An 81,130-nucleotide genomic window follows, 5' to 3' on the forward strand; every position below is an offset into this window, starting at 1 on the left:
ATAGGCGGCCAACAGGCAGATGGCGAAAAAGACCAGGCAGAGCAGCAGGGTAAAACTGCCAAATATCGCAAAGACTTTTTTTTGCAGTTTACTGGTTCTGCGCATTTGGGGTTGCCAATCGGTATCCCAGGTTGGTGATGGTTTTCAGCATGGGGGTCTCGAATGGTTTGTCCAATGCCTGGCGCAGGCTGTAGATATGGGATTTAAGGGCGTCAGTTTCCGGCGGGTCGTCGCCCCAGATATGGTGAATCATTGCCGAGCGGCTCACGGGGGCCGGTGAAGCCTGGGCGAGCAGGGCGAGAATGCGAAATCCGATAGCGGTCAGCGCCAGTGGTTTCTTGTCTCTGCAGGCGGTTTGTTGGCGGCGGCATATCTGCAGATCGCCGATCTGAAGGGTATCCCTGCTATGCAACTGGTGCCTGCGGGCCAGGGCACGGCAGCGCAGGATCAACTCCCGCGGGTCGAACGGCTTGCATAAGTAGTCGTCAGCGCCCAGTGCAAAGCCCTGCTCTTTATCAGTGATGGCATCGCGAGCGGTGAGCATCAATACCGGTATATTGACTGGCGCTTCCGCTTTAATCCTCTGACACACCACCAGGCCATCCATATCGGGAAGACCCAGATCGAGAAGCACCAGGTCAAAGATCTGCTCAAGCGCCAGCTGCACCCCCTGGCGGCCACAGCGGGAAAAATCCATTTGCCAGCCTTCGGCTTGCAGAAACTCGGCAACCTGTCGGGCTATGGCGGGGTTGTCCTCTATCAGCAGGATTTTCAGTGGGTGCACGGGAGTATTTCTTGTGGCCGAGAAAGTCGGCAAATATTCTGACAGGGTGGTGGTGAAATAGAAGTGAAGTTTCACCGCCGGAAGGCTTTGGGTCAGGATGGAAGGATACTCTGAGTTCAGATAGTGAGGTTGCGACCGCCGTCGACTGCGAGGATCTGACCGTTGATGTAGGGCGCGTTGCAAGTGAGGAAGCGCACGGTCCTGGCGATATCATTCGCGCTACCGGTACGGGCCAGGGGTATACGCTGGACAATGCGCGCTTTCTCGGCCGCGTTAGTGGTCTCCTGCTCGGGCCACAGGATGGCACCGGGAGCGACTGCATTGACGCGTACCCGGGGGGATAATTCCAGGGCAAGGCTTTTGGTGAGCATTACCAGCCCGGCCTTGGCGGCGCAGTAAATTGTGTGTTCGGGCATCGGGCGTTCGGCATGGATATCCGCCATATTGACAATGCAGCCCCCATTGCGGGCGAGGCTTCCGGCCAGGGCCTGGCTGAGGAAAAACGGCGCCTTGAGATTGCTGCCTACCAGTTGGTCCCAGTCCTCCTCGGTGGCACTGCCCACTGGCGTTGGGTAGAAAGCCGAGGCGTTATTGACCAGGACATCAATGCCTCCCCATGCTTCTTCCGCGCGCCGGGCGAGGTCGGCACAGGCATCGGCGCTATCCAGCGCGCTCTGCAGTGCTACGGCGGAATCCCGGCGGACTGCGTTGAAGGCGTTTGCGAGGGCGTGTGCCGCATCGGTCGAGCTGCGATAGTGGATGGCAATACGGTGATCCCCGTGCAGTTCTTTGGCGATGGCGCGACCGAGGCGAGCGGCAGCACCTGTGATCAACACATTACGCACGATAGGCTTCCTTTACCTTGGCAATCGCCCCAATACGCGCCCGGTCCAGTGCCCGGCCCAGCTTCGCACCCTCGTAGCCCTGTGCAATCAGCGTGTCGGCGGTCACTGCGGCTGCCGCTTCGCGGGCGGCGCGCAGGAAGTGAGTCTGGGGATAGTCCCGGTGCTCGAGTCCCTGGCGGCCGCGGGCGTCTGCTTCACAGGCGCGCAGGAAGTTCTCAAACCGCTCGGGGCGTCGCAATGCATCCAGACTGCGCATCATTTTCATAATGGTCTGTGGGTGCAGCTCGAATGCCCTGTGGCAGTGCAAATGGTATGCGCAGACACCAATAGCCAGTGCGGTCATTTCCTTGGGCGTGCGCCAGCGTTCGCAGACGGCGCGTACCAGGGGTACGCCGGCAGATTCGTGACCGTGATGACTGGGTAAAACCTCTTCCGGGGTTAAGCCCTTGCCCAGATCGTGCAGAAGGACCGCGAAACGCACAGGCAGCTCGGCGGGGGCGGTGCGCAGTGCCATCAATACATGCTCACCGGTATCTATCTCGGGGTGGTATACGGGGGGCTGAGGTACCCCGAACAGCTGCTCCAATTCGGGCAGAAGTACCGCCAGGGCACCACACTCCCGCAGCACCCGGATAAAGATATCGGGGTCCGGTTCCGTGAGAGCACGGCTGACCTCCTTCCAGATTCTCTCTGCTACCAGATATTCCACCTCACCGGCCTCCACCATCCGGCGCATCAGTGCCGCAGTCTCCGGTGCAACGGTAAAACCCAGATGGTGATAGCGTGCCGCGAAGCGTGCTACGCGCAGGATGCGCAGAGGGTCTTCGGCAAAAGCTGGGGATACGTGGCGCAAGATACGGGCCTGCAGGTCTTGCCGGCCTCCGTAAGGGTCGATCAGTCTGCCGTCGCTGGATTCGGCAATCGCATTGATCGTCAGGTCACGGCGCAGCAGATCTTCTTCGAGGGTGATACTGGAGGCGGTATTGACAGAAAAACCGCCATATCCATGTCCGCTTTTGCGCTCTGTGCGGGCAAGGGCATACTCGTCGCCTGTGTCGGGGTGCAGAAACACGGGAAAATCCCGCCCAACAGGTTTGAAGCCGCGTTCTAACATCTGCCGTTCATCGGCGCCCACAACCACCCAGTCGCGCTCATGTACAGGGCGGTGCAGCAGTTTGTCGCGCACTGCGCCGCCAACGAGATAGATCCTCAATGGGATAGCTCCAAAGCTGGGGAAAGCGGTTGCCCGACAGGGGGTTGCACTACCATAAATCCATTGCTTCCGACGCCGTTCAATCTCCAGAATGAGGGACAGGATGACAGGGCGAAAAAGTCTGGGATATTGGCAAGATAAAAAAAAGGCCCCGAAAAAACAAGGGGGCCCAGGGTCTTAGGGTATTCGCATTGGCAATGCGTGCGACTGCCAAAGAGTGCGTGTCGACGATCCGGCGCAGGGATTGGTTGATGCCAATTTGTGACCATATTAACAAAGCTGTCTTACCTGTCAACTGTACCTTATAGTATTTTTTGAGGGGGTTGTTGTGCCGTTCGTTAATAAGTTGCATGGACCGAATTTCGGGCTGGCTATACAGCATTGAACAGCATAATTTAAAGGGGCGATTACACTGGGCAGGATAATTTCGCGCCAGGCTCTGGGGGATGGAGTTTTGTTGCGGGAAGTTGACTTGACCATCAGAGATCGCAGTTGTTGGGGAGACTAAAAATATGAGTGAAATACATGTGCTAACGACCGGGGAAGCGGCCAGGTATTGCGGTGTAAACTTCCGAACGGTCATCCGCTGGATAGAGCGGGGACAACTCAAGGCTTACAAGTTACCTGGTCGTGGTGACCATCGCATTTGTGTAGAGGATTTTGTGGGTTTTTTGCGCGATAACGCCATGCCGGTACCGAATAATCTGGCCGTACCCAGCCGCAAGGTGTTGCTGCTGACCACGGATTCGGATCTGACTTCTGTGGGATGCCAGACATTGGAAAACATCGGCTGTGAAACAGAGGTGACAGGCGACAGTTTCTCTGCCGGTATTTTGTTGGCCCATATCAAGCCTGTTCTGTTGGTGATCGATGCAAATTTAGTGGGTGACGGTGGTTTCCAGATACTTGATTACCTGAGATCCCGTAGCGAGTATGCCAACCTGCGTATTCTCGTTGCCCCCTCTGGAGATGATCGTGACACAACCCGCTGGCTGGATGCCGGTGCCGATGCATTATTGAGCCAGCGGGAGGAACGTGGCGAGTTGGCAGCAAAGGCCAAATTGTTGCTGGAAGCCGAAGGTTAATCCGCCGATATACACTGGGGAGCGATCCGCAGGCAGTATCTCCCCTGTCGGGCGGCGCTGAATGGTTGGCGCATTGACATTCAGATGGGCTTCGGGATTAACATGGGCTCCTCTTCCCGCTCCTGGCGGTCGCGGCCTTGCTCAGGGCAGTGGTAGCTGGCTGTGACTTCCTTGCCATTGAGACTGTTGAGATGCACATCAAAACCCCAGAGCCGGTGTAGGTGTTTCAGTACCTCCGCGGTGTCTTTGCCCAGAGGTCGGCGCCGGTACTGAGTGTGATGCAGAGTCAGGGAACGATCCCCGCGGGTGTCCACCGCATAAACCTGAATATTGGGCTCGCGGTTGCCGAGGTTGTATTGGCCTGCCAGGTTTTCTCTCAGCTGTTGGTAACCGCGCTCATCGTGAATGGCGCTGACAACAATGTCTTTCTCTTTGTCGTTGTCGCTGATACAGAAGAGTTTCATATCGCGCATGACTTTTGGCGAGAGAAACTGCAAGATAAAACTCTCGTCTTTGAAATCGCGCATGGCGAATTGGAGTGTTTCCCGCCAATTGCTCCCGGCGATATCCGGAAACCAGCGGCGGTCTTCTTCTGTCGGATTCTCACAGACGCGTTTTAAATCAGTGAAAATACTGAAACCTAACGTGTAGGGGTTAATGCCGCTATAACGGGGGTTATCAAAGCCCGGCTGGTAGATCACATTGGTGTGGCTTTGCAGAAATTCCATCATAAAGCCTTCGGTGACCCGACCACGGCGGTAGAGTTCGGTCAGCAGAGTGTAGTGCCAGAAGGTGGCCCAGCCTTCATTCATGACCTGTGTCTGGCGCTGGGGATAAAAGTACTGCGCGAGTTTGCGCACGATACGCACCAGTTCCCGCTGCCAGTTTTCCAGTAATGGGGCGTTTTTTTCAACAAAATAGAGGATGTTTTCCTGGGGCTCATCGGGAAAACGTTTCTTCTTGGTAGTCTCCGAACCTTCGCCCAGTTTGGGAATGGTTCGCCACAAATCATTGAGCTGCCGCTGGCGGTATTCCTCCCGCTCCTGCTGCTGGCGCTCTTCTTCAACGGCCGAGATGGGATAGGGTCTTTTGTAGCGATCGACCCCGTAGTTCATCAGGGCATGACAGGAATCCAGGATTCCTTCTACTTTATCCAGGCCATAACGCTCCTCACAGCGGGAGATGTAGTTCTTGGCGAAAATCAAATAATCGATAATACTGCTGGCATCGGTCCAGGTGCGAAAAAGATAGTTGCCCTTGAAGAAAGAATTATGCCCATAGGCGGCATGGGCGATAACCAACGCCTGCATCGTCATGGTGTTTTCCTCCATGAGATAGGCGATGCAGGGGTTGGCATTGATCACTATTTCGTAGGCCAGTCCCATCAGGCCACGCTGGTAGCTGTTTTCGACGCTGATGAACTGTTTGCCGTAGGACCAGTGGTGATACCCTACCGGCATTCCAACCGAGGAATAGGCATCCATCATCTGTTCCGAACTGATCACTTCAATCTGGTTGGGGTAAGTATCGAGGCCAAACTCTTCCGCCAGTTCGCCAATGGCGCGATCATAGTGTTGGATCAATTCGAAAGTCCACTCGGAGGTGGTGGAGATGGGGCCTTGTGAATCGGCTTTTGGTGCGTCGCTGCTGCTGGCATAGGTGTCTAGCATCGGGCTGTTCCCTTCTGGCCAAACAGTTGCCGGAAGACCGGGTAAATATCCTGCACCCCGACAATCTGTTCCATAGCAAAGTGGTTTGGAAACAGCGCGCGCACACTTTCGTACTCGTCCCACAGGGCCTGGTGATCGCGCGGGGTGATTTCTACATAGGAGTAGTACTGCATGTGGGGCATGATGTCGTCGATCAGGATTTTGTGGCAGGTGCTGGAATCATCATTCCAATTGTCTCCGTCGGACGCTTGGGCACCATAGATATTCCATTCACTGTCGGGGTAGCGATCATGCATAATCCGGCGCATCAACTTGAGTGCGCTGGAAACGATGGTACCCCCGGTTTCACGAGAGTAGAAAAATTCCTCTTCATCTACCTCCTTGGCACTGGTGTGGTGGCGGATAAAAACGACTTCGGTATATTCGTAGCTGCGCTGGAGAAACAGGTAGAGGAGCAGGAAGAAGCGCTTGGCCATGTCCTTGGTGGCCTGATTCATGGAGCCGGATACATCCATCAAACAGAACATCACTGCGCGGGAGCGGGGCTTTGGCTGACGAATCAGCAGATTATATTTCAGGTCAAAATCATCCAGGAAGGGGACGCGGCCAATGCGATTGCGCAGTTCTAAGATGTGACTTTTTAACGTGTCAATTTGCCGTTGGTCGCGCAGTGTGGAGTCTTTGTTTTCCTCTTGTGCAAGGGTTGTTTCCAATTCGCGGAGCTTGCGCCGTTTGTTGCTGGTCAGGGCGATTCGGCGCGCGTGGGCCGCTCTGAGGGAGCGGATCACATTCAGGCGGCCCGGGGTACCCTCGTTGCTGATGCCGGCGCGAATGACCCGAAAGGCTTCGTTACCGGCCAGTTGCTGCTTGACCATATTGGGCAGCTGCAGTCCCTCGAACATAAAGTCGAGGAATTCCTCCTGGGAGATCTGGAAAACAAAATCGTCGACGCCCTCACCGCTGTCGCTGGCGCTACTGCCACTGTCCCCGCCGCTTTGTTTCTGGCGTGGAATTCTATCGCCGGTCGTGAACTCCCTGTTTCCCGGCAGAATGTGTTCGACATGCCCGCCGGTGCCATGGGAAAACAGGGGCTCGTTGATATCACGGGTGGGGATGCTGATTCGCTCACCCTTGTTCATGTCCATGATTGAACGGCTGTTCATGGCATCGCCAACCGCTTTTTTAATATGGGCCTTGTAACGCCTGAGAAAACGCTGGCGATTCACTGTGCTCTTCTTTTTCCCATTCAAGCGGCGGTCGATGATGTAACTCATATTGCTGTCCTGCCCCTGAACAAACTCAATCGGTGCTGCTTGTCATACAAGTCTTTACAGCTGGAGCGAGAGGGGAGAGTGCAAATCCCCGTGCCTGCAAACCGGCAATCAGGCAGGTTTCACCTGAACGGAATGAATGGCTGTGAAATACTCTCCCAATAGAGTGAGACTGCCTGGATGTCAATTCCTTGTGCCGGTGGGTGATTGAGGAGGGCAGCGTTCTGCATTGCAGTAACCCATAGACTGCCTCTTTCCTGCAAGCGGGAAAATTACTGTGACTTCCGTACACGGAGATACCATTCAGACAGCAGGCGAACCTGTTTCTCGGTGTAGCCGCGCTCTACCATGCGCGCCACAAAGTCCGCATGCTTGCGTTTGTCGTCAGCGGATGCCTTGGTGTTAAAGGAGATAACCGGAAGAAGATCCTCGGTATTCGAGAACATTTTCTTTTCAATTACGGCGCGCAGTTTTTCGTAGGATCTCCAATCCGGGTTTTTACCCTGATTATTGGCCCTGGCCCGCAGCACGAAATTAACAATCTCATTGCGAAAGTCTTTCGGGTTGGAAATGCCGGCGGGTTTCTCGGTCTTTTCCAATTCTTCATTGAGCGCGCCCCGATCCAGTATCTCACCGGTTTCTGGATCCCGGTACTCCTGGTCCTGTATCCAGAAATCGGCATAAGTGACATAGCGGTCGAAGAGGTTCTGGCCGTATTCTGCATAGGATTCCAGATAGGCGGTCTGGATTTCCTTGCCGATAAATTCCACATATCTGGGTGCCAGATATTCTTTGATAAAACCCAGATAGGTTTCCTGTATTTCCGGTTGAAACTGCTCTTGTTCTATTTGTTGTTCCAGTACATACAAAAGATGAACCGGGTTGGCAGCTACTTCTGTTGCATCAAAATTGAAAACTTTGGAGAGTATCTTAAATGCAAAGCGTGTAGACAGGCCCGTCATACCTTCATCGACGCCGGCATTGTCCCGGTACTCCTGTATCGTCTTTGCCTTGGGGTCGGTATCCTTAAGATTTTCCCCATCATAAATGCGCATTTTTGAATAGAGGCTGGAATTTTCCGGAGCCTTGATCCTGGACAATACAGAGAACTGTGCCAGCATGCGCAAAGTATCCGGTGCGCAGGATGCCTTTGAGAGGGAGCTGTTTTCCAGTAACTTCCGATAGATCCTGATTTCCTCCTGGACACGTACACAGTAGGGTACCTTGACAATATAAATACGATCGAGGAATGCCTCATTGTTGCGATTGTTGCGAAAGCTCTGCCACTCCGATTCGTTGGAGTGCGCAAGTACCGTGCCGTTAAATGGTATTGAACCAAGTCCCTCTGTACTGTTGTAATTGCCCTCTTGGGTGGCTGTCAATAGTGGATGCAGCACCTTGATAGGAGCTTTAAACATTTCCACGAATTCCATCAACCCTTGATTTGCACGACACAGACTGCCGGAAAAACTGTAGGCATCGGGATCGTTTTGCGGGAATTCTTCCAGTTTTCGAATATCTATCTTGCCAACCAGGGAGGAAATATCCTGATTGTTTTCATCGCCGGGTTCCGTCTTGGAGATCGCTATCTGATCGAGGATGGAGGGATGAACCTTCACTACACGGAACTTGCTGATGTCCCCGTTGAATTCGTGTAGCCGCTTGACCGCCCAGGGTGACATGATGGTATTGACATAGCGCCTGGCAATGCCGTAGTCCTCCTCCAGAATGCGTCCATCCTCCCCCGGTGAAAAAAGGCTCAAGGGTGATTCGAAAACAGGTGAGCCCTTAATTGCGTAAATCGGCACTTGTTCCATGAGTGCCTTGAGGCGTTCGGCCAGAGAGGATTTGCCGCCACCTACCGGGCCCAACAGGTACAGAATTTGCTTTTTCTCCTCCAACCCCTGGGCGGCATGTCGAAAGAAGGAGACGATTTGTTCAATCGCCTCTTCCATACCGAAGAATCCGCTAAAGGCCTTGTAGCGCTTGATTACCTTGTTACAGAATATTCTGGACAGGCGGGGATCGTGAGAGGTGTCGATCAGTTCTGCATCGCCGATCGCCATGAGCATTCTCTCGGCGGGGGAGGCGTAGGCGCCGCGATCCGTTTTACATAGCTCCAGGTATTCCTGAATACTGAGTTCTTCGTTCTGGATAGACTCGTATCTCTCCAGATAGTGGTTGAAAATTGTCACGATATTTACCTCCCTGTAGTGTACCGGGAAACACCGTATCCGGCTTATCGTTCGGAATCAGTGCACCGGTTACTCCGTGGCAGCGCGACCTGTCCATCCGGGGCGATCTGTATGGATGGCTGTAGCACACTTTTTGCCTTCGCGGAGGTGTATTTGGCGTGAAACTCGGTTAAAATCACCGCCCTTCGCAACAACTGCATGTTACCTGTACGGCAAGGGCCGGCATCGACCCACGGTATCTCCCGTGCCGTGTTGTTCACCCTGTGATCAGTGTGTTGGGGTGACCAGGTTTCCTCTTTGCTACAGAATGTTAAATAACCCCTGCTTTTCCAGCATAGCTTTCCGTCTTATTGCGATACTGGAATAGCATCTTTATAGGTTGAAAATAGCGGCATTTTACCTTTTGCCGTCTGCTTTTTGGCCGGATAAACAAATTTGAGCGTGTCATTATGGCAATTCTGGTGACTGGCGGAGCGGGTTATATTGGTAGCCATACCTGTATTGAATTACTGAATGCAGGTTTTCAGCCGGTTGTGGTGGACAATTTGTCCAACAGCTGTGAAGAGTCCCTGCGCCGGGTGGCTTCTATCACTGGCAGGACGGTGCCTTTTTACCCCCTGGATATCGGCGATCAAGAGGGATTACGCCGGGTCTTTTGTGAATATGAAATTGCTGCGGTGATGCATTTTGCCGGACTGAAAGCTGTCGGTGAATCTGTTACCAAACCCCTGAGTTACTATCAAACCAACCTGGCCGGTGCGCTGGTCCTGATTAAGTTGATGGAAGAATTCGGCGTAAACCGCCTGGTCTTCAGCTCCTCGGCTACCGTGTACGGTGATCCAGTGACTGTGCCGATCCGGGAGGATTTTCCTACCGGGGCCACCAATCCCTATGGAGCCAGCAAGCTGATGGTGGAGGGTATACTTCGGGATATCTGCGCTGCACCTGAAAGTCACTGGAAGGTGAGCCTGCTGCGCTATTTTAATCCCATCGGCGCCCATAAAAGTGGCATGATTGGTGAAGATCCACGGGGCATCCCCAACAATTTATTGCCTTATGTGTCTCAGGTGGCAGTCGGTCGTCGCCCCTATCTGCGGATATTTGGCAATGATTACGATACGGCAGATGGCACTGGCGTGAGAGATTATATCCATGTGGTCGACTTGGTTCGCGGCCATCTGGCTGCACTGAAACTGCTGCTACAGAAGACAGGAAACGCCGTCTGCTATACCCATAACCTTGGGACGGGCCGCGGGTGTTCAGTACTGGAAGTTGTACGTGCATTTGAAGTTGCAAGTGGCAGGGAGGTTCCCTTTACCATTGTACCGCGCAGGCCCGGAGATATCGCACAGTGCTACGCTGATCCAGCCCTGGCCGAGAGGGAACTGGGGTGGAAAGCCGAGTATGGTTTGCAGAGAATGGTTGAGGACGCCTGGCGCTGGCAATTCCGGAATCCGCACGGCTACACCACCGAGTGAACTCGATAATCACCTGTTGGGGAGTAGTTGGATGGAGAGTCCACTGATGCCTGTTTTTCTGCTCACATTTCCGGGGAATGCTATTTTTTCGGCAAGTAATCAAACCTCAGCCCGATGAACTTGAGCCGGAGAGTCGTTGTCATTGGTACCTGTGATTAAATCCGTCCGGTGCAATTGTGCTAGTATTTTCCGGGGACCATCCAATCAGTCCTGAAACACCGCTTTGGTTACCAAAAAAATAATCCAAGCGGTTGGGGAATTTCAGCCAAAACAAGCACAACAATTACTATGAATACGTCCATCCCTCCCAGACTCCCCCTCTTTATTAACGGTGAATGGATACAATCCAAGAGCGACCATTGGCTGGATGTAACCAATCCCGCCACCGGGGAGGTCCTGACCCAGGTGCCCTGTGCTTCCCACGAAGAGCTGCAAAACGCCGTCACCTCTGCCCGGGATGCATTTTTAACATGGCGGGACACACCCATACCTACCCGCGCGCGCGTCATGCTCAAATATCAGGCCCTCCTCAAGGAGCACCAGCAAAGCCTGGCGGAAATTCTCTGCGAGGAGACCGGCAAGACTATTGAAGATGCCAAAGGTGACATCTGGCGCGGTATTGAGGTTGTAGAGCAGGCGGCGAATGTCGCCAGCCTGATGATGGGGGAAACGGTGGAAAACGTCGCCAATGCCGTCGACTGTTACTCCTACCTGCAGCCGCTGGGTGTATGTGCCGGCATCACGCCATTTAACTTTCCCGCAATGATTCCGCTGTGGATGTTTCCCATGGCCATTGCCTGTGGCAATAGTTTTGTCCTCAAACCATCGGAGCAGGACCCGGTCACGCCTTGCAGGCTTGCAGCACTGTTTGAAGAGACGGGGGCGCCCAAAGGACTATTGCAGGTGGTGCATGGCGGTGGAGAACAGGTGGATTTCCTGCTCAAGGCACCGGATATCCGGGCAATTTCCTTTGTGGGATCGGTCCCCGTAGCCCGGCATATTTATCAGACCGGTACCGAGTACCTAAAGCGGGTACAGGCATTTGCCGGCGCCAAGAACCATATGGTGGTGATGCCCGATGCCAACAGGAGCGCTGCAATCCACCATCTAGTTGGCTCTTCGGTTGGTGCGGCGGGGCAGCGCTGTATGGCGATATCCGTAGCCGTTTTGGTTGGTGAGGCACAGCAGTGGAAAAGTGAAATCCGCGATAGTATGGCCAAGGTGCAGCCCGGTCACTGGAAGAACCCGCAATCTGACTACGGACCAATGATTTCCGCCGCGGCGCGGGAGCGGGTACTGGAATATATCGCCAGGGGCAAGGCAGAGGGCGCCGATTGTATGTTGGACGGCTCCGTTGTATCCATGGATGGATATCCCGATGGCAACTGGGTGGGACCGACTCTGTTCGCCGATGTCACTCCGGAGATGTCCATTTACACCGACGAAATCTTCGGCCCCGTTCTATGTCTTGTCAACGCGGATACTTTGGAGGATGCGATTCACCTCGTAAATCAATGCCCCTATGGCAATGGCACATCCATATTTACCGCCAGTGGCGCCGCCGCGCGCAAGTACCAGCATGAAATTTTGGTGGGCCAAGTGGGGATTAATGTACCTATTCCGGTGCCCTTGCCATTTTTCAGCTTCACTGGCTGGCGCGCTTCCTTTTATGGCGACCTGCATGCCTACGGCAAGCAGGCAGTGCGCTTTTACACAGAAACCAAGACAGTAACGGCGCGCTGGTTTGATTCAGATATCGAACATGCACAGCACGCGAACATGACAATAAACCTCAAATAGTCACCTGCCGGGAAGCCAACCGGGCACTGACATTCGGAGAGTGCAATGACAAAGACAGTTGCCTTCTTTGGACTTGGGCACATGGGCGCTCCCATGTCCTTCAACCTGCTGAAAGCGGGATTTCAGGTCAAGGGATACGATCCGGTCGGCGCCTCGCTTGACAGCGCGGGTAGTCGAGGTGTGGAGGTATGTACCACCCCGCACCAGACTGTGGTGGGTGCAGACTTTATTGTCAGTATGCTGCCTCACAGTGCCGCGGTGGAGTCCCTGTATCTCCATGAGGAAAAATTACTGGACCAGATCGCACCAGATACCCTGGTGATCGATTGTTCCACTATTTCTGCCACCAGTGCCAGGCACCTTCTGGCTGCAGCCAGAGACAAGGGGCTGCACGCCATAGAAGCGCCTGTATCCGGTGGCGTTGCCGGGGCCGTGGCCGGTACATTGAGTTTTATGTGTGGTGGTGACAGTCATGATGTGGAGCGGGCGCGGGAAATCCTTCGGCATATGGGAGTCAATATTTTCCATGCGGGCCCCGCCGGGTCTGGTCAGACTGCCAAGATCTGCAACAACATGCTCCTGGCTATCCATATGATCGGCACAGCCGAGGCCCTGCAACTGGGGGTGGACAACGGACTGGACCCCAAAGTGCTCACAGAGATTATATCAAAAAGCTCCGGGGCCAATTGGTCTCTGCAAACCTATAATCCCTATCCGGGGGTGATGGAAAATGTACCCGCAAGTAATCAGTATGCGGGAGGGTTTATGGTGAAATTGATGTGCAAGGACCTGGGCCTGGCACAGCGTGCTGCAACCGATAGTAAAAGCTATACACCACTGGGTTCACTGGCTCGCAACCTGTACGGGATACATAACCTGGCAGGGAGTGGAGAACTGGATTTCTCCAGTATTCAGCAACTTTTCCAACTGAAATAGCCGGGCAGTTTACTGCGGTCCAAACCTGTTACTGATACTGGTAACTCTGGTAAAGGGTGTCCCCGGCAGCGCAAATCGTTTGGTTTATCCGGCAATCATGAAAAGGGGTGCCTGAGATCTACTCGGTTGAAAGTGAAGCAGTTGATTGTACTCAAGCATGCTGATCGATTTTTTCCGTGTTTTCTGTCAATTCTGACCATGTGAAACCTCTTGCCAGTTCCCATTCTGAAAACAACCGGCAACTTGTTAAACTGACAGCAATCGGTCTCAGTTTATCTGTGCAGCGGGTTTTCTGCCATCGATGATACACAGAGAGAGTGGTTGGTTTTTCTACAGTAGTTGGCAAGTAAGCAGCTTGGAGTTTGGTTGTGCGCCATATGTCTGAACAGGGATATATATAGGTTGCCGTCAATTTCATATATCGGAGGGTTTTTATCAGCATTTTTTCATATTTTCCGGTTTGGTGATTATCGCGTTTCGCTATAGGTGCTGACATGGTGAACCGGATTTTTGGTAAACGTCACTGAATACAGTGAATGCTTGGTTTTTTGAACCTCCTGAAATTGATAGTTGGTCAGAACTGACTGGTTATTAACAGTATAACCAGGCGGTAAATTGTATTTCAGTGTTCAAGATGGGAGCGTTGATTTTATTCGGAAGTGAAGACTGCAAATTCATTCAGTAAACGAGAACTGTCTCTAATTAATCCCCCCTTAAAATGCATTAAAGTTTTTACAGGCAAAAAGTTTGCAGCGTGATTTTGCCTTTTTTGCACAAATGTCGAATTGTCATATTGAATAAGATATTTAAGTTAGTGCAAATATCCTAAAAATGTTGATCGCGTTCATTACAGGAGAACGCGCTTCAACATAAACCTATCCATATAAGAATATGGATCATGGAGAAGAAAATAATGAATATTCTCTCTAAGAAGTCTCTCAGGGCTGGTTTGACGATGGCTGCAGTGGCAACCGGCCTTCTTTCTTATAGTGCTTATGCGGTTGAGCGCGATGCGGGCACTGATTTTTCCAATATGCCGCAGCGTATCATTGTGCAATATAAAGACACCAAGGTTCGTGACTGGGCCGGCCAGGCAGCTGCGCTTGCACAGCGGGGCGGCCATGGAATGACATACGTGCGCAGTTTGGCATTGGCGGACCGCCAGGTATACCGGTTGAATAAGCGCATGACGCCGGGACAATTAAAAAAGCTGGAATTGACATTGGAGGCGGATCCAAATGTCCTTGCTGTTGAAGAGGATGTACTGATGCAGCCACAATTTATACCGAATGACACTTTTTACAATGTGCAGTGGCATTACTTCGAGGCCGTCGGCGGTATCAATCTTCCTCCAGCGTGGGATAAACAAACGGGGGCCGGTGTCACCGTAGCTGTGCTGGATACCGGTTATGTCTTCCACTCAGATCTCCACGCCAATATATTGCCAGGCTACGACTTTATCAGTGATGTTTTTGTGGCCAATGATGGCAATGGGCGTGATCCGGATGCCAGCGATCCGGGGGATTGGGTGAACGCCAACGAGTGCGGCCCTTTTAATCCACCGCAATTCCGGCCCAGCAGTTGGCATGGTACCCATGTTTCCGGCACCATCGCCGCTGTAACCAACAACAATCAGGGTGTGGCTGGTGTCGCCTTCGATGCAGAAGTGGTTCCGGTGCGGGTACTGGGCAAGTGCGGTGGTTTTCTCTCGGATATTGCCGACGGTATTGTCTGGGCATCTGGTGGCAGTGTAAGTGGTGTACCGGCTAATGCCAACCCCGCCCAGGTGATCAACATGAGCCTTGGGGGCGGCGGCGCTTGCGGTTCCACCTATCAAAGTGCCATCAATACAGCCGTGGCCAATGGCACCACCGTGGTAGTCAGTGCGGGCAACAGCAATGCGAATGCATCCGGTTTTCGACCGGCAAACTGTGCCAATGTGATAGCCGTTGCTGCGACCGAGCGCTTTGGAGCCCGCGCTTACTACTCTAACTTTGGTGCCACCGTAGATGTCAGTGCGCCAGGGGGAGATGTGGCCTTCAATCCTACCCACGGAGTCGCTTCAACCCTGAACGACGGCCAGACCAGTCCGGGCAATGAGAACTATGTGTACTACCAGGGCACCTCTATGGCGGCACCCCATGTATCCGGTACTGCTGCGCTTATGTACGCCAAGAATGGTGGCCTCACACCAGTGCAGGTCGAAAATATCCTGCAGCTCACCGCCCGTCCCCTGCCCGGTCCCTGTACCGGTGGCTGTGGTGCTGGCATTATTGATGCCAATGCTGCAATCGATGCCGTACCCTAGGGGGTGCCACAGGCTAGGACCGTCAAAATACCGGACAGCACTGCCGGATGTCGACCCTAACTGGAGAAGTGATACTCTATCGGTATAAGGGGCGCTATGCGCCCCTTTCTGTCTCTCTTGCTTCCTTTCTGGTCGGCGTTTGCTCTTGGGACAACAGCGTCAGATGGCTGGGTGGGATGGTCAAAATAGGAAATGGAATAGGTTGTCTCTTTAAGGGATAGAAAACGGATATGCACAGAACTTTTTGCAAGACCACAGCTTTCTATCCGCAAAAGAGCAGGATGGCCTGATACTACTCACACGATCCTTACCAGGAAGCTTGTGATGCGGGGTTTCTGTCTGGCGCGTAGTCTTTATATTCTCAAACTGTTTTTGAGTCAGCCTGTGGTGTCTGAATTTTAGTAAGAAACCGGTGATAGATGGGAGTCCTGTTTGTCGATATAGGGGTTTATTTCAAGTGCAGCACATGAAAATGAATGCGCAGCCGTGCACTTGTTCACAGAGCAAGGGATCGCGGGCTGATTTTCACCGGGTTAACGTCGAGTTGTGGGCAATGATACTCACGGCAGATCCGTGCGAGCGCTTGAGCGACAGACGGGTGCATACCGTTACATTGTTTTTAGAGTGCGGAAAAAATTCTCCGATGAAGGCGGTTTGAAAGGCCTCGATTGCTCTGTAGTGCTCAGGGCGCCTCCACCTGGCAATACAAGGGCTTCTCCCAGGGAGAATTTGCCGAGCAACGCCTTCCCTGGATGCCAATACGTAAAGGTGATACGCCCCGGTGAGACACTAATCGGCTTTCGGTTTTGGCCGTTCCAAAAACTCTTCCGGGTGGACAAACTCCCGCATAAAGATCTCCCAGAAGGCGAGAAACAGTGCCGCGAGTAGCGGGCCTATGGCAAACCCACTGATGCCAAACATAAACAGGCCACCCACTGTTGAGAACAGTACGAGATAGTCCGGAAGCTTGGTATCCCGCCCCACAAGAATCGGGCGCAGCAGATTGTCCACCAGGCTGATAACGGTGAGTCCATAGGCGAGCAATATGGTAGCTTTTACCGGCTCGCCAATGGCATAAAGATAGATGGCCGCCGGAAACCAGATAAGGGCAGCGCCAACAGCCGGCAATAGGGATAGCAGGGTCATCAATACACCCCACAACAAAGGTGCAGGGAGACCGAGTACCCAGAAAATAATGCCACCCAGTGTGCCCTGGGTGACGGCAACAACCAGATTCCCTTTGATTGTAGCGCGGGTGACTTCGGCGAACTTGGCCAGTAGCAGGTGTTCGCGCGCATCGCCCAGGGGCAGTGCGTGGATAATCAGATTGACCAGCCTTTCGCCATCGCGAATTAAGAAGAAGGTCAAGTAGAGCATTAACCCCAGCATGACAAAAAAGTTGACGGTGTTTTGTCCCACTTCAATAGCATTTTTGGCGACGATGCTGCCGGCATTCATAATGCCGCCAAGCAAACGCTGTTTGGCCACTTCGATATCCACACCGATGCTCTCGAGTGTGGTGTTGAGCCTCGGGAAGGCGCTGCGGATCTGCTCTAGGGATTTGGAGATATCAATCTGCCCTTCCTGTACCTTTTGGTACAGGCTAACCGCCTCGTTGATAAATGAGGTGGCCACCACAAGCACCGGTATTACCAGCAGGACAACACACATCAGCAGAGTCAACAATGCCATGGCATTGGGGGAATTGGGAAAACGCCCCATCAGGTAGCGGTACACCGGATAAAAAATCAGGGCAATGGCGCAGGCCCAGAAAATCGGTGTGAAAAAGGGTTTCACAAGCAGCAGAAAGGCCACTGTCACCAATAGCAAAGATAAGATGAATGAACGTTTTTCGAGCTTTTCCTGCACCGGAAATCCCTCAGCCTGTGTGGTTGCCCTGTGGTTACAGGGCCTGATTTGTATTCTATATAATCAAAAGCGGGAGGGATTTACCAGCGTCTGTAACCACAGGTATCCACGTGAAAACGGATGCTCTTATAAATGCCAAGGCCCATCTTCCACGGTCGGCCATTGCGGCGGTGGATATCCCTGAGTACCGGCACCAGTTGCTCTCGCGAGAAATTTTTCTTTGGGACTACATCCAGACCGCAGAAGAGCAGGTGCTTGCTGCCCTTTGAACCGCCCGCCTTGCGGTTGTAGCTGGCGGTGCGCCATCCGGACAGGACAGTCACCGGACCGATACGCGGTACTATTTCCTGCCGGATGACTTTCAGGGTATCCACTACGGTTTTCCAGTATTCCTCCGGAGGGATGGCGAAGGGGGGTTCGTTCAAATCCCGCCAGTCACTGCCCTGGCGCAACAGCTCAAATGGCGATACGACCTTGTGTACCTGATTTGCCTGCAGAAAAACTTTCAGCCTGGAAAACAGATGCCGGTTGTTGCCCTGCTTGAGGAAACGGGTGAAGGCTCTTTCCGAGGCTGCTGGATAGCCCTGAATATCGTACACATTCGGGATTTCAAGTAGCGGCAGTAAGTCTATGGGGTTGATCACCCGATCTCCCAGTTCGCGCATTCTGTCAAAAGTGGCAAACAACAGGATAATAGTGGCGACAATCAGAATGGCGCCGGTGAGAATGATCCGGCGCCGCCGGCTCTGACGTTTAATCGGATTGCGGTCCTTATTTTCCTGAAAAATCATGGAGGGCGCTCACCAGTTACCAGATACGGTAGCCACAGGTGTCGATATGAAAACGTATGCCGTCACCGAGGCCCAGACCGAAAAGGCTTTCCGGCCCGAGCTGCGCGTGCAGGGTACGTAACTCTTCCATCAGTTCACGGTGGCCGAAATGGGATTTCGGTATCAGGTCGAGGCCGCAAAAGTTCCGGTGTCGGGCTTTGTCGCTGTGTTCCAGTTTGCGGTTGTAGTCATCGGTGCGAAAGGCAGAGATCACGTGCACCGGGCCGATCAGAGGCTGCACTTTGTCTCGCAGCAGCGCCAGGGTACCCACTATATTGTGCCATTGTTCCCGCGGGGGTATGGCGTAGGGCGGCTCCCTGAGTTCGAGCCAGCCACTGCCCTGGCGCAACAGATTGTGTATCGGGGTAATATCGTCAACGCCATGGGTTGCGAGGAAATGCTCCAGGGCATTCACCCGCTCCCGGTTATTGCCGCTCTGCAGAAAGCTGTTGAAGCTTTTCAAGGTGGCGATACGGTGCCCTTTCAGCTGTTCATAGGGTTTTTCCTGGGATTTCAAATATAAGAACAGCCACAGGGCCAGTAGAACCGCGGCCAACACCAGACTCAGACAGCCCACTACTGCGGGGTGTACCCGTCTTCCCGGAGACTGGTATGGATAGGTTGCCCTTACACGGGTTACAGCATTGTCAGTAGACATGGAGTTGGTGTCTGCTCCGGTGCCAGGGGGCAGAGTCAGTGGTAATGGCGCCCGTCTCTTCGGCGCCTCTTTACTCACTATAGCCGTAAAATTCAACAAACCGGGGTATTGGGGCAGGCAAAAAAAAGCCCCGGACCTTGCAGTCAGGGGCTGTGTTGCGCACTCAGTGGTTTGGAGGGGTCCGGAGGGACACTTCCAAGGGTGAGGGATCAGGCTTTGGGGCCGGCGTTTTTGACTTCCTCACTGACGCTGAATTTCTCGATGTTTTCGGCGAACAGCCGAGCCAGTTTACCCGCCTGGTCGTCGTACGCCGCCCAGTCGTCCCAGGCTTTGCGTGGGTTCAGGTAGGCGTTATCCACACCGGGCACTTCCAGCGGAATATCCAGATTCAGGATATCCAGGTGCTCGGTGGCGACGTCTTCCAGTGCACCGCTCTGGATAGCGGCCACGACGGCACGGGTTACGGGGATTGGGAAGCGTTTACCATTGTCACCGGAACCGCCGGTCCAACCGGTATTCACCAAGTATACTCTAGCGCCGGAATCCTCGATACGCTTCATCAGCAGATCGGCATATTCCCGCGGCGGGCGCGGCATAAAGGGGGCCCCAAAGCAGGTGGAGAATGTCGGGTGGATCCCGGCTTCCGCACCGAGTTCGGTAGAGCCGACGCGAGCGGTGTAACCGGACAGGAAATGGTAGGCAGCTGCCTCTTTGGACAGGATAGCGACAGGGGGCAGCACGCCGGATACATCGCAGGTCAGGAAGATCACATTCTCTGGCTCGCCGGCGCGGTTTTCCAGCTGGCGCATTTCCACATGCTCCAACGGATAGGAACAGCGGCCGTTTTCAGTAAGGCTGGTATCGCTGTAATCAGCGGTGCCGGCCGTGTTGGTGACCACATTCTCAACAATGGCGCCGAAGCGGATGGCATTCCAGATGACCGGCTCGTTTTTGCGGCTCAGGTCGATTGTCTTGGCGTAGCAGCCTCCCTCCATATTGAAAACGGCGCCCTTGGCCCAGCCGTGTTCATCGTCGCCGATCAGGTAGCGCGCCGGATCGGCGGAGAGTGTGGTTTTGCCGGTACCGGACAGACCGAAGAACAGGCAGGTATCACCGTTTTTGCCCACATTGGCGGCGCAGTGCATGGGCATCACATCTTTTTCCGGCAACAGGAAATTCTGTACGGAAAACATGGCTTTCTTCATTTCACCGGCGTAACGCATGCCCGCCAGCAGCACTTTGCGCTGACCGAAGTTGATGATCACGCAGCCCTCTGAGTTGGTACCGTCGCGCTCGGGGTCGCAGGAAAAATGGGGGGCGTGCAGAATGAGCCACTCTTCCTTGCCTTTGGGGTTGTACTTCTGCGTACGGATAAACATATTGCGGCCGAACAGGTTGTGCCAGGCGGTCTGGGTGGTGACCACAACCGGCAGATAGTGGTCTTCGTCCTGGCCCACATGCAACTGCTGTACAAAGCTGCTGCCGCCGGCAACAAATGCCTCTACGCGATCCCAGAGGGCGTCGAATTTGTCCTGAGGGAACGGACGGTTGATATTGCCCCAGGCAATGCTCTCGGCAGTGGAGGGCTCTTCCACCACAAAGCGGTCCGCCGGTGAGCGGCCGGTGCGGGTGCCGGTTTCAGTGACCAGTGCGCCTGTGTCGGATAGCTTGCCCTCGCCGCGTGTCAGAGCCTGCTCTACCAGTTGTGCTGGCGAAAGGTTCTTGAAAACCAGCGCGGTGTCGTCGATCTGTGCCATGCGTCGATTACCCATGAAAGTTGGAGACTAAAAAACAAGGGCCGCCAGGAATTTTGGACAGCCAGGCAAAATTTGGGGGGCGCATTATGGCAAAATTCAAAATAGGCGGGTAGCAAATGCCAGTATTTTCTGCGGATTCGCGGTGCAGTTGTCTTAAAATGAGCACTTTCTATTCTTGTTATTTATGAACTTCTTGCCCATTATTTGGTTTTTGAATTTTGATGGCATGCTTGCAGCGCATGCCACCCCATTGTGGGTGGCCTCCCTGTAAAGGCCGGCCCGCTCAGTGCAGGGTATGGGGTGGTGCATTGAGCAGCACTTCGATCTGGTCTCGGTCAAAATGGTAGCGGGCATTGCAAAACTGACAATTTGTAACGATTTCTCCGTTCTGCTCATCCAACAGCTTGTACAGATCCCCGGCGCCCAGAGATACCAGTGCCCTGGCGCTGCGTTCCCGCGAGCAGCTGCATTTGAAGCGAATTGTGTCCGTGCCCAGGCTTGCGGGCTTTAATTGGTGGAACAGGCGGTGAATCAGTTCGCGGTGTGGGAGCGTGTATAGTTCACGGGCAGTCACGGAGTCGGCCAGATGCCGGGCGGTTTCCCAAGCGTCACGGTTCTCCTCGGCGGAGGCGGCATTATTACCCGGCAGTACCTGTAGCATAATACCACCCGCTTGGTTTCCGTCGCATTCCAGCCAGAAGCGCGTGTCCAGTTGCTCCGACTGGGTGAAGTAGTCTTGCAGGCATCCGGCCAGATCCCCCTGTTCCATGGGCACCACGCCCTGGTAGCGCTCACCGCGCTTGGGTTCCAGAGTTATGGTCAGGGCACTGTGGGCACCGATCAGTTCCCGCAGGCCGGCCTGACCTGCAATCGGTGCACCCTCAGTGATGCGCGCTATGCCGCGCAGATCGCTGTGATGGGTGCATTCCGCCATGATCAGTGAAACTCGCCCCTTGCCGCGGGCCTGCAGGCTCAGCAAGCCGTCAAATTTCAGGGTGGTGGAGAGCAGGCAGGCGGCTGCGAGAAATTCCCCCAACAGGCGTGCCACCGGCGCCGGCAGGGGGTTGTTTTCCAGTACCGCCCGGTAGGCCTCAGAAAGGGTCACCACCTGCCCGCGAATATCGTGTTGGGAGAGGATAAAACGCTCCAGTTGGTCGGACATAGGTCGAGTGCCTCGGTATAAAACCGGGGGATTTTAGCGGCGGGCCTGCTTGAATGGTAGACGCCGGATGGGCGCGCAGGGTATACCCTTTGGCTTCTAGTCGCAGCGTTGTGCGATCTCATGGCTGAGTTTCTTTGCCATTTGCTGGCGTTCGCGCTCGCTGTAGCGCACTTCCCGACCGTTTTCATCGATAAAGGCCACGCGCCCGTTGAGGGCATTCAGGCGCTGGCGCGCCTGCTGGCAGATACGCTTGAGTGCACGCTGCCGCGCTTGCTGTTGCTGTTGCTGTTGCTGTTGTCTGTGCTGTGCGTACTCGCGCTCAATATCATGGGGCCGGCGGCCCTCGGCAGATCTCTGAGTCCTGTTGCCGTCGATGGAGTTGATGGGCTCGAGTTTGTCGGAGATATCCTGAGCCTGTGTCTCCACTGGTGGCCGGTCGCTAAAATACACACGGCCATCCTCGTCGACCCAGCGATACAGTTCACCGGCCGCGGCACCCATGGCCAGCAGCAGGCTGGCGCAGGCCATGCCCCATTGCGCAGTGTTCATGGTGCCTTGCGGATTCACAGTCTTGGAGCCTTATTCTACCTTGTTGGCCAACTGGCTGAATAACCCCCGCGAGTGGCGCTGGGGAATTTGGTAGGTCTGCAGAATCAGGGATTCCTGTTCCCGGGCTTCAGCGGCATCCAGCACCATTCGGTAGCCTGAGCGGTCGCGCAGCTCGATAAAATCGGCTTTGTTGGTCTCCATCAGTTGGGCAAATCCATCGAAGTCCTCGACACTGTGGCCATTCACCGAATCAATAATCCAGTTTTTCCAGTCGTGATAGCCGAGGTTGACGTTGGCCGGCAGCACTTTCAGGGCCACGACCAATTCGCGGCGGCCCTCCTCACTCCACTGATTGCGCGCATACAGGTAGTCAATAGGAGCCTTGGAATGCCAGTTGTTGCCCCAGCGCTTGATCAGGTTCATGTTGAGGGGCACAAATACCACGCCGCCGTAAATGTAGTAGCGCGGCTGCTGGTCAAACTGTTCCCCCAACACCAGTGCCCGTGAGGGCGGCGCTGCGGCCAGGGTAACCCGGGCGGTTTTCTCCTCGCCGTTACGGGAGAAACGCACCGGCAGGTGATCACCCACATGGTGTCGGTCCACGGCATAATGGTAGTTAGTGCGTTGGTTTTCACGCCACTCTACGGTGCGGTCCGCGGCTACCTTGAAGCCGTCCACTTCCAGCAATACATCGCCGGGCCGGAAAACCCTGGCCGCGGGGGAGTCGCTGAATACCTTCACAATCATGGCGCCATCCTGGGCCTCACTGAGACCGGCGGCCTTTTTCATGGATGGGCTTTCCAGGCTCTGTGTCACCGCACCCAGTTCGGGAAAACCCTGGTGTATGCCATCTTCGGCGTCTTCGAGGACATGGGTGATCACACTGGGCGGTACAAAGTAGCCGAGGTTTTCCGCACTCTGGTTGGTTTGCATGGCCACACCGACGATGTGCCCGTTGGAAATCACCGGGCCGCCACTGTTACCGGGATTGATCGCGGCGTCTATTTGCCCGGCCATCAGGTAACTCTCTGCGTGGGCGTAGTACTGGTGCTCTACCCGTGACAGGACGCCGCGAGTGATGGACAGGGATTTGCCGCCGATGGGATAGCCATAGACTGTGACTTCTTCTTGCAGGTCGGGCAATTTGCCCAGCGCCAGCGGGCGGGTATCCGCAAAGAAATGCTCATCGTCTACGGTGAGCAGGGCCAGATCTGCATCGTGGGAGACGAATTTCACGCGAGCGCGGTATTTCTTCGCGTCACCGTGGCGCTGCACCTGTATAAAACTGCCATTGGCTACGACGTGGGCATTGGTGAGGATCTGCTGGTTGCGGATCACCGCACCGGACCCGGACAGTTGCTTGGGGTTGAGCAGGGCCCAGGGGTTGAAGTAATCCGGCGCAGCGGCCGTGGTGTAGATTTTGATGATTGAGCGTTTGAGCTGCTCGTGTTCGCGGCTGTCGGCTGCCGCAGGCTGCATGCCGGACAGAATCAGCAGAGAGATGGCGATCAGTTGTTTCATCATGGCTGTTTTCTAACAGGTTAAGTGGGGCCAGTGTAGCAACAATCGGGGGCGGTGGCGGAATTTTCACCAATTTGTTGGTCCGCACCTATTCCTGCTCCCGCAGGAAACGGTGGATTTGGCGGCGCTGTTTTTTATTGGGGCGCTGGCGCTGGACACCCGCGTTGGCGGCCTGGCGTTCAGCGCGCTCCCGCCCGCGTCGAGCGATGCTGTGTTCGGTTTCCCGGTACAGCGTGCGGGCGAATTCAGCGTCGCGACGCCGGTCGCAGAGGGCGGTCACGGCGACTTCCACCAGGTCCCAACCCTGACGAATACTCAGGTTGGTGCCGACGGTAATTTCCCTGCTGGCCTTGACCCGCTGGCCACCGATGTGGATCTTGCCGCCTTCAATGGCCTGTTTGGCAAGAGTGCGTGTCTTGAAAAAACGCGCGGCCCAGAGCCACTTGTCGATGCGGAGTTTTTCCATCGCAGTGTATGCTTGAAGGTTCAGTATTTCGTGCACTTTGGCTGTCGGGGCTGTGCGCTGTGCCTCACCGCCATAATCTCGTCAAAGTGGTGAATGGCTTCAAAATCGGTAATTTCCCGACTGGGTCTGCGGCTGTCGGGCTGGCGGATACACAACAAGTGAGCGATACCGTAGGCCTGTGCGGCAGCCAGCACACTCTGGTTATCATCCACAAGCAGGGTACGCAGTGGATCGAAGTCCAGGGCTCTGTGCAGTGTATGCCAGAAGCGGCTGCTCTCTTTGGCGTACCCGTAGTCGTGGGAGGAGATGATGCCGTCAAACCAGCTGCCAATGCCGGTAATTTCCAGCTTGTGGCTGAGGCCCTGGCGGTGGGCGTTGGTGACCAGAAAGGTGGGCTTGTGCAACTGCTGCAGGCAGTGCAGAAAGGCTTCTGTATGGGGGCGCAGGGCAATGCGCTCTTCAATCTCGCGCAGAATTGCCAGGATGTCCAGCTCCAGGGTCTTGGCCCAGAAATCCAGGCAGTACCACTCCAGGGTGCCGCGGCGCGCGTCGATTTCCCGCTGCAGTTGGTATCTCGCGCGCTGTAAATCCAGACCGTGCACCTGCGCATAGCGCTTGGGCAGGTGGTCGAACCAGAAGTGGTTGTCGTAGTGCAAATCCAGCAGGGTGCCGTCCATGTCCAGCAATACGGTATCGATACTTCGCCAGTCGAGCATGAGGCCTATCTACTATCAGCGGTAGCTATGGGAAGCCAAGGTGTCGTTGTCCTTCGCTGTCCCTGTCTGCCAAGGGTTACATTATGCCTGGGTGCGGCGGATGCCGTACAGGATGAAAAATTGTGCACTGTAATAGGTGAGCATAATCGCTGTATCGGCAAGGGGTATGGGGGCAATAAACCTGTTCAGTGCAATCAGGGTATCGGACACCATAAAGGTGACGGCTCCGCCAAAAAGCAGGGCGGAATCCCCACGGTGGGCAGCGGCCCCCAGCGCCATAACCACGATGGCCAGCAGGTACAACAGCACTGCCGGCGCCAGATCCGCACTTGCGGGAAGGATCAGGCGTGCCAGCAGGAATGCGGCGACCAGTACAGGGACGGCACGCAACAGACTGCGCCGGTTGCGAAAGTCGGCGCTGCGCAGGAAGTTGCCGGCATAAATCAGCTGAGCCAGCAAAAAGGCACCGAGTCCAGCAATAAACTGATTGGGAAAATCCATCTCCAGCAGGACATCACCGAGTGCCGAGAACGCCAGTGCCGCCAGGGTCAGGGCGCGGGTAGGTCCCCGCAGCTGGCGCAGGGCGATGGCCCCCAGGATGGCGATAGGCAAAGCTTTGAGGGAGGCCATCCACAGTCCTTGGATACCGAGGCCCTCCAGCAATATAAAAAGCGCAGCAGTGCCGATAAACGCGGCGGGCAAAAAGTGCTGCGGTTGTGCCGCAGGGGTGTTGGGGAGAACTTTGGATGGCATGGTGATACCCTGGTTGTGATTGTTATCTCGCATTTGTACTGTTGTCCGGGGCGCTGGTCCGCTTTACCGCCAGGTTTGGATTCTGGCCCGCGCGCCCCGGCCAATTATCCTCTTGGGTTACTATTCCCCAACAGAAAACCCTTGTCCAGGCAGGCCGCTCGCCTGCGGACACCCAATTGATGGAGAGCTTTATCGATGAAAGCAGCGAATATTCTCGAAACCATTGGCAATACCCCGCATGTAAGAATCAACCATCTGTTCCGCCCCGATATCGAGGTGTGGATGAAAGTGGAGCGTTTTAACCCGGGCAGCAGTATCAAGGATCGTATTGCCCTCGCCATGATCGAGGATGCGGAGCGTCGCGGTGCCCTGCGCCCCGGTGGCATTATTATTGAGCCGACCTCCGGCAACACCGGGATCGGCCTGGCGATGGTGGCAGCGGTAAAGGGCTACCGCCTGATTCTCACCATGCCGGAGTCCATGTCCCTGGAGCGCCGCCAGGTGATGAAGGCGATGGGTGCGGAGCTGGTGCTTACACCCAGGGAACGGGGCATGGGTGGCGCTATTGAGCAGGCCGAAGCGCTCAGAGCGCAGCATGATAATAGCTGGATGCCCCAGCAGTTTAGTAACCGCGCCAATGCCCAGGTACACCGGGAAACCACCGCCAGGGAAATTCTGACGGATTTTCCCGACGGGCTCGACTATCTGATCACTGGGGTCGGTACCGGCGGGCATATCACCGGTTGCGGCGAAGTGCTGAAGATGGCCTTTCCCAAATTGCAGGTGTATGCGGTGGAGCCGGAAAAATCCCCGGTGATCAGTGGGGGTGAGAAGGGGTTGCATCGTTTGCAGGGAATTGGTGCCGGCTTTATTCCGGAGGTACTCAACACCGAAGTTCTCGACGGCACCATTCTGGTGAGTGAGGAGGACAGCTTCGAACTGACACGCCAGTGTGCTGTAAAGGAGGGCATTTTTGTGGGTATCTCCTCCGGCGCCAGCCTGGCCGCGTTGAAACGGCGCGAAGGGGAGTTTGCTCCCGGCAGTCGCGTATTGGTGTTCAGTTACGATAGCGGCGAGCGCTACCTGTCCGTTAAAGATCTTTTCTCCGCCTGAGGCCTATAATAGCGCGCAGTCAGAGTAAGGAGCTTGCATGGACAAGGCGATATTGGAACAGGTGATTGCTATCTGCACCGATGCTGGTGCGGCAATCCTGGATATCTATCACAGCAGTGCCGAGCTGCAAGTGGACACCAAGCCGGATGATTCACCGGTAACAGCGGCAGACCTGGCCGCACATAAGGTCCTGGCCCCGGCCCTGGCACAGATCCTCGAAGGCGTGCCGGTACTGTCGGAGGAGCAGGCCATCCCCCCTTTTGCAGAGCGCAGCCAGTGGCAACGCTATTGGATTGTCGACCCTCTCGACGGTACCAAGGAGTTTATTCGCCGCACCGGAGAATTTACCGTGAATGTGGCACTTGTTGAAAATGGCAAGCCGGTGATGGGTGTGGTACATGTGCCGGTTCTGGGGATCACCTATGCCGGTTGCAGTGACATTGGCGCTTTTAAGCGCACGGCGTCCGGTGATGTGGCAATCCATGTGCGCTCACTTGGGCCTCGCCTGGAGTCCGGTGAGCCCGTGGCACTGGTGGCCAGCCGCAGCCATGGCGCTGGCGTGGTAGATCAACTGGTGGAGCGTATCGAGTCCAGGCTGGGCACTGTCGAATGTAAAAATATGGGCAGCTCCCTGAAATTGTGCCTGGTGGCAGAAGGTGCCGCGGACCTCTACCCGCGACTGGCGCCCACTTGCGAGTGGGATACCGCCGCAGCCCAGGCAGTGGTCGAGGCCGCCGGTGGTGTTGTAGTCGACGACCAGTTCCGACTGCTGCGTTACAATCGCAAGGACTCACTGCTCAACCCGTTTTTCTTTGTGATCGGCGATAAGTCTTTCGACTGGCGGGATTTGCTCGTGACCGACCCCCCGGTGCACTAGGGTTGCCCAGCCCCGCCCGTTGGCGGCGGGGGTGTCCACCGCGAACCCCCCGTTGTGCCGGTAAAAGTCCCAACCGCGGTCTGACTGCGCTGCACGCTATGGCGATACCCAAATCCGTGAATCCTCTGTTCCCCCCGATCGCTGCACGGGGATGGTGCCTGCCGGTGTGCATCGGCGATCCAAAACGCGGGAGTGCGATCATGCAACGGACGCAGGCGAGGGGGATTGTCATACCGTCTGTTGCCGGGAGCACACGGTGGTGATTACCGCCAGCTGTCATTGGAAAACGTCGGGAAACCCAGCTGCCCAACAGTGTGGCCATTGCCTTTCCAGAGCCTGTGTTGACCGTGAATTATCATCGCCGGAGGTTTTTTAAAGGTATTTGCAGTACCCGTGCACGGAAACATTTTCTACCGGGGATCTGTGCAGTCGATGGAGCGGTGAAAGTGAGCGGATGCCTGTAAGCACCCGGGGGAATGTATCCCTGCGGCGAACCTGTGGATTTTCTTACCAGATTGTGTCCCCGCAATTGAAACCCGTCTACCCTTTGGAAAGTGAATATACAAGGGTATTTTCCAATGCGCTATCCGGTCGTGCTCCACAATATTGAACATGCCGGCTTTGGTGCCATAGCACCGGACCTGCCGCATTGTCATTGCCATGCTGAAACTCTGGATGACACCTTGCAAAAAATGGCGGAAACCATGTTTCAGCGCCTAGAGGACCTGCGCCTGGCCGGGCAGCCAATGCCCAGGCCACAGGCGGTGGATACCCTGCGGGAAAACCCGGCATTTGCCGGTGGTATCTGGGCCATTATCGATGTGGCGAGTGCCTAGGGTTTGTGGGCCGGCGGGCAATGGATGGGATCTGTGCAAGGGCGACTGTGATGAAGAGAACTTTGGGTGCCCTGGCCCTGTTGCTGCCCGCCACGGTGAATGCCCTGGAGTGGAATAATCCCTTCGAGGGTATACGCACCGGTGAGTACCGGGTTATCGCGACCCTCGGTCTGGGCAATGGGGAACTACGGATCAATAACAACCGGGATTTTTTCGCTTATGCCAGCGTGGGCATTACCCCGGCAGTGGGTGTCTGGCAGGTGGAGTTGCGCGGTTCGCGCTTTGACGACAGCCACATAAGGGTCAACCAGGTAGGGTTGAACTTCAAGGTGGATTTTACCCTGAATTGCTATGTACAGTGCCTTTACTGGATGGTCGGCTGGAACTATGCCGATATCGACCTCAACGATGTCCGCAAGCACGGCTACTGGTACCACAGGAAGAAGGACTGGCACTACCCTGTGGAAAACTGGTATTACGATGGCCGCTATATCCATCTGCTCAACCCCAGCGGCAGTGACAGTTTCTGGAATTTGGGAATCGGTTACCGCTTTATGTGGACGCGGGATTTTGATACCTCTATTGAATACAATTATAACAATATCGGCTCCGTTCACCGGGTGGATTTGGGCCACCTGCGTACACTCACCGTCAACTTCTCCTACCGGTTTTAGGTGTGTCGGCATAGGTGCCCGCCAGTGGTTGCACTGGCGGGCGTGCGGGTAGCCTAAAGGCGGTAAATACCTTTGAGCCACAGGGTGCGGCCGGGTTCATTGACACGGGTTAACTGTGGGAAATTCGCAATCCCCGCGCCGGCGCGGCTGACATGTTCTGCGTAGCTTTTATTCAGCAGGTTGTCGATGCCGGCGGTAAGCAGCAGGTTGGTGTTGGGGCGCCACCCGGCATTGATCGACACGACATCGGCAGAGTCGGTTGGGCCAAAATCCTGACCGATAATAGTGCCTTTGCCGATATCCACGCGATCCTGGCTGGCGATGGCCCGCCACAGCAAACCTGCCGACCATTGGGGGATCTCGTAATAAAGACCCAGACGCGCTTCCAGGGGAGGCAGTTGTGCCAGGGTGGTGTTGTCGCTGTCGTTGGCTCCGCGTACCGATGTGAGAGTGAAGATGGTGCGCCAGCTGTCTGCCAGTTGATAGCTGGCATCCAGTTCCAGCCCCCAGGAACGCGCCTGGATATTGCGCACCACCATGGTGGTGCGGGTGGTGTCCATGGGGGCCCCCATGGGCACTGATTCGCCCATGGATGACATGGAGTGGCTATCAGAGGGGATTGCTGGTTTCCGGTAACCGGTCTGGACTATCAGGTAGTCGCGGATATCGTTGGCAAAAATGGAGAGGCTGGCGGAGGCGTTTTCGCCGTCATAGATAACGCCGACATCCAACTGGGTGGTTTTTTCTGCATTGATATCCAGGGCACTGAAGGAGTCCTCGGCTTCCCGTACGAAGATTTCCCAGTAATCCGGCGAGCGCTCGCTGTAGCCCAGTCCCGCAAACACGGTGGTCGATGATGCGGGAGCGTTTTGCCATGAGTGTTCGTAGCGCAAAAAGCCACTGTGCAGCAGTTCCTTGCGAGTGACACCGGCGGTGGGATTATCCACCGAAGACATTCCAGCCAGCGAAATCGCCTTGCGCAGGTCGCGTACTTTCCAGTCGTCCAGCCTGGCGCCGGCGATCCAGCGTTGGTCAGAGGACCACTGCCATCGGGCTTCAGAAAAAATCCCCACCTGTGAAAACTCCGCATCCTCTTTCCTGGGCAACCGGCGGTAGTCCACCTGATTCTGATTCATGCTCATGCGACTGCTGTGGCGGCTGTTGCGGGTGTCCAGGCCGGTCGTCAGTTCCACAGTGTCCAGGGGTGTGAACAGCAGGCTCAGCTTTGCGCCATAGGTTTCACTGTCCAAGTTCATGGCGATTGGTCTACCGGGCATCGCGGAGAGTGCGCGCAGACTGTTGTTGTCCATCACGTGGTCGATGTAAGTGAAGTAGCCCTGCAACTCGATGGTATTGAGCAAATCGCCGAGACTCCTGCGGAAATAGCTTGCCCTGTAACTCTCCCGGGCAAATTTCGTACCGTCGAGACCGCGATCGGCAAAAGCGGCTTCGCCATCGCTAAAAGTGCTGCCCAGCTCCAGGTGGGTATTACTATCCGGTGTCCAGGCCAGGCTGGCCTTACCGTTCCAGCGTGTGTATTGGGAGTGGATGTGATTGCCGTCGCCATCCTTATAGTCGTTTGCAGTGGCGCTGGCCGCCGAGCTGCGCAGGGAAAATACCGGTGATTTGTAAGCGATATCGAACAGACCGTCTGTGCGCTCGGCGCTGCCGCCAAGCAGGCTCGCATGCATATCCCATGTACTCTCGGTGGGGCGTTCCCGCAGCTGCTTGAACAACACCACACCCGTGGAATTGCCCGGTCCGTACAGCACTGTCTGAGGGCCCTTGATCACTTCGATCTCATCCAGGCTCTCGGGAAATAAATAGGCGGTGGGCGGGTCCATACGGCCGGAGCCGCTGCCCACGATGGACTCGCCGTCCAGCAACAGCCCCAGGCGCGAGCCGCCCATACCGCGCAACAGCGGATCGCCGCTGGTGCCGCCTTTGCGCACCACCGAAAACCCGGGGATGGTTTTCAAATAGTCAGCACCGTCATTGGCGGGCAGCGGCTGGCGCGGCAGTTTGGGATCGGTGACCAGGTTGAGGGGCAGTTCGGTCCTTACACCCGTGACAACCATCTCCTCCATTTCATCCGCGTTGGCGAGGAGGCTGGCGGGGCAGGCCCAGCCGGCAAGCATAATGAGGCTTAGGGGAATCCGCAGGCGGGCTTTACCCTTCAATGTGTTGGCAATTTCTTCTTTTGTGGTGTCTTTAGTCGATCTTGGCATGTTGACTTATCCATTTTTAGGTGGCGTTTTCAGGCGCAGTCGTAGGCGCGTCGCCAGTCAATCAATGGCGTGCAGAGATTCCCGATTGAGCGCATGAGCCAGCCGGGGGACTTGTACCTGGGAGGCGCTGGCGCATGGGTACAAAGTACCTGCTGCCCGGTTGGGCAGCGTTAGCGCGCTTTGCGGCTCGGGGAATCACTACAACAGTAGAAGTGCAGCGAGTTGTGTAAAGGGAAAGGCTCCCTGGGGTGGGGCGCGGATAAGGGGGCGCTCGAACAGGCCGGGCAGCACAATCCTGACCCTGGGAATTGTAGGTGGGCTTGAGACCCCACCGGATAGGATATCCGATACCGTGGCCGGGGTGCTGGCAACACCGGCAACGGCAGAGTAGGCACAGTGAGTGTCGGCAAAGGAGTGGGCGGTCAGTGTATCGTGATCATGTCCGCTGTGATGGTGTTCGCCAGCAGGGCCGGTTAACACAGTGAGCAGCAGGGCACTGCGGCTGTCGCCGTGGCAGAGACCGTAGGGTGTCCCCGCGGCAAGGGACGCAGGCATAAATCCCGTGGGAACCAGACCGCGAACGCTGAGAAAGACCCCTAAAAGCAGCAGTGCCTGCCACCGGGGAAGGTGTGAACAGCTTTGAATGGTGTGCCTGGGACGCATAACTTACGCAGCTGCTTGTCGGGTGTCCATTGTTATCCGCCAACCCTGAATGGCCCCAGAGTAGTGGCTGGCGAGGAAACAGTGCCACTCTCACTGCGGGGTTGCCTTCTTGCCCGTACAGGCAGTGATGTCTTGTGCACCGCCTTGCGCCTGTCAGGTTTCCGGGTGTATCGCACTGTGCACTGCGGAGAAAGTGTAGTCGAAAAACTTACCGGAAAAGCGATTTTATGCGGGCACTGATACCGTGAAAAAACTGGTGCTTGCTTTTCGCCCGGTCGCCGGTGAGAAAATTGATCTGGATCGATTGCCGTTTGCCTTTGAAGCTGCGGTAGCCGTGCCAGCAATTATTGGTCACCTTAAAAGCGACCAGTGCACCGGGGCCGGGCAGTAATTCATTGGCATAGTCTTCCATGTCGTCACCACTGCGCAGGATACGCAGCCGCCCGGTGGGTGCCGGCCAGGTTTCATTCAGGTAGACCAGCACGGTGATCAGTTTGCTTTTGGAATCGGTGTGGATACGCCCATCCTTGGCCCGGGAATAACCGCGCAGGGTGGCCATCATCGGTTTGTCGGTGAGGTCCAGTTGAAACTTCTCCCCGAGAATTTGTCGTACCTCCGCGCTGTCGAACTGCTCCACAAAGCGGCGCAGCGGTTCGCTGGTCTTGACATCCTCAATATTGAAGCTGCCGCCCTTGTGCAGTGAAGGAAAACTTCGAATCAGGGTGGTGGCCTCATCCGGGGGCAGGGACTGCTCCAGATAAAAGTGCGGGAATGGAGCGGATTGCACCTCAGCGGCATGCAGCCGGTCAATAGCAAGTTGGGACATGATCGGGCAACTCTCCCTGTACTGTGGAACACTTCCTTTATATCACCTCTATTATCTCCGAGATGGTACAAATTGCATCAAAATTGTGTCCTCTTCCGACGAGAGTGGACCGGTTAGAGTCTACCGCTGCGTTTCAAGCACCAGTAGGCTTCAATCAGGGCCTGGTGCAGGCTTTCCGGGCGCGAGTCCACCACCAGCACGTTATGTGCCTGCAGTTGCTGCAGCAATCGCGTGCGCCTGTGCAAAAAATCCCTTGCCGCGGCGTAATCCACCGCACCGGCAAAATCCCCGATCCGCTGCTGTACCAAGTGGTCCACGGCTGTTTCCCGCAGGCTCGCCACCATCACCAGGTGGCTGCGGGTGAGCAGGCCCACTGCTGCGAGCAGTTCCTCGCTGTCCTCGTCGCGCAGGTTGGTAATCAGGATCACCAGGCTGCGGCGCTTGTGCTGGCTCAGCAGTTGCTGGGCTGCGCCGCTGTAGTCCGCGCTGCCGGTTCCGGAATGCAAATCGTAGACATTATTCAACAGCAGGTTGATGGCACTTTCCCCTTTCACTGGCGGCAGCTGTCCGCCGGAACTGTCATGTCCGGCGGCAAAGGCCTGCAGACCCACAGCATCCCCCTGTTTAATCGCTACATAGGCGGACAGTAACAGGCCGTTGAGGGCGTGGTCGAAATGGCTCAGCTTTCCGTCCTTGGCGCGCATGCGTCGACCGCAATCGAGCATATAGAGAATTTCCTGGTCGCGTTCGTCCTGGTATTCACGGCTGATTAATTTGCGCAAGCGCGAACTGGCACGCCAATCTACCTGACGCTGACTGTCACCCCGGCGGTACTCGCGCAGCTGGCGAAAGTCCATGCCTTCTCCGCGACGCTGTTGCTGGTGCAGGCCCAGCCTGCGCAGGGTCTGTTCGGTGGAGAGCGCCTGCAGTGAGGAGATGCCGAGGAAATTGGGGTAGACCTTTACCGATTGCTCCTGTCCCAGCCAGGCGCGGGTTTGCCACAGGCCCCAGGGGGAGTCGGCGAGGATCTCTATTCGACCGAAATTGGCACTGCCGCGGCGGTGCGGCACCAGGGTGTATTCAATAGAGACTTCCTGCCCCGGCTGCAACTGTGCCCGGCATGGTAGCCAGGTGCTTGCCAGTTGCTGCGGCACACTGTCGCAGACGGAGAGCTGCAGCAAGCGCGGACCACTGTTGCGCAGAGTTAAGCGGGTACAGTTGCGCACGCCAAGCGCCAGATTGCCCGGCAAGCGGCGTTCGCCCGCAAGGTCGGTAATACGGCGACCGGTCAGGAAATCCAGCAGGGCCGCGCCGATCAGCAGAATCCCGCCTGTCCACCAGGCTGCCTCGAGCAGCCCTGTGGCTGCGGGCAACCAGATGCGCGCGCTGCTGATTGCCAGGGCTGCCAGGCACCAGTAACCGAGCAGTTTTACCAGGCGTTGGCTGGGTCCTGGGCGGCCGTTCTGGATCGGAGTGGCTTGCATCTCTGTGGCGGCAGCGCTTTGGGTCACAGTCGCGGTGCCTCAACACTGTCGAGAATCTGTGTCAGGGCGCTGTCTGCGGTTTCTCCGTCGATCTCCATATCCGGGGACAGGCTCACGCGGTGGCGCATTACCGGAATCGCCATGGCTTTGATATCGTCGGGCAGAACGAAGGCCCGGTCCTGCAACAGGGCGCTGGCACGGGCCGCCTGCAGCAGGCCGATACTGGCGCGCGGGCCCGCCGGGCTGCGCAGTTGGGTGGCCTCGCGGGTGGCTCGAACCAACCGCACGGCGTAGTCCAGCACCTGCTGGTCCAGGGCGACCTGGGGTATCAGCGCCTGTAGTTGCTGCAGCTGCTCGATGGTGATTTCGCCAGCCGGTTTTGCCTGCAGGTGCTGTTCGATGCGGCCGCTGCTGGCGGCGGCAGCCAGTTGCCGCTCCGCTTCCAGGCTGGGGTAGTCGATCAGGACCTTGAGCAGGAAGCGGTCGAGTTCCGCCTCCGGCAGCGGGTAGGTGCCTTCCTGTTCAATAGGGTTCTGGGTGGCGAGCACCATAAAGGGATTGGGTACTGAGAGTGCCTCGCCGTCAATAGTGACCTGCTTTTCCTGCATCACTTCCAGCAGCGCCGCCTGGGTTTTGGCCGGGGCGCGGTTGATTTCGTCTGCCAGCAGCAGGTTGGTGAAGACCGGGCCGCGGCGTACCTCGAAACGGCTCTCGCCCATGTTGTACATGGCGTGACCGGTAACATCCGCCGGCATCAGGTCCGGGGTGAACTGGATGCGGCGAAAGCTGCCACCAAAACAATTGGCCAGGGTGCGCACCAACAGGGTTTTGCCGAGGCCGGGCACACCCTCCAGGAGCACGTGGCCCGAGGCCAGCAGGGCTACCAGAACCTGGTCGACAACTTGTTCCTGGCCAATCAGCAGGCGGTTGATATTGTTGCGCAGCAACTGCAATTGGGCACAGGCGGCCTGCCAGTCCGGCGTGTTGTGGTGGGTTTGCTGTTCTGGTTGAAGGATGGTATCGCTCATAGGACTGCCTCGATTCGCTGCAGGGTGCGCATGTGTTCAGTAAAGGATTCTTCGCTGGCCGCCGGTATTCCCCACAGGCTGGCGATGATGTCGTGTTCGCTGAGACCTGTTGCGGCACTCAGCCTCTCAGCCAGCTTGTGCCGGGATCCGGGGTCGGCGTCAGTGGCGCTGAGTCGGCGCAACAGTTCGGCGCGCTGGCCGCGCAGTAGCTGTTCGCAGTGGTCCTGTTGCCAGTAGTAGTGGCCACAGGCGGAGATATGCTCCAGCAGGGAGCGGCGCTTGGCTTCCGGGGCCGGTTGCAGGGGACCGAATCGGCGCGCGCGCAGCAACAACCAGCCGAGCAGGGCCAGAGCACCGGCAAAGAAGCCCTCTGCGGCGTATTTGCGCGCCAGGTAACTGAGCGATTCGAAACGCGGCCGGGTCAGGAAGACAAACTCGCCGTTACCGGCCAGCAGTTGCAGGAAATAGGCATGATCGAAGTGTCCGATACGCTGAGAGTGCCAGATCTCGCTATCGGTCAGCAGGGTAATGACACCGCTGCCCCGTTCAAATTGCATAAAGGGCACGGCTTCGTCGTCGCGCCATACCCTGGCCCAGAATACCGGTGCATCGGCGACAGTATTGTCGTCGAGTCCGGGATGGTAAAGCAGGTGGCTGGCATTGAAATGCAACTGGAACTCCACACCACTGTCCGAGGTCAGGCTGACCAGATCCTGTGGCTCCACTTCCGGGTTGCGGGGCTTCTCCCGAGCGATTTCAGCTTGCGCCTCTTTCTGTGTGGAGTCGTCTTTACCAATCCTGCGGTTGTACTCGCGCAGGGCCTCGCCGGGGCTCTGCTGCGGGCCCAGTTCGGCATCTTCACCGAGCAGTTGCTGCAGGGGTTGGGCGAAGTCGTACTCCTCGTGCCCCTGCATAATGGAGACATTCAGTGCTTCCAGCAGCCAGTCGCGCGCTTCACTGCGCTGCTCCTCAACATCAAAGCCCTCGGTGCGCGCCACCACAATGGCATGGCCACCGCTCTGTACCCAGTCCAGCAGTTCCGCCACCCGCTGCGGGTTGTAGACCAGAGAAGAACTGGCAATAAACAGGGTGGCGTCCGCAGAGAGCCCGTTGACTACAGAAAGATTCTCCGCCCGGCGGGGTTCCAGCCCCACAGCGGCCAGGTATTGTTCCGCTGCCAGGAACCGATTGCGTCGTGCCTCCGGGCCCCAACCGCGATCCCGCTCTTCGGTATAACGCTCGAAAAAGGTCAAAAACCCCCATACCAACAGTGCACAGAACAGCAGCGAGCCGCCGATCAGCAGGCGTTTAACGGTCATTGCGGAATACCTCCTGCCATTCCTGGCACAATGCGTGTATCCGCGCGTCGATCGGATTGCGATGGGCGTAGGCCAGTTGCTGCCAATCGGTAGTGAGCTGTTGTACAAACCGGCTCAATGGAACCGTGACCGGGGGCAGGTGTTCCGCGGGCTCCCGCGAGCGCCTGTGCACCAACCGGGCACACTCACTTTCAGTCAGGTGATCGCCGAATTGAAACTGGAAGTCCTCGATCAGGTGGGACAGGGTAGCGCGATACAGCAGGCCGAGACTGGCGCGCTTTTCTCCGGCTTGCCACAGGCGTTGTACTTCTGCGCACACATCGTCGGGCAGGCTCGACTGGCGTATATCAAGTCCGAACAGGGTTTCCGGGACGGCAGCTTTGGGCTTGGATCTGGGCTGCCAGCGCAGATGCTTCAGGATGGTGTCGTGGTGGCGCCAGCCCAGGTAGATCAGCCCTGCAATCACCCCAATCCATAACAGGATCTCGATTAACCCGGCAATGACGGCTCCCCAGTTGGAATCGGACGCATCATCGGTATCGAGGGAAGGGCTAAACAACCACTCAATGAATTGGATCAGCCACTCGGGAATTTTCTGCTCTTTGCTTTCCCATCCCTTCAGGCGCCAGCCGTTGATCTGCTCTATTTGGTGGAAGTCTTCACCCGCGAGAATTTCATCGATGTGCTGCTGTGCTTGTTGTGGTGTTTCCAGCGCATCCGCCCTGCTTTCCGGTGCCGGGGCGAGGGGGCTGAAGAAGAGGGCAAAAAGCAGGAGTAGCGTGACGGTGCCAGAGCCTCCGGCCACGCCGCGCCGGGGCGGTTGCTGCCTGCGCTGGTGGCGCTCGGCCAGGTCGCGGAACTGGAGTTCGATATCCCAGCCCTCCAACTCAATGCGCCGGCCGATGTACAAACAGAAACCGGAGACGATATAAAACGGGGCCACTGCCGCCATGATAAACAGGTAGAGTACGTTGGAGAGCCATTCCAGCCCCAGGGTGTCGTTCCTGAGTATTGGCAGCCAGTCGATGTTGGCGGCCACCTGCTCGGGAATAAACAGGTAGATCAGGATAAATGCAGCGATCAGGAACAGCCCCTCCAGGTGGATTCCCGTCAGGGTCAGCCAGGTGGCGGCGCTGGCATGTTTTCGGTGCAGTACGCCGAGACGTGCGCTGCGCACAGCGCCACTGGATTGCTCCAACACGGTGACCGGCATATCGAAAGAGCGGGTGGGGTTCAGGCGGCGCAGGGTAATCCAGGCCAGCCAGTCGCGGCGGTTCTGTGCGAAAAACTGCTTTAATGCGGCCAGGGCCGATACCGGCGCCCCGAACAGGGCGCGGCTGATCATAAACAGTGGCAGGCGGTCAAACACCGGTTTCAACCACCATACGGCAAACAGTGACCAACCGGGATGTTCGGGCAGCAGCCAGGCGAGGGAGGCCAGCAGCAAGGCCGCAGGCAGCAGCCACACCAAAAACAGGGGCAACCAGTATTGTCGTGCCAGGGCCGTACCCAGGTCGATGGACTCCCAGGGCGAGCGCAGGCGCGCGCGCACGGTCAGGTTTTCAATGTGCACCTGTGGCCTCCCGCCGCCCGGCCAGGGCGAAGTAAGCGAAAACCACGAGCCACAGCAGGCCGCCGACACCGAGTTTGATACTGATCGGAGTGGCGGCGCTGGAAGACCAGAAGGCCTCGAGGAAGGCGGCAATCACCAGCATCAGAAAAGTGCCATACATGATTTTCATTGCCTCGACACTGGCCAGGCGCAGGGCTATCGAGCGCCGGTGCTGCCCCGGGTCCACCAGAGAGCGCCCGAGCAACAGGCCGGCAGCACCGGCCAGGACAATGGCGGTCAACTCAAAAGCGCCGTGGCCAATCACAAAGGGATAAAACGTAGAGACAAACCCGACGCGTGTTATGTGGCCAAAAACCGCACCGAGGTAGACGCCATTGAAAACCAGAAAAAAAATGGAGCCGAGGCCAAACAGTATGCCACCGGCAAAAGTGCGGAAAGCGATGCCGATATTGTTCTTGATATAGAAGCCGAACATGGCCAGGTCGGTGTCCGAGCCGCGCTCGCGGCCCAGTACGCGGTTGCCGGGGTCATACATGGACTCCAGTGAGAGTACGTCTGCCGGAGACATCACGGCGTAAATCAGTGCATCGTTGTTGTAGGTGCCGATGCCCATCACCAGAGCCGGTAACAAAAACAGGGCGCTGGCCAGTGCCACAGCGCGGCCATTGGCCCGCACCGCTTGGGGAAAGCCTGCCAGCAGGTAGTGCAGCCAGCCCCTGCGACGCAGGGTCTGCTGGCGATAGACCCGGTGGTGGGCTGCCATCACCAGCTGGTTGAGGTGATCGATCAGGCGGCTGGTGTATTGCCGCTCCTTGGCCACTGCCAGCTGCTGGCACAGGTTGCGATAGGCTGCGGGTAGGTCCAGTGTGGCTGGATCCGCATTTTTTCCACCCCCTTTTAACCAGGTCTCCAATTGTGCCCAACTATCGCGATAGCGGTTCTCGAAATCTCTCTGTCGCATAACTCGTTATTCTCGGCCACCCAGCAGCCAACTGGCCACCGAGCGCAGATAACCCAGCGCGGCGCTGTCTCTCTTTTGGGTAATGGGCTCGAGTAAATTGGCCAGTTCCTGTTGGCGCGCTTCACTCAAGTCGTCGTGGCGCTCAAACAGACTGACCAGGGCCTGCTGGTCCTGTCGTTTCAGGTTGCGCGGTGGCGGCAGTGGGGTGCTGTCCGGCAGGGCGACCGGCGCTTTGTCGGCCTCCCGGTAGACCACCAGAGTGCCTGCGGCCAGATCGCCGAGGCGCTGGAAGTGCCGCCCGAGGGTCATGGCGATCACACCGGTGGCATAGGCGAAGGGCAGGAAGTCGGCAAAGCGCAGCAGGTTGCGCACCAGGGAGGCTCCCCAGGAAATGGGGGTCAGGTTGTCATTCACCACCATCAGGCCGAAGGCTTTTTTCCCCGGTGTCTGGCCGCCGCGCAGCACTTCAAAGAACACCGGGTAGAACCACTCCAGCAGGAAGGAGCAGACCAGCCAGATGCCGATACCGGCAGTGTCGGCAACGGCCAGACCAATGCCCAGCGCTATGAGTACCAGGGTGCGATACAACACATCCACCGCATAGGCGAGGATGCGCGGGACAGGCCCTGCAGCCCGCGCATGCAGATCGATCCCTTCGGGGGTTTCGACGTGATAGGTGGTATCCAGCAAGCCTGCGCTCCTGTCAGGTCGGAGGGTCTATGCCCTGTGGGGACTGCCAAAAACTTTGCGATAGGCGACGCCAATCGCGATAAACAAGAGCGGCAGGGCCCAGATCATACCTATTAACACCGCTAAGAAGCCGGCAAGCCCTATCAAAAGGAGCAAGATCAAAAAGCCGAGGAAACTAAACCAGCGCTTTGTCACTGCCTTGCGCGAGGCTTCCAGGGCCTGCCAGGGTCCCAGGTTTTGATCGACCACCAGAGGGATGGCAAATAGATAGGCAACCATCAGGTAGATCCCCGGGAGAACAAGCAGGAGAAGTCCGATAAAAATAAAGATGGCCATCAGGAAATTGACAATAACCAGAGGGACAATCTTATCGAAATAAGCCAGTACCTCTGTGCCGGAGGTGTCTTCCCCTCGGGCAATCTTTATTCCGATCATTGTCATTCCGGCGGCGAGGGGAAACCCGATAATCGTCGTGATCAGGTTGTAAATGAGCTCTTGGGTGAAGGAGGCATCACCTTCCGCTGTGAAGACCCCGGTGATAAAGCCTGCAACCACAGTGATGGCAATGAGTGCAATCACATACAACAATATGCCCAGCCAGACTGTGCGTTTTTTACCCTTTGAAAGACGCCAGCCCTCACTGACGGTCTCGCTGATGGAAAACGAATAATCCCCGGCAATCCCCTTTTCAACAGAGCCGAAATCGCCGTGTTCTTCCCCGTTGGTCAGCTCTGCTTGGGGGGCTTTATACATATCGCTCATGCTTGTGAATATCCTCGTTATGTCTTTAGTGTTGGAGCGTCCAGAGTCCCGATACGAATATCTCACAGCCGGGATCGAGGAACAATGTCGCGCCAGCACATCAGCAGGTTGTAGAAGTTCCCAGTCCGTTCATGGGAGTGAATAATTGCCAACACGGGGCTCCATCATCGGGATAGCCCCCCGCAATGGCCAAGGGTCTCGATAAGATATGGTTAAATAATAACCATTCAGGATGTTTGAAGAGCGTACCCTAAAGAGAAATTCTACGATAAATCAGCGCACAGCGCTGTGAAAAGGCGGCCATCAACCGGTCAACCTATTGACCGGCCCAGTGAATAGGGATAGAGGCTTTGGGCGCAGGGGGGGTAGAATAAGTGGCGATAACGTTGACGAGAATAAAGGAAAGATGCCGTGAAAAAACTGTTTCTGCCCCTGGCCATCGGCGCTTCGCTACTGGCCGCCCATGCGATCGCCGCAGGCAGCGATCCCCAACAGCTGTTGCAACAGACCGAGTCCAGGGTGATCGAATGGCGCCGGCATCTGCACCGGAACCCGGAGTTGGGCAACCGGGAATTTGAAACGGCAAAATACATCGAACAGCACCTCCAGTCCCTGGGCATGGAAACCGAGAGCGGGGTGGCTCACACCGGCGTTATCGGTCTGTTAAAGGGGAGCAGGCCCGGCCCTACCGTGGCGCTGCGCGCGGATATGGATGCCCTGCCGGTCACCGAGAGAACGGATGTTCCCTTCGCGTCCAAGGTGCGCAGCACCTATCAGGGCAGGGAGGTGGGCGTTATGCACGCCTGTGGTCACGACACCCATGTGGCGATGCTGATGGGTGCTGCCGAAGTCCTGGCCAATCTCCGCGACCAGTTGGCCGGTAATGTATTGTTTATTTTCCAGCCCGCCGAAGAGGGTGCGCCGGATGGCGAGGAAGGCGGGGCCGAGTTGATGCTGAAAGAGGGCCTGTTCAAAAAATACCAGCCGGATGTGGCTTTCGGCCAGCACGTGACCTCTTCTCTGCCCGCTGGGGTTTTTGGTTACCGTTCGGGTCCGCTGATGGCCGCCGCTGACGAGTTCCGCATCACCATTACCGGCCGCCAGACCCACGGTTCGCGCCCCTGGGGCGGGGTTGACCCCATTGTTGCCGCCGCGCAGGTGGTGATGGGCACTCAGGCTATTGTCAGCCGCCAGATCGACATCACCAAGGAACCGGCGGTGATTTCCTATGGCCGGATCGACGGCGGCGTGCGCAACAATATTATTCCCGACAGCGTGTACTTAAACGGCACCATCCGCAACTTTGACATGAATAACCGCGCGGAAATTTTCAAGCGCCTGAAAACCACCGCTGAACTGGTTGCGGAGAGTTCCGGGGCCGTGGCCGAAGTGGATATCCTCGAAGGGTACCCGGTGACGATAAACAATGCAGAACTCACGCAAATGGCCCTGCCGGTGCTCAGGTCCGTGGCCGGTAAAGAAAAGGTGATCGAGGTTCCCAAAATTACCGGTGCGGAGGATTTTTCCTACTTTGCCAATGCAGTGCCCGGCTTTTTCTATTTCCTCGGCATAACCCCGCAGGGCGAGGACCCGAGCAAGGCGCCCAGCAATCATTCACCCTTGTTTTATGTGGATGAAAGCGCACTGCGCCAGGGCACCGAAGCGCTGACCCTGCTGACCCTGGATTATATGGCGAACTATCGCAAGCAGTAATCAAAGGGTCTTTTGAATGGCAGGTTGGAAAAACAGGATAAAGCCCCTGGACCTCTACGGAGAGGTCGATTCCAACTTGTCGAGCTGCTGGATCACTGCCTCCCTGATGGGGCATCTTGCGCTTATGACTCTCGCATCTTCGTAATTAATGGGATAGGGTTTGAAGCCGTAATTTTTGTCCTGGCAGTGTTTATCAAAAAAGTGCGAAGCATACGGGCAACTGACCACTTTTTTAGCTCTATTCAGGATTGCATTGACAAGTAATTCTGGCGGTTTATTTAAGCGGGTCGACGGGGATTTGGCTCGCGGTTTCAGGGACACAAACTCCTAATAAGTGTTAGAGCATCACATCATGGAGACAACGATATGGTACAAGGTGAATGCAACTGCGGAGCGGTAAGCTTTACAGTTGATGCCGGGATCTCTGACGTTTTTGTCTGCCACTGTTCTATTTGCAGGCGCTCTACAGGTAGCGGTGGTATAGCGGTGGCAGTGGTAGCGAATAAAGCCCTCGCCTGGATCAAAGGGCAAGACCAAATAAGCTACTGGTCAAAGCCGGGGCACGAATGGCATACGTATTTTTGTCAAGTTTGTGGCACTGCTGTTCCAGGAGAAAACGATGCAGAAAGTATGTATCTACCCGTTGGTACATTGACTTCGGGTTGCGAGAATCTGCGGGTCGCCCATCATTTGTATGTGCATTCAAAAGCCTCGTGGGAGGAAATCGGTGACTCAGGGAAGCAACATATCGAAAATTATAAGCCCTAGGGTAGAAAAAATAATGAATGCGTATGGGGTGGGCACATAACAATTGGTGGCGCAATCGCAACTATGGCTGGGCTGGACGCCCTACGCAATTCTTAATGATTATCTTTGTGTTTATCAAATCTTTGGGCGATAACCCCTTAAGATACTTTGTTTTTAATAATTCGGTACTTTCAGTGCCAGTTATACTGGTTGTTTTTGTGTGTTTTTCACTGGTGTTGGGATATCTGGATTCAAAGTTTGGGTTTAGGGGGGAAGAGATAAGAAACCCTTCTAAATCCAATCCGGTATTGATGGATATTCAACAGTCTATTGACGGGCTAAGTGCAAAACTCGGCGATGGGGTCATCAGAAAATAGTGATGCTCGGGTAAAGGCGAGTTCCCAGCCCACATTCCCTTCACCACTGTATGTGCGGGTCCAGATACGGCGGTGGATTCAAACACGCCGTTGCGGTGATGCAATGTCATCCGGATATCCCCTCCAACACAAGCCTTGAACGCCCTGGGAATGAATTGCCGATGCCCTGGTATACCGCAAATGGCTACGCAGCCGGAGGCAACGCAACTTGGTGTCGCCTAAAGCTTCAGATTGATTGCAGTATTTGCAAAAAGCGCATACCGTAGGTCTGCTGCCCTAGTGCCCAGCCGCTTCACCGGCGCAGTCAAAGAATAATAAATGTCAAAGAATAATAAATAGATAACCAATACCGCAACGATCATTTTCTACCCCGCGAGTGCCCCGTAACGGCAGCCCTCGCGGGAAATTCATACGCAAAACACATAAACAAAAAAGGCCGCATCATGACCGCGTAAATGATAGAAAAACGCCACCCCTCGGTGCAGCAACACCAAGGGATGGCTAACCCCAATAGATACATAACCTATCTAGCGAGGCTGTCTTGAATGATACGCCATACACTCGTTCGTCTTCAATAAAGGTCTTTTTGAAGGCATGCATTCCGGGTCACTCCTGCCCCCGGCGGCGGAGTGTGCTGTGGCGTTGCGTGATGATTGGTGTGGTCTTTTACTTCAGCCGCGCACCGCCTCTCTGGCTGCGTACCCAACCGACAAATTTCCCTTTGCTTTTTTCCCACAAGGATCACGCCTGCGGCGGGAGAAACCGCACAAAGCGCTGTGTTTTTTCTACACCTTTCCGTCACAGGCGAGTCAAGGAGCCTATAAAAATGCCTATATTACCCTGTCGATTGTTTCAGCCGGTGGAGCTGGGGGATTATTTCACCTTCACCCTGGTCGCCATCAAAGAGAACGCGATAGACCTGCATATTGCGCCCGGCAGGGGCAACCGGGTGATGCGCGCCGTGCGCCTCCTGCAGTGGTTGGATGAGACCTGGGCGCCGGACGAAGCCTGTGCACTGGAGGAGGGCCCAATCGATCAGCCTCCAGCCATCATCAGACCATTCAAGCCGCGCCCCGATAAGAAGCCGGAGCCCTGAGCGGGCACCTGGAAAGTCGGTACAGCCCCGAGCAGCACCGCCAACGCTTACCTTCCTGTGCTGTCACGGCGGGGAGGTAAGCGCAGCCGAAACGGCAAGCCAGTGCTTTTCTGCTCCGCACTGGTGCCCTTGTAAGTAATCAGTAAGGCTTGATCGCGGCACACGGCGTTGCCGGGTTGTTCCGGAAAGCGGTGTCAACAGACAAGAGGAAGGATACCCAGGCGATACGCCCATCCGCATCCTGGTGCAGTTCCCCGGGCAATATGACCAGGTAGGAGCCGGAATTTCGGTCACCGTGGCTGTTAGATTCGCAGTAAAGGCTTTTCCCTCCTAAAAACCAATAAATACAATGGGTTACATTTATTGGTGTTTTTTGGGATACTGGTCATTGTGGTCGTTATTCCAGATGGTTAGATCGTACTAATCTGTCGTGCCGGATTGACTTACAGTAATTTTTTAATAGTTTGGCATGAAAATAATTTAGAAGTCCTGATCATGGTGATCAATATCTAAATGTTAGAGCTGTAAAAGTAGAAATGAAAATATTAGTGACCCTTTTACTAATTCTCATTGCTCAGAGTGTACTTGCATGTCAGGAGCTAAACTGGACCCCAGAACAGTGGGCTGAGAATTCCAAAGAAGTTTATATTGGCAGAGTGTCTAGCATATCTATTCCTGAGCTAGACAATCGAGTGTTAAGTAAAGAGCAAGAAAGCTATCTAGTGCGTGGGGCGGAAAGAATAATCCGCATAAAGGTATATGAGACTCTAAAGGGCAGCCAAGAAAACCTTGTTCAAGTGAAATTAGGTTGGTGCCGTGGCGGTGAGGCTGGCCTCGGGAAAATGGTAGTTCTTTATGGCCTCGGTAAGGAGTGGCACGTAAAACAAGCTAGTGATGCTATTGCCAAAACTAGGGCCGTGCTAACAAGTAAAGGCACTGCAGGTGGTAAAGCTGCGCCAGTGCTTTAAGCGTTGAGTGGTAATATGAACTTCAATCTTAAGCAAATGCATAGCAAGTGTTGCTGGCATCAAGAAGTCATATTAAAGAGTAAACTTTGTGGCTGTGTTCATTGTCTCAGTATTTTTCCTTCTCCCGAAATTACTGACTGGATAGATGAGCCAGAGGACTGCCCATGAGGCCCAGGAAGAATCGCACTGTATCCAAAATGCGATATTGATGCAGTGTTACCTGAAAGTGAGCATTATAAATCACTAAAAATCTTCTAAACAAAATGAACAAAGAGTGGTTTCTAACCAGTGTTATTATTAGCACTTAACAAGACTGCCTACACCGGCCGCTGCGCTAGCCGCCTGTGACAGCGGCGTTATTAATACTCAAGTAATTAAAGGAGAAGCAATGAAGTTTATAGTATTATTTTTTATAGTTTTATGGAGCAATAATTCTTATTCTGAGGGCTCTTTCAAGATTTTTATTTCCCCCTCAGGAAATGACTATAATGAAGGACTTACAAATTCCTACCCCATAAAAACCCTCTCGCGAGCCCAAGATGTTCTTGAATTATACAACTCCGGCCTACCCGTAGAGATCCACATAAATCAAGGAACTTACTATCATCAGTCAGTTTTTTGGACCTATACTAATGGCCACTCAATTACATTTACACCTGTCAATTTCACAAATGAAAGACCTGTCTTTGATGGAGGCGGCAATATAAACACTTGGTTTACATTAAGTAAATCAAATAGGTCATCGAGTAAACTGAAGTTTAGATATATTAAAGTCCAAAATTATCACACGGCCATGTCGTTTGAGGGTAAAAGGAATTACGTGAGTAATTGGAACTCGGAAAATGAATTGTATGGCATGTTTTTTTATAGGATCGGAGGAAAGTATACTAATTTTGGAAACTCTACAGCCGCTGTACGTTTTGTAAACTCTCGCAGTAACTCAATTGCTAACACGCACTTTGTAGATATTTTGAACAATTCGGCAGGTGCATCTGCAATTCATGCAATATATTTTGCTCATTACTCGTCGCATAATGAGGTTTTAAGAAATCGTTTCCTACGTATCAACGGGGACCCAATAAAGGTCAGAGATGAATCAAACTATAATTACATGGCTGATAATCGCTTTTATTCATCTGGGCGAATTGCTTTTTATCAAGGGTGGTACTGTAATGCTGACACTAGAGGATGGAACCTAGATGGCAGTAATCCTGGGGGATGCACAAAATCAACTGGAGAATGCCCGTCCATTGGCAATGTATTTCGTAGCAATTATCTATATGGCGGTTATGGTGGAGCAATTAAGGTTTTTGATATACGAGAAGACGACAATTATTGTGGACCACTAAGTAGCCCAAGATTGAGAACATCGAACAACGTAAAATACTATTAAGCCATTGCTAACAAGGCGCTTAAAAGCGACCGCATGCTGCGGCGCTTTAGCTAAGTGTTATGTTTCCAAGTTACCCATAAAAAGTAGGTGCCTCACTATCTCCTAGAAACCTCAGGTCCAGGCCATCATGATTTTTGGGTGCTAGCAATTTTTTTGCCATTTGGGAGTGTAAATTCGTCAAATAAAAGAGAGCCAGGCTGCCGACACAGGGCGGGGTGCCAAACGGCGATCCCGCCCAATGGCCAGTGGCAGACCATTGCCCCTTATTCCCCGCTGTCGTTGCGTAGCCTGTGGTGTAGCCTGACCGGCGGGGCCTGCCGCTCCTTCTTGCTGCGCAGGCGCAGGTTGAGCATCTCCACCATCATGGAAAAAGCCATGGCAAAATAAATATACCCTTTGGGTACATGCACATCAAAGCCTTCCACCACCAGGGTCAGGCCTACCATAATAAGAAACGCCAGGGCCAGAATCTTCACCGTTGGGTGCCGATCGACAAAATCGCCAATGGGTTTGGCCGCAACCAGCATCACAGCAACAGCCAGCACAATGGCAATCGCCATAATGGAGATCTCATCCACCAGTCCCACGGCGGTGATAACCGAATCCAGCGAGAAGACAATATCCAAAAGCGCAATCTGCAAGAGCACTATGCCAAAGCCGGCGCTGCCCAGGGCCGCGGCGTCAGTCTCTGTTCCCTCAAGACTGTTGTGGATTTCGTGGGTTGCCTTGCCGATCAAAAACAGGCCACCTCCAACCAAAATGATATCGCGTCCGGATATTTCCATTCCAAACAGGCTGAACAGGGGTTCCACCAGCCCCATGATCCAAACGATGGAGAACAACAGTGCCAGGCGGGTGACCATAGCCAGGGTCAGGCCAATAAAGCGTGCAAATTCCCGCTGCCTTGCCGGCAGCCGGCCGACGAGAATGGAGATAAAGATAATGTTGTCTATGCCCAGCACTATTTCCAGCGCGGCCAGGGTGCCCAACGCAACCCAGGCTTCCGGGTTGACTACCCACTCGAACATAAAAGCGTGCCTTTTTTGAATGCGGAGACTGAATCGCTAGTAATTTTGCCGGCGGCCAGCTTAGCACAACGGGGGGGAAATGCCGCAGCAGGCACAAGTTGGCCCAATTCCCTGAGGGGTGGCGGCGGCGCGGCGTAGAGGCTGTGCTCTTTCAGGAACGATAACAAAGAGGCGGGCACTTAACTTGTTTGGTGGTGGTATTTAAACAATAGGCAGGTGCGTTGTTTGCGCCGTTATTCTATTCGCCTTGGCGCCGCCAGGCCCTGGTGTGACTTCCGGATCCCATACCTGGGGCTCTGCTTAGGGGCCCGCCTCTAGCGTGGCGTTTGTGTTGTCGGCCGGGTGCCGCCACACTGCCAGCAAAAATCAAATGCGGCTCCGTTCTCTTCGCCACAGACCGGACAGGGCCAGCCCTGGCCTGTTTCGACATCCTCCAGCAGACGCCTTGCATGCTCGAAGTCACGATCCCGTTCCAGCCACAGTTCCGGCCAGACCTGGTTGGGGGCCAGTTCCCCGGATGCCCCCTGGGCAAACGCGTTTTTCAGGAATACCGGGATACCGGCCACCTCAAGGCGGCTCTTTGCCAATTCGACCAACAGGCGGTTTTCGTGGGTGTAGATCAGTTTCATCATAAAAAGGGCGCAGGCCCATGGCAATCAACAAGTGCTGGTGTAGACGGCTGGATTGCTGTTGCGAAAAACAGGGTCTTACAGAAGGTGCTGTGACCGGTATTTTAAGGAAGCATCCGGGGCATGGCCCTGGGCGGTGCCCGCCTGTGCTAATTGACAACCCGCCTGTCTGTCTGGTTGCCAGTGTAACAAAACGGCGCTTGAAATAACCCTGCCAGATTGATGGGCCAGGCAGAAAACCGGGACAAAATGACTTGTTATTCCGGTTCGGCCAGGGTGCAGTCCTCCACTGCGCAGTAATCCTCATGAGATACCGTGATAATTTCCAGAATGGTATCCAGAGAGTCGAGAGCGGCCCGGCTATGCACCATGACCCTGCCCGAGCGGCTGGCGATATATTCAATAACAGCCCGGCCCTTGGAACTTTTGTACACCGCCAGGCGCTGGCCTTTTTCCACGATGTCGCCGTGGTTGACCAATAGCTGAACCCACTCCCTGGGGTGAATCTGTGCGGTACCCGTGCGGGAGGTGTTCGAGTGGCCCTGTCCGGTATACAGCAGACCCGCTATCTCTCCGAGCGCTGGGGTCTCCGCTGCCTGTACCGGTGTCAATCCACCGATGCTCAGGAATACCAAAAACAGGAGGATGCTTTTCACCCTGGTTCTCCCACACGCAGTTGACTTCGCGGGATCACAACCCGCACCACTGGGCATGTCGCCATCGCTTTTTTGCAAGGGGCAATATGTTAGGTATAGCTGACTCGGTAATTCACGCCAGAAAAAGCGTTCGTGCGCCGTTTGCGGGTGGATGCGGGATAAGCCAACAGGACCGAGCCCGGTTGTGCGTGCGATGGGAAACGGGTCTTCAATAGGCCAGTTGGGCAGCGCCTCTGTTATCAGAGGCAGCGGTGCAATGTTGCCTGTTCAGCCGGGCTTATACCGGCCCGCGGCACCACCACTCTGTGGCGCCAATAGCCGAAAACCCGGCCCGGACCGGGGGTTGATCGGGTGCGCTTCAGCCCAGATCAATCCAGGTGGATTTCAGCTCGCAGTACTTGTCCAGCGCGTGCAGGGATTTGTCGCGACCGTTGCCGGACTGCTTGAAACCGCCGAAGGGCACAGTGATATCGCCGCCAAAGTAGTTGTTTACCCACACGGAGCCCGCACGGATATCGCGGGCCAGGCGGTGGGCGCGGCCCAGGTTGTTGGTCCAGATACCCGCAGCCAGTCCGTAGATGGAGTCATTGGCAATGGCGAGGGCTTCCGCTTCGCTCTCAAACTCCATGACTGACAACACCGGTCCGAAGATCTCCTCGCGGGCAATGGTCATATCGCCAGTCACGCCGCGAAAAACCGTGGGCTCGAAATAGTACCCCCCCGCGACCGCTTCCACGGGCCTGCCGCCACACACCAACTGGGCACCCTGCTCCAGACCTTTTGCAACGTAATACGCCACAGTGTCAGACTGGCTGCGGTCGATCAGTGCCCCCATTGCGGTATTCGGGTCCTGGGGGTGGCCGGGTTTGAAGTGCCGGGCGGCTTTGCGTACCTTTTCGGTAAACACCTCAGCGATACGCTTTTCCACCAGCAGGCGCGAGCCGGCGGTGCAGGTTTCGCCCTGGTTGTAGAAGATGGCCATTGCCGCCGCTTCGGCGGCCCTGTCCAGATCCGCATCGGCAAAAACGATATTGGGGCTTTTGCCTCCCAGTTCCAGAAAAGTGCGTTTCAGATTCGATTGGCCGGCGTACCCGGTGAGGGTCTTGCCCACCGCGGTGGAGCCGGTAAACGTGAGACAGTCGATATCCATGTGCAGGCCCAGTGCCTTGCCCAGGCTGCTGCCCGGCCCCGGCAGTACATTCAGCACGCCGTCCGGCAGCCCCGCTGCCCTGGCCAGCCCGGCCAGTTTGATGGCGGTGAGCGGGGTACTGGAGGCGGGTTTCAAGATCACGCTATTGCCGGTGGCCAGTGCCGGGCCCAGCTTCCAGGCGGTAGTGGACAGGGGGAAGTTCCAGGGCACAATTGCCGCCACCACCCCCAGGGGCATACGGGTAATCAGGCCCAGCGCACCGGGGCCTGTGGGTGCCACCTCGTCGTAGAGCTTGTCGATGGCTTCGCCACTCCAGCGGATAGTGGTGGCCGCGCCGGGGACATCCACTGCCATGGCATCAGCAATGGGTTTACCGGCATCCAGGCTTTCCAGCAGGGCAATTTCCACCCGGTGCGCCTCGATCAGTTCGGCGAAGCGCACCAGCACTTTCTTGCGTTCTGTAGGCGGCATTGTCGACCAGGTACCGGATTCAAAAGTCTCGCGCGCCACATGTACCGCCAGATCCGCGTCCTCGGGACCACAGCAGGCAATCTGTGCCAGTGCCTCGCCATTGGCGGGATTGTGGGTTGTGCGGGTGTTACCGGAGAGGGCATCGACATAGCGGCCATTGATAAACGCGCGCCCCTCGATTTTCACAGAGGTCGCCAGGGCCTGCCATTCCTGAAGGTTTTGGGGCTTGGTATTTTGCACTGACACAGTACACCTTGCTTTTTGCTTGGGTTGGAATTTGTCCGGGTTATATCGAAAATGTGATCACAAATCAAAGGGCATCTGCTGGCAGACACCCCCGGGGTTCAGGCCACGCGGGTTTCCACCTGCAGCCAGTTCTCCTGCAACTGCATGGTGATCCTGTCACCGCGATGCAGCGCACCAACCCCCGACGGGGTGCCGGTCAACACCACATCGCCGGGCTCCAGGGTAAAGTGGCTGCTGATGTAGGCCACCAGGTCGGGAATCGGTGTGAGCATTTGCCGGGTCAGACCGCGCTGGCGCAGCTCGCCGTTCAGCCAGAGCGCGTAGTTGAGTGCATCCCAGTCCGGTAGCGAGTCCAGCCGGACAAAGGGAGACAGGGGGCAGGAGTGATCAAACCCCTTGGCCTTCTCCCAGGGATGCCCGGCCTTCTTCAACTGCGCCTGCAGTGTGCGCAGTGTCAAATCCAGCCCCAGCCCCAGCCCCGCCACCGCCGCAGGGAACTCATCGGTATTGGCACCGCACAGCCGCTTGCCGATCAGCAGCGCCAGTTCCCCTTCAAAATGACAGCTGCCGCGCCCCTCCGGCAGGTGAAGAGGTTGGCGTATATCCACAGCGGCGGTGGCCGGCTTGATAAACAGCAGGGGTTCCTCGGGCACAGGATTATTGAGTTCCGCGGCGTGGCTGGCGTAATTGCGCCCCACGCACACGATCTTGCCCAATGGGAATGGCATCGAGCGGCCACAGGTAAACTGGTGTTGATACATAGACAAACAAAATAGTTAGGATAGAAATTTCGAATAAAGCGATATAAGCCGCCTGTGCTATGATCGCGCTTTTGCCTGGCGCCGGGCAATCAAGCAGCGCCCAACAAGAGTGCGCGCCCTATTCACACCCGGTGAAGAGATAGTTTATGGCTCCACATAATCCCAATCAAAGAAAGTCCCTGCAAAAAGACAAGATTCGTATCCTGCTGCTGGAGGGCGTGCACCAGTCCGCTGTGGATCTGCTCGCTTCCCGCGGCTACACCAATGTGGAATACGTAAAAACGGCACTGCCCCAGGAGCAATTGATTGAAAAGATTGCCGATGTGCACTTTATCGGTATCCGCTCCCGCACCCAGCTTACCCGCAAGATACTGCAGAGTGCTCCCAAACTGGTGGCTGTTGGCTGTTTCTGCATCGGTACCAACCAGGTGGACCTGCAGGCTGCTACGGCGCTGGGCATTGCCGTATTTAACGCCCCTTATTCCAATACCCGCAGTGTGGCCGAACTGATGATCGCTGAGGCCATTCTCATGCTGCGGGGCATTCCGGAGAAGAACGCTGTATGCCACCGCGGTGGTTGGCTCAAGTCTGCCAGTGGCGCTTTTGAGGCCCGCGGCAAGACGATGGGAATTATCGGTTACGGCGCCATTGGTTCTCAGGTTTCCGTGATGGCGGAAGCCATGGGCATGCGGGTGAAGTTCCACGATGTCGTCACCAAGCTGCCCCTGGGCAATGCCACTCAGGTCGCTTCCCTGGAGGCGCTGTTGCGGGAATCGGATGTGGTGTCACTGCATGTGCCCGAACTGCCTTCCACCAGAATGATGATCGGTGCACAACAGATCGCTCAGATGAAGCCAGGGGCTATTCTGCTCAATGCCTCCCGCGGTAGTGTGGTGGACATTGACGCACTGGCGCAGGCGCTGAACAGCAGGCACTTGGCCGGCGCTGCCATCGATGTTTTCCCGCTGGAGCCGCGCAGTAATGCGGAAGAGTTTATCTCTCCCCTGCGCCATATCGACAATGCCCTGCTGACGCCCCATGTGGGTGGTTCTACCGTGGAAGCCCAGGAAAACATCGGCACCGAAGTATCGGAAAAGCTGGCACACTACTCCGACAATGGCACCACAACCAGTTCGGTGAATTTTCCCGAAGTGGCACTGCCCAGCCATCCCGGTGCGCACCGACTGTTGCATATCCACGAAAATGTGCCCGGTGTAATGAGCGCCATCAACCAGGTGTTTTCTGAAAACGCCATCAATATCTCCGCCCAATTCCTGCAGACCAACGAGACCCTGGGATACGTGGTGATCGACGTGGATGCGGAGTACTCGAACCTGGCCCTGGGGAAACTGAAAAATATCCCCGGCACCTTGCGCTGCCGAAGACTTTTTTAAGCCGTTTACCCGGCAATCCGGACTTGGTTGCCAGGTGGACCAACGACCAAAGTGATTGATCCCGCCTGGCAACTACCTCTACAATAGGGTTTCCTATTCTGTTGGTCCTGCACTAGGCGCTGCGCTTCCCGTGCATCCCCTGGTTTGGCATTTCACTTTTCCATTGCGAGTGTTCCCTTGCGTCATCAGGATTCCGCCACTACCGGCCTGCTCGCCGGCGTCGCTGCCTTTTTCATTTGGGGGCTGGCACCACTCTATTTCCACCTGTTGGAGGGGATTCCGGCAGCGGAAATCCTTGCACACCGCAGTGTCTGGTCACTGGTTCTGGCCCTGCTGATTCTGGCTTTGGTTCACCGGCTGCCGGATCTGGCCAATACCCTGCGCAATGGCGGGAAAATGCGTATGCTGGCCCTGACCGCGCTGTTGATCGGCAGCAACTGGCTGGTCTTTATCTGGGCGATTAATAACGGTCACCTGCTGGAGAGCAGCCTCGGCTATTACATCAATCCCCTGCTCAATATCGTCCTTGGTGTGCTGTTTTTGGGTGAGAAGTTAAGGCGTCTGCAATGGTTGGCGGTAGCGCTGGCAACGACAGGTATTGCCTACGAACTCTGGCAGTTTGGCCGGGTACCGGTGATCGCCCTGTTCCTCGCCGGAACCTTTGCCCTGTATGGATTGGTGCGCAAACGCGCCCCGGTTGAGAGCCTCACTGGCCTTGCGGTCGAAACCCTGTATATGCTGCCGGTGGCGCTATTTTATCTGGTATGCAGTGACAGCCCCACCAGTAACCTGCTGCACAACAGTTGGGCGCTGAATAGCCTGCTGGTGTTGGCCGGCCCCGTCACTCTGATGCCCCTGCTCCTGTTTACCATTGCCGCGCGCAGGCTGAATCTGTCCACCGTAGGTTTTCTGCAGTATATCGCCCCGACGCTGATGCTGGTGATTGCCACCCAGGTTCTGGGTGAGCCCTTCCGCGAGGGCAAACTTATCACCTTTATGCTGGTGTGGCTCGGGCTCATACTCTACACAATCGATGCCCTGGCGCAGCGCCGCAAACTGTATTTACAGGGTAAGGTGGCCCTTTAATGCACGGCAGCCTGCGATAACGGGTTCAGGGGAGAGCGGGCTGCGGGATAAGCACCGCCGCTCTGCAGTGACTGGTCCTCCCCTGTACTGCTTTCTCCCGGCAACCGGCTGCATGTCGGGAGGACGGATACATTGCCATAAGGAGGGCTCCGGATGTTGGCACTGAGGCCAAATTGCGAGTGTTGTGATAGGGATCTGCCGGCCAATTCGCCCGAAGCGATGATCTGCTCTTATGAATGTACTTTTTGCAGTGCCTGTGTTGAGCAGGTGTTGCTGAATGTCTGTCCCAATTGCGGCGGCGGTTTTTGTTCCCGTCCGATTCGCCCGCATATAGCCAGGCGCGCCGGTGTGAGCATTGCCTTCCAGCCTGCAACCAAAAAAAGAGTGTACTCAAAATACAGCAGGGAAGAGATGCGGGCGTTTGCTGCGACCCTACAGGCTATCGCCCCGCAGGTGCGCTGATGGTGAGGAACCCCTGGGGGCGATTGCCGCTGGCATTATTGTTTCAGACACCGTAATTTATATCGTTTTTTTTGGGGATCTCACAGGGGTAACTATGACGAGTATCGTAGCGGACATCGGCGGCACCAACGCCCGTTTTGCGATTGCCAAACCCGTGGCGGAAAGCTATCGCCTGGAGGCGCTTGAAGTGGTGGATTGCAAGCGGTTTGACTGCTTTGATGCCGCCTTGCGGTACTGGCTGGAAGGGTTGGCGCAGCCCAGGCCCGAAAAAGCCTGTATCGCCGCCGCCGGCCCCCTGGAGCGAACCCCCTCCGGCAGCAGTGTATATATGACCAACCTCGGCTGGCGCATTGATGCGGGAGAGCTGGCAAAGGCGTTCTCGTTCACGCACCTGGAACTGATCAATGATTTCGCCGCACTGGCCCAGTCCCTGCCGCGTCTTTCCTGCACGGATTACTCCGTGCTGCGCGATGTACCCCGTGTACCGGGCGCGCCAATGGCGGTGCTGGGCCCGGGAACCGGTCTGGGCGTAGCCGGTCTCGCCGAGGCGGATGGCCGCTATCATGTGCTCGCAGGTGAGGGCGGTCACGCCAACCTGACTGTTTCCACCCAGCGGGAGCTGCAACTGCTGCAGATTCTGATGCAAAAGCGTACCCCGGTGTTCAATGAGTGGGTCTTGTCCGGCAGCGGGCTGGTCAACCTCTATCGCGCCGTGTGTGTGCTGAATGGGCAAACCCCTGAATATCTGACGCCGCCGGATGTGAGTGCGCGGGGCCTGGAAGGCTCCGATCCCCTGTGCCGGGAAACCCTGCTGGACTTCCTCAATTTCCTCGGCAGTGCCGCCGGGGATACAGCGTTATACCTGGGTGCCCGTGGTGGCGTCTTCCTCGGTGGGGGCATACTGCCCAGAATCGCACAATTGCTGCCGGAGAGTGCATTCGAGCACCGCTTTCTCAGCAAGGGAAGGGTTGCCAAATGGATGGAGGCGGTTCCCGTCTATGCCCTCAACACCGGTTACCAGGCACTGATCGGTGCCGCTGTGCAGCTTGAGGGTTGAGTTGTTGTAATACAGTACCGCCACTTGTGCGGTTGGGAGCGGGCAGGCTATTCGATGATCTTGTCCCAGTAGTGCGTGCGCCGGAGCATTTCCTCTTTTACGGCCTCTGGCAGTAAATCAACAGGCGGGCGATCTTCCCGTATCTGCCAGCCACCGCCCAGTGACAGATAAACCTGTACCAGGTTGGCAGCCACTATGCCCTGTGTAAACGCCAGTAGATCCTGCTGCTGGACATCCGAAGTCAGGGTATTGATAACGGTATTAAATTCTACCAGGCCATTGGTGTACTGGGACAGCGAGAGCCTGACCGATTCCTTGGAAGCCTGTGCCGCGGTTTCGTAGTAAGTCAGTTCTTCCTGTGATTTCAGGTAGGCAACGATGGCATTTTCCACATCGGCCTGAGCCAGCAGCACTGTCTGTTGGTAGTCTGCGAGGAGCTGCTGGAAAGTGGCATCCTGTAAACGCACATTGCTTTTAAGACGCCCATAGTTGAAGATGTTCCATTGAAATTGCACAAATAAATCCCAGGCTCCGCTGGAGCCTTCAAAGGGTCCGTCCTGTATCTTAATCGTGCCAACGGAACCACCGATTGAGAGAGCGGGGTAGAGCTCGGCTCTGGCAACGCCAATTTGCTCTCCCTGCGCAGCGAGCAGACGCTCCGCCTGGCGGATATCGGGGCGCTGGCGCAGGAGGTCCTGTGGCATGCCAATCGCAATACGGGCCGGAACGCTGGGGATCATTGAAAATTCGCCCAAAAGATAATTGAGGTTGTGCGGCGGCATGCCAAGCAGTACCGCGAGGGTGTTTTTAAGCTGCTGCAGGGTAACTTCCAGTCTCGGGACAGTGGCCTGGGTATTGCTCAGCAACGCCTGAGCCTGTTCCGCATCGAGTGCACTGACCTCTCCCGCTTGAAATTTTACCTCGGCGATTCTGAGGCTCTCTCTCTGTAAACGAATATTTTCCCGCGCAACCACCAGGCGTCTCTGGGCGGTGCGGATATTGATATATGTCTGTGCTACCTGGGCAACGATGGAAACCAGGACACCGTCATATTCGGCCATACTGGCTTCAAGATCCGCAGCTGCGGATTTCACCAGGCGTTTGAATTGTCCCCACATGTCCAGTTCCCAGCTCAGATTAAAATCCAGGGTGTATTCACTCTGGACAACACCGGGCTCAAATGAACCTTTTGAACGGTCGGCGACGCCGACAATTTCCTGTACTTGTGGGTATTGATTGCCGATGGCAATGGCCAGTAGTTGTTGGGCCTGCAATGCCCTCAAGGCGGCTGATCTCAATTCCAGATTGTTATCTATCGCCAGGGCGACCAGTTCGTCCAGGGCGGCATCGGAAAAGGCCGACTGCCACCAGAGGGGGTTGACGGCATTGAGGCTCTCTATGCGTGTGTCGTGTTGGTATAGCCACTCTTGCTCGATACTGACCGGGGGAGGCTGGTAGTCCGGACCGAGGGTGCAACCGTAACCTGCGATGACTGCCAGTACAGTGGCGAGCAACGGGAGGCGCAGCGCCCCGCAATGCTCCCGCTTAGGGGGTGTGCACCGTTGCATTTTGTCTGGCGTCCGCGGTACCACTCATCACGAGCACAGAGCTGGTAAACCCGACTCGAAGTTTTACGGAAGCAGGGGTGTTGGTCAGGTAAACTCTCACAGGTATCCGCTGTGCCAGGCGAATCCAGTCAAAGGTGGGGTTGATCTGGGGCAGCAGATCGTTGCCAGCGGTTCCATCCTGTTGTGCGATGCCCCAGCCAATACTTTCCACATAGCCCTCCAGGGGAGTGTCGGGGTAGGCCAGCAAGGTGACGATGGCGCGGTCCCCGGGGGCTATTCTGCGAATAAAGGTTTCGCGAAAATAACCGTCCACCCAAAAGCTGTTGATATCTACAACGGACATAGCCGGCTTGTTGGCGACCGCCTGATCCCCGTAGCGAAAATCTATGTTGGTCACATAACCGGTAACCGGTGCGATAACAGTGGTATATTCCAGGTTCAGCTCGGCTTGGCGCACTATGGCCAGTGCAGCGCGAATCCCTGGATTTTTATCCCCCAGAGCACCCAGCTGTGCACGCGCCTGCTCCAGTTCTGCCTGTGACTGTTCCAAAGTGTGCATGGCCTCCACAAGTGCCGCTTCGGCACCCTGGCGGTACTCCACAGCGGAATCGTATTCGGCCTGGGCAGCCTCAAGAGATTTCTGCGATGTGGCGCGCAGCGGCAGCAACTCCTTTTGACGCTCGAACTCCGCCTTGGCTTTTACAATCTCGGCATCCAGTGCCTTGATGTTGCTCTGTGCCTGGTCTATTGCAGCCATGGATTCGCGCAGTTTCGCTTCAAAGGCCAGCACATTCTGTCTTTGCGCTTTATAGGTGTCGATGGCCTCTTCGTATTCCGCTCTGACTTCTGCCAGAGTGGCCTCGTAGGTCCTGGGATCAATCTGGAACAGAAGATCTCCCGCATTGACGAATTGATTGTTCCTGACCGGCAACTCTACAATCTGACCGGACACCCTGGGTGTTACCTGTACAATCTTTGCCTGTACTTTGCCATCCCTGGTCCAGGGGTTTTGCAGATACTTCCACAACTGCAGGATGATCATAAATAGGGCAATGAAAACCACACTGCCTGTCAAAATATATTTCCTGGAGTACTGCATTATTATATCCCCACAAAGAACGTTCCTATGAGGATGGTGTAGATAATACTAATCGCAATGACGACAGCGGGGGGATTGGCAAAATATCGGGAAATTCGGTAGCGATCCAAAAGACGTGCAGTTAATAGTGCGGCCACTATGCCGAGCAGACCCGACATCAGAAGTGGAGAAAAGTATATTTCTCCTATCGACAATTCGTGCGGCACTATGAGCATTTCAAGCCCTGAATGGTTTAAAGTAATCTGTTTTCACAAAAACGTCTCCAGTCAATGGTTTTCATTGTATTGAAAAATTCTGTCAAATAGCTGTTTATATAGGTTGAAACTCCCAAAAAGTATAAAAATTTCACAATTTCCTCTTCTGTTGGCAATGTATCCTTTTCTTTTGGGATTAATTGGTTTGTGTCAAATATTTCTTTTTTGAAAAGTTCTTTGTTTTTTTCTTCCAAGGTCTCAAAATCTATATTGTGTTTATAACCGGAAAGATAGAGCAGTAGCTTTCTTGTAGCGGATCTCCACTTCAACACTTCCTGAGTTATCTTCCTTGGAGGGTTGAGAGGATTTTTCATGTTGTCAATTTTATACAGTATTTTAATTTGATTGCTGGCCAGTATCACAAGCTTTGTAATTTTTCGAAGTTGAATTTCCGATATTCCTTTTCTATCAGTTATATCTAAACCACTTCTCCAGTATTGAATGTTTTTCGGTGTTGTTATAACTATATTGATGTGATACATGGAAATCAATCGGTGAAAAAACAGGGATTTTTTATTGTTCTTGAATGCTCCTGTAGATATCAGATACGCTGCACTATGAAAAAATCGCTTTATGGTTTGCTTAAATTTATTTTCTGGTCGTAATGAAAAGGGTATGTTCTTTGAAATGGCTAATATTGCAAATATTATCGGCACGGAAAACAGTAAATTTGCATAGTTTATAAAATCGTAAGTCTGGGTATTGGTTAAATTGAACACATTGTTAGGAAAGAGAAGCATTACCATCCTTACTAAAGGCTGGTCTTCAAAAAACTCTAGTGTGATAAAGCTAACACCGAAAAAGAAAATGAATATAAATGATCCAAGCATGTAATAACTGGATAATTTTGGCAGCAAGAAAAAGTAAAACGGGGCGGAAATTATGCAGGCTGTGACAGTATACAAACAGGTCGTAGACAGGCTTGTCATTGGGCTGGTGGAAAGTAAGCTGCCGAGAACTCCGGTGAGGGTAACCACCAGTAGCCCACCGATCATATCGGGTACAAAGATATACGCCAGATAGGCGATCCATATTGCCACAACCACGCGAAGAACGCTGGCGATTCGATCCGGATCAGGCATTAGTATGTCAAGCCAACGTGTTTTAACCTCGCTTGGATAGTCCAGATAGGAATGTCCGAATGTATGAATATCTTGTACCGAGGTCACCAGAGAGCGTGTTTTCAGTTCCAGCTCTCTCAGTTTTTGGTAGGTTACGGTTAACGCTGCAGCGTCAAAAGTAGATAGGGTTTTTACACGATCAAGCTGTAATTCAAGCTTATTTTTAATTGGAATTTCGACGGTTTTTCCTTCAGAAAAATACAGCTGCAACTGTGTCAAACGGCGATTGAGTTCCTCAATCAAATCCTCCAGATTTTTGAAGAAGCTGGCAACCCGCAATGGCTTTGAAAGGGCCAGGCTTTCGTCCAACTTCAGCAACGCCTGCGTTACTGCCGTTGCGCGATGACCATAGTGACGCCACTGTCGACGGCACTCCCAGATTTCATAGCTATCGAAACTGGCGTCATCAACAGCAGTGCGCAGTCGAGTATCCGCTTGCAGGATCTCAAGGCGATGCTGGGAAAGGTCTTTTGCTTTTTCTTGACTGTATAATTGTGCAAAGCAGCGGGTACCAAACCGGTGTTGAGCGGCAGCCAGTGTGGTCGATGCTGTATCCAGTTCCCCCCGGCTGCGATTGGGCCATATCAGCACAGCGACAAGACTGTAGACAACAACCCCCAATACCGTTTCCTGTATACGAAAGATGCCTTTTTCAAATGACAGTGTAAAATCGCCGCCGGTGGCATTCCAAAGAACGAGGGTAACAAAGGCGCTGACGATCCAAAAATACTCGTAGCGGGATCTTTGCAAAAAGTAAATACAAGCGCCAATCCACAGGGAGAGACTGACCATAAACAGCCAGCGATCCTGAGGAAACACGGCGAAAATGATCCAGGCAGCCAGCAGGGCAAGCAGCGTACCGAAGACCCGCATAAGGACGCGGCTCAGGGATTGACCGAGATTGATCTGGCTGCACACGGCAACGGCAAACCCCGCCCAATAGGGTTTGTCCCAGTTAAGGCTCAGGGCGATTCCGTAGGCGATCACCAGCGCCCCTGCAACTTTAATGGATTCCTTGGCGTTACGTGAAAGGGACACAGCTTTCTCCGACCCTATATTCAACACTACAGCGACGCCTTTTTACTCCATGGCACAGAAAGCAATGTACAACATGAAATTGTATTGGGCAGATCTACAGGAGTATGGCATAAGCAGGGGGCAAACTTGCCTACGCAAATAGTGGCAAGGTGGCATAAAAACTCCCGTCTTTTTGCCCGTTTTCAGGGGCTGGGACCCAGGGGTATGGTGAAATAAAGAACATACTGGCGGTCAATATCAGGGAGGCGACTCATCGGAAGGTTGGGCCGCCAACTGTCACAGCCGGTGAAGGGGTGACACGTCGCGTTTTGCAAGGTGCAGGGATAGCAGTGAGCGCTGTGGAGTGCAAGGGCACTCCTGGCCCTTTGCGCAGGGGTATACCTTCCTGTGGCGTATTAATTCGCCAATCCACAGGGGTGGACGGGAATCACCCGCTTGGCCCCTGTGTATGTGTCCACCACCGGATACGGATTAACTCTCCAACCCCAGCTTTTTCAGACGATATCGCAACGACCTGAAACTGATCCCCAGCTTCTGCGCTGCTGCCGTGCGGTTCCAGCGGGTTTTTAGCAGGGCATTTTCAATCGCTTCTTTCTCAATACTGTGCAGAAATTCATCCAGAGAGGCATATTGACCGGGATCGAAATGGCCCGGGTTCTGGGCTTCACGCCTGTTGGCCTGGGCAGGGGGGGCGTCATGTTCGAAGGGTTGCCCATCCCGTGCCAGTAGCAGGTCGTCGCTGCGGATTTCCTGCTTGTCACACAGTGTCAGGGCCCGCTCTAGAATATTCTCCAACTGGCGGACATTGCCGGGAAACGGGTATTGCTGCAGGGTCGAGAGCGCACCGGGGCTGAGTTTCGGGGAGGCAAGGCCGGCGTGAGAGGCGATGCGTTGCATAATCACTTCGGCAAGTAACGGGATGTCTTCGGTGCGCTCGCGCAGGGGAGGGATCGAGATTTCAATCACGTTGATACGGTAGTAGAGGTCGCTGCGGAAACGCCCCTCACTCACTGCTCTGCCGAGGTCTTTATGGGTTGCGCTCAAGATGCGTACGTCAATGGAGACCTCCCGGCTGGTGCCAATGGGGCGTACACACTTCTCTTGAATGGCGCGCAGCAGTTTTACCTGCATATCCAGCGGGAGATCGGCGACCTCATCCAGAAACAGGGTGCCTCCCTGAGCGCTTTGCATGAGTCCCGGGTTGTCTTTATGGGCACCGGTAAAGCTGCCCTTTTTGTGACCGAAAAACTCACTTTCCATCAGCTCAGCCGGGATGGCGCCGCAGTTGATAGGTACAAAGGGTTTATCGGCGCGGGCACCCTGGGCGTGGATGGCGCGGGCCGCCAATTCTTTTCCGCAGCCAGACTCCCCGCTGATATAAACCGGGGCATCACTGCGGGCGACTTTGGCAATCTGCTCGCGCAGTTTGCGCATGTTTTCGGCTTCCCCCAAAAGCAACTGGTCTGCGTCTTTACCCTTCGGGCGGTGGCGGTTTTGATCCAGGCGCAGCGCCAACTGGACCAAGGTGCGCAGGCGCTCCAGATCCACAGGTTTGCTGACAAAATCGAAGGCGCCGAGTTTCAGCGCCTTGATAGCGGTATCCATATTGCCATGGGCGGTGATGACGGCAACGGGGACATCCCGGTGGACACCGCTTTGAATGTACTCCACCAGTTGCAGCCCATCGCCATCGGGGAGGCGTAAATCGGTGAGACAAAAGTCATAGCGGTTGTTGACCAGGAAGCGCTTTGCCTCTGAGAGATTGGCTGCACTGTGGCAGTCCACCCCCATCCTCTGCAGAGTCAGGGAGAGGAGTTCACAGATATCCGGTTCATCATCGACAACCAGGGCCAAAGGTAGCATCAATGCTCGGCCTTTTTTGTTTTGTTAATCGTGCTGGCAGGGGTGCCGAGGTTGCTTATAACAGAAATTCTTTGCTCATAATCCCCCGTATTTTGAAAGGAATTCCTGAGCGAAATCAACTTACACTAAATGCGTGTACAAATTCAATCCTGAAACAACTCTTGTTGTCCGCGCTGCGACAGTGGTAGAGGTTGGTTTTATTCGCTTCACACAATTCCCGGGCGATGTAGAGGCCCAGCCCGCTGCCTTTGTTGCCTGTGGTGAAAAATGGTTCAAAAATCTTCGAGCGGTGTGCCTCTGGTACACCCGGGCCACTGTCTTTGATATCCAGCTGGGTACAGTCCCGTTGTGGATTGTAGTAAGCGCAGATTGCCGCGTGGCGCCTGCCCGTGGCAATCTGAGAGTGGTGCAGGGCATTTTCCGTGAGGTTGGTGACCACCTGGGCCATTTGCGCAGCGTCAAAGCGGGTTCTGAGCGGCGCTTCGGGCAGCTCCAGTTCAATTTCATCGCCGCCGGTAGTGCCGGCACGGAAGTCCTGAATAAACTGTTCCAGCCAGGCAGTCAGGTCGTACTCCTGGGGATCTCCGGCACGGCGGCGCGATAGCTGCATCACATTTTCAATAATCTGATTCACCCGCTGGCTCTGTCGGCAGATGATATCGGTCAGATGGCGTTCTTCCTGGCGCAGATGGGAGGACTCTGACAGGAGCTGGGCTGCGTGGCTGATGGCCGCGAGGGGGTTGCGCACCTCGTGGGCGATAGAGGCTGTCAGGTGCCCCAGGGAAGCGAGCTTTAATTTCTGGGCGGCCTCGGTCAGTTTGCGATTATCCTCGACGAAAACCAGAGTGCTGCTCCCGCTATCGTGCCGGAGGTCGGCAAAATTGAGGTGCAGCTCAACGCCATTTTCCCCTTGTAGCAGAGCATGGCCGGGAGTTTTTTTGCTGCGCCATGCGCCAATAGAGCGGCACAAGCCGTCGGGCGGCGCTTTGTCTGCTTGCAACTGCGGGCCCAGTAGCCGCTCTGCAGCCTGATTGATCAGTTCCGGCTTGCCGGATGTTCCCAGTACCAGAACGCCGGTATCCATACGTTCAATAATCTGCTCGGCCAGGCGCTGCAGATGCGCCGCTTGCCGACTTTGTAATTCGGCACGCAGGTTTGCGCTGCGGATGCGTGCGGACAAGTATTGCAAAGCGCTGACAGTGGCGAAAAGTAACAGGCCGAGACCCCCGGCGGCAACAATATCCTGTGTTGTTCCCCGCCCCGACATCAGGTTGAACAGTTGCAGGCCGATGACGCCGAGGCTGGCGATGGCAGCAAAAAAGGCACCCATGCGCCTATCCAGGAGAATGGAGCCGATGGAGCAGTTGATGAGTAGCAGGTAGCCGAGGCCCGAATTGAGGCCGCCGCTGGCTTCGATCAGCAGCAAAAAGGCGAGAATATCACTGCCAAGCATTATCCCGATCTGCGTGCGTCGCGCTCGATAGGCGCTCTTGCGCAAAAAAACCAACCAGCCAAAATTGAGCAGGATGTACACAACCAGGGTATAGAGAAACAGGGCCGGCGAGAATCCGCCCAGCGCGCCTGCGCCCAGGTCTGAGTAGAAAACCCCCAGTAGGACCAGGGCGATGGCCAGGCGATAGACTGCGCAAATACGCAGGAGTTGACGGTGTTGAAGGGGTGCTGCTTTGCTGCCGACGGGGGGAGTGCTCAAAGTGGATGCCCGTTATTGTTATTGGAGTGGGTTCCTGTGGCTCTACAGGAGTTACAATAGCGGCCCGTATTGCCCGAGGTTCAATAATGTCTACTTTGCAACTAGTGCTGGCACAAATCAATTCCTCGGTGGGGGATATTCCCGGCAATACCGCCAGTGTGATTGAGGTTGCGCGCAGGGCCCATCGGGAATTCGGTGCTGAGTTGGTCCTGTTTCCCGAACTGACATTATGTGGTTATTCACCGGAGGATCTGCTCCTGCGTCCCAGTATGCAAAAGCGCATCGAAGTGGCGTTGGCACAGTTGAAAGCGGCAAATCTCCCCTGCGCCATTCTTGTGGGTTATCCCTGGCAGCGGGAGGGCAAACTGTTCAATACAGCGGGTTTGATTGTCGACGGTGCGCTGGTGGCCGAATATGCCAAACAAAAACTCCCCAATTACCAGGTGTTTGATGAGAGGCGCTATTTTACCCATGGCGAGGTACCCTGTGTGGTGGAGGTCAAGGGCGTGCCTCTTGGGATCAGCATTTGTGAAGATATCTGGCACCCCGAACCCCTGCAGCAGACGGTAGCGGCGGGGGCACGGTTGATGCTGAATATCAATGCCTCGCCTTTCCACCGCGGCAAGGCCCATCAGCGTCTGGCGTTGTTGGCCAGGCAGGCGCGAGCGGGGCAGGTTCCCATTGCCTATGTCAACTGGTGCGGTGGCCAGGATGAACTGGTTTTTGACGGCGGTTCACTGGTTGTGGATGCCCGGGGCAAGGTGTGCGCACGGGCGGTGGAATTCTCGGAGCAGTTACTCCCGGTAACCATTTCCCAGCAGGACGGCAGGGTTGCCTCACTGCAGGGTGACATTGCGCCACCACTGGGTGATTTGGCATCTGTCTACCAGGCCCTGGTACTTGGGGTGCGAGATTATGTGAACAAAAATGGTTTCAAAGGGGTGGTATTGGGCCTTTCCGGGGGCATTGACTCTGCCCTGACCCTGGCTGTTGCGGTGGATGCACTGGGCAAGGAGCGGGTGGAGGCGGTAATGATGCCTTTTCGCTATACCTCGGACCTGAGCAAGAGCGATGCTGCAGACCAGGCCCGGCGTCTCGGCGTGCATTACCGGGAAATCGGTATCGAGCCCATCTTCGATGCCTTTATGGGGGCTTTGGCGCAGGAGTTCGCCGGCAGCGAGCGGGATGCCACGGAAGAAAATCTGCAGGCACGCACCCGCGGTGTGCTGTTGATGGCCATTTCCAACAAGAAGGGTGCAATGGTGCTCACCACCGGTAATAAGAGTGAAATGGCGGTTGGCTACGCCACCCTCTACGGTGATATGGTCGGGGGTTTCAATGCCCTGAAAGACGTGCCCAAAGTGCTGGTATTTGAGTTGTCCCGCTATCGCAATACCCTATCGAAGGTCATTCCGGAGACGGTGATCACCCGCCCGCCAAGCGCAGAGCTGGCCCCGGACCAGATAGATTCCGACACCCTGCCGCCCTATGAGGTATTGGACCAGATTCTCAACCTGTACGTGGATCGCGACTGCAGTGCAGAGGAGATTATTCGCTGTGGTTTCGAGCGAGCAGTTGTGGAGCGGGTCGTGCAGCTGGTAGCCCGCAATGAGTACAAGCGCCGACAGGCCGCGGTGGGTGTGAGAATATCGGAGCGGGGATTTGGGCGGGATCGCCGCTATCCCATTACCAATGGCTGGAAGGCCGGCGAATAGCGGCCTGTTGGGGTAGACAAGGCGCTCGGTGGCGCCGTGTACGATTGTGTGGTTTACAGCAACTCCGGGGGCAGGGGAGTCTCGTCCCGGTTGTACTCGGGATTGTACAGCTCGCGGCTGTCAAAACCGCGGGGGTCGGATTTCTCAAATAGCCCAAGGGTGGCGCGGTGCACGATACTGCGGCCTGCGGCGCCCTTGTAGTAGTTGTAGTTGAATGTGCCATCTGTGTTGAACGCGGGGTGATTCGGGTAATTGTTGCGCAAAACACTGAGGGCGTTGGCTTCCAGCTCCGGCATTTCCAGAAGGTGGTAACCTTGTACCATCACCGCGAGGGCGTCCGGCACCGCGGGAGTTTGCTGGAAGTTTTCCACAACGTAGCGGCCCCGGTTGGCAGCCGCGAGGTAGGCGCCGCGCTTGAAGTAGTAATTGGCCACGTGAATTTCATAGCGCGCCAGCAGGTTGCGCAGATGGATCATGCGCTTTTGCGCGTCCACAGCGTAGCGGCTCTCGGGATAACGGGCCATAAGCTGGGAGAAGTAGGCGAAGGATTCCCGCGCGGAGCCGGGGTCGCGACGGGTCATGTCGGTGGGCAGGAAACGTTCAAATAGACCCGCGCCTTCCGTAAAGGAGGATAGCCCTTTCATATAGTAGGCGTAGTCCACATTGCGATGTTGCGGGTGCAGACGGATAAAGCGGTCTGCAGCGGCGATGGCCGCATCGTTCTCATAGTTGCGGTAGTAGGCGTAGATCAGCTCCAGTTGGGCCTGCTCGGCATAGTTGCCAAAGGGGAAATTATCCTCCAGTGCGCGCAGGTTCCTGACCGCCAGATCCCACTGGCCGGTCCTGAGCTGTCGCTGCGCCGCTTCGTAGAACGCCTGTTCGGTGCGACTGCCGGTGGGCAGACCCTCTTCAGAATCGTCAGTGCTGGCGCAGGCAACCAGTATCGCGGATACCAAGGCCAGCCACAGCATTTTCCAGGTCTGCATAGCCCTTCGCTCTATCATTCTCACACTCTACCTTATTAAACTATCCACCAAGATCAACCTGGCGCGCCGGACATTTAACCACAGTCGCGGTGCTGCCCAAAGTATTTGCAATTGCTTGATGAATGACCCCCTGAAAGTCGATATTGAAGTTCCGGCCAATATGGCTGGTCGAAGATTAGACCAGGTAGCAGCCGAATTAATTCCCGATTATTCCCGTGCGCGCCTGCAATCCTGGATCAGAGGGGGCCAGTTAAGGCTCAATGGCGCCCCCGCCAGGCCCAGAGACAAGCTGTCCGGCGGTGAGCATCTCAGCCTGCGGGCAGAACTGGAAGCCCAGGGCGCCTGGCGCGCTCAGCCCCTGGATCTGGCGATTGTCTATGAAGACAATAGCCTGCTCGTCATCAACAAACCTGCCGGACTGGTCGTCCACCCCGCTGCCGGTAATCCCGATGGCACCCTGCTAAATGGCCTGCTGCACCACTGTCCACACCTGCAGAACATACCCCGTGCCGGGATAGTGCACCGCCTGGACAAGGACACCAGCGGCTTGATGGTCATCGCCAAAACCCTGCCGGCCCAGGCACGCCTGGTGGACCAGTTAAAACGGAGAACGGTCAGTCGCCGGTATGATGCCCTGGTTCAGGGCTACATCACCGGGGCCGGGTGTGTCGATGCTCCCATCGGCCGTCACCGCCAGAATCGCCTGAAAATGGCGGTTGTGAACGTTGGCGGCAAGGAGGCCGTTACCCACTACCGGGTACAGCGACGTTTCCCTGCCCATACACTACTGCGCTGCCAACTGGAAACCGGGCGCACCCACCAGATCCGTGTGCATATGGCCCATATCCGACATCCACTGGTGGGCGATCCACTCTACGGGGGCCGGTCCAAGTTGCCACCGGGGGCATCTGCAGCACTGGTCCAGGCCCTGCAGCAGTTCCCCCGGCAGGCCTTGCACGCCGCAGAGCTGGCCCTGGTGCACCCGCTCAGTGGCGAGGAAATGCACTGGTATGCGCCCATGCCTGCGGATATGCTGGACCTGCTCGACTTACTCGGTGCTGACAGCATCTAACGCGTCGAGTGTTCATTCAGGCGGGTCCGGTCCAGTGGTGTCGACCCCGTTTGTCTCTGGAAAACGTGTAAGGCAAAAGCTGGATATACCCATGCCCCGTGGACACTACCTGATTCCCTCATGGCCGGCTGCGCCATCTGTACGCGCCGTCACCAGTCTGCGAAGTGGCGGGCACAGCAGTGGCGCCTTCGCTTCGTTCAACCTCGCCACCCATGTGGGAGACGAGGAATCCGCCGTGGCTGCCAATCGCCGGCAGTTGTGCGATGAAATGCAGCTGCCGGCTGTACCCCAGTGGCTTGAGCAGATCCACAGCGACAGGATAGTCGAAGCCCGTAACGATGCCCTGGTGCGCACTGCGGACGCCAGTTTCAGTTTGCGCACGGGCACTGTCTGCGCGGTACTCACTGCTGACTGTCTGCCGGTGCTCGTCTGCGACAAGGCGGGCACCAGAGTGGCAGCGGCGCATGCAGGCTGGCGCGGGCTGGCCAACGGGGTTTTGCGCAATACGGTTATTGCGCTCGATTGTGACCCGGCAGATTTATTGGTATGGCTCGGTCCCGCAATTGGGCCCGACGCCTTCGAAACAGGGGTCGAGGTCTTGGAGGCCTTCTTTGGCAATGCCCAGAGTGTTGCCCATACCCGGGCCATCGCCCAGTGCTTTCGCCCCCATAGACAAAAGCCCCTGCATTTTCTCGCTGATATCTATGCCCTGGCCCGCGCAGAGCTTATGGCGCTCGGCGTCGAGGCTGTTTACGCGGGGACGTATTGTACGGTAACTGAGCCCGATCAGTTCTTTTCCTATCGAAGAGAGAAGACCACCGGCCGCATGGCTACTTTGATCTGGCTGGCGGATCACCCTCGCTAGGTACCCCTGGTATTGAAAGGGGGCTGTGGGTCGCAGAGAGTGAAGTCGCAGTGCTTGAGCAATCGCTGCCAAGCCTTATCCCGCACTGGGTCTCTTGAAATGGGGGTGAAGTCCGGGTAACGCAAGGGGCTTCACTGGTGCAAAGAGTGGAAAAGCAACGATAAACTCGCCGGCTGTCTCGCACTCCTGCGGAAATGCTCTCACGTTGATTGAAATCATTGAAAACCTTTTCCCTGCCCCTATTTTACTTCCCAACACTACACTGAAGGCGTGGCGCCAAAATGGCACCACTTTAGCAGTGCCTCATCAAACACCGAGTAGGAGAGGTTTCGTTCATGCGAATAGACCGAATGACAAACCCGCTGCAGGCTGCCTTTGCCGACGCGCAATCCCTGGCGATCGGCCGCGATCACAACCAGATATACCCGGAGCACTTGATTCTTGCGCTGCTCAATCAAAACAACGGCAGTGTCCCGGCGTTCCTGTCCCAGGCGGGTTTTAATCTCAGTGGCCTACGCAATGACCTGGCCAAAAGGCTGGACAACCTGCCGACGGTCAGCGCCCCGACTGGCGATGTGGGCATGTCCCAGGAACTGGTGAGGCTGATGAATCTCACCGATAAAAAAGCACAGCAAAACGGCGACAGTTTTATATCCAGTGAGACGGTACTGATTGCAGCCTTTGACTCCGCCGCGGGAGAGATATCCAAAATCCTGAAAGCCAATGGAGACCTGAAGCAGCTGGAGGCAGCGATTCAGAAAGTGCGCGGCAATGAAACAGTCGATGACCCCAATGCCGAAGAGGCGCGCCAGGCCCTGGACAAGTACACACTCGACCTGACCGAGCGCGCCCTGGCGGGCAAGCTGGACCCGGTGATTGGGCGAGATGACGAAATTCGCCGCACCATACAGGTATTACAGCGCCGCACCAAAAACAATCCCGTGCTGATCGGAGAGCCCGGTGTGGGTAAAACCGCAATTGTGGAAGGCCTTGCGCAACGCATCGTGAATGGCGAGGTACCAGAAGGCCTCAAGGACAAGCGCCTGCTGTCCCTGGATCTGGGTTCACTGCTCGCCGGAGCCAAGTTCCGTGGGGAGTTTGAAGAGCGCCTGAAAGCCGTGCTCAATGAGCTGTCCAAGCAGGAGGGGCGCATTATCCTGTTTATCGATGAACTGCATACCATGGTCGGTGCCGGGAAGGCGGAGGGCGCCATGGATGCGGGCAATATGCTCAAACCGGCCCTGGCTCGGGGAGAGCTGCACTGTGTCGGTGCCACCACCCTGGACGAATACCGCCAGTACATTGAGAAAGATGCGGCTCTGGAGCGCCGTTTCCAGAAAGTATTGGTGGACGAGCCCACGGAAGAGGACACCATTGCGATCCTGCGCGGCCTGAAAGAACGCTACGAGGTCCACCATGGCGTTGATATCACAGACTCTGCGATTATTGCCGCAACGAAATTGTCCCAGCGCTATATCACCGATCGACAGTTGCCGGATAAGGCCATTGATTTGATCGACGAAGCGGCCAGCCGTATCCGTATGGAAATCGATTCCAAGCCGGAGGCGATGGATAAGCTGGAGCGCCGTCTGATCCAACTGAAAATCGAGCGGGAAGCGGTAAAAAAAGACAAGGACGATGAGGCCACGCAGAAACGCCTGGCCAAGTTGGAGGAGGAAATCCTACAGTTGGAGAAAGAGTACGCCGACCTCGAGGAGGTGTGGAAGGCGGAAAAGGCGCAGCTCGCCGGCAGTCACGACCTGAAAGAAAAGCTCGAACAGGCCAGGCTGGACATGGAATCGGCGCGCCGGGCCGGTGATCTCACCCGAATGTCGGAGCTCCAGTACGGAGTGATTCCCCAGTTGGAGCAACAGTTGAGTTCAGCCGCCACTACCGAGGCTGCAGAGGAGCCGCGCCTGTTGCGCAACCGCGTTACTGATGAGGAGGTGGCGGAGGTGGTTTCCCGCTGGACCGGTATTCCCGTTGCGAAAATGCTGGAAGGAGAGCGGGAAAAGCTGCTGCGTATGGAAGAGGCATTACACACACGTGTAATTGGGCAGGGGGAAGCCGTAGAGGCGGTTGCCAATGCCGTTCGTCGCTCCCGTGCCGGCCTGGCAGACCCGAATCGTCCGAACGGCTCTTTTCTCTTCCTCGGTCCAACCGGTGTCGGCAAGACGGAACTCTGCAAGGCCCTGGCGCAATTTCTCTTTGATACCGAAGACGCCATGGTACGTATTGATATGTCGGAGTTTATGGAGAAACACTCAGTTGCCCGCCTGATCGGTGCGCCCCCGGGGTATGTGGGGTATGAAGAGGGGGGGTATCTGACCGAAGCGGTGCGGCGCAGACCCTATTCCGTGGTGCTGCTCGACGAAGTGGAAAAAGCACACCCGGATGTTTTTAATATCCTCTTGCAGGTACTCGACGATGGCCGCTTGACTGATGGCCAGGGGCATACAGTGGACTTTCGCAACACCGTGGTGGTAATGACCTCGAATCTGGGTTCGGATTTAATCCAGAAGATGGCCTCGGCGGAAGAAGGTGACGACCTGGATGCTGAAATTCGCTATCGCCAGATGAAAAATGCGGTTATGGAGGTCGTGGGCGATCATTTCCGCCCCGAGTTTATTAATCGCGTTGACGAGGTTGTGGTATTCCACCCCCTCGACAAAGCAGAGGTGCGCGCCATTGCGGAAATCCAGCTAAGTCAACTGTGCCGCCGCCTCAGTGAGCGCGATTTGAAACTGGAAGTGTCCGAGGCCCTGCTGGATAAACTGGCGGAAGTGGGATTTGACCCGGTGTATGGTGCGCGCCCACTCAAGCGCGCCATACAGGTCTGGTTGGAAAACCCTCTGGCGCAGGATGTACTGGCGGGAAAATTCGTGCCCGGCGCTACCATCCAGGCCGATATAGAGGGTGGCCAAGCTGTATTCCGTTAATCTTGCCAAGCGCCTCCGGGAGTGACCAAAGGGGGTTCCCGGCGCCTGTCGCAGGGTACCGCCTCGGGACATCAGTGCCCGGTGGAGTCTACAGATGTCCCTCTGAGCGGGTTCGACAGTCCCATGGTGAACCCCAGCGGTTGTCAGTGTCGTTGGGGTTGCAGAGTGAATAAGAGACGCCAGCGAGTGCTGGCGTTTCCTCTATTTTGTGGCTGGCAAGCGCAATAATCTTCATAAATCTATTGATGCGGCTTCTGTGCGGAAATGTATAGGGGTTTAACGGCGTGCGTCTTGATTTATTCGTAAACTGAATCTTGTAGCCCGTTCAGGTTCGGGCAGCGTTTTCTCAACATTCGGAACTGGTTTGTCGGAAACATTCGTGAGTTAGTGGTCGAGGGCAAATTATTAGCAAACGCATGGGGTTGATGCTGCTGGGATGTTTGGTGTTGTTCGGCGGCATTTTTGCTTTCAAGTTTTTTGGCTGGTACATGATGAATCAGTTTCTCGATACCATGCCCCTGCCGGCGGCCACCGTGACTTCCACGACGGCAACAATACAATCTTGGCGTGAGGATTTAAGTGGGGTCGGCACTGTCCGGGCCATCAATGGCGTGGAAGTCACCACCGAAGCCGAGGGGGTTGTCAGTGCCATCCATTTCAAGTCCGGCCAATATGCACACAAGGGGGATCTGCTGGCAGAAATTTTTGCCGAGCCGGAAAAAGCCCAGTTACAGGTGCTGGATGCGGAATTACGTCTCGCTCGGCGTAATTTTGCACGCATTGACACTCTCACAAAACGCGGGGTTACTACGGAAGCGGATCTGGACAGCGCGCGCAGTACACTGGACCAGGTGGTTGCCAATATTGAAGTGCAGCGCGCCAGAGTCGATCAGCGCAGAGTAGTGGCCCCATTTAGCGGTGTACTGGGGATTCGCCGTATCGATCTGGGTCAGAATGTCAGCCCGGGGGAAGCGGTTGTGTCACTACAGCAACTGGACCCTATCTTTGTTGATTTTTCTCTGCCCGAGCAGGCCTACTCCATGGTGAAACCGGGTATTGCGGTTGTCCTGACTACCGATGCATTCCCCGGAAATACCTACCATGGGAAAATTACTGCAGTAGATCCCCAAGTGGATAATACCACCCGCAACTTCCTGATACAGGCAACCCTTAACAACCCCAAAAAACACTTGCGCCCCGGCATGTTCGCCCAGGTGGCGGTATTGGTGGATGCGAGTCGCCAGGTACTCGTGGTACCGCGCACTGCCCTGGTTTTTGCGTCTTATGGTGTGTCCGTTTTTGTGCTGGAGAAGGACGCGCAGAGTGGTGAGATGGTTGCCAACAAACGGTTTGTAAAAACCGGCGAAGAGCGTGGCGATCTGGTGGAAATCGTGCAGGGCTTGCTGCAGGGGGATGTGGTTGCCAGCAGTGGCCTGCTGAAATTGCGCAATGGTGGGCCGGCAATTATCAACAATGAAAACAAGCCGCCGGATAACCCTGCCCCCAAGCCTGACAACAGTTGACCAGCACTGGGTGCGCCGGTGAACTTTACAGAGATTTTTATTCGCAAACCGGTGCTGGCTTCAGTGCTCAGCCTGTTTATTTTTCTGCTGGGACTGCGCTCCATTACGGAACTCAATGTACGCCAGTATCCCGAGTTGGAAAATGCAGTGATTACGGTTTCCACCGAGTATGTGGGCGCTGACTCCGGTCTCGTACAAGGGTTTATCACCACACCTCTGGAGCAGGAAATTGCCACTGCCGATGGCATTGACTATATGGTGTCCACCAGTGTGCAGGGCCTCTCTACCATCCGCGCCTATGTGCGCTTTGACTACGACCCCAATGAAGTGTTGACTCAGGTTGTTGCCAAGGTTAATAAACTGCGCAGTGATCTCCCCGAGGAGTCCGAGGATTCCAGTGTGGAAATGCAGCAGGGGGAGACCACTGCGGCTATGTACCTGTCGTTCTCTTCAAATATTCTCGCCAACAACCAGATCACAGATTACCTGACCCGGGTGGTACAGCCCAAGCTGGCGAGCATTGCCGGTGTGCAGCGTGCCCGCCTGCTTGGCAACAGTACTTTCGCCATGCGCGCGTGGCTGAATCCCAAAGAGATGGCGGCATTGGAGGTGACACCTGCGGATGTGGCCAACGCGCTGCGCGACAATAATGTGCTGTCCGCTGTGGGGGCAACCAAGAGCTCGCGGGTGGCCATGGAGATACGTGCGGATACGGATATTGCCCGGCAAATGGATTTTCGCCAGTTGGTGGTGCGTGCCACCGGCGATCAGCTGGTGCGTCTCGGTGATGTGGCTGAGATTGAACTGGGTGCCGAGTCCTACGACAGTTCGGTGACTTTCAATGGCCAGACCGCCACTTTTATTGCCATTGAGGTGGCACCCAATGCGAATTCCCTGGACGTAATCAAGCGGGTCAGGCTGAAACTGGAAAAAGAAATTTTTCCACAACTGCCCAAGGGCATATTGGGGGAAATCCCCTATGACAGCACCGAATATATTCAGGACGCCATTGCCGAGGTAGTGCAAACCATCGTCGAAGCCGTGTTGATTGTGATTGCAGTGATCTACCTGTTTCTCGGCTCTGTACGCAGTGTGCTGATACCGGCAATCGCATTGCCTCTATCCTTGGTCGGCGCACTTTTTTTGATGTTGTTGATGGGTTTTTCTATCAACCTGCTGACGTTGCTCAGTATGGTGTTGGCCATTGGTATCGTGGTGGACGATGCGATTATCGTTTTGGAAAACGTGTATCGACATATTGAGGAGGGGCTGTCACCCCGTGAGGCGGCCATTGTCGGTGCGCGTGAACTGGCTTGGCCCGTGGTTGCAATGACCACCACGCTGATTGCGGTGTATATCCCCATCGGGTTTCTCGGTGGGCTTACCGGTATCCTCTTTATTGAATTTGCTTTCTCTCTGGCTGGCGCCGTACTGCTGTCCGGTGTGGTGGCGCTGACCCTGTCGCCAATGATGGCGTCCAGAATCCTCAAGCCCCACGATGGCGGTGGTACCCGCCTGGAAACCTGGCTGGAGCGCCAGTTCGGGCGCCTGCAAGCAGGCTTTGAGAAACGCCTGCACAATGCACTGGATGAGCGCCGGGTTATTCTGGTTTTTGGCTTGATTGTGTTGACGAGTTGCTATTTCCTGTTCGTCACCTCACCGAGGGAGCTGGAGCCCACGGAGGATCGCGGGCTTGTACTCACCATCTCTACCGCAGACCCCTATGCGACTCTGGATTATGTCGAGCAGTATAGCGGGCAGCTCAATGATATTGCCGAGCGTTACAGCGCAGTGGATAACTTGTTTCTCTTGAATGGTGCCGGCACCTTCAGCAGTAGAGTCAACAATGCCACAGCGGGCTTTGTGCTGGCCCCCTGGAAAAAGCGTGATCAGGATACAGAACAAATGCAGGTACTGATCAGTAAAGATGTGCAGCAAATTGCAGGTCTGAAAGTTGCTGTGGTAGTACCGCCGAGCCTGCCGACTGCGGGCGGGCAGCTGCCAGTGGAATTTGTAGTCGGTGCCGCTGAGCCCGTGGAAAACCTGGCTTATGTTGCCAGTGAGATTATGTCCCGGGCACTGGAAAGCAAAAAGTTTATCTTTCTCGACTCAGATCTGAAGATTGACAAACCCAAAGTGGTTATTGAAATCGACCGCGACAAAGCGGCCACTATGGGTGTGGAAATGGTGGACCTGAGCCGCGATCTGGGCGCGATGCTCTCCGGCGCCTATATCAATCGATTCTCTCTGGACAACCGCAGCTACAAGGTGATTCCCCAGGTGGAGCGCGTTGATCGTTTGGCTGCGCAACAGTTGGGGCAGTACTATATTCGTGCAATTAACGGCGATCTCGTTCCGGTCAGTACCCTGGTAACATTAAGGGAAACGGTGGAGCCCCAGCAGTTGAAGCGCTTTCAGCAACTCAATGCGGTCACCATTTCCGGGGTGCCGCGTTCCGATATTACTCTGGGTGAAGCTCTCTCTGTGCTGGAAGATGCCGCCAGTGCAATACTGCCAGCGGAGTACTCGGTGGATTACTCCGGCCAGTCGCGTCAGTTTCAGTCGGAAGGTTCGGCTTTGGTGACGACTTTCTTCTTTGCACTGGTTGTGATTTATCTGGTTCTGGCAGCGCAGTTTGAATCCTGGCGCGACCCTTTGATTATGTTGGTCACTGTCCCCATGAGCGTCAGTGGTGCCATGATTTTTGTCAGTCTCGGATTGACCACGCTGAATATCTATACCCAAGTGGGGCTGGTGACCCTGATTGGGGTCATCTCCAAGCATGGTATTTTGATTGTTGAATTTGCCAACAGGTTGCAAATGGGCGGGGTGGACAAGCGCGCGGCGGTTGAACGGGCCACCTCAATTCGCCTGCGCCCGGTTTTGATGACAACAGCATCGCTGGTGCTGGCTATGGTGCCTTTATTGATTGCCTCAGGCCCCGGTGGGGGGGCCCGTTTTGCCATGGGCCTGGTGATCGCCACGGGCATGACTATCGGAACGCTGTTCACATTGTTTGTAGTACCGGCCATGTATTTGTATCTGGGTCGCGATTATGCCGTTAGGGCAGACAGTCGAAGCCGAAGAAACTAACGCGGGGAACTTGTTGGGGACAGTCTCCCCGGGTGTTGAACCGGTCTTACGGATTTTGTTGCTGTGGGATTGACCGGGGTAAGGCGATTTGCACCCGGTTGAACAGGGAGCGTGCTGCACCCGCAGTTCTCTGGGTAGAATCGGGCTCTGGCTGGCAGGGAACACCGGCCTTTTGGGTTGCAGGGCTGGGGATGGGCCCCGGATATTGCAGCGAACAGGTGGAGGCACAGATTCATAAAGGGGGTGTCAAGCCGGGGCCAATACTGTGCAAAGGCACGAAACGCGTGCTGAGCGTTTTGGTCTATTGTATTGCCAAACCCAAAGGCACGATTTTATAGAGAGTCTTGGTTTCGTCTAGTTTTGGGGGTACATTTTCCGCTACACCCCGGGAAAGTGTTTATGACTGGGAAAGCCAAGGCGGGGCAATAAGTGGCGCCCTAGCAGTTTTTGCGGATGCTTTGCTGCTCCTGGGCGATGCGCCGCTGCCGCTCATCCTCTCCCAGCATACGCAGGTTGCCACTCTCGTCCATCTCCCGCACACGCGCGTGGCTGGTCAATGTCTTCAGGGTTTTCCGGGATGCCTGACAACGCTGCGCCCTTGCGGCCGCTTCAGCCCGGGCAATCTCCTTTTCCACTTGTACAGATTGTCGCTCGGGTTGGCCTGCCGGCTTTTTCTCAGTTGTGTGCTTGGGGGTCAGCGCTTTGGGTTCCCCTGCAGCCAGTGCCGACTGTTGCCCAGCTTCCCATTGCTTGTAGCGCTCGGATTTGGGCTTCTTGATCACTTCCACGTCGGCATTATTGGGCGGTTGCTCGCCGAAGTGCACTACACCGTTTTCATCCACCCACTTGTAGATACCGTTGGCCTGTGCGGTCAGTGCCAGGCTGGAAAATAGTATTGCGAGCGCGATGCGCATTGAACTTCCCCTTTGGTCCTTTATTGCCCTATCTGTCGCATTGTACCGGTATCGGCAGATTTTCCTGCAACGCTTTTAACATTTTGATTCGTATACCGATTGACCGCCAGGGTCAACTGTTGGAATCGGTCATTCCTGCTAGCCGAAGGTTCCCCCCTGCACGGGGAGTTACTGCAATCCACTAGCGGATCATCGTGTTGCATTGGCGCCGGCCACCGGAGTGTCCCCTTTGGACTGAGTGATGGCTGTATCCGATTTGTCCATCCTAAAAATCAGCATGCAAGCCCACAAAAGGATGATATTTATCCCGGTTTGCCCCTATAATTGCCGCCCGGCATTCTTTTATGAAGATAGATAATCGGGTTTTTGGTGATAAATATCCTATCAGGCGAGGAAATTGAGGAGACGCAAGTGGAATTACTTTCCGGCGGCGATATGTTGGTTCGCGCGCTGCAGGATGAGGGGGTCGATTTGCTTTTTGGGTATCCGGGCGGTTCGGCCCTGCATATCTACGATGCCATTTTTCGACAGAAGTCGATCAAACACATACTGGTGCGTCACGAGCAGGGTGCTACTCACGCTGCGGACGGTTATGCCCGTTCTACCGGCAAGGTGGGCGTGGTGCTCGTGACTTCCGGTCCGGGTGCCACCAATGCCATTACCGGAATCGCCACTGCCTGTATGGATTCTATTCCCATGGTGGTGATATCGGGTCAGGTGCCCAGGGATAAGATCGGTGAGGATGCCTTTCAGGAAACCGATATGGTGGGTTGTTCACGCCCGGTGGTGAAGCACAGTTTCCTGGTCAAAAACGCAGAAGACATTCCAGAGGTGGTGAAAAAGGCGTTTTATATCGCCCGTACCGGCCGGCCCGGCCCGGTGGTGATCGATATCCCCAAGGACGTGACCAATCCGTCGGAACGTTTCCCCTATCGCTATCCTGAAAAGCTGCGCATGCGCTCCTATACCCCGGCGGGCAAGGGACACGCTGGCCAGATCCGCAAGGCGGTGGCCCTGCTGTTGTCGGCGCACCGCCCGGTGATTTATGCCGGGGGCGGCGTGGTGCAGGGTGGGGGCGCGGCCCTGCTGGCCGAGTTGGCGCGGCGCCTGAATTACCCGGTGACCAATACCCTGATGGGGCTCGGTGCTTTCCCCGGCAGCGATAGGCGCTTTCTCGGCATGCTCGGTATGCATGGAACTTTCGAGGCCAACACCGCCATGCACCATGCGGATGTGATCCTGGCAGTGGGGGCGCGTTTCGATGATCGTGTTACCAATACCCCGGGCAAGTTTTGCCCCGGGGCTAAGATCATCCATATCGATGTTGACCCCGCCTCAATATCCAAAACCATTATCGCCGATATCCCCATTGTCGGTACGGTGGCATTTGTACTGGGTGAAATGCTAGAGATACTCAAGTCCACTGAGGAGCAACCGGACCAGTCCGCGATAGTGGATTGGTGGCGCCAAATAGACGACTGGCGTGAGCGCCATGGTCTCTACACCGCACCGCGCTACCAGACCGATGGCGCCCTGATTATGCCCCAGGAAGTCATTCGTGCAGTTTATGATATGACAGAGGGCGAAGCGTTCGTCACCTCCGACGTTGGACAGCACCAGATGTTCGCCGCTCAATACTATCTGTTTGACAAGCCCCGGCAATGGATCAACTCCGGCGGCCTGGGCACCATGGGTTTTGGTTTGCCTGCAGCGCTGGGGGTGAAAATCGCTCACCCGGACAAAGAGGTTGTGTGTGTCACGGGCGAGGGCAGCATCCAGATGTGTATTCAGGAATTGTCTACGGCTACCCAATATCGCCTGCCGATAAAAATCCTGTGTCTCAATAATCAGGCGCTCGGAATGGTGAAGCAGTGGCAGGAAATGCAGTACGAGGGTCGCCTTTCCAACAGTGTCTACGAAGAATCCCTGCCGGATTTCGTCAAGCTCGCTGGCGCCTACGGGCACCTGGGTGTGAAGATTGAACGGCGTGAGGAACTGCATATAAAACTACAGGAAGCCTTTGCCGAGAGGGATCGCACGGTGTTTATCGACGTGTACGTCGATCCCTCCGAACACGTGTATCCGATGCAGGTAATGCCAAATGGCTCCATGCGTGATATGTGGCTGAGCAAGACCGAACGGACTTAGGGGAAGGTCGATGCGTAGAATTATTTCAGTCTTGATGGAAAACGAGCCGGGTGCCTTGTCCCGTGTGGTGGGACTGTTTTCCCAGCGTGGATACAACATCGAGAGTCTCACCGTGGCGCCAACTGAAGACAATACGCTGTCGCGCCTCACTCTGGTAACGATCGGTGATGACCGCAAGATTGAGCAGATTACAAAAAACCTGAATAAGCTGGTGGACGTGATCAAGCTGGTGGATCTCACCGAAGGTTCACATATTGAGCGGGAGTTGCTGCTGGTGAAGGTGCGCGCAAACGGCGCCCAGCGCGATGAGGTAAAGCGCACTGTCGATATTTTCCGCGGCCAGATCGTGGACGTGAATAGCAGCATATATACCGTTCAGGTTGCCGGGACCGGGGAAAAACTCGATGCATTCCTACAGGCGTTAGGTGAGCACACCATTATGGAAGTGGTGCGTTCGGGTGTCTCCGGTATCGCCCGCGGTGAGAAAGTGTTAAGTCTATAAATGGCAGGAAACAGGAATACAGCTATGCAAGTTTATTACGATAAAGATTGTGATCTCTCTTTAATTCGCGAAAAAAATGTAGCGATTATCGGTTATGGCTCCCAGGGCCATGCCCATGCCAATAATCTCCGGGACTCTGGTGTTGCCAGTGTGGTCGTCGGTCTGCGGAAGGACTCCAGCTCCCGCAGCAAGGCCGAGAGTGCCGGCCTGCGCGTGGCCACGGTGCCAGATGCGGTGAAGGACGCGGATGTCGTAATGATCCTTGCGCCGGATGAATATCAGGCCAGTATTTACAGGGAACAGATAGCACCAAATCTGAAGCCCGGTGCCGCCCTGGCTTTTGCCCACGGTTTTAATGTGCACTTTGAGCTGATTGAGCCACCGCAGCATGTGGATGTAATTATGGTCGCCCCCAAGGGGCCTGGCCATACCGTGCGCTCCACCTATCTTGAGGGCGGCGGTGTTCCGACCTTGATTGCGGTTTACCAGGATGCCTCCGGTAAGGCCAAGAATCTCGCCCTGTCTTATGCCTCTGCCAATGGCGGCGGCCGTTCTGGCATTATCGAAACCAATTTTCGTGAAGAA

At 55.5% G+C, this 81,130-nt stretch carries 68 protein-coding genes (2 of these 68 running past the window's edge); 28 read left to right on the top strand and 40 right to left on the bottom strand.

Features of this window, described 5'->3' with window-relative positions; all coding sequences use genetic code 11:
• From M8T91_RS01880 to M8T91_RS01895, 4 genes are all read right to left on the bottom strand, one after another.
• A protein-coding gene (locus M8T91_RS01880; RefSeq protein WP_301416280.1) for a HAMP domain-containing sensor histidine kinase crosses the window boundary here: on the bottom strand, positions 1 to 105 show its start. Its footprint begins 1,170 nt before the window's first position; the window shows 105 of its 1,275 coding nt (coding positions 1–105); its start codon is at positions 103 to 105; the stop codon falls past the left edge of the window.
• Positions 89 to 784 carry a response regulator transcription factor gene (locus M8T91_RS01885; RefSeq protein ID WP_301416282.1) on the bottom strand — a complete coding sequence of 232 codons (696 nt, stop codon included), beginning with the start codon at positions 782 to 784 and terminating at the stop codon, positions 89 to 91. Before M8T91_RS01885 ends, M8T91_RS01880 begins: the two co-directional genes overlap by 17 nt.
• A gap of 116 nt (positions 785 to 900) precedes the next feature.
• Positions 901 to 1,629, bottom strand: a complete 729-nt coding sequence (locus tag M8T91_RS01890; protein ID WP_301416284.1) for a pteridine reductase — start codon at positions 1,627 to 1,629, stop codon at positions 901 to 903.
• Positions 1,622 to 2,842 (bottom strand): multifunctional CCA addition/repair protein, encoded by a 1,221-nt coding sequence (locus tag M8T91_RS01895; protein WP_301416286.1) that lies wholly within the window; start codon positions 2,840 to 2,842, stop codon positions 1,622 to 1,624. Before M8T91_RS01895 ends, M8T91_RS01890 begins: the two co-directional genes overlap by 8 nt.
• Before the next feature lie 512 nt (positions 2,843 to 3,354).
• Between M8T91_RS01895 and M8T91_RS01900 the strand changes: the two genes are divergently transcribed.
• Positions 3,355 to 3,927: a helix-turn-helix domain-containing protein gene (locus tag M8T91_RS01900; protein WP_301416288.1), complete on the top strand. Its 573-nt coding sequence runs from the start codon at positions 3,355 to 3,357 to the stop codon at positions 3,925 to 3,927.
• An 80-nt stretch (positions 3,928 to 4,007) separates the two neighbouring features.
• On the opposite strand, the gene M8T91_RS01905 is transcribed toward M8T91_RS01900, so the two are convergent.
• The 3 genes from M8T91_RS01905 to M8T91_RS01915 all read right to left on the bottom strand — a co-directional run bounded on the left by M8T91_RS01905 (position 4,008) and on the right by M8T91_RS01915 (position 9,063).
• Positions 4,008 to 5,597 carry a SpoVR family protein gene (locus M8T91_RS01905; protein ID WP_301416290.1) on the bottom strand — a complete coding sequence of 530 codons (1,590 nt, stop codon included), beginning with the start codon at positions 5,595 to 5,597 and terminating at the stop codon, positions 4,008 to 4,010.
• A complete protein-coding gene (locus tag M8T91_RS01910; RefSeq protein WP_301416292.1) occupies positions 5,591 to 6,871 on the bottom strand; it encodes a YeaH/YhbH family protein in 1,281 nt (426 codons plus the stop codon). The genes M8T91_RS01905 and M8T91_RS01910 overlap by 7 nt, the downstream gene beginning before the upstream one ends.
• 269 nt (positions 6,872 to 7,140) lie before the next feature.
• Positions 7,141 to 9,063, bottom strand: coding sequence for a PrkA family serine protein kinase (locus tag M8T91_RS01915; protein WP_301416294.1), 1,923 nt, complete (start codon positions 9,061 to 9,063; stop codon positions 7,141 to 7,143).
• Positions 9,064 to 9,512: 449 nt separating this feature from the next.
• On the opposite strand from M8T91_RS01915, the gene galE reads away from it, so the two are divergent.
• The 4 genes from galE to M8T91_RS01935 all read left to right on the top strand — a co-directional run bounded on the left by galE (position 9,513) and on the right by M8T91_RS01935 (position 15,585).
• The gene (gene galE / locus M8T91_RS01920) at positions 9,513 to 10,541 is read left to right on the top strand and encodes a UDP-glucose 4-epimerase GalE (protein ID WP_301416296.1); all 1,029 of its coding nucleotides are present in this window, start codon (positions 9,513 to 9,515) and stop codon (positions 10,539 to 10,541) included.
• Positions 10,542 to 10,829: 288 nt separating this feature from the next.
• Complete coding sequence (locus M8T91_RS01925; RefSeq protein ID WP_301416298.1) at positions 10,830 to 12,341, top strand: CoA-acylating methylmalonate-semialdehyde dehydrogenase; 1,512 nt, start codon at positions 10,830 to 10,832, stop codon at positions 12,339 to 12,341.
• 45 nt (positions 12,342 to 12,386) lie between these two features.
• Positions 12,387 to 13,277 carry a 3-hydroxyisobutyrate dehydrogenase gene (gene mmsB, locus M8T91_RS01930; protein WP_301416300.1) on the top strand — a complete coding sequence of 297 codons (891 nt, stop codon included), beginning with the start codon at positions 12,387 to 12,389 and terminating at the stop codon, positions 13,275 to 13,277.
• A 913-nt stretch (positions 13,278 to 14,190) separates the two neighbouring features.
• Complete coding sequence (locus tag M8T91_RS01935; protein WP_301416302.1) at positions 14,191 to 15,585, top strand: S8 family peptidase; 1,395 nt, start codon at positions 14,191 to 14,193, stop codon at positions 15,583 to 15,585.
• 789 nt (positions 15,586 to 16,374) lie between these two features.
• On the opposite strand, the gene M8T91_RS01940 is transcribed toward M8T91_RS01935, so the two are convergent.
• The 10 genes from M8T91_RS01940 to M8T91_RS01985 form a co-directional block, all read right to left on the bottom strand.
• Positions 16,375 to 17,454 carry an AI-2E family transporter gene (locus M8T91_RS01940; RefSeq protein ID WP_301416304.1) on the bottom strand — a complete coding sequence of 360 codons (1,080 nt, stop codon included), beginning with the start codon at positions 17,452 to 17,454 and terminating at the stop codon, positions 16,375 to 16,377.
• Positions 17,455 to 17,534: 80 nt separating this feature from the next.
• Positions 17,535 to 18,245, bottom strand: coding sequence for a D-Ala-D-Ala carboxypeptidase family metallohydrolase (locus M8T91_RS01945; RefSeq protein ID WP_301416306.1), 711 nt, complete (start codon positions 18,243 to 18,245; stop codon positions 17,535 to 17,537).
• Positions 18,246 to 18,261: 16 nt separating this feature from the next.
• Positions 18,262 to 18,942, bottom strand: coding sequence for a hypothetical protein (locus M8T91_RS01950; protein WP_301416309.1), 681 nt, complete (start codon positions 18,940 to 18,942; stop codon positions 18,262 to 18,264).
• A gap of 209 nt (positions 18,943 to 19,151) precedes the next feature.
• Positions 19,152 to 20,699 (bottom strand): phosphoenolpyruvate carboxykinase, encoded by a 1,548-nt coding sequence (locus M8T91_RS01955; RefSeq protein WP_301416311.1) that lies wholly within the window; start codon positions 20,697 to 20,699, stop codon positions 19,152 to 19,154.
• Between the two features lie 283 nt (positions 20,700 to 20,982).
• The gene (hslO, locus tag M8T91_RS01960; RefSeq protein WP_301416313.1) at positions 20,983 to 21,861 is read right to left on the bottom strand and encodes an Hsp33 family molecular chaperone HslO; all 879 of its coding nucleotides are present in this window, start codon (positions 21,859 to 21,861) and stop codon (positions 20,983 to 20,985) included.
• Positions 21,862 to 21,957: 96 nt separating this feature from the next.
• Complete coding sequence (locus tag M8T91_RS01965) at positions 21,958 to 22,410, bottom strand: DUF4124 domain-containing protein (protein ID WP_301416315.1); 453 nt, start codon at positions 22,408 to 22,410, stop codon at positions 21,958 to 21,960.
• A gap of 30 nt (positions 22,411 to 22,440) precedes the next feature.
• Positions 22,441 to 23,934, bottom strand: a complete 1,494-nt coding sequence (locus M8T91_RS01970; protein ID WP_301416317.1) for a S1C family serine protease — start codon at positions 23,932 to 23,934, stop codon at positions 22,441 to 22,443.
• A gap of 85 nt (positions 23,935 to 24,019) precedes the next feature.
• Positions 24,020 to 24,397 carry an Hsp15 family ribosome-associated heat shock protein gene (locus M8T91_RS01975; RefSeq protein ID WP_301416319.1) on the bottom strand — a complete coding sequence of 126 codons (378 nt, stop codon included), beginning with the start codon at positions 24,395 to 24,397 and terminating at the stop codon, positions 24,020 to 24,022.
• A gap of 20 nt (positions 24,398 to 24,417) precedes the next feature.
• Positions 24,418 to 25,113 (bottom strand): GMP/IMP nucleotidase, encoded by a 696-nt coding sequence (gene yrfG / locus M8T91_RS01980; protein ID WP_301416321.1) that lies wholly within the window; start codon positions 25,111 to 25,113, stop codon positions 24,418 to 24,420.
• An 81-nt stretch (positions 25,114 to 25,194) separates the two neighbouring features.
• A complete protein-coding gene (locus M8T91_RS01985; protein ID WP_301416323.1) occupies positions 25,195 to 25,866 on the bottom strand; it encodes a lysoplasmalogenase in 672 nt (223 codons plus the stop codon).
• A gap of 195 nt (positions 25,867 to 26,061) precedes the next feature.
• Here M8T91_RS01985 and cysK point away from each other — a divergent pair, with 195 nt between their 5' ends.
• The 4 genes from cysK (at position 26,062) to M8T91_RS02005 (ending at position 29,366) form a co-directional block, all read left to right on the top strand.
• The gene (gene cysK, locus M8T91_RS01990) at positions 26,062 to 26,979 is read left to right on the top strand and encodes a cysteine synthase A (RefSeq protein WP_301416325.1); all 918 of its coding nucleotides are present in this window, start codon (positions 26,062 to 26,064) and stop codon (positions 26,977 to 26,979) included.
• Positions 26,980 to 27,016: 37 nt separating this feature from the next.
• The gene (gene cysQ, locus M8T91_RS01995; protein ID WP_301416327.1) at positions 27,017 to 27,856 is read left to right on the top strand and encodes a 3'(2'),5'-bisphosphate nucleotidase CysQ; all 840 of its coding nucleotides are present in this window, start codon (positions 27,017 to 27,019) and stop codon (positions 27,854 to 27,856) included.
• A gap of 578 nt (positions 27,857 to 28,434) precedes the next feature.
• Positions 28,435 to 28,692 carry a type II toxin-antitoxin system HicB family antitoxin gene (locus tag M8T91_RS02000; RefSeq protein ID WP_301416328.1) on the top strand — a complete coding sequence of 86 codons (258 nt, stop codon included), beginning with the start codon at positions 28,435 to 28,437 and terminating at the stop codon, positions 28,690 to 28,692.
• 50 nt (positions 28,693 to 28,742) lie between these two features.
• A complete protein-coding gene (locus M8T91_RS02005) occupies positions 28,743 to 29,366 on the top strand; it encodes an outer membrane beta-barrel protein (protein ID WP_301416330.1) in 624 nt (207 codons plus the stop codon).
• A 53-nt stretch (positions 29,367 to 29,419) separates the two neighbouring features.
• Here M8T91_RS02005 and M8T91_RS02010 read toward each other — a convergent pair whose 3' ends face one another.
• The 10 genes from M8T91_RS02010 to M8T91_RS02055 all read right to left on the bottom strand — a co-directional run bounded on the left by M8T91_RS02010 (position 29,420) and on the right by M8T91_RS02055 (position 40,900).
• Positions 29,420 to 31,594 carry a TonB-dependent copper receptor gene (locus tag M8T91_RS02010; RefSeq protein ID WP_301416332.1) on the bottom strand — a complete coding sequence of 725 codons (2,175 nt, stop codon included), beginning with the start codon at positions 31,592 to 31,594 and terminating at the stop codon, positions 29,420 to 29,422.
• A gap of 198 nt (positions 31,595 to 31,792) precedes the next feature.
• On the bottom strand, positions 31,793 to 32,257 hold the full coding sequence (locus tag M8T91_RS02015; RefSeq protein ID WP_301416334.1) for a hypothetical protein: 465 nt from the start codon (positions 32,255 to 32,257) through the stop codon (positions 31,793 to 31,795).
• A 208-nt stretch (positions 32,258 to 32,465) separates the two neighbouring features.
• Complete coding sequence (locus M8T91_RS02020; RefSeq protein ID WP_301416335.1) at positions 32,466 to 33,083, bottom strand: 2OG-Fe(II) oxygenase; 618 nt, start codon at positions 33,081 to 33,083, stop codon at positions 32,466 to 32,468.
• Between the two features lie 113 nt (positions 33,084 to 33,196).
• Positions 33,197 to 34,594, bottom strand: a complete 1,398-nt coding sequence (locus tag M8T91_RS02025; RefSeq protein ID WP_301416336.1) for a DUF58 domain-containing protein — start codon at positions 34,592 to 34,594, stop codon at positions 33,197 to 33,199.
• On the bottom strand, positions 34,591 to 35,595 hold the full coding sequence (locus M8T91_RS02030) for an AAA family ATPase (RefSeq protein ID WP_301416338.1): 1,005 nt from the start codon (positions 35,593 to 35,595) through the stop codon (positions 34,591 to 34,593). The genes M8T91_RS02025 and M8T91_RS02030 overlap by 4 nt, the downstream gene beginning before the upstream one ends.
• Positions 35,592 to 36,914: a DUF4350 domain-containing protein gene (locus M8T91_RS02035; RefSeq protein ID WP_301416340.1), complete on the bottom strand. Its 1,323-nt coding sequence runs from the start codon at positions 36,912 to 36,914 to the stop codon at positions 35,592 to 35,594. The genes M8T91_RS02030 and M8T91_RS02035 overlap by 4 nt, the downstream gene beginning before the upstream one ends.
• On the bottom strand, positions 36,904 to 38,487 hold the full coding sequence (locus M8T91_RS02040) for a hypothetical protein (RefSeq protein ID WP_301416342.1): 1,584 nt from the start codon (positions 38,485 to 38,487) through the stop codon (positions 36,904 to 36,906). Before M8T91_RS02040 ends, M8T91_RS02035 begins: the two co-directional genes overlap by 11 nt.
• Positions 38,477 to 39,448 carry a stage II sporulation protein M gene (locus tag M8T91_RS02045; protein ID WP_301416345.1) on the bottom strand — a complete coding sequence of 324 codons (972 nt, stop codon included), beginning with the start codon at positions 39,446 to 39,448 and terminating at the stop codon, positions 38,477 to 38,479. The genes M8T91_RS02040 and M8T91_RS02045 overlap by 11 nt, the downstream gene beginning before the upstream one ends.
• Before the next feature lie 6 nt (positions 39,449 to 39,454).
• Complete coding sequence (locus tag M8T91_RS02050; RefSeq protein WP_301416347.1) at positions 39,455 to 40,138, bottom strand: RDD family protein; 684 nt, start codon at positions 40,136 to 40,138, stop codon at positions 39,455 to 39,457.
• A gap of 27 nt (positions 40,139 to 40,165) precedes the next feature.
• Positions 40,166 to 40,900: a DUF2189 domain-containing protein gene (locus tag M8T91_RS02055; protein ID WP_301416349.1), complete on the bottom strand. Its 735-nt coding sequence runs from the start codon at positions 40,898 to 40,900 to the stop codon at positions 40,166 to 40,168.
• A gap of 411 nt (positions 40,901 to 41,311) precedes the next feature.
• Between M8T91_RS02055 and M8T91_RS02060 the strand changes: the two genes are divergently transcribed.
• From M8T91_RS02060 to M8T91_RS02085, 6 genes are all read left to right on the top strand, one after another.
• On the top strand, positions 41,312 to 42,613 hold the full coding sequence (locus M8T91_RS02060) for an amidohydrolase (RefSeq protein ID WP_301416351.1): 1,302 nt from the start codon (positions 41,312 to 41,314) through the stop codon (positions 42,611 to 42,613).
• Between the two features lie 366 nt (positions 42,614 to 42,979).
• Complete coding sequence (locus M8T91_RS02065) at positions 42,980 to 43,381, top strand: GFA family protein (protein ID WP_301416353.1); 402 nt, start codon at positions 42,980 to 42,982, stop codon at positions 43,379 to 43,381.
• Positions 43,382 to 43,404: 23 nt separating this feature from the next.
• Complete coding sequence (locus M8T91_RS02070; protein ID WP_301416355.1) at positions 43,405 to 43,737, top strand: hypothetical protein; 333 nt, start codon at positions 43,405 to 43,407, stop codon at positions 43,735 to 43,737.
• A gap of 826 nt (positions 43,738 to 44,563) precedes the next feature.
• Entirely contained in the window at positions 44,564 to 44,833 is a 270-nt protein-coding gene (locus tag M8T91_RS02075) for a hypothetical protein (protein ID WP_301416357.1), read from the top strand.
• Positions 44,834 to 45,369: 536 nt separating this feature from the next.
• A complete protein-coding gene (locus M8T91_RS02080; protein ID WP_301416359.1) occupies positions 45,370 to 45,801 on the top strand; it encodes a hypothetical protein in 432 nt (143 codons plus the stop codon).
• 388 nt (positions 45,802 to 46,189) lie between these two features.
• Complete coding sequence (locus M8T91_RS02085) at positions 46,190 to 47,194, top strand: hypothetical protein (protein WP_301416361.1); 1,005 nt, start codon at positions 46,190 to 46,192, stop codon at positions 47,192 to 47,194.
• Positions 47,195 to 47,457: 263 nt separating this feature from the next.
• On the opposite strand, the gene M8T91_RS02090 is transcribed toward M8T91_RS02085, so the two are convergent.
• The 5 genes from M8T91_RS02090 to M8T91_RS02110 all read right to left on the bottom strand — a co-directional run bounded on the left by M8T91_RS02090 (position 47,458) and on the right by M8T91_RS02110 (position 52,102).
• Complete coding sequence (locus M8T91_RS02090) at positions 47,458 to 48,222, bottom strand: TerC family protein (protein ID WP_301416363.1); 765 nt, start codon at positions 48,220 to 48,222, stop codon at positions 47,458 to 47,460.
• Positions 48,223 to 48,536: 314 nt separating this feature from the next.
• Positions 48,537 to 48,854: a putative signal transducing protein gene (locus tag M8T91_RS02095; RefSeq protein WP_301416365.1), complete on the bottom strand. Its 318-nt coding sequence runs from the start codon at positions 48,852 to 48,854 to the stop codon at positions 48,537 to 48,539.
• A 254-nt stretch (positions 48,855 to 49,108) separates the two neighbouring features.
• Entirely contained in the window at positions 49,109 to 49,507 is a 399-nt protein-coding gene (locus tag M8T91_RS02100) for a hypothetical protein (protein WP_301416366.1), read from the bottom strand.
• 358 nt (positions 49,508 to 49,865) lie between these two features.
• Positions 49,866 to 51,368, bottom strand: a complete 1,503-nt coding sequence (locus M8T91_RS02105) for an aldehyde dehydrogenase (RefSeq protein WP_436970315.1) — start codon at positions 51,366 to 51,368, stop codon at positions 49,866 to 49,868.
• A 104-nt stretch (positions 51,369 to 51,472) separates the two neighbouring features.
• The gene (locus tag M8T91_RS02110) at positions 51,473 to 52,102 is read right to left on the bottom strand and encodes a fumarylacetoacetate hydrolase family protein (RefSeq protein WP_301416368.1); all 630 of its coding nucleotides are present in this window, start codon (positions 52,100 to 52,102) and stop codon (positions 51,473 to 51,475) included.
• A gap of 179 nt (positions 52,103 to 52,281) precedes the next feature.
• Here M8T91_RS02110 and serA point away from each other — a divergent pair, with 179 nt between their 5' ends.
• The 4 genes from serA to glk all read left to right on the top strand — a co-directional run bounded on the left by serA (position 52,282) and on the right by glk (position 56,134).
• A complete protein-coding gene (serA, locus tag M8T91_RS02115; RefSeq protein WP_301416370.1) occupies positions 52,282 to 53,529 on the top strand; it encodes a phosphoglycerate dehydrogenase in 1,248 nt (415 codons plus the stop codon).
• 177 nt (positions 53,530 to 53,706) lie between these two features.
• Positions 53,707 to 54,615 (top strand): EamA family transporter RarD, encoded by a 909-nt coding sequence (gene rarD, locus M8T91_RS02120; protein ID WP_301416371.1) that lies wholly within the window; start codon positions 53,707 to 53,709, stop codon positions 54,613 to 54,615.
• A 153-nt stretch (positions 54,616 to 54,768) separates the two neighbouring features.
• Positions 54,769 to 55,077 (top strand): DUF1272 domain-containing protein, encoded by a 309-nt coding sequence (locus tag M8T91_RS02125; RefSeq protein WP_301416373.1) that lies wholly within the window; start codon positions 54,769 to 54,771, stop codon positions 55,075 to 55,077.
• A 94-nt stretch (positions 55,078 to 55,171) separates the two neighbouring features.
• Positions 55,172 to 56,134 carry a glucokinase gene (glk, locus tag M8T91_RS02130; protein ID WP_301416375.1) on the top strand — a complete coding sequence of 321 codons (963 nt, stop codon included), beginning with the start codon at positions 55,172 to 55,174 and terminating at the stop codon, positions 56,132 to 56,134.
• Between the two features lie 47 nt (positions 56,135 to 56,181).
• Here glk and M8T91_RS02135 read toward each other — a convergent pair whose 3' ends face one another.
• The 6 genes from M8T91_RS02135 to M8T91_RS02155 form a co-directional block, all read right to left on the bottom strand.
• The gene (locus tag M8T91_RS02135) at positions 56,182 to 57,702 is read right to left on the bottom strand and encodes an efflux transporter outer membrane subunit (protein ID WP_301416377.1); all 1,521 of its coding nucleotides are present in this window, start codon (positions 57,700 to 57,702) and stop codon (positions 56,182 to 56,184) included.
• Positions 57,680 to 58,777, bottom strand: a complete 1,098-nt coding sequence (locus M8T91_RS02140; protein ID WP_301416379.1) for an HlyD family secretion protein — start codon at positions 58,775 to 58,777, stop codon at positions 57,680 to 57,682. The genes M8T91_RS02135 and M8T91_RS02140 overlap by 23 nt, the downstream gene beginning before the upstream one ends.
• A gap of 26 nt (positions 58,778 to 58,803) precedes the next feature.
• Entirely contained in the window at positions 58,804 to 59,016 is a 213-nt protein-coding gene (locus M8T91_RS18820; RefSeq protein ID WP_367317735.1) for a DUF1656 domain-containing protein, read from the bottom strand.
• Positions 59,017 to 59,033: 17 nt separating this feature from the next.
• Positions 59,034 to 61,214, bottom strand: a complete 2,181-nt coding sequence (locus M8T91_RS02145; RefSeq protein WP_301416380.1) for an FUSC family protein — start codon at positions 61,212 to 61,214, stop codon at positions 59,034 to 59,036.
• A 471-nt stretch (positions 61,215 to 61,685) separates the two neighbouring features.
• A complete protein-coding gene (locus M8T91_RS02150) occupies positions 61,686 to 63,077 on the bottom strand; it encodes a sigma-54-dependent transcriptional regulator (protein WP_301416381.1) in 1,392 nt (463 codons plus the stop codon).
• A 115-nt stretch (positions 63,078 to 63,192) separates the two neighbouring features.
• Entirely contained in the window at positions 63,193 to 64,788 is a 1,596-nt protein-coding gene (locus M8T91_RS02155) for a sensor histidine kinase (RefSeq protein ID WP_301416383.1), read from the bottom strand.
• An 86-nt stretch (positions 64,789 to 64,874) separates the two neighbouring features.
• Here M8T91_RS02155 and M8T91_RS02160 point away from each other — a divergent pair, with 86 nt between their 5' ends.
• The gene (locus M8T91_RS02160; RefSeq protein ID WP_301416385.1) at positions 64,875 to 66,503 is read left to right on the top strand and encodes an NAD+ synthase; all 1,629 of its coding nucleotides are present in this window, start codon (positions 64,875 to 64,877) and stop codon (positions 66,501 to 66,503) included.
• Between the two features lie 53 nt (positions 66,504 to 66,556).
• On the opposite strand, the gene M8T91_RS02165 is transcribed toward M8T91_RS02160, so the two are convergent.
• Positions 66,557 to 67,507 carry an outer membrane protein assembly factor BamD gene (locus M8T91_RS02165; RefSeq protein ID WP_301416387.1) on the bottom strand — a complete coding sequence of 317 codons (951 nt, stop codon included), beginning with the start codon at positions 67,505 to 67,507 and terminating at the stop codon, positions 66,557 to 66,559.
• Between the two features lie 100 nt (positions 67,508 to 67,607).
• Here M8T91_RS02165 and rluD point away from each other — a divergent pair, with 100 nt between their 5' ends.
• The 5 genes from rluD (at position 67,608) to M8T91_RS02190 (ending at position 76,981) form a co-directional block, all read left to right on the top strand.
• Positions 67,608 to 68,561, top strand: coding sequence for a 23S rRNA pseudouridine(1911/1915/1917) synthase RluD (gene rluD, locus M8T91_RS02170; protein ID WP_301416389.1), 954 nt, complete (start codon positions 67,608 to 67,610; stop codon positions 68,559 to 68,561).
• Between the two features lie 91 nt (positions 68,562 to 68,652).
• On the top strand, positions 68,653 to 69,426 hold the full coding sequence (pgeF, locus tag M8T91_RS02175; RefSeq protein ID WP_301416391.1) for a peptidoglycan editing factor PgeF: 774 nt from the start codon (positions 68,653 to 68,655) through the stop codon (positions 69,424 to 69,426).
• Positions 69,427 to 69,761: 335 nt separating this feature from the next.
• On the top strand, positions 69,762 to 72,365 hold the full coding sequence (clpB, locus tag M8T91_RS02180) for an ATP-dependent chaperone ClpB (protein ID WP_301416393.1): 2,604 nt from the start codon (positions 69,762 to 69,764) through the stop codon (positions 72,363 to 72,365).
• Positions 72,366 to 72,853: 488 nt separating this feature from the next.
• Positions 72,854 to 73,888 (top strand): efflux RND transporter periplasmic adaptor subunit, encoded by a 1,035-nt coding sequence (locus M8T91_RS02185; protein ID WP_301416395.1) that lies wholly within the window; start codon positions 72,854 to 72,856, stop codon positions 73,886 to 73,888.
• 18 nt (positions 73,889 to 73,906) lie between these two features.
• A complete protein-coding gene (locus M8T91_RS02190) occupies positions 73,907 to 76,981 on the top strand; it encodes an efflux RND transporter permease subunit (protein WP_301416397.1) in 3,075 nt (1,024 codons plus the stop codon).
• Between the two features lie 437 nt (positions 76,982 to 77,418).
• Here the strand turns inward: M8T91_RS02190 and M8T91_RS02195 are convergent, their stop codons facing one another.
• Entirely contained in the window at positions 77,419 to 77,895 is a 477-nt protein-coding gene (locus M8T91_RS02195; protein WP_301416399.1) for a DUF4124 domain-containing protein, read from the bottom strand.
• Between the two features lie 411 nt (positions 77,896 to 78,306).
• Here M8T91_RS02195 and M8T91_RS02200 point away from each other — a divergent pair, with 411 nt between their 5' ends.
• The 3 genes in view from M8T91_RS02200 to ilvC are tightly spaced (at most 24 nt apart) and all read left to right on the top strand, a layout consistent with a single transcriptional unit that may run on beyond the window.
• A complete protein-coding gene (locus M8T91_RS02200) occupies positions 78,307 to 80,043 on the top strand; it encodes an acetolactate synthase 3 large subunit (protein ID WP_301416401.1) in 1,737 nt (578 codons plus the stop codon).
• Between the two features lie 10 nt (positions 80,044 to 80,053).
• The gene (gene ilvN / locus M8T91_RS02205; protein WP_301416403.1) at positions 80,054 to 80,545 is read left to right on the top strand and encodes an acetolactate synthase small subunit; all 492 of its coding nucleotides are present in this window, start codon (positions 80,054 to 80,056) and stop codon (positions 80,543 to 80,545) included.
• 24 nt (positions 80,546 to 80,569) lie between these two features.
• A protein-coding gene (ilvC, locus tag M8T91_RS02210; RefSeq protein ID WP_301416405.1) for a ketol-acid reductoisomerase crosses the window boundary here: on the top strand, positions 80,570 to 81,130 show its 5' portion. Its footprint extends 465 nt past the window's final position; only the first 561 of its 1,026 coding nucleotides appear in the window; it begins with the start codon at positions 80,570 to 80,572; its stop codon lies beyond the right edge, outside the window.

It is taken from the genome of Microbulbifer sp. MI-G, from assembly GCF_030440425.1.
Taxonomy (GTDB): domain Bacteria; phylum Pseudomonadota; class Gammaproteobacteria; order Pseudomonadales; family Cellvibrionaceae; genus Microbulbifer; species Microbulbifer spongiae.

Coding starts and splice junctions, on each gene's coding strand:
- M8T91_RS01905 (WP_301416290.1), bottom strand. CDS start 5,597: ATGCTAGACACCTATGCCAGCAGCAGCGACGCACCAAAAGCCGATTCA.
- M8T91_RS02165 (WP_301416387.1), bottom strand. CDS start 67,507: ATGATAGAGCGAAGGGCTATGCAGACCTGGAAAATGCTGTGGCTGGCC.
- M8T91_RS02110 (WP_301416368.1), bottom strand. CDS start 52,102: ATGCCATTCCCATTGGGCAAGATCGTGTGCGTGGGGCGCAATTACGCC.
- M8T91_RS01910 (WP_301416292.1), bottom strand. CDS start 6,871: ATGAGTTACATCATCGACCGCCGCTTGAATGGGAAAAAGAAGAGCACA.
- mmsB (WP_301416300.1), top strand. CDS start 12,387: ATGACAAAGACAGTTGCCTTCTTTGGACTTGGGCACATGGGCGCTCCC.
- M8T91_RS01945 (WP_301416306.1), bottom strand. CDS start 18,245: ATGATTTTTCAGGAAAATAAGGACCGCAATCCGATTAAACGTCAGAGC.
- M8T91_RS01975 (WP_301416319.1), bottom strand. CDS start 24,397: ATGGAAAAACTCCGCATCGACAAGTGGCTCTGGGCCGCGCGTTTTTTC.
- yrfG (WP_301416321.1), bottom strand. CDS start 25,113: ATGCTCGACTGGCGAAGTATCGATACCGTATTGCTGGACATGGACGGC.
- glk (WP_301416375.1), top strand. CDS start 55,172: ATGACGAGTATCGTAGCGGACATCGGCGGCACCAACGCCCGTTTTGCG.
- M8T91_RS02090 (WP_301416363.1), bottom strand. CDS start 48,222: ATGTTCGAGTGGGTAGTCAACCCGGAAGCCTGGGTTGCGTTGGGCACC.
- M8T91_RS02015 (WP_301416334.1), bottom strand. CDS start 32,257: ATGCGTCCCAGGCACACCATTCAAAGCTGTTCACACCTTCCCCGGTGG.
- M8T91_RS02005 (WP_301416330.1), top strand. CDS start 28,743: ATGAAGAGAACTTTGGGTGCCCTGGCCCTGTTGCTGCCCGCCACGGTG.
- M8T91_RS02065 (WP_301416353.1), top strand. CDS start 42,980: ATGGTACAAGGTGAATGCAACTGCGGAGCGGTAAGCTTTACAGTTGAT.
- M8T91_RS01965 (WP_301416315.1), bottom strand. CDS start 22,410: ATGAACACTGCGCAATGGGGCATGGCCTGCGCCAGCCTGCTGCTGGCC.
- M8T91_RS01925 (WP_301416298.1), top strand. CDS start 10,830: ATGAATACGTCCATCCCTCCCAGACTCCCCCTCTTTATTAACGGTGAA.
- M8T91_RS02135 (WP_301416377.1), bottom strand. CDS start 57,702: ATGCAACGGTGCACACCCCCTAAGCGGGAGCATTGCGGGGCGCTGCGC.
- M8T91_RS01935 (WP_301416302.1), top strand. CDS start 14,191: ATGAATATTCTCTCTAAGAAGTCTCTCAGGGCTGGTTTGACGATGGCT.
- galE (WP_301416296.1), top strand. CDS start 9,513: ATGGCAATTCTGGTGACTGGCGGAGCGGGTTATATTGGTAGCCATACC.
- M8T91_RS02000 (WP_301416328.1), top strand. CDS start 28,435: ATGCGCTATCCGGTCGTGCTCCACAATATTGAACATGCCGGCTTTGGT.
- M8T91_RS02075 (WP_301416357.1), top strand. CDS start 44,564: ATGCCTATATTACCCTGTCGATTGTTTCAGCCGGTGGAGCTGGGGGAT.
- M8T91_RS02070 (WP_301416355.1), top strand. CDS start 43,405: ATGGGGTGGGCACATAACAATTGGTGGCGCAATCGCAACTATGGCTGG.
- hslO (WP_301416313.1), bottom strand. CDS start 21,861: ATGTCCGACCAACTGGAGCGTTTTATCCTCTCCCAACACGATATTCGC.
- cysQ (WP_301416327.1), top strand. CDS start 27,017: ATGGACAAGGCGATATTGGAACAGGTGATTGCTATCTGCACCGATGCT.
- clpB (WP_301416393.1), top strand. CDS start 69,762: ATGCGAATAGACCGAATGACAAACCCGCTGCAGGCTGCCTTTGCCGAC.
- pgeF (WP_301416391.1), top strand. CDS start 68,653: ATGCCCCGTGGACACTACCTGATTCCCTCATGGCCGGCTGCGCCATCT.
- M8T91_RS02030 (WP_301416338.1), bottom strand. CDS start 35,595: ATGAGCGATACCATCCTTCAACCAGAACAGCAAACCCACCACAACACG.
- ilvN (WP_301416403.1), top strand. CDS start 80,054: ATGCGTAGAATTATTTCAGTCTTGATGGAAAACGAGCCGGGTGCCTTG.
- M8T91_RS02020 (WP_301416335.1), bottom strand. CDS start 33,083: ATGTCCCAACTTGCTATTGACCGGCTGCATGCCGCTGAGGTGCAATCC.
- cysK (WP_301416325.1), top strand. CDS start 26,062: ATGAAAGCAGCGAATATTCTCGAAACCATTGGCAATACCCCGCATGTA.
- M8T91_RS02080 (WP_301416359.1), top strand. CDS start 45,370: ATGAAAATATTAGTGACCCTTTTACTAATTCTCATTGCTCAGAGTGTA.
- M8T91_RS02035 (WP_301416340.1), bottom strand. CDS start 36,914: ATGACCGTTAAACGCCTGCTGATCGGCGGCTCGCTGCTGTTCTGTGCA.
- M8T91_RS01900 (WP_301416288.1), top strand. CDS start 3,355: ATGAGTGAAATACATGTGCTAACGACCGGGGAAGCGGCCAGGTATTGC.
- M8T91_RS02150 (WP_301416381.1), bottom strand. CDS start 63,077: ATGCTACCTTTGGCCCTGGTTGTCGATGATGAACCGGATATCTGTGAA.
- M8T91_RS01950 (WP_301416309.1), bottom strand. CDS start 18,942: ATGTCTACTGACAATGCTGTAACCCGTGTAAGGGCAACCTATCCATAC.
- M8T91_RS02095 (WP_301416365.1), bottom strand. CDS start 48,854: ATGATGAAACTGATCTACACCCACGAAAACCGCCTGTTGGTCGAATTG.
- M8T91_RS02195 (WP_301416399.1), bottom strand. CDS start 77,895: ATGCGCATCGCGCTCGCAATACTATTTTCCAGCCTGGCACTGACCGCA.
- M8T91_RS02055 (WP_301416349.1), bottom strand. CDS start 40,900: ATGAGCGATATGTATAAAGCCCCCCAAGCAGAGCTGACCAACGGGGAA.
- rluD (WP_301416389.1), top strand. CDS start 67,608: ATGAATGACCCCCTGAAAGTCGATATTGAAGTTCCGGCCAATATGGCT.
- M8T91_RS02185 (WP_301416395.1), top strand. CDS start 72,854: ATGATGAATCAGTTTCTCGATACCATGCCCCTGCCGGCGGCCACCGTG.
- serA (WP_301416370.1), top strand. CDS start 52,282: ATGGCTCCACATAATCCCAATCAAAGAAAGTCCCTGCAAAAAGACAAG.
- M8T91_RS02125 (WP_301416373.1), top strand. CDS start 54,769: ATGTTGGCACTGAGGCCAAATTGCGAGTGTTGTGATAGGGATCTGCCG.
- M8T91_RS02010 (WP_301416332.1), bottom strand. CDS start 31,594: ATGCCAAGATCGACTAAAGACACCACAAAAGAAGAAATTGCCAACACA.
- M8T91_RS01955 (WP_301416311.1), bottom strand. CDS start 20,699: ATGGCACAGATCGACGACACCGCGCTGGTTTTCAAGAACCTTTCGCCA.
- M8T91_RS02085 (WP_301416361.1), top strand. CDS start 46,190: ATGAAGTTTATAGTATTATTTTTTATAGTTTTATGGAGCAATAATTCT.
- M8T91_RS18820 (WP_367317735.1), bottom strand. CDS start 59,016: ATGCTCATAGTGCCGCACGAATTGTCGATAGGAGAAATATACTTTTCT.
- M8T91_RS02045 (WP_301416345.1), bottom strand. CDS start 39,448: ATGCGACAGAGAGATTTCGAGAACCGCTATCGCGATAGTTGGGCACAA.
- M8T91_RS02160 (WP_301416385.1), top strand. CDS start 64,875: ATGTCTACTTTGCAACTAGTGCTGGCACAAATCAATTCCTCGGTGGGG.
- M8T91_RS01970 (WP_301416317.1), bottom strand. CDS start 23,934: ATGATGAAACAACTGATCGCCATCTCTCTGCTGATTCTGTCCGGCATG.
- M8T91_RS01985 (WP_301416323.1), bottom strand. CDS start 25,866: ATGCCATCCAAAGTTCTCCCCAACACCCCTGCGGCACAACCGCAGCAC.